The following is a 113029-nucleotide window of genomic DNA, read 5'->3' on the forward strand; positions in this document are numbered from 1 at the left end:
ACGTGCCCGGCCGTGATCCGTCCCGCCCCCTGCGCCTGCCACACCAGCGGGAACCGCTCCACCCGCTCCGACGCCTCCGCCATCCGCCGCTGCACCGTCCGATCCGTGACCCGCAACGCCGCCCCCAACTCGGCCGCGACCGCCCGCACCGACACGTCCGCCTCATCCGCATCCCCCGCCACCGACAACGCCCACCGCGACGCCAGAGCGAGCACCCCATCCCGGGCCGCCTGCAACGTCGACAGGGAACGCTCCAGACCCTGCGCCAGGTCGACCAGCTGATCCAGCGTGGCCACCTGCTCCGCAGACACATCCCACAGCGCCCTCATCACCCCAGTATGGAAGGGGCCACCGACATTCGAACCCCAGATCCCGGCCCGAAACCGAGCACCCAGGTCACGAAGAGATAACGATGATCGACGGGCCCGACGGGCGCCACATACGGGGCGTTGGACGACCACCCGCAAGAGGCAGAAACGGCTTCCGCCCGCCTCGCGGGTCACGACGTTTCGTCTCGCTGCGCTCGCTCAACGACCGGGGGGAGGAAGCCCGTCCCGCCCGTCACGACGTTTCGTCTCGCTACGCTCGCTCAACGACCGGAAGGGTCAGCCCCGTCACCTCGTTTCGTCTCGCTGCGCTCGCTCAACGACCGGGAAGGTCAGCCCGTCCCGCCCGTCACGACGTTTCGTCTCGCTGCGCTCGCTCAACGACCGGGGGGAGGAAGCCCGCCTTGTCCGTCGCGACGTTTCGTCTCGCTGCGCTCGCTCAACGACCGGGGAAGGGTGTCTGCCCCGGCTCAACGCCGGGGCGCCGGACCCGTCGAGGCGCGCAGCCGCAGCTGCGGGGTGGAGTCCAGGAACGCCCCGGGCTCCGCCCCGTCGACCAGATCGAACAGCCGCCGGCCGACGTGGGCGCCGAACGCGATCACGTCGTGGCTCAGGGCCGTGAGGCGCGGCAGGGTGTGCTCGCAGAGCACGGAGTCATCCCACGCGATGATCGACACGTCGTCAGGGACGCTCCGTCCGCGCTCCGTGGCGACCGTGAGGCCGGCGACCGCCATCACGTCGTTGTCGTAGATGAAGGCCGTCGGCGGCTCCGCCAGTTCCAGCGCCTCGCGCGTGGCCTGCGCTCCCGACTGCATCGTGAAGTCGGTGCCGAAGATCATCCCCGCGGCGCCGAGCCGCACCGTCTCGTCCTCGAACGCCGCCATGCGGATGCGAGTGTGCGCGAGTGTGGCGATGCCGCTGACGTACGCGATGCGGCGGTGTCCGAGCTCGGCGAGGTGTCGCACCGCCTCCCGGATCGAGGTGGCGTCGTCGGTCCACACGCTGGTCAGCCCGTCGGCCACGCCGGGGTCACCGACCACCACGGCCGGCAACGCGCCCGGCTTGCGGCTGAGCCGCACGCGCGGATCGTCCACCTGCAGGTCGACGAGGATCACACCGTCCACCTGACGCGCGTTGCGCCACTTCTTGATGGTGGCGAGCTCCTGCTCCGCCGACGGCACCACTTGCAGCAGCAGGCCGTACGACCGCATCGACAGCTCCTTCTCCAGCCCCGACAGGAACTGCATGTAGAAGGACTCCACACCGAGGTTGTTCGGGTCGCGCGCGAGCACGAGTCCGAAGACGTCGTTGCTGGCGCCCGCCAGGGACCTCGCCGCCTGCGCCGGCGCCCAGCCGAGTTCGTCGGCCACGCTCAGCACACGCTGTCGCGTCGCCTCGGAGACCCCTTTGCGTCCGTTCAGGGCGAAGGACACCGCCGCGATCGACACCCCGGCGCGGGCCGCGATGTCGTTCACGGTGACGCGGCGGGAGGACGCAGGAGTCATGTACTCAGCGTACGCATCACGCCGGCTCACCCACCTCGGCCGTGGCGACGCGGTCCACGAGCGCTCGCAACGGGTTCCCCGCGCCGATCGCCACGAGCCGCACCGCGCCGTCCAACGCGTCGGCCGCGCCGATCCTGACCTCGGCCGACGGATGCCGCTCCGCCATGCCCGCGGCGAACGACCGCATCAGCCGTGCCGAGCGGAACACCCCGCCGATCGCGCGCACCTGCGGCCGCGGCGCGGCATCCTGTCCGACCCGGCGCAGCCCGGCGGATACCGAACAGACCAGCTCGGACGCGGCGGTGTCGGTGATGGCGGCGGCGACGGCATCCGATTCGGCGAGCGCCGCGACGGCCCGCGCGAAGCCGGCCACCCGCCCGACCCGCCGTTCGTCACTCTGCAGCAGGATGTACGCCGCCTCCAAGTCGGGGAACTCCGCGCGGACGGCATCCGTCAGCGCGGTCTCGGGTCCGCGGCCGTCGTGGGCGCGCATGACGGCCTCGAGCGCAGCGCGGCCGATCCAGTGCCCGCTGCCCACGTCGCCCATGATGTTGCCCCAGCCGTCCACCCGCGCGACCTCGGCGACGCCGACGGCCAGCGTGACGACTCCGGTGCCCGCTGCGACCACCGCACCGGGCTCTTCCCCGAGCGCGGCCAGGTAGCCCGTCACCGAGTCGTGCGCGAGGGCCAGCGAGCGCGCGCTCACCCTCGCACGGGCGAGCAGCTCATACGCGCCCACCGCGCCCTCCGTCAGCCCGGACACCCCGACGCCGATCCGCTCGGCGGGCCCGAACCTCCGCTCCGCCTCGCCGAGCACGGCTGCGAGTTGCGGCCCGAGCGGCAGATCGGTGCGGATGCCGGGCAGCGCTGCCTCACGGGCGCCGGTCGCGTCCACGTGGCGGAGCTTGATGCCGGTCTGCCCGGCATCGACGGCGAGCACGTTGCTCATCGCGATGTGTCCTCTCCTCCGCGTCAGCGCGCGCGGATGGCGTCGATCTCGTGCGTGCCCTCGTCGAGGAACACGTTGATGCCGCGCACGTCGCCGAGCAGCTCCACGCACGCCGCACTGAGACTGGAGAGGTCGATCACGATCGTCGCCGCCCCCTCGCTGCGCGGGGCCGCCGTCGTCTCGCACCACGTCCAGTCCGGTCCCAGCTGCAGGGCGGCCTTCGGAGCCGCCCCCGTCGACGCGGTGACATCGAGCAGCAGAGCGGTGCGACCCGACAGGTCAGCCGCCGGGCCGGTGAGCCAGTTCCCGCCGGCCGCCGCCTCGACGAGCAGGTGCCCGTCTGTGGCGGTCGCGGTGCCCTCCTGTTGCCAGGACGCGATGTCCCAGCCCTGGGCCCCGCTCTCGAAATCGGCGAGCACGACGCCCGCCGACGCCGCGATGAACGCGTCGGTGCGCTGCAGCCAGCGCGCGATCTCGGCGCGCTTCACGCGGTCGGTCGCGCCGAAGGCCTCCGCCGACTCGGGCTCGACGACGCCCTCCTCGACCGCCCAGGCGACGGCATCCGCGGACCGGTCCGGGACATCGGGGAAGGCGTGCGCTGCGGTCGGAGCAGGCGAACCGGCCAGCCGCCAGAGCGCCTCCACGACGGCGAGCCGCTTGGCGCCGGCGGGTGCCACGGCATCCGCGTCGTAGCCGGCGAAGACCGCCGCCGCCTCATCCTGCTTGAGGGCGCGGTCGGGGTGGAACCGGCCGTTGCGGTCGCCGAGGTCCACGACCTCGTCGTGCAGCCACACGATCGCGTCGTGGTCGGCGTGGTCGCGCGGCACGTCCGCGTACAGCAGGGGCGGCGGGGTGCCGGGCACGGCACGCAGCTCGTCGAGCACGAGCGACCCCGAGGTCGCTCCCCCGTCTGCGGCGTTCACATAGATGTTGAACTGGGTGATCTGCGCCCGCAGCTCCGGAGTGAGCCGCGCGTCGGCGTGCGCGGTGTCCCACGGCGCCGGACGCCAGTCCGCGAACGGAATCGTGACCAGCGACGGCTCGTCGCCGACCAGAGACGGGTACGCCTCGAAGGCGATCCCGCCCGCCGCGATCTGCAGCACGAGCTTGTTGCCCGACGCGTCGGGGTCGACCCACGCCTGGAACTCCTCGAAGGCCGACCAGTCCGCGGTGAGCTGCCGGCCGATGCCGGTGTACGACTGCGTGGCGAACGAGTAGTCCAGCCGCAGGGCCTTCTCTCCCCCGCCGACCGCGCCGTCGGCGGCGCGCTGCAGCGACATCGTGTTGGCGCCGTACTGCACGAACTCGCTGCGCAGCGCGCTGTCGTCACCGTAGCCCTCGAAGTCGTCCACGACGCCGGGTGCGAGCACCGGCCGCTCGCCCAGGATGACCGCGGATGCCGTCGACGCGAGCTCCCGGCCGGCGGCCGAGACGTGCACGGTCAGTTCACGTGTGGAGTTGTCGCGCAGGTCCGCCGGGATGGTCCACTCGCCGGTCCACCACAGCCCGCCGTTCTGCGGAGCGGTCAAGTCGATGCTCTCGTCGGTGCCGGCGACGGTGACGTCCACCCGGTCGGCCTCGTCGAAACCGCGCACGGACGCGCGCAGCGTAACCGACTCTCCCGGGACGCGCGCGCCGTCTGCGGGGCTCGCGAGGTGGGCGGTCGGGCGTTCCGGCACAGCGGTGGTGACGCGATCGTGCACGCCGGAGAGGTCGGAGGCGAACAGCGTGTACGGGTCGTCGTAGTAGGCGAGGAAATGCGGCAGGGTCTCACCGGACGTCGGCGTGTAGGGCGTGGTCGTGCCGCCGAAGTTCGCCCACGTCATCATGTACGTCGTGCGCGCGGCATCCGGGTCGGCCGTGATCGCGGCGAGCACGTCGGTGTACCACTCCGGGTTCGCGTTCTGGCCGTCGGGCCGGATACCGCCGGTGATGCCGAACTCAGTGAACGCCGACACCTTGCCGCGCGCGTCGGCGAGCCGGGCGAGCATGGCGAGATCGTCCGTGAGGCCGGTGAGGAAGGCGGGCGATGCCGCCTCGTCATATGTGTCGTACCCGAGCACGTCGATGAAGTCGTCGCCGGGGTAGGTGCGCAGGTAGAGCTGTTCGTCGCCGCCGAACCCGCCGCCGGGGGAGAAGGCGTAGAGCAGGTTGTGCACGTCCTTCACGTCGCGGAGGTACTCCACCGTGAACCGGTACAGCTCGGCGTACTCGCCCGGCGTGCCGAAGGCCGCCCCCCACCAGAACCAGGATCCGGCGTTCTCGTGCCACGGACGGAAGATCACGGGCACCAGCGCGCCGCTCGCATTCACGGCCGACCTCGCGGCGAGTGCGATGTCGTCGAGGTATGCGGTCAGGTCGGCGTGCTTCGAGCCGCCGGGGAGGACGGCGCGCAGTGCGTCGCCGGAGGTGTCGTAGAAGTCTCCACCGGTCGCGAAGTTCTCGATGTGCGCGCTGAGCGTCACGATGCCGCCCTGCGCGTCGGCCTCGACGAACGACTGGGCCAGGCGCAGCGCGTTCTCGTCCCGCGTGGCCGCGGGATCGCCGGGGCGCTCCCTGCCCTCGATGATCAGCGTGTCGAACCCGAACACCGCCGGGTAGTCGCCGGTGGCCGCTTTGACGTCGGAGGACACGCCGTCGCGCGCGTCGAACGTCACACCGTAATCGGTGGTGTGCTGGTGGCCGAACAGGATGCCCTCGCCGCGGATGTCGCGGAGGTAGGCGAACAGGCTGCGGGTCTCGGCGGTGGCCTCGTCGTCGACGAGGTCGACGGCGGCCGGTTCGGCCGACGACGCCGTCTCCGGGGCGGCCACAGCGACGGATGCCGGTGAGAGGAGCGCGCAGAGCAGAGCGGCCGCACCGGCGATGGCGGGCAAACGGGTACTGCGATTCATCGTCGAATCTCCTTCGTGGGGGTCAACCGCCCGTGCGGGCGAGATAGGTGTCGCGGAGGAAGTCGCCCGCCGGTTTGCCGTAGGGGCAGTAGTCGTCGTTGCCGTCGGCGTCGTCGAGTGAGTACAGAGCGGGAGGCCAGTCCCACAGCATGAAGCCGCGCATCCACGGGCGCCGGTCGCACGCGGCGAACATCGCCCGGTAGTACCGCAGCTGCTCGTCACCGGAGGGGCAGCCGGGCAGGTTCCAGTCGTTCGGCCGCACCGGCGACCCGGTGCGAGACGGGCAGCCGGCCTCCATGAAGAAGAACGGCTTGCCGGACGCCTCGACCACCTTCTCGATGCGGTCGAGTTCGGCATCCCATCGGTCGATCGGGTAGTACCCGCTGGAGGTGATCACGTCGACGGCGTCCCACCAGGTGACGTGGTCCTCCTGGTACTTGTCGCAGTTGTAGGTGACGATGCCGGAGTACACCTCCCGCACGTCGGCGATCAGCGCACGCCACTCGCGTTCGCGGGCGTCGGCGCGCACCATTTCGCACCCGATGCAGAGCATCTCGCAGCCCTCCGCCTGAGCGATACGGGCCGCGTGCAGGATGAACTCCCGGTACGAGGCGAACCAGTCGCCCCAGTTCGGCTCTCCCGGCACGTCCCAGTCGAAGAAGCCGATGTACGCCCGCCAGGTGCCGTCGCTGACGTTGACGACCGGCTTGAGGCACACCTTCACGCCGTGCGCCTTGGCTGCGCGGATGGCGCCGACGATCTCCTCCTCGGTCACCGTCGGCGCCTGGTCCCAGGACATCTCGGTGGACTGCGCGGTCGCCTGCTCGACGGCGTAGGCGAGCGCCGTCCAGTTCACGCCGTGCTCCGCCATCCTCGCCATGGACTCCGCCGCGGCGGGGGCGTCCCAGGTGCCCCGCACGCCGGTCCACCCCCACGTCATGCCCGCGACGTACGGCGCGAGGACGGCCTCGACCTCGCCGCTCACCGAGCGACCAGCTCCGCCGCGGCGGGTTGCGGGGCGTCGGCGTCCACCCGCACGCCGGCGCCCCCCACCAGCTCGTTCGCGGTCCGCACCACCTCGGCGGCGGCGAACGCCGTCACGTCGACGCCGGACGGATGCCGGACGACGAAGGTCGCGCTCTCGCCAGGCAGCAGCGTCACCAGGCCGTCGAGCACGACGGCATCCGGGTGGGCGCGGTCGACGAGCAGGGCGAGATCCTTGATGAGGCCGTGCGCGGTGACCCGCACCTCGGTGCCACCGCCCGCGGGTGCCGTGACGATCGAGTACCGTGCCGCGGCGAGCGCGGAATCGCGCGGCTCGGCGAAGAACCGCACACCGCGCACGTCGCCCGCGGAGGCGACTAGGAGCTCCGACGCGGCATCCTGCGCCGTCGCCACGACGGACTCGACCGGCACGACCAGCGAGCCGCGGGCGGCGACGGTGAACGGCGCGTGCTGCTCGGCGAGCACCCGGCCGTCGAAGCCCACCCGGCGGACCACGAGGTCGCCGCTCCACTCCTCGGCGGTGTCGTTGCCGATCACCGCCGACAGGCCGCCGTCGCGGGGCTGCACGCTGACCACCCTCGGGGCGAACGCGTTCTTCAGCGCGTACCAGAGCGGCTTCAACCGCTCGTCGCCGTCGATCGCGGCCCACGAGGTGACCGGCCAGCAGTCGTTCAGCTGCCACACGATCGCGCCCGAGTTCAGCGGGGCGAGCGCACGGAAGTGCTCCAGGGCGAAGCGCACGGCCTCGGCCTGGTTGAGCTGCATCGCCCAGTGCCACCCCGACATGTCGGCCGGCATCCGGTAGTGCGGCAGCAGGCCGCGGGTGAGCTTGTCGTTCCCCTCCGCCGCCTTCTGGTGCACGATCATGCCTGGCGACTCGGGGGTCAGCGGCGTGTCCGAGATGCTGCGGGTGAGCGTGGACCAGGTGGGCGGGCCCTGCCAGCCGAACTCGGCCACGAAGCGAGGGCGGTGGTCGAGGTAGGTCGGGTAGTCCTGCCGGTTCCACTGCTCCCACAGGTGCATGGTGCCGTGCGCCTCGTCGTTCGGATGCTGGCCGTGGGGGCTGAACGGGCTGCCGTGCGTGTACGGCACGTGGGGCGCCAGTTCGGCCACCAGCTCCGGGAACAGCTCGTGATAGTAGTACGCACCCCAGGTCTTGCCGTCCAGGTGCTGCTTCCACCCCCAGTCCTCGTAGCCCCACACGTTCTCGTTGTTGCCGGTGAGCAGCACCAGGGACGCGTGCGACGACAGCCGCACGATCTGCTCGCGCGCCTCCGCCTCGATCTCGGAGCGCAGCGGCTCCTCCTCGGGGTACGCCGCGCACGCGAACAGGAAGTCCTGCCAGCTGAGCAGGCCGAGCTCGTCGCACACGTCGTAGAAGTCCTCGGACTCGTAGATGCCGCCGCCCCACACCCGGACGAGGTTGAGGTGGGCGTCCCGCGCCTGCCGCAGCCGGCGCTCGTACCTGGCGCGGTCTACGCGCACCGTCAGCGCGTCGTCGGGGATCCAGTTCACGCCCTTCACGTACACCGGCTGGTCGTTCACGATCAGCGTGAACGGGGTGCCGTCGGCATCCGGCTCGGTGTCCCAGCGCACCGAGCGGAACCCGACCCGACGCCGGGCTGCGTCGCTCTCGTGACCGTCCGCGGCGACCACGACGGTCAGGTCATACAGCGGCTGCTCCCCGTACCCGACCGGCCACCACAGCTCGGCGTCCGGCGCGTCCGCGCCGATCCGCACCCGATCGGCGCCGGCGGGGACGGTCGCCGTCGCGGTGGCACCGGCGACGTCGAGGGTCACCTCGAGCGGGATGCCGGATGCCGTCGCGTCGCGCTGCACGACGACGTCGACATCCGCGCGTCCGCCGACCGCAGCGGGTGCGGCGTGCACGCGCACCTCGGCGATGCGTGCGACCGACCAGGATTCCAAGCGGACGGGGCGCCAGATGCCGCTGGTGAAGGTGGCGATGCCCCAGTCCCAGCCGAAGCTGGCCGCGGATTTGCGGATCGCCTCGTACGGCAGCGGGTAGGGCCGCGGACGGGCGCCGTACTCCATGCTGCGCTCGTTCGCGTAGCGCACCGGCGAGCGGAACGCCACCTCGAGCGTGTTCTCCCCCTCGCGCAGGTGCGCACGCACGTCGACGCGATACGAGCGGTGCTGGTTCGCCGCCTCGAGGATGACGACGCCGTTCAGCGTCACCGTCGCGACCGTGTCCAGCCCTTCGAAGACGAGGTCGTGACGGTCGCGGCCGTTGGCCTGCCAGCAGAACGTGGTGGCGTAGGTCCAATCGACCAGGCCGATCCAGGCGGTGAGTGCCTCGTTGTCGTCCAGGTACGGGTCGGGGATGAGGCCGGCGGCGAGCAGGTCGGTGTGCGCGCAGCCGGGGACCGTGGCGGGGATCGTCGCGGCCACGACCTCGGCGGGGGCGGGGCCGGAGGCGGCCCGCAGGGTCCAGCCGGATCGGATCTCGGTGCGAAGGGGGGTGAGGGTCATTTGACAGCTCCGGCGACGAGGCCTTTGTAGATCCACTTCTGCAGGAAGAGGAAGGCGAGGAGGGACGGGATGATGACGAGGAGGGTGCCGGCGGCGATGACCTCCCATTGGGTGTTGGTGGCGCTCTTGAAGTTGAACAGCGTCGTCGACACCAGGCCCTCGCTGGGCAGGTAGAGGAACGGCGTGTAGAACTCGTTGTAGATGCCGATGCCCTTGATGATGACCACCGTGGCGATCGCGGGCTTGAGCAGCGGCAGGATGATGCGCCAGTAGATCGTCCATCGGTTCGCGCCGTCCAGCATGGCCGCTTCGTCGAGCGACGGCGGGATGGACTGCATGAATTGGATGAACAGGTAGATGGCGATGATGTCTGTGCCGGTGAACAGCAGGATCAGCGCGGCCTTGGTGTCGTACAGCCCCATGCCGTTGATCAGCTGGAACGTGGCGACCTGGCTGGTCACCGACGGGATGAGGGTCGCGATCATGAACAGCACGACCACGAGGGTCTTGCCGCGGAACGTGAACCGGTCGAGTGCGTAGGCCGCGGTGCTGCCGATGAAGATCGTGCCGACGAGCGCCACGGCGAGGACGACGGCGGTGTTCACGAAGCCGGCGAGCATGTCGCCCTGCACGAACGCCTTGACGAAGTTGTCGAGATTCAGCCAGTTGCTGGGCGGGGTGAGCGCGCTCGTGCGGGCGTACTCCTCGCGGCCCTTGAAGCCGGCGAACAGGATCGCGGCCATCGGAAGCAGCGTGCAGAACCCGGCGATGAGCAGGCTGACGTACTTCGCGGTCTTGGCGGTGTAGACGCGCAGGCGGATCATCGCGAGGCTGCGCGCGGGGGTCACGGTGCTCATACCAGGTCGACTTTCTCGTCGGGGAACAGCTTGCGCTGGATCCAGGTGACCAGCAGGACGATGATCAGCAACACCACCGCCATGGCCGAGGCCAGGCCGACGTGGCTGAACACGAACGCCTCCTGCACGGTCTTGATCACGAACGTGGAGGTGCCGTTGGCGCCACCGGTCATGATGAACGGCGTCTCGAAAGCGCTCAGCGAGCCGGAGATGCCGAGGATGAGGGTGAGGGCGACGACGCGGCGGATGCCGGGGAAGATGATCGCCCAGAACTGCTGCCACTTGCTGGCGCCGTCGAGGTCGGCGGCCTCGAACAGCTCGTCGGGGAGGGATTGGATCGCGCCGAGGAACAGCACGAAGTTCAGACCCGTATAGCGCCACACCGACGTGCTGGCGAGCGACCAGTTCGCGATGTCGGGGTCGCCGAGCCACTGCGGCGGGTCGGTCAGCCCGACCCAGCTCAGCACGATGTCCAGCGATCCACCGGGCTGGAACACGTACTGGAACATGAACGCGATCGCGACGCCGTTCACGAGGTACGGGAAGAAGATGATCCCGCGGAACAGGTTCGAGAACTTCGTGCTGAAGCTCAGGACCGTGGCGAAGTACAGCGCGATCGCGATCTGCACGAACGTCGCCAGGAAGTAGTAGACGCTGACGAAGAACACCCGGAACACGTCGGGGTTGGTGAACACTTCGACGTAGTTGTCCAGGCCGACGAACTGCTTGTTCTGGTCGAAGCCGTCCCAGCTGGTGACGCTGTAGTACAGCAGGTTCAACGCCGGCCAGTACGTGAGCAGCAGAAGCAGTCCTACCGCCGCCGACAGGAACAGCCAGGGCGTGAGGCCTGCCAGGGTCGTCCGCCGCCGGGACCGGGCCGGAAGGCGCTCGCTGGAGCGGCTTCCGGTCCGGACCACGAGGGCGGAGGTCTCCGGCGACTCCGAGCGCGGTACCGAGATGGTCATGAGATCCTCCGGGTCTCCCGGGCCTACTTCGCGGTCTTCTCGACCGCGGCGCTCCAGCGGTCGTTCAGCTCGGCGAAGTAGCTCTCCTTGTCGCCGTCGGCGGCGCCGCGCGCGATGTCGACCAGCTTCTGGCGGTACACCTGGCCGTAGAGGTCGATCTGCGCGTTGTTGGCCACGTCGGTCAGCAGGCTCTCCTTGCCCTTCGGGGCCGGGGCGGGCTCGATCAGCTGCACGCCCGCCTCCTCGAGTCCCTTCAGGTTCTCGGGCAGCGGCGCGTCCTTGAGCGTCGGGACCATGCCCTGCGCCTCGGTGTAACCGGACTCCTCTGTGAAGAACTGGATCCACGCCCACGCGGCGGCCTTCGACTTCGAGTTCTTGCTGATGCCGTAGCCGTAGTCGCCGTCGTTGGTGGCGTACTGGGTGCCGTCGACGTTCGCCGGCCACGCCATGTAGCCGATGTCCTCGGCGGAGGCCCCGGCGTCCTCGGCGGCCGCCTGCATCTGGCTGATCGACCAGGAGCCCAGGATCATGGTGCCGATCTCGCCCTTGCCCAGCTTCGTCTTCGAGGACTCCCAGTCGGTGGTGAGCGGGTCGTCCTCGGTGAGGCCGGCGTTTACCGACTCGAACAGCAGCGAGTCGATCGCGTAGATGTCGGTGCCCTCGGTCCACGGCTCGGGGTTCTCGGCCATGTGGACGGCGGCGTCGGGGTCGTTGGTGATGGCGCCGAGGTTGCCCATGCCCTGGGAGATCGGCCAGCCGTCCTTGTAGTTGGTGTACAGCGGGATGGCGTCGGTGCCGTCCTTGATCTTCTGCAGCGCGTCGAGCCACTCGTCCTCGGACGTCGGCAGCTCGGTGATGCCGGCCTCCTCGAAGACCTTCTTGTTGTAGACGATTCCGTTCGCGTTGCCGCCCGACGCGATGCCGTACTGCGTGCCCTCGAAGCTGTGCTTGGCCGTGTAGCGGTACTTCTCGGCGAAGTCGTCGGTGTCGCCGAGCGGCTCGAAGAACTGCGCGAACTGGCTCGGCTTGACCGCGGCAGGGATGGCGAGCACGTCGCCGTACTTGCTGCCGTTGAGACGCGTCTTGATCGCGTTCTCGTAGTCGTTGACGCCCTCGAACTCGATCTTCACGTCGGGGTACTTCTTGTTGAACTCCGCGGCGTACGCGTCGAACGTGCCGTCGGACACGAGGTCGGTGCGGTTGGTCAGAACCAGCAGGTCGCCCTTCACCTCGCCGTCGATGGTGTTGCTCGCGTCCGCGGCCGAGCCCGAGCAACCGCTCAGGGCGATGACCGCCGTGGTCAGTGCCGCCGCTGCCAGCAGCGCCTTTCGCTTCTGCATGTGACTACTCCTTTGTATGCGGGTCGTGCGTCCGGACGGGGTCGGGATGCCGCCGGCGAATGACAGCGTAGGACGGTCGGGGGTAGGATATAAAGCGCATAAGTAAAACCTGTCCTGTTCTGTCCGGTCGCACCGTCGCGGCGCCGGACGCGGAACCCGCGGCATTCCGAAGGAGGAGCCATGGACCGACGAAACGGATGTCCGTCGAGGACATCGCGGGCCGCAGAGGCGGCCACCCCCGCATGAACCCGCAGACCAGGGCCACCCTCGAGGACGTCGCCCGACTGGCCGGTGTGAGCGCCAAGACCGTCTCCCGCGTTTTCAACCAGCGCGACCTGGTCAACCCGGAGACGGTGGCACGGGTGCTCGACAGCGCCCGGCGTCTCCGATTCCGGCCCAACACCCTGGCCAGGGGTCTGCGCAGCGGCGGACGCACCAACGTGGTCGGACTGATCGTCGGCGAACTGGGCAACCCGTTCTATTACAAGGTGGCGGCCGGCCTGGAGAAGGAGCTCGCGGCCAACGGGTACAGCCTGCTGCTGGCGAGCACCGACGACACCGCCGAGGGCGAGGAACGCGTCGCCGACGCCCTGCTCGCGCAACGGGTCGCCGCACTCGTGCTGATCCCCGCCGCTCCCGACCAGTCCCATCTGGACGGTGAGCGGCAGCTGGGCACGCCCATCGTCGCGATCGACCGGCCGGGCCGGAACGTGGTCGCGGACTCGGTGGTGCTCGACAACCGGGCGGGCGTTCACGAGGCCACCCGACATCTGCTCGCCGCCGGACACCGCCGGATCGCGTACCTGTGCAACCCGGCATCCGTCCATTCGCAGGCCGAGCGACTGGCGGGCTACCGCGCCGCGATGGCCGAGGCCGGAATCGCGGACACCAGCGCGTGGGAGGTGCTCGAGGACCGCCGCGGCGTCTCGGGCGAGGAACTGTGCGCGCATCTGCTGGACGCCGCCGAGCCACCCACCGCCATCCTGTGCGGCAACAACCGGATGACGGTCGGCACGCTGCGAGCGCTGCGCGACCGCGGCGACGACAGCACCGCCCTGATCGGTTTCGACGACTTCGACACCGCGGACATCCTCGGGGTGACCGTGATCTCCTACGATCCGGAGGAGCTGGGTCGCACCGCCGGCCGGGTGGCGCTGCAGCGCATCGCGGATCCGTCCGGCTTCACGCAGCAGATCGTGCTGCCCACTCATCTCATCGAACGCGGGACCGGCGAACGCTCACCGAAAGGACGACCATGACCTCGGAGATCATCCATCTGAGCGGCGCCGGGGTGTCGCTCGTGCTCGACGCCCGCGGCGAAGACGTGCCACGCGTGCTGCACTGGGGCGCGGCGCTCGGCGCGCTCACCGCCGACGATCTGGCCGACCTCGCCGCTGCGCGTTCGCGGCAGACCCCGCCCGCCACGCTGGACGCCCCGTGGGAGCTCACACTGCTCCCCGCCGAGGCGGACGGCTGGTCGGGCCGCCCCGGCGCGCAGCTGGTGCGGGACGGCCTGCCGGTGCGCTCCCGCTGGAGCCTCGTCTCGATCACCTCCGACGGTGCCACGTGCGACATGGCGCTCTCCGACGACGATGCCGACGTCTCGCTGACCCTCCGCGTCGAGGTCGCTGAGGGCGGAGTCGTGTGGCTGCGTCAGACGGTGCGCAACCGCGGCGACCGGCCGCTCGGCGTCGACTGGCTGGAAGCGACGCTGCCGTTCTCCCCCTCCGCGACGCACCTGACCACGCTCGACGGTCGGTGGTCGCGCGAGAAGCGGGTGTCGACGACACGGCTGCCGGCCGGATCGATCGTCCGGCAGTCCCGGCGTGGCCGCCCCGGCCACGACGCCGCCACGTTCTTCGCCGCCTCGGAGCACGCCCCGCTGTGGGATGCCGGACGGGTGTGGGCCGTGCACGCGGCGTGGTCGGCGGACACCACCTACCGGGTCGACCGCGTCACCGACTCGGTCCCGCTGCTCGGCGCCGGCGAGCTGCTGCGCCCTGGTGAGATCGTGCTCGCCCACGGCGAGGAGTACACCGCCCCAGCCGTCGCGTTCGTGTACTCGGACGCCGGGTTGGACGGCATCGCCCGGCGCGTGCACACCTGGATGCGCGCCCGCCCGCAGCACCCGCGCACACCGCGCCCGTTCACGCTGAACACCTGGGAGGCGGTGTACTTCGACCACGACCCTGAGCGGCTGCGCCTGCTCGCCGACCGGGCCGCCGAGGTGGGGGTCGAGAGGTTCGTGCTCGACGACGGCTGGTTCACCGGCCGCCGCGACGACACCACCAGCCTCGGCGACTGGGAGGTGGACACCGACGTCTGGCCGGACGGTCTGCGTCCGCTCGCCGACCACGTGCACGCCCGCGGCATGCAGTTCGGGCTGTGGTTCGAGCCGGAGATGATCAGTCTCCGCTCCCACCTGGCGGCACGGCATCCGGACTGGTTCCTGCACGACCCCCGCCATCTCGACCACCCCGCCGAGCTGTCCTGGCGCACGCAGTTCGTGCTGGATCTCGCGAACCCCGACGCGTACGCGCATATCCTCGCCGGGATGGATGCCCTGGTGAAGGAGATCGGCATCGACTACATCAAGTGGGATCACAACCGCGATCTCATCGAGTCTGTGCACGACGGCAGACCGGGAACGCACGCGCAGACCGTGGCCGTGCACCGACTGATCGCCGAGCTGAAGCAGCGCAACCCGGGGTTGGAGATCGAGTCGTGCTCCAGCGGCGGCGCCCGCACCGACCTCGGCATCATGCAGGTGTGCGACCGGGTCTGGGCGAGCGACTCGAACGATCCGGTCGAGCGGCAGGACATTCAGCGCTGGACAGGGCTGCTGCTGCCACCCGAGCTGGTCGGCGCGCACGTCGGGCCGGCGGAGTCGCACAGCTCGGGCCGGGTCACCCCGCTGTCGTACCGGATCGCGACCAGCCTGATGGGCTCGGCGGGCCTGGAGTGGGACATCCTGGGCTGCTCGGACGAGGAGCTGGCGCAGATCACCCGCTTCACGGCGCTGTACCAGGAGCTGCGTCCGCTGCTGCACACCGCCGAGGTGGTGCATCCGCGGCTGCGGGATGCCGCCTGGCGCGTGACCGGCTACCTGTCCGAGGACCGCGCGGACGCCGTGCTGATCGTCGCGACCGTGGCGGGGCTCGAGGATGCCAGGGCCGAACGCCTCCGGATCCCGGGTCTGGACCCGCAGCGACGCTACCGGGTGTGGCTGCGTCGCGAGATCGGCGAGCCGAAGGCCGGCTGGGTGCTCCCCCCGTGGATGGGCGAGTCCGGCGTCGAGCTGCCCGGCAGCGTGCTCACCGAGGTAGGGCTGCAGCTGCCGACGCTGTGGCCCGTACAGGCGATGGTCGTGCAGCTGCAGGCGGTCTGAACGCGACGACGCCGCGCACCCGGTCGGGGTGCGCCGCGCACCCGGTCGGGGTGCGCGGCGTCGTCGGTTCAGGTCAGTCCTTGCCGATCTTCTTCGCGTCGTCCGCGTTCAGCACGCGGAACAGCAGCGCGCCGAGGGCGGCGCCGACCAGCGGTGCGAGGATGTACAGCCACAGCGAGACCCAGGCGAAGTGCCCGGTGAGCGACAGCCCCAGGGCGACGGCGGGGTTGAAGCCGCCACCGGAGATGCTGCCCACGGTGGTCGCGCCGACGAACACGATGCCGCCGATCGCGAGACCGTAGAACGAGTTGCCGGCGGTGTCCTTCGCGGTCGCCACGTTGAGCACGACCCAGACCAGGGCGAGCGTGAACAGCGCCTCGACGAGGAACGCACGGCCGCTGTTGATCTCCAGCGCCTTGTCGGATGCCGGCCACAGCGCGAGGCTGACCAGCGCCGCCAGCGCGCCGCCGACCAGCTGGGCCACGATGTAGGCGACCAGGTCGATGACTGTGAGGCCGCCGCGCAGGAAGACGGCGACCGACACCGCCGGGTTCAGGTGCGCACCGGAGATGTGGCCGGTGGCGAAGACGAGCACCACGAGCGCGAAGCCGATCGCAAGCGGGGTGAGCGGGCTGCCGCTGTTGACGGCGCCGATGATGCTCAGGACGAACAGGAACGTGGCGAGCGCTTCGGCGACCGCCTTGCGTGCTGTAGCGGGCATGGGAGTCCAATCTGTCGACGTGCGGGGGCGCGGGCCTTCCCGGCCCGGTACGCGCACGCAGCGCGACCCCCCGCTGGCGTACGATATACCCGCCACGGGCTCACACCCTGGAACGCGCCCGCGACACGGCGGTGCCGGCCGCTACAGCCAGCCCTTCCGGCGGAACACCAGGTACAGCCCGCCGCCCAGCGCCACCATCAGGCCGAGCGCCATCGGATACCCGAACGTCCAGTGCAGCTCCGGCATGTCGTCGAAGTTCATGCCGTACACCCCGCCGATCAGCGTCGGCGCGAACAGGATCGCCGCCCAGCCGGAGATCTTCTTCATCTGCTCGCCCTGGCGGATGCTCTCCTCGGTCATCCGCCGGATCTCCTCGTTCTGGCGCCGTGCCACGATGGTCGACTCCACGGTCAGCGCGTTGTCGAGCACCGTACGGAACGTGGTGGCACGATCGGCGATGCGCAGCGTGTGGTCGTGCACGTCGCGGAGATAGCGCTGCAACTCCTCGTCGACGGCGTACTTCGCCCCTCCCCGCAGCAGCGCCTCCACGATGCCGCTGAGCGGCTGCGCCGCGCGCTGGAAGTCGATCACCTCGCGAGCCAGCTTGTAGATGCGCTGGGTCGCGTCGACGTCCTCCACGAACAGCTGGCTCTCGATCTCGTCGATGTCGTTCTCGAGCCCCGCGAGCACCGGGGCGTACTCGTCGACCACCTCGTCGAGAATGGCGTACAGCACCGCCTCCGGGCCGCGGGCCAGCAACTCGGGCGCCCCCTCGAGACGGCGGCGCACCCGACCCAGGTCGGGCGACTCGGCGTGGCGGATGGTGACCACGAAGTCCGGCCCGACGAACACGTGCACCTCGCCGAACTCGACCTCCTCCAGCGCATCCAGGTAGCGGGCGGGGCGGAGCACCACGAACAGGTGCTCACCGTAGCGCTCGATCTTGGGGCGCTGATGACCGGACAGCGCGTCCTCGACGGCCAACTCGTGCAGCCCGAACTCGGCGGCGACGGAGTGGATCTCGTCGGGGCTCGGCCGGTACAGGCCGATCCAGCCCATGCCGCCGCGCTCGCGCATCAACTCGAACGTCTCGTCGAGGTTGGCGGGATTGGCGGTGCGGACGCCGTCGACGTAGATGCCGTTGTCGATGATCGCCATCCCTGCTCCCTCCGCGCGCAAGCCGACTCTACCCGCGCTGCAGGATTCTGCAGCGCGGGTAGGCGGGCTCAGCGGCGTCTGCGCGCCGCGATCGTCATCAGCGTCGCCGCGGCGGCCAGCAGCAGCACGCCGAGGCCGATCAGCGGCCACGGCGTTCCCGCGTCCTGTGCGGCCGGGTCGGTCGCGGCCGGGCTCGGCTCGTCGGCGGTGGGCTCGTCGGCGGGCGCGGACGGGCCGTCGGATGCCGTCTCACCCGCCACGGTGAAGTCGTACTCCCCGGACGTCGGGTGGCCATCGCTGGAGACGACCTGCCACGTCACCCGATAGGAGCCTGCCGGCATGCCCTCCTCGAGCGGGACCGTGACCGTGTCGCCGTCGACGACCGGGTCGCCTGCCGCCCAGTCGCGGCCCGACTCGTCGGCCACCACGACGGCCGTGCCGTCGGCCTCCTCCTCGACGGCGATGAGCGTGTTCGAGAACGTGAGCACGATCTGCTCGGGCGCGGCGGCGAGCTGCTCACCGGCGGCGGGAGTGCTCGACACCAGCGCGTCGTGAGCGGATGCCGGAGACGCGGCCGCCAGGACGGCGACGGCCGCCACGGTCAGCCCGGCGAGGGCGGTGCGGATTCGGGACATGGGAAACCTCTCTGAGTGGTGCCGCGGAGCGGCGGTCTGATCTGTGGGCGCGCACGGCGCGATCGTCGCCCTGTCGGGCGGCGTGGGGATCAGACCGGGAGAGGAGGGCCGCGGTGACGCAGCCGGCCGAGGTGCGGGGCGCGGCGGCGCGGCGCGGGGACGACGGCCCACGCCGGGCGGGCCGGCGTGATGCGGGCGGCGGGAACCGGGGCGGTGCAGACGCGCGTCAGCCAGGCGCGGACGACGGATGCCGCGGCGACGAGCGCCCGCAGAATCCGCTCTCCGCGGTGCAGGGCGGCGACGGTCACGACGGCGGCGACCACGTGCGCGCCCCACATCCCGGCATCCGTCGGCACCAGCCCGTCGGGTGTCGTCGACAGCGCGACGATCCCGTGCTGATGCGGTGCGAAGCCGCTGCGGGGCGTGATCCCGCCGAGCACGAACAGGGCGTGGAACAGCAGCTGCGACAGCGCCACCGAGATGCCGAGCCGCACGAGCGACAGCCGCCGCCCCGCGAGCAGCGTGCACACCATGAGCGAGAGCAGCCACGGCACGGCGATGCCGAGCACTCCCGGCATGGCGCCGTCGACCCACACGTGCGACGCCAGCGCGACGAAGGTCGCGGTCGAGGCGGCGGCGAACCCGCGGAGAAGCGGGGTTCTGCGGGACGGACGCACCCCTCCATCCTTCCACGCGCGGTCAGGCGAGCGGCTCCTGGGTGTCGCGCAGCGCGGCCGGTCGCTCCCGACCCGCCCACACCGCGCCGGCGCTCGCCAGCACCACCAGGCCGATGCCTGCGACCTCGAGCGCCGACAGCCGCTGCCCGAGCACCAGGAAGCCGGCGACCGCGGCGGTCGCGGGGCCGAGGCTCATCAGGATGCCGAACACCGCCGGCGCCAGCCGGCGCAGGGCGAGCATCTCCAGTGCGTACGGCACTGTGGAGCTGAGCACGGCGACCACGAGCCCGAGGGCGACCAACTCCGGCCGCAGCAGCGCCGTCCCGGCATCCGCCACCCCGAAGGGGAGCGAGAGCACGGCGCCGAACGCCATCGCGAGCGCGAGCCCGCTGAGCCCGGAGAACTCGCGGCCTACGCGCGTCGACGCCAGGATGTAGCCGGCCCAGCTCGCCGCCGCGCCGAGGGCGAACAGCAGTCCGGCGGGGGTGAGCCGGTCCCAGCCGCCGCCTCCGAGCGCGAGGATGCCGAGCAGCGCGACCCCGGCGCACAGCCAGGCGACCCTGCTGCGGGCGGTGATCACGGCGAGGGCGAGCGGGCCGAGGAACTCGATCGTCACCGCGACCCCGAGGGCGAGTTCGCTCAGCGCCAGGTAGAACATCGCGTTCATCACGGCGAGCACCCCGCCGAGCAGCAGCGCCGAGCGCCACGCCGCGGCGGAGTGCCCGCGCAGCGAGGGTCGGGCGACCACCAGCAGGATGAGCGTCGAGAACACCAGCCGCAGCATGACCATGCCGAGCGGGCCGACCTCGTCGAACAGCAGCACGGCGACCGCCGCTCCGACCTCGCCGCAGGCGAGACCGAGTCCTACCAGGGCGGCGGCGAGCGCACCCCCGCGCGACTCGGTCGCCCGGGTGAGAGCAGGTCGCGGGCTCACTCTGCGGAGGGAACCGGGCAGATGGCCGCGTTGAGGATCGACTGCTGGTACTGCTCGGCGGTGAACGGCAGACCGAACTCGGGCGCGGTCGCGCCCTTCGCGGCCGGGGCCTTCGACGCGATGGCCGCGAGCTCCCAGGCCAGGTACGCCGCGATGGTCCCGCCCACCGACGAGTTGTTCAGGGTGACGGCGACAGTGAACCCGGTCGCGGGGTCGGAGTACGCGGCGGTGCCGTAGCCCGGAGTCCAACCGTGCTGCCCCACGAGGGAGCCGACGAGGTAGGCACCGCCGGTGGCCTGGTACCAGGACGGGGCCTTCGCCGAGGCTGGCAGCGGGTTGCCGAACCGCGCGGGCTCGGCATCCTTCTCGCGCAGCGCCTGACGGGCCTCCGCCTGGGCGTAGCGGCCGAGGTCGGTGATCGTGGAGACGACACCGGAGTCGGTGAAGCCGGTGCTGGAGGACATCTCGGTGATGTCGATCGGAGCGGCGCAGTCGTAACCGCCGTCGATCGTGGGCAGGTACCGGCCCTTCAGCGCCGGGGCGGGCTGAGGAGCGGCGGCCTCCGGCCCGGGCAGCGAGGTCGAGGTCAGCTCGAGCGGCTGCGTCACGTACCGCTCGATCAGCTGTGAGGCGCTCATGCCCGAGGCGCGTTCCAGGGCGAGGCCGAGCATGATGTATCCGGCGTCGGAGTCACGATAGGCGATATGTGCGGGTCCGCGCTGCTGCCCCAGCCCGAAGCTGGCGAGCTGCAGGGGCACCCATTCCCGCTCGGGGGTGTTCAGCCAGTACGGCTTCACGGCGGCCTCGGATGAACCGGCGCCGCTGGTGCCGTTGCACAGGTCGAGGAGCGTGATGTCGGCCATGTCCGCGACGCCGGAGACGTACTTCGGCACAGGGGCGTCCAGCTCGATCTTGCCGTCGTCGACCATGCCGTACAGGACGTCGCAGGTCATCAGGCGCGTCACGTCGGCGATGCGGAACGACATCTCCGGCGTCACCTTCGCGTCGTCACCCGCCCCCTGCGTGCCGAGGCCGGTGACCCAGCTGCCGCTCCACGGGACCCACACCCCCACGATCGCGCCGGAGGCGCCGGAGGCCGCCATCGCGCGCTCCACCGCCGCCTGCATCTGCGAGACGACATCCTCGGGGAGATCGCCCTCGACCTGTTCCGGCGGGGTGTAGCTGAACGACTGGTCCGACGCTGAGCAGCCGGTCAGAGCCAGGGCGAGGACCGCGACGGCCCCCGCGACAGCGCGCAGGCGGCGCGACGAACGAAGCGGCATGAATCGACTCCCCCGGGAGATGGACTCTCCGAGTCTAGAACGCGGATGCTGGGAGGCCGCCCGCCGCACTCAGCGTTCGACCGCCTGCGCCTGCCTGGCCTCCCACGCCTCGCGCATGAACCGCCGCACGTCCTCGTCCACACGGATGTCGCTCGGCCGCAGCGGACGGGTGAGGTACAGCCCGTCCAGCGAGGTCAGGCGTGACAGTGCCACGTAGGTCTGCCCCGGTGCGAACGCGCCGGACCCCAGATCGATGACCGCCCGGTCGTACGTCTTCCCCTGCGACTTGTGGATGGTGACCGCCCAGGCCAGGCGCAGCGGGAACTGCGTGAACTCGGCGACCACCTCGCGGGAGAGCGTCTTGGTGCCGGGATTGTAGGCGTAGCGGAACCGCTCCCAGACGGCGGGTTCGACGTCGAACTCGTCGCCGTCGACTTCGACCCGGACGGTGCCGCCCAGGATGCGGGTCACGGTGCCGATGGACCCGTTGACCCAGCGCGGCGGCTCACCCGACATGGAGGTGTCGTTGCGCAGGAACATCACCTGGGCTCCCACCTTGAGCTTCAGCTCCAGGTCGGCGGGGTGGTTCGCCTCGCCGCGGCCGAAGTCGCCCGACACCTCCGCGTGCGCGGTCTGCTCACGTCCTGGCAGCGCAGCGAGGTGGCGCCGGTTGATCGCGGTGACGATGTCGTTGCGGGTCGCGAGCGTGATGATCGGCGTCTCGCCCGGCTCCGGCTCGGGCGGCGTGCGGGCGCCCTGCGCATTGAGGATGCCGGCGATCTCGGCGGTCACGCGACCGTAGCGCACCGCGTTCAGCATGGCCTTGAAGCCGTCGTCGGACTGCCGGTGGATGTTCACCAGCTCGCGCACGTGCAGCCTGGCGCGCGTGTCGACCTCGAACAGCCCGTCCTGCGTCCCTGAGCCTGTCTGGGGCCCTGAGCCTGTCGAAGGGCCCGCCCACACCTTGGCGTCGAAGAACCAGAACGACCGGTAGTGGTCCTGGACGTAGCGCAGCTCCTCGCCGCGGGGAGGAACAGGTGCGAGTTGGTAGGGGTCGCCGAACATCACGATCTGCACGCCGCCGAACGGCTCGCCACGACGCCCGCGCGCCTGTCGCAGTGAGCGGTCGATGGCGTCCATGAGATCCGCGTTGACCATCGAGATCTCGTCGATGACGAGCGTCTCGATCGCGTTGAGGATGCGCCGGGTGGCATCCGACTGCTCGATCTCGCCCTCGGCGATGAGCCCGATCGGCAGCCGGAACAGCGAGTGGATCGTCTGCCCCTCGACGTTCAGCGCCGCGACACCGGTCGGTGCGCAGATCGCGATCTGCTTCTTTGTGTTCCACGCGAAGTGCTGCAGCAGCGTGGACTTGCCCGTGCCCGCACGACCGGTGATGAAGACGTGTTCGTCGGTCTCCTCGATGAGGCGGAACAGCTCGAGCTGCTCGGCGGAGAGAGGAGGGGCGGACACGCAACCATGCTAATTCTCCGCGCCGGGAACGAGGTCGCCGCACGGCGACGTCCCAGCCCGGCATCCCTAGACTGGCGCCATGACTCAGGGGCGGACGAGGCAGCGCCGGCGCGCGCGCCTCAGCACCGACCTCACCCTCCTCGGCATCGTCGGCGTGCTGCTCGTGGCCGCCATCGTCGCCGGCGGGCTGTCGCTGTACCGCGAGTTCTACGGGCCGTCCGCGTTCGTGGAGCGCTACCTGGAGATGCTCTCCACCGGACGCGCCGCGGACGCACTGCGCGTGCCCGGCGTCTCGGTCGATCGCTCCCTGCTCGACGATGCGGGGATCCACCCGACGGCATCCGAGGCGCTGCTGCGGTCGGCGGCGCTCGCGCCGCTCTCGAACGTGCGGGTGATCGACGAGACCGACCACGACGGCACCTTCATGGTGTCCGTCGAGTACGACGCCGGATCGGTCCACGGCCGGAGCCGCTTCACGGTGGTGCAGGACGGGTGGGTCGGGGTCACCCCCAACTGGCGCTTCCAGCGCAGCCCGCTCGCCGAGGTGGAGTTGACCGTGCTCGGCGCCGACCAGTTCTCGGTGAACGGGTTCGAGATCGACCGCCGCCAGGTGTCGGCCGACGGCGTCGACGCCGATCCGCTCGACCCGCTGCACCTGCTCGTCTTCACCCCGGGCGTCTACTCGATCGCGGTGGACACCCCCATCGCCACCAGCAGCGGAGTCCGGGTCCTCGCGGACACGCCTTTGGCCCGTACCCCGGTGAACGTGCAGGCGACCGCGACCGACCGGTTCACCGAGGTGGTGCAGCAGCGCGTGGAGGAGTTCCTCGAGGCGTGCGCCACGCAGGAGGTGCTGCAGCCGACCGCGTGCCCGTTCGGGCTGGAGGTGCGCAACCGGATCGCGTCCGTGCCGCATTGGTCGATCGCGAAGCATCCGGTCGTGACCGTCGTCCCCGACGGCGCGCACTGGGCGATCCCGCCGACCGAGGCGGTCGCGCACATCGAGGTCGAGATCCAGTCGCTGTTCGACGGGTCGATCGAGAAGGTCTCCGAGGACGTGCCGTTCCAGGTGGACGGCACGATCACGATCCTGCCCGACGGCTCGGCATCGATCAGGGTCGGCTCACCCGACATCGACACGCGCTGAGCCCAGGCACCCGCTGAGTCGGGGTTCAGCGCCCGGTGCGCGCCTCACGCTCGGCCCGGCGTCGGTCGCGGTCGGCGAGGTCGGCGAGGCGGGCGTTGTACTCGTCCAGCTCGGCGTCGCCGGTGCGGTCGGCGTGCCGGTCACGGCGGCGCTGCAGCCTGGCATCCGATCGCGACCACTGGATGGCGACGGTGATCGCGAGGATCAGGGTCGGGATCTCGCCGATCGACCAGGCGATGCCGCCGCCGATGTACTGGTCCTCCATCGGGGTCGGGCCCCAGGTGCGGCCCATCGAGCCGAACCACTCCGCGACGATCAGCCCTTCCTGCATCATCATCGCGATGCCGAAGAAGGCGTGCATGGCCATCACCGCGATGAGCGTGATCAGGCGCCCGGCGTGCGGCAGGCGGTAGGGCACCGGGTCCGCGCCGATGAGGCTCATCACGAACAGGTAGCCGGAGAGCAGGAAGTGGATCACCATCCACTCGTGGCCGAGGTGGTCGTACATCGCCCACCGCACCAGGTCGGTGAAGTAGAACGCCCACAGCGACCCGATGAACACCGCCGCGGCGACAAACGGATGCGTGACGACCCGTGCGAACGGCGAGTGCACCGCCCACATGATCCACTCCCGTCCGCCGCGCGTGCCGTCGTCGCGCTTGTCCACCGCCCGCAGGGCGAGGGTGATGGGCGCCGCGCTGACGAGCAGCAGGGGGATCGCCATGCTCAGCATCATGTGGCCGAGCATGTGGATGCTGAACAGGTACTCCTGGTACGCGTTGATCGGCCCGCAGGTGACCCACAGCAGCATCAGCATGCCGAGCACCCAGAAGATCGTGCGCTGCACGGGCCAGCCGTCGCCGCGGCGGCGCAACCGCTGCACGCCGGCGAGGTACAGGAACAGACCGAACCCTACGGCGACCAGCCAGAGCACGTCGATGTCGAAAGCGGTGAACCACCGGTCCAGGGTCATCTCGGGCGGCACGGGCGACCGGGTCAGCCGCTCCGCGGGGGTCTGCACCGCCGGCGCCTCCTCGCCCACGGGCGGGGGCGTCCTGGCGAGGGCGGCAGCCGCGCCCGACGCCACGCCCATGAGCACCAGCTCGCCGAGGATCAGCGTCCAGAATGACCGGGCGGCACGGTCCCCGCCGAGATGCGGGATCAGGCGGCGGCGGTACCAGGCGCCGAACAGGCCGAGGCCGACGAGGGCGACCGCCTTCGCGAGGACGATGAGGCCGTACGGCCCGAACAGCTCGCTCCAGCTGCCCAGTGCGACCACGGTGCGGGCGACGCCGGAGACGGCGACGACGACGAAGGCGGCCAGGGCGAGCGAGGAGTACCGGGCGACGAGCCGTGGCAGGTCGACGCCGTCGGCATCCGTGCTGCGCGACGCGGGCCCGCGCAGCAGAACCAGCAGCAGGACGCCGCCGACCCAGACGGCGGCGCCGATGGTGTGCAGCAGGATGGCATTCACCGCGACGGTGTGGCCGGCGAGATCGCCGGAGTGGCCCTGGGTGGCCATGGGGATGAAGGATGCAGCGGCCAGCAGTGCGGTGAGCAGCGTGCCGGTCCAGCTACGCCAGCCGAACGCGAGGACGGTGATCGCGGCCCCCATCAGCGTGGTGATCAGCCAAGCCTGGCCGAGCGGCAACTCCAGCAGGAAGCGGCCGAACTGCTCACCGAAGTCCCGGTCGGCGGTGAGCTTCGGGTTGAAGGCCGCCATGAAGCTGAGGAACGCCGTGAGCCCGGAGCCGACGGTGAACACCGCCGCTCCGACCGAGGCGGTGTCGACCGCGAGGTCGAAGGGGCGCGTGCCGCTGCGCAGTCCGAACAGGGCGAGCACGAGCGAGCCGAGCATGGCGGCGGCACCCAGGTTCGCGAGCAGCTTCGCGATCGGCAGACCCCACATCACCAGCGGGCCGGGATCGAGGAGCTTGGGCGGCTCCGCGCCGCCGCCGAACGCGAGCGCGACGACGACCGCCGCCACGGCGGCGGCGACGAGCACGCCGAGCCCGGCGAGGCGGTAGGAGGTCACCGTTCCAGCCTAGGCGTCCGCGGTGGACTGTCGCGCTGGCCCGGGTTGCACGAAGGCCGCCCCCTGCGCGGGGACGGCCTTCGAACGCTGTCTTACTTGACGGCGGCCTTGAGCTTGGAGCCGGCGGTCACCTTGACGCGCTTGCCGGCCGGGATCTTGATCTCGGCGCCGGTCTGCGGGTTGCGGCCGGTGCGAGCGGCGGTCTCGACCTGCTCGAACGAGATCCAGCCGGGGATCGAGACCTTGCTGCCCTTGGCGACGGCGTCGGAGACGGTGCCGAAGAGCGAGTCGAGAACGCGCGAGACGGTGGCCTGGCTCTCGCCGGTGGCGGAAGCGATGCTCGCGACGAGCTCGGTCTTGGTGATGGACTTGTCAGCCATGTCATCCTCCAGCGACGAAGGGTCCGTCGCATCATGTTGGGTTCGGGAGTGCTCCCGTTGGTCGATCGACCGGGACGAATGTATCAACACGCACATGTGTTTCCGCGTCATTTCGCGGGTTTCCGGTCAATTTCGTGGCGTGTCGCGCCACTTTCGTCACATCTGCCCCAGAAGCGGGGCTGGACCGGGCCGGCGGCTGTCGCGCGTTGAGGAGGAGATCACCCGATTCGAAGGACCGGATGCCGGGACTCGGGCCTTCATTCCGGTCGATCTCCTGCAGGTCGGTGCCACCCGCGTCGGCGTCACCGGCTCGCGCGGTGCAGCCCTTGCGCGATGGCCGCCATGATGATCGCCTGCACGTCTTCCCAGTGCTCCATGATCTGCTCGTAGCTGAACCTCAGGACGTGGTAGCCGCGCAATTTCAGTTCGGCGTCGTGTGCGATGTCCATCGTCCGCTGGAGGCCGGTGTGCGTCGCGCCGTCGATCTGGATGACGAGCCGCTCGCCGATCAGCAGATCCACGCGGTGTCCGTGCACCCACGCCTGCGGCAGCATCGGCACGCGCAGCCAGCCCAGGCGGAAGACGATGATCGTCTCGAGGCCGGAGTCCGCGAACGGACGCGCCTGCTCCAGCACCGCGACCGCCGCGGCGGGCAGCGGCAACCGCCGGAGTGCCTGAGCGTCCACGAGCCTCTTGTTCAGCGCGGATTCCCAGACGACCAGGGCGGTCTCGAACGGCTGGCACTGCGCGACGAGCGCCAGCGCGTTCACCAGGTCATCCTCCGCGGCATCCGGCCGCCGCGGAAGAACCGGCGACGACCAGTGCACCACGACGTGCGGCGGCACCGAGATGCGTGCCACGTTCGGCCGCGCGGCCACGTGGCGAAGGCCCCGCTCCGGCACCCACAGCCCGGTGCGCTCCGCGACCGTCACGCAGCTGAGCACCACACCGCGTTTCACTGCCCCGACGAGCTCGGGGTCGGCATCCGGTAGCACCACCCAGCCGTTGCGCACCCCGATGATCCGCGCCGCCGCCTTCGCCTGCCGCAGCGCGTAGGAGCTGACACCGGCCTGGGTGAGCGTCCGGGTGCGGGCGATGCCGCCCCGACGCCGCAACTCTGCAACGGGATCCATCCGTACACCCTGCGTCGACGGCATCCGCTCGTCGGGGTCGGAACCCGGGAAATATGCAGAGGTTCCGGCCGCCGCCGATTGTGCAGGACGAGTGGCGGAAGGAGATCGCACGAAACGAAGGAGCGGATGCCGGAAACCGGCCCTTCATTTCCGGTGATCTCCTTCGTTCCGGCGAGCCGCAGGCCACCCCGAACACAGAAAGGGCGGGGATCCGAGGATCCCCGCCCTTTCAGGAACTGATCACCAGCTCGACTTGGTCACGCCGGGCAGCTCGCCCCGGTGCGCCATGTCACGGAAGCGGACACGCGAGATGCCGAACTTCGTGAGGACACCGCGGGGGCGGCCGTCGATGACGTCACGCGAACGCAGACGCACGGGCGACGCGTTGCGCGGCAGCTTCTGCAGGCCGACACGCGCGGCCTCGCGCTGCTCGTCGGTCGAGTTGGGGTCGACCAGGGCCTTCTTCAGCTCGGCACGACGCTCGGCGTAGCGGTCGACGACCGCCTTGCGCTGCTCGTTGCGAGCGATCTTGCTCTTCTTCGCCATGATTAACGCTCCTCGCGGAATTCGACGTGCTTGCGAACGACCGGGTCGTACTTCTTCAGCACGAGGCGGTCCGGGGTGTTGCGGCGGTTCTTCTTGGTCACGTAGGTGTAACCGGTGCCCGCCGTCGAACGCAGCTTGATGATCGGACGAACGTCCTGAGCCTTCTTCGCCATCAGAGCTTCACACCCTTCGCAAGGAGGTCCTTGACCACGTTCTCGATACCGCGCACGTCGATCACCTTGATGCCCTTGGCGGACACGTTCAGGGTGACCTTACGACCCAGCGAGGGCACGTAGTAAGTCTTCTTCTGCACGTTCGGGTCGAAGCGACGCTTCGTCCGGCGGTGCGAGTGCGAGATGTTGTGACCGAAGCCGGGAACAGCTCCGGTCACCTGGCACACTGCTGCCATTTCGGTGACTCCTTCATTACCGTGGGGCCGGACGGCCCCACCCAAGATCCCTTGTCTGCATGCCGCTCGGGTGAGCGGCACACGAACTGCGCAGCAGGAGAGTGCGCAGACAAACGACAATCCTAGCACGTCTCGGGCGTGTCACTTCTCCGCGCCCGCGACCATGCCCTTGATGAAGTAACGCTGCAGCACCAGGTAGGCCACCAGCACCGGCAGCACCGACAGCAGGGATGCCGCCGCCGCGGCTCCCAGGTCGCTGGACGAGGTCGCGAAGAACGTGCCGATCGCCGGCGCGATCGTGCGCATCTCGGGGCTGCGCATCAGGTACACGCTGAGGGCGTACTCGTTCCAGACGTTTACGCTGGTCAGGATCACCACGGTCGCAGTGACCGGCCGCAGCATCGGGAACACCACGCGGGACAGCACCTGCATGCCGGTGGCGCCGTCGACGGCGGCCGCCTCCTCGATCGACAGCGGCAGCCCGCGCATGAACGCCGCGTACAGGAAGATCGCCAGCGGCAGCTGGGCCGCCACCATCACCAGGATCGTGCCCCAGTACGTGTTGATCGCGTTGAGGGCGCTCATCATCGAGTAGAGCGGCACGAGGATCGACAGCGGTGGGATCATGATGAGCCCGACCACGCCGGCGAGGATCAGCCGGTTCGGCACGGTGGGCCGCCGAGCCAGCGGGTACGCGGCGAGCGCCCCGAGCAGGCACACCAGCAGCGTGGCCGACACGGTCACGATCGCGCTGTTGCCGATCGCGCGCAGGATGTGCCCCTCTTGCACCGCGGTGACGAAGTTCTCGCCGTGCCACGACCCGAACGGCAGCAGCCACTGCGACGACAGGTCGCTGCGCGCCTTCAGCGCCGAGGTCACGGTGATGTAGAACGGCAGCAGCTGCAGCAGCACGGCCGCGAGCACGCCGGCGCCGATGGCGACGCGCGCCGGCCACGACGAACGCGTCGACGGCGGCCCCGCGCTCACAGCTGCTCCAGCCGTCGGCGGTTCAGCGCCGTGTTCAAGACCAGGGTCAGCACCGCGATCAACAGGAACAGCACGACGCCCATGGCCGCGGCGTATCCGGCGCGCTGACTGTCGAAGTACATCTTCGCGATCAGCGTCGAGACCGAGTTCGTCGCGTAGCCGGGCCCGCCGCCGGTGAGCACCTGGATGACGTCGAACAGCTTCAGACCGCCGATGAGGTTCAGCACGATGCTGGTCGCGAACGCGGGCTGCAGCATCGGCACAGTGACGTGACGGAACGTCTGCCAGGCGGTCGCGCCGTCAAGCCGGGCGGCTTCGAAGTACATCGTCGGGATCGACTGCAGGCCGGCCAGGTAGATGACCATCGAGATGCCGACGAACTGCAGCGAGTTCACCGCCACGATGATGGCGACCGCCACCCCCGCGTCACTGAGCCACGCGGTGCGCTGCCCGCCCAGCGCGATGACGAGGTCGTTGAGACCTCCGGAGTTGTACGAGAAGAACAGGTAGTACATCGTGCCCATCACGACCGGTGAGACGAGCACTGGCAGGTAGATGATGGCGCGGGCCACATTGCGCCCCCGCACCGCCCGGTCCAGAGCGAGCGCGAGAGCGAGGCCGATCACCTGCTGCACGAAGGTGGACCCCAACCCGTACACGAACGTGTTGCCCAGCGCGGTGCGGAAGTTCGGATCGTCGAACAGCCGCAGGTAGTTCTCCAGACCGACGAATGCGCGCTCGACGCTGTACCCGTTCCAGTCGGTCGCCGACAGCAGGATGCCGTTCAGCAGCGGCCACAGGGTGAACACGCCGAGCACGGCGAGAGCAGGCAGGTACAGCAGGTTGAGCGCGCGGCCCGCGAAGCGGGGGACGAGCCCCCCTGTCCCCCGCTCCGGGCCTCGCACCGCTCTCGCGGTGGGGACCGTCATCGCAGCGAGTCGTAGGCCGACTTCATCTGCGAGACCGCTTCCTCCGGGGTCATCTGGCCGGTGATCACACCGTCCGTCGTGGTGACCATGGTGTCCCAGATGCCGTTCGGCAGGTACACCCGATCGAAGTAGGGCTTCAGGGGCAGTTCACCTGGGGCGACGAACGTCTCGTAGCTCTCGGTGAGGACGCCCAGGTCGCTCTCCGCGTTCGTCAGGCCGGGGATGCCGCCGATCGAACCGGCAAGTTCCGACAGGTTCTCCGGCTCGGCGAGGTAGGCCAGGTAGTCCAGCGCCTGCTCCTTGTCCGGCGAATCCTTGGCCACGCCGTAGGCGCGGCCCTCGCCGCCGACCAGGAACGGCTCGCCGTTCTCGGACGGGATCGGCATGTAGCCCAGGTCGGCGTCGGGGTTGAACCCGAGCGCCGTGGCGACCAGGTAGTTCTGCACGAACACGAACGCGGTCGTGCCCTCGGCGAGCGCGCGGCCGAGGTCGTCGGTGGTCGCCGACGAGTAGTCCGGGTTGAACCAGCCCTGCTTCTGCCAGGAGGCGATGTGCTCGAGGATGCGGGTGTAGCCCTGCTCGTCGAACTCGCCGTCCTTGAAGCCCTCGTAGGACTCCTCACTGAAGTCGCCCGAGCCGATGAAATCGGTGATGTTGCCCGCGAACCAGCTGTCCTTGCCGGACGACGAGACCGGCACGATCCCGGCATCCTTCAGGGTCTTCAGCGCCGCCTCGAAAGCCGTCCAGTCGGTGAGCGAGGCGGGGTCGATGCCCGCCTCCTCGAGCACGGTGCGGTTGTAGACGATGCCCGCGACGTCGGTCTCGATCGGGAGGGCGAAGAACTGCCCCTCGTCGTTCTTCATCGCCGGCGCGAGCGCCTCGTTGAAGTGCTCGGCCCACGGCTGCCCGTCGAGGGGCTCGAGGAACTCGCTGTACCGCAGCAGAGACCAGCCGTGCGTGGCCCAGATGTCCGGCTTGTCGTTCGAGGAGAGCCGCACCTTGATGTCGGCCTCGTACGTGTCGGTGGACGGGACCAGGTCGATCTTCACCCCCGGGTTCTCGTCCTGGTAGGCGTCGGTGATCTTCTGCAGCACCTTCAGGCTGGGGTCGGTGGCCCCGAAGTTGGTCTGCATCTCGATCTCGACGGAGTCCCCGTCGCCGCCCCCCGTGGAGCAGCCCGTGAGGGCGATGGTCGCGGCCGCGACGGCCGCGAGGCCGAACCTGAAGTGCCTCATGATACGTACCTCGCTGTTCTCCGACGTCGCTGTCGGAATCCTACCGGTGCGAAAACGCGGCGTTCGTGGTATGTTACCCGCGTAGATCACTGGGGACAAGGTCCCGGAACCCCACTGAGGGGCAGGGTTCCGGGATCTCCCCCCATGTTGACACCCGTAGACGGCCGATGGAAGACTTCGACGCATGGCGTTCACTCTGGGGATCGTCGGAGCAGGGCAGTTCTCAGGCCAGTTCGCGACGCTCTTCCACCACCATCCCGGCGTAGCAGCAGTGCACGTGACGGACGTCATCCGGTCGCGCTCCGACGAGCTGGTGCGCACGTCCGGTCTCGCCGGGAGCTTCGACAGCTTCGACGACATGCTGGCGTCTCCGGAGATCGACGCCGTCGCGATCTTCACCCAGCGCTGGACGCACGGACCGCTGGTGGTGAAGGCGCTGCGCGCCGGCAAGCACGTGTACTCCGCCGTGCCGATGGCGGTGTCCGTGGAGGAGATCGCGGCGATCATCGATGCCGTCCGGGAGACCGGGCTCACCTACATGATGGGTGAGACCAGCTACTACAACCCCTCGACGGTGTTCGCCAGGCAGAAGCTCGCGGAGGGCGCCTTCGGCCGCCTGTTCTACGGCGAGGGCGACTACGTGCACGACATGGACCTCGGATTCTACGAGGCGTACCAATACTCCGGCGGCGCCGACTGGAAGTCCACCGCGAGCTACCCGCCGCTGCTGTACCCGACGCACTCGATCGGCGGGGTGCTCGGCGCCTGGCCGACCTACGCCACCGCCGTGTCCGCCATCGGGGTGGTCGACGAGCGCGGCGACGGCGTGTTCGACCGTGGTGTGAGCCGGTTCGACAACGACTTCTCGAACGCCACGGCGCTGTTCGAGCTGGCCGCCGGCGGATCCATGCGCATCAACGAGTTCCGGCGGGTCGGCTACCCCAGTCATCTGCGCGAGTCGCGGTTCCGCTGGTTCGGCACCGACGGCTCGTTCGAGCAACTGGCGAGGACGACGGTGTGGCAGGACAAGACGGGCATCGAGGACATCTCGCACCTGATCGACACGCATGCGTCGGTGTCCCCGGACGACCCTTCCCTCGCGCACGTCGCCCCGGCCCTGCGGGACGCGTTCGTGTCGGGGTACGCCGCGATCCACGAGGCGGAGCGCTCCCGCATCCCGCCGGAGCTGCGGAACCTGCACAACGGGCACGAGGGAAGCCACCACTTCCTGGTCGACGACTTCGTCCGTGCCGTGAACGACGGCACCCTTCCGCCGGTGAACGCCTGGCAGGCCGCTCGATTCACGCTGCCCGGCGTGATCGCCCACGAATCGGCCCGGCGCGGCGGCGAGCGGCTCGCCGTGCCCGACATGGGGGAGCCGGATGCCGGATGAGCATCGTTCCCGCTCAGTGACGCGAGCGGATGTGGCCCGGTACGCGGGCGTCAGCACGGCGGTGGTGAGCTACGTGCTCAACGACGGGCCCAAGCGGGTCGCGCCGCTGACCAAAGAGCGCGTGCTCGACGCCGTGCGTGTGCTCGGCTACCGTCCGAACGCGGCCGCCCGCGCCCTGTCGATGGGCTCGGCCGACATGTTCGGGCTGCTGGTGCACGACAACCGCAACCCGTTCTTCGCCGAGCTGTGCCACGCCCTCGACCAGGCCAGCGCCGACCGCGGCCGTTCGCTGCTGATCGTGAACTCCGACCGCTCCCAGGTGTCCACCGCAGAGCAGATCCGCGATCTGGTGTCGCGCCAGATCAGCGGGCTGATCGTCGCCGACGTGCTGACCGCCAGCGAGCAGGCCCTGGTCGAGTCGTTGCACATCCCGTCGGTGATCATCGGCCAGTTCGGCGAGACCGAGGGGCTGCGCAGCATCGGCGTGGACTTCTGCGCCGGTGCCCGCAGCGCTGTCGAGCACCTCATCGGGCACGGGTACCAGGACATCGCCTTCGTGGGCAGCGCCGCACGCTTCGACGAGCGCGAGCGCGGGTGGACCGAGGCGCTGTCGGCGGCTCGGCTGCCGCTCGGACGGCTCGTGCACACGCCGTTCAGCTACGAGGGCGGTTACGACGCCGGTGTCCGTCTGGTGGAGGGCGATCGACTGCCACGGGCGGTGCTGGCGGCATCCGACCAGATCGCGATCGGCATGCTGGCCGCCTTCGGCGAGCGCGGTGTGCGCGTGCCGGACGACGTCGCGATGGTGTCCTTCGACGGAACCGTCGTCGCCGATTTCGTGTGGCCGCGGCTGACCACGGCGGTGCAGCCGTTGCAGCTGATGGCGGATACCGCGGTGCACTCTCTGATCGATGGGTCGGAGGACAGGTCGTACCAGGAGTTCACGGCGCAGCTGCGCATCCGCGAGTCCTGCGGGTGTCCCACCCCGCAGCACTGACCCCCGCTCCCACCGCGGCAGGGCCCCTGGGTCAGTCCGGCGATGCCGCAGCGGCTCCCCTGCCCCAGCGGAACGCAGACACGGTGCGGTCGCCCTGAATCCAGAAGCGCCACGGGTAGGCGTGTGTGCCGGCCAACCCGGCCACACCGACGCGCGGACCGGTGGCGACGTCCGCGACCGGCTCCTCCGGCAGCAGGAGCCGCGCGACAGCGCCGTGCAGCGCCTCTCCGCTGATCGCGTCGATGCCGTCGTGGAGCGGGTAACGCAATCCGCTGACCTGGCCGAGCCGGCCGGGACCGCGGGCGAGATCGCGGCCGGTCCGCCCGGAACGCGCCTCGGCGGCATCCGTCCCCTCGACCACCTCGGCGGCGCGCAGCAGCACTCCCCCGGCGACCCCATCGGGTCCGCACACGACGTTGACGCAGGAGTGGATGCCGTGGCTCAGGTAGACGTACAGGTGCCCCGGTTCGCCCCACATCGTGGCGTTGCGCGCGGTCGGTCCCATCCGGGCGTGGGAGCCGGGGTCGGGCACGTCGCCGGTGCCGCGCCCGTGGTAGGCCTCGACCTCGGTGAGCCGCAGCCGCACCGTCTGCCCGTCGACCACGGTGACCAGGTGCGCTCCGAGCAGCCGCGGGGCCACCTGCAACGGCAGCGCGGCGAAGTCGGCGCGCTCGGCGGGACGCGGCATGGCGGTCAGGGCTGCGGCGCCAGCCGGCACCAGGAGATGTCGAACCCGCTGAGGATGGGCAGCTTCTGGTCGGAGTCCAGGGCGATCAGACGGGTGTGCAGTGTCGTGGGCAGGGGCAGCAGCAGGTCGTCGTAGGCGTTGCCGGGCAGATCCGGGGCGACCGTGACGGCGGCGTACTGGCCGCTCGGCGAGACGCACGCCTGGATGATGGCGTCGGTGCCGCTCACCTCGGTGATCAGGGTCGCCGCGCCCTTCTCGTCCACCTTCACGACGGCCTGCCCGGTCGGCATCCCGCCGGCGTCGCGCTGGACCACGTGGCGGAGGGTGCCGCCGGGGAACGGCTCGATGTTGGTCGCATCGCCGTAGTCCGGTTCGGATGCCGGAAGCGGCGCCTCCGAGCCGTCGGTAAGGTTCAGTTCGACCACGCTGGCGTCGGTGCGCTCCACGATGGCGGTGTAGGTGCCGCGACTGATCCCGAGGATGCTGGCGGCGTTGCCCATCGCCTGCACGCCCGCGTCGCTGGTGGGGTCCTCCACGCCGAGGGCGCCGTTGAAGTCGATGAACAACAGCGACGAGGAGTCGGGCACGAACTGCCAGTCGGCGACGCTCGCCTCCGCGCCGCCGACCTCCACGATGCGCGGGTCGCCGGCGCCGCTGAGCGGCTGTGTGACGAGCACGCTGGCGCGTCCCGAACTCTCGGTCAGCTCGCGGTCGGAGTAGCTGTAGCCGACCAGCCCGCCGCGGTCGGAGACCTGGACCGCGGAGACGTAGCCGTCGCCGGGCAGCTTCAGATCGCGCTGATCGCCGCCGTCCCTGTCCATGACGATGAGGCGCGACCCGTCCTCCTCCTCGACGGCCACGACGAGCCGATCGCCGGTGGCGCGGTAGTCGCTGATGCGCGGATGCGAGAACACCGCGACCGCCTTCTCGCCGGACAGATCGGTGCTGAAGATGCGGTCGTCGCCCTCCCCCCGCTGCAGCAGCAGGATGCGCGAGGCCGGAGTGGTGAACGACGTTGTCAGGTCGGATGCCGGTCCGCCCCCGACGGAGGTCGCGCCGCCGACCCGCACGGTGTACTTCGTCGCGTCGTCGAGCGGGACGGTGAAGCGGATGCCGACGTTGCGGCCGGCCGCGTCGACGGTGAACGGCACCGCGGGTTCGACGGTCACCTGCTTCGGGTCGATGGCGGCGAGGCTCTGGTTCGCCGTGAGGATGACGCGGCTCCCCGAGCTCTGGATCGCCTGCGCGGGGTCGACCTGCACCTGGCTGAGGCGCGGACCCTGGGTGACGCTGACGATGCCGAGCACGGTGACGAACAACGCCAGGACGGCCAGCACCCCGACGAGGGCGAGGGGGAACCGGCGGGACGGGCGGGTGCCGGCAGGGGCAGCGGTAGCCGGGTGCGCGCGAGCGGTGTCCGGGCGTCCCGCGTCGCGCGGCGCCTCCTGCTCGGGCGCGGCGTGCTCGGGCGCGGCGTGCTCGGGCGCGGCGTGCTCGGGCGCGGCGTGCTCGGGCGCGGGCTTCTCCTCCACGGGTGCCGGGACGGGCTCGGCGGGCGCGTCCTCCGGGATGAGCGTCGCGTCCTCCTCCGCCTCCGCCACGGACACCTCGACATCGGACGCCCGCACCGGGGCCAGGTCGTCGGGCGTCTGCCTCTGCTGCGCCTGCTGCTCGGCGGCACGCAGCGCCCGCAGTTCCGCGCGGGTCAGCGGCCGCTCGGATCCGTCAGTGCTCATACGGATCCTTCGGCTCGGCGATCTTCTTCACCGACGTCGGCTCGATGCGCAGGCCGCCCCCCTCGTCGACGCGCACCGTGCCGGCCACCTCGATCCACTGGCCGGTGTCGTAGGCGCCGACATCGCCCGTGGTGTCCACCGGAACGGATGCCGGCTGCGCGTCGATCACGCAGTGGGTGATCACCATCCGCGTGAGGTTCAGCCGTCCGGCATCCGAGGGAGTGACGAAGCCGGTGAGGGTGACCGGGGCGCCGTCGTAGGTCTCTGGCCGCGTGGCGGTGGCGAACACGGTCGACCACTCCCCGACGCCGAAGGTGGTCGTGTCGGCGACGCCGAGCGAGACGTCCTCGGCGCCGGCGAACAGCGCGGCGGTCTCGCCCGCCCGCGACATGGCCAGTTCCGCCGAGAGCGATGCCGGCGGCAGCACGAGACCGGCGAGCACCACGCCCGAGGCGATCACGCCACCGGAGACCGTCGCGGCCGCGGCGGCGGTGCGGCGGCGGGATGCCACGGCATCCGTTCCGTGCACAGGGGCGTGCGCGTGCTCATGGCCGTGGTCGTCCTCGGCGCCGAGCGGCAGCGTGCAGGACCACACCGCGACGGCCACGGTGAGCGCGGCCGCGGCGCACGCGAACCACACCGTCTCGGGGCTCACGTACAGGGTGAGACGTCCGGTCACGCCGAGTCCCAGCGTGACGACGGCGACCACGGTCGCGAGCCCGACCCCCAGCCAGCGGGAGGCGAGGGCGCGGCGGCGCTGGTAGGCGAGCTGATCAGCCAAAGACGTTCACCCCCAGCCCGATGGCGCAGGCGGCGAGCACCACCACGCCGACGATGCCGGCGAGGGTGCGGCCGGTGAACGTGGTGCGCAGCAGTGCCAGCATCTTCACGTCGACCAGCGGGCCGACCAGCAGGAACGCGATGATCGCGCCAGACGAGAAGGTCGCTGCGAACGACAGCGCGAAGAACGCGTCGACGTTGGAGCAGATCGCGACCGTCATGGCCAGGGCGACCATGGCCACGATGGAGAGCAGCGGGTTCGACCCGATGGCGACCAACACGTCGCGCGGGACGAGCACCTGCACCGCCCCGGCGAGGGCGGAGCCGATCACGAGCGCCGGCATGACCGCGCGCAACTCGATGAGGAACTGCGTCAGGCTGCGCCGCACCGGAGTGCCGGGCTCGTGCGCCACGTGCGCGCACGTCGCCACGAACCGGTCGGTGAGCATGTCCTGCTGGTCGGCGCGGCGGCTGTAGATCCAGCCGATCAGGTTCGCGATGAGGTAGCCGCCGACCAGTCGGGCGACGAGGATGCCGCCGTCCCACCCGAACGCGGCGTGGGTGGTGAGGATGACGATGGGGTTCACGATCGGCGCGGCGATGAGGAAGGTGAGCGCGTCCGACGGTCCCAGGCCGCGCATCATCAGTCCTCGGGCGAACGGCACGTTGCCGCACTCGCAGACCGGGATGAACATGCCCAGGGCCGACAGCACCGCGCGGCGGCCCCACGCGTTGCGGGGAAGCCAGCGCTGCACGGCATCCGACGGCAGCCAGACCTGCACGACGATCGACAACACGACACCGAGGATCACCCAGGGCAGCGCCTCGATCAGCACGCTGAGGGTGAGTGTCAGGCCGTCCTGCGCACGCGTGGGCAGCGCGGCGGGGAACAGCGCCGGGGCGAACACGTCGATCGCGACCAGGATCGCGACGATCGCCGCCCCGATCCCGGCGGCGGCCGGCGCGCTGACGCGGCGGACCGGATGCCGGGGCGGTGCCGTGACCACAGCGTTCACCCGGCCGCCTCGCTGTCGCGGCGGTTGGAGCAGGCTGCGCACAGCCCGAAGATGTCGACCACGTGCTCGGCGTCGCGGAAGCCGTGCAGCGCGGCGGTGCGATGCGCCCACTGCTCGACGTCCTTGGCCTCGATCTCGACGGTCAGCCCGCAGGAACGGCAGATCAGGTGGTGGTGGTGTCCCTGCGTCGTGCAGGCGCGGTAGAGGGCCTCCCCCTCAGGGCTCTGCAGCGAGTCGGCGTCGCCGGCGGCCGCGAGGCCGGCCAGCGCGCGGTAGACCGTCGCCAGCCCGATGCCGGTGTTCGCCTCGCGGAGCGTCGCGTGCAGAGTCTGCGCGCTCACGAAACCGCGGGCGTCGGCGAGCGCATCGCGCACGCGTTCCCGCTGCCAGGTGTTCCGCTGGGCCATACAGCCGAGTCTAGGACGCGGCGCTCTGCCCGGGCTGGGAGCGGGAGCGGCGGCTGCGGCGTGGGCGCGTTAGCGAGGATCGCCGAGGGCCGCGATGGTCTGAACGGCGCGCGCCGCCTCCCTGCCCTTCTTCACGAAGTGCGCGGTGAAGAAGCCGACGTGCTCGTCGGTGTCCTGGAAGTGGTGGGGCGTGAGGCTCACGGAGAACACCGGCACTTCGGTGTCGAGCTGGACCCGCATCAGGCCGTCGACCACCGCCTGCGCCACGAAATCATGGCGGTAGATCCCCCCGTCCACGACCAGGGCCGCCGCGACGATGGCGTCGAACCGTCCCGTGGCTGCCAGGCGCTTCGCCTGGAGCGGGAGTTCGAACGCGCCGGGCACGTCGATCACGGTCAGGTCGTGGCTCACCCCGGAGTCCCGCAGCTCCTCCGTGAAGCCGACCAGCGCCTGGTCGACGATGTCACTGTGCCAGCCCGCCTTGAGGAAGGCGATCGAGAGGGTGTCGGTCATCGAGGGAACTCCTTGTGGGTGGTTTCTGTCATCGCGCGCTCGGCGGGTCATCGCACCTCGGCAGGGGCCGGGTCGTCGTCCGCGAGCAGCGCTCTGGCTGTGGCCAGGTCCGTGATCAGCGTGTTGATCCAGCCGCCGAGAACGGCTCCGCGAATCGCTTTCAGCTTACGTGGCCCGCCTGCGATGCCGATCACCCGCGGGACCGCGCGAAGCGCGTCGGCGGAGATGCCGACGATGCGTTCGTCGAGCGCCGAGCCGAGCGCCGCGCCGTTCTCATCGTAGAAGTGCAGGCAGACATCGCCCACACCGCCCAGCTCCCTCAGCGCGGCCAGATCGGGTTCGGCGAGGGCGTTGCCGGATTCGCGCAGCAGGGGCGACGGTTCGACGCTCCCGATCCCGACCAGCGCCACCGACAGGCCCGCCCAGGAACGCGCCAGCTCCGCGATGAACGGATCGGCGAGGAGCGCGTCTCGGAGCGCGCGGCTCGTGACCACCCCGGGGGCGGCGAGGAATCGGGGCGTCGCTCCGGTCACCCGGGCGAACTGCTCGGCGAGCTGCGTCGCCCTGACCTGAACGCTCGGCTTGCCCACTCCGCCGATGATCTGGACGACCTCGACCGCTGTGCGCACGGTGCTCGGGGTCATCGCCTCCGCCGTGGCGAGCAGCGTCGACGACCACGAACTGATCCCGATCCGGTCCTCGCCCGTGAGCGTGCTCTCCAGGTAGCCCGCGCCGGCGGCGCCCAGCGCGCGGAGGATCGCCGCTTCGCTCTCGTCGGGGGCGTCGGCGACCACGACATCCCGGAGCCCGAACCGGTCTCTCAGTGCGTCCTCGACGTCGCCGTACACCCCGGAGGGAGGGACCACGATGGTCCTCACGATTCCGAGCCTTCCGGCCTCCTTGAGCGATCTCGAGACCCTCGACTGGGACATCCCCAGGGTGGCGGCGATCTGCGGCTGACGGATGCCCTGTTCGTAGTACATCCGCGCCACTTTGGCCAGCAGCCTCAGCCGCTCGACGTCATGCCGGCTGCCTGCCTTCCTGGGCTGTCGTGTCATGGTCCCCACGTTAGTGCCGCGCCCGCTCGCGCCCGTAGCCGCTACCAGGCGCAATGTCCGCCGTCCGCGAGCAGGTCGATGCCGGTGATGTAGCTCGCCGCGTCGGACAGCAGGAACACCGCCGGACCCGCCATCTCGTGAGGTTCGGCGATGCGCTGCATCGGCACCTGCTCGGCGAACATCCGCATCCGGTCCACCATCTCGGGCCGCGTGTTCATCGGGGTCGCGGTGTATCCCGGGCTGAGCGAGTTCACGCGGATGCCCCGTTCCGCCCACTCGACCGCGAGCGATCGCGACAGATGGACCACGGCCGCCTTCGCGGAGTTGTAGTGCGCCTGCGTCAGCCCCCGGTTGACGATCGTGCCGGACATCGACGCGATGTTCACGATCGATCCAGTGCGGCCCCCGGAGAGCATGCTCTGAGCTTCCGCCTGGCAGCTCAGGAACACGCCGGTCACGTCGATCTCGTAGAGGGTCGACCATTGGTCGAGGCTCATCTCCTCCGCGGGAGCGGCGTTGGCGATCCCGGCGGCGTTGACGGCGAGGGTCGCCGGGCCGAAGGCGTCCTCGAGGCGCGCGATGGCCGCGTCGAGCGAGCCCTTGTCCGTGACGTCCCCCTCCAGGGCGATCGCCTGGCCGCCCACGGCGGACACCGCCGCGGCCGCCTCCTCGAACGCGGCGCCGGGGCGGTCGAACAGGCCGACCGCTCCGCCTTGCTCCGCGATCCCGACCGCGATGGCCCGGCCGATGCCGCTGGCCCCGCCGGTCACGAAGGCGACTCGGTCCCGAAGGCCGAAGTCCACGCTCATCTCAACTCCTCACTGCCGTGACGCCGTCGGCCGTTCAGGCCGCCGCCGCCAGACCCATGACGCGCTCCGGCGTCGCTTCGTCACGCGCGAGGATCCCCCGGACGCGACCTTCCGCGATGACCATGACACGGTGCGCGAGTCCGAGGACCTCGTCGAGGTCGGAACTCACCACCACCACGGCAGCGCCTGCGCGCGCCATGTCGGCGATGACCTCGTAGATCGCCGCGCGCGCACCGACGTCGATGCCGCGCGTGGGTTCATCGAGGATGATCACGCGCGGGTTCTGCTGCAGCCACTTCCCGATGACCACCTTCTGCTGGTTCCCGCCGGACATCGAAGAGGCGGGGTCCTGGGAGCGCCCCTTCACGCCGAGCCGCTGTCCCACGGTGCGGGCGAGCTCCTGGACGGAACGGTTCGTGATCCAGCCGCCCTTCGCCACCTCGCGCAGGTTGGGAAGCGCGATGTTCTCCGCGATGGAGTGCTCGAGGACCAGGCCCTGATGCTTGCGATCCTCCGGGATCAGCACGACGCCGGCGTCGATGGCATCCGACGGGTGGCGCCGGTCGACCGCTACCCCTGCCACCCGGACGGTGCCGTCGACCAGGGGGTCGGCCGAGGCGACCGCGCGGACGATCTCGGTGCGCCCGGCCCCGACGATGCCGGCGACGCCGAGAACCTCACCCGGGCGGACGTCGAAGGACACATCGGTGAAATGGCCCCGGCGGCTGGTGAGCGCCTCGACCTCGAGCACCGGCCCGACCGACGGATCCGGCACGGGGATGTCGGGGAACAGCCGCTCGACGGAGCGACCGACCATCTCGCTGACGAGCTGGTCCGGGTCGATGTCGCCACGCTCGTGCTCGGCGACCTTCGCGCCGTCCCGCAGCACCACGATCCGGTCCGCGATGCGCCGGATCTCGCTCAGCCGGTGGCTGACGTAGATGAAGCTCATCCCCTCGCGCTTGAGCTGCTGAACCGTCGCGAACAGGGCGTCGGTCTCGGCCGCGCCCAGGGCGGCGGTGGGCTCATCGAGGATCAGAAGGTTCGCGTCCAGCATCAGCGCCTTGGCGATCTCCACCTGCTGCTGTCCGGCGACGCTGAGCTCGGACACGAGCTGGTCGGGGCGGCCGGTGAAGCCGAGCCGTTCCAGCTGCTCCATGGCCTGACGGCGCATGCGGCGCGCGTCGAGCAGTCCGCGCGACATCGGCCAGCGTCCGACCGCCACGTTCTCCGCCACGGTGAGGTCAGGCAGCAGACGCATCTCCTGGTGGATGAGGCCGATGCCCTGCGCGATCGCGTCCCGCGGATCGGCCGGTGCGTACGGCGCGCCCTTCCAGGTCATCTCCACCTCGGTGGCGCGGGTGACGCCCGCGATGATGCTGGACAGCGTCGATTTGCCGGCTCCGTTCTCGCCGAGAAGAGCGACCAGCTCCCCCGGTCGCACCTCGAGGTCGACGCCGTCGAGGGCGACCGTGCCGGGATAGACCTTGCGCGCGCCCCGGACGACCAGCCCGGCGGTGTTCTCGCGGTTCATCTGTACCTCCTTGGACAGGGCGACCTTCGGGGCCCGCAGCGTCGCTGCGGGCCCCGACGGATCACGGGTGATTCTCGATGAAGGGCTCGACGTTCTCGGCCGTCGTGAGGACGCCCTCCTGGAGCTGCTCCGCGGGGAGCTCCTCGCCGTCGGCCAGCTTGATCGCGGAGTCCAGGGCGAGCGCGCCCATGGCCTGCGTCGGCTGGGTGACGGTGGCGTCGAGCACGCCGTCGCGGACCGCCTCGAGGCCGGCGACGTCACCGTCGAAGCCGACGATGAGGATGTCGTCGCGGCCGGCCGTCCGAGCGGCGCTGGCGGCGCCGAGGGCGAGAGCGTCCGCCCGGCCGAAGAAGACGGTGATCTCCGGGTGCGCCTGCAGCATGTCCGTGGCGATGTCGAAGCCCTCGTCCTGCGCCCACATGTTGGAGGCCTGGCGGGCGACCTCGATCAGGTCCGGGAACTCCGCAAGGCCCTCCTTGAAGCCCTTGTCGCGGTCGAGTTCGGGGGTCGTCCCGATCTGGCCCTGGATCACGCCGATGCGGCCGGTTCCGCCGGTCTTCTCGCCTACCCACTGGGCCAGTTCGCGCGCCGCCGTGACGGAGTCGGTGGCGATGAACGTGTCGCCCGGCTCGCCCTCAGGGTTGCGGTCGACCGTCACGACCGGGATGCCTGCGGACTTCGCGTTGCGGACCGGGACGGTCGCGGCGGTGGCGCCGGCGGGGATGTAGATGATGGCGTCGACGTCCTGCGTGATGAAGTCCTGGATCTGGCTCACCTGCGTGTCGGCGTCGCCCTTGGCATCCGCGACGATCACCTTGACGTCGCCGAGCTCTTCGGCACGTGCCTCGACCGACTGACGGATCTGGTTGAAGAAGTCGGCCTGCTGGTTGGCGACGGCCAGGCCGATGACCATCTCGTCGCCACCCTGGCCCTCGTCGACAGCCTGCGTGATGGCGCACCCGGACAGGGCGACAGTCGCTGCCACGATCGCCGCGGACGCCGCGGCGAACCTTCTGATTCGGAACATTGTGATGCTTACCTTTCTCTTGGCCTCCCGCCCGGCTCTGGACGGGAGAGGTCGTCAGTTCGCGCGACGGCGGCGAAGCACGTCGATGGTCACCGCGACGGCGATGACGATGCCGATCACGATCTGCTGGAGGAACGGCGAGACGCCGAGCAGGTTCAGGCCGTTGCGCAGCACCCCGATGATCAGCACGCCGATGACGGTTCCCGAGATCCGCCCCGTGCCGCCGGTGAGGCTGGCACCGCCGATCACCACGGCGGCGATCACGTCGAGCTCGTAGCCGGTGCCGGCGCTGGGCTGCGACGAGTCCAGGCGGGAGGCGAGGATGATCGCCCCCACCCCGGCGAGCGCGCCCGCCATCACGTACACCCAGGTCGTGACGGAGCGCACCTTGATGCCGGCAAGACGCGCCACCTCGGCGCTGCCGCCGATCGCGTAGATCTTGCGGCCGGAGGGGCGGTACTTGAGCACGACCGCCGCCGCCACGGCGAGCAGGATGAAGATGATCGCGGTCACCGACAGGAACCCGAGGTAGCGGGTGGATGCCAGGGAGTAGAACCACTCCGGGTATCCCACGATCTGCTGACCGTCGGTCAGCAGATTCGCGAGTCCCCGCGCGATGGACATCATCGCCAATGTCGCGATGAAGGGTGGCAGCCCGGCGATCGTCACGCCCAGCCCGTTCAGCAGGCCGGCCAGCGCCCCGACCAGCACCGCGGCCACCATGGCGACGATCATCGGCATCCCGCCGTCGTGCGAGAGCCAGCCGAGCACCATCGTGCTCAGCGCGAGCACCGAACCGACCGAGAGGTCGATGCCGCCGGTGATGATGACGGCGGTCGCACCGATCGCCAGCACACCGATGACCGTCACCTGGTCGAGGACGTTGATCAGGTTGTTCACCGAGAAGAACCTCGGCGTCGTCACCGAGAAGACGGCGAACAGCAGGATGAATCCGAGCAGCGCGCCGCCGGAGCCGGAGAGGAGGCGCGAGACCGCGCTGCCCTGCGCGGTGGGAGAGGACCCGGCGCCGCGTATCAGCGCGGTCGCGCTGGGCGATGTGGAAGGTGTCGTACTCATGGAAACTCCATCGGTTCGAGAGGGGGTCGGGTCAGTTCATGAACATGCCGCCGTCGATGTTGACGGCCTGTCCTGTGATGTAGCGCGCCGCATCCGAGGCGAGGAACAGCACCAGCGCGGCGACGTCGTCGCTCTCGGCCGGCCGGCCGAGCGGAATGTCGTCGATCCACTCCTGGATGAGTTCACCGGGCTTGTAGTCGCCGAGCCGGCTTCCCCACTCGCGGTCGTTGTACTCCCACATCTCGGTGCGCACGATGCCGGGGCAGTAGCAGTTCACGCGGATGTCGTCCCGCGCGAGCTCCTTCGCCAGCGACTGACTCATGCCGACGATGCCGAACTTGCTCGCGGCGTAGGCCGGCGTGTAGATGAAGCCCTGCCGTGCCTGCCCCGAGGCGGCGTTGAGGATGGTCCCGCCGCGCTTGCGCAGCAGCGGGAGTGCCTCCCGGGACGCGATGAAGGCGGCAGTGGTGTTGACGGAGATGACGGCGTTGAAGTCCGCGACCGAGGTGTGCTCGAGGTCGTTGATGCGGATGATGCCCGCGTTGTTCACCAGCGCGTCGAGGTGATCCCAGCGCCCAGCGAGGTGCTGGAACATCGCGCGCACGGCGTGCTCATCGGTGACGTCGACCTGCACCCCCTGCACGTCCAGGCCCTCCGCGCGGGCCGCCTCGGCCGCCGTCAGCACGTCGGGGCTGAGGTCGGCGATGACCACACTCGCCCCGGCGGAGGCGAAAGCACGAGCGATGCCGAGCCCGATCCCTCGTGCGCCGCCGGTGACGACGACCGTGCGGCCATCGAAGTGCCCGGCGTAGAGGTCAAGGGTTGAGGTGTTCCTGGTCATGAAGGCTCCTTTGCGTGGATCGGGTTACTCAGCGGTGAGCGGGTTCTGGGGTGGTGCGCGAGCGGTGCAGCGCCTCGCTCCAGCGCCGGCGTCGACCGCGAGCGTCGAACGCCTCATCCGGGACGAACTCGGTGTGGTCCTCCGGCGAGGCGACCGAGTCGTCGGCGATGCCTGCGGTCACCGCGGCGAGGCGGGCCGCTCCCAGGGCGGACAGATCCGCGCCATTGTGGCGCGAAACCGTGCGCCCGGAGATGTCGGCCTGCAGCTGCATCAGCCACGGGTTGCGGCTGGGTCCGCCGTCGGCGAGCACCGTCGCCAGCGGAGCGCCGACTTCCGCTTCCGCCGCCGTCAGCACGTCCTCGATCTGCAGCGCGATCGACTCGAACGCCGCCCTGGCGAGGTGCGCCCGGGTGGTGCCGAGCTGCAGGCCGGACAGGATTCCGACCGCGCTCTCGTCCCACCACGGAGCGCCGAGCCCCGCGAAGGCGGGGACGACGTCGACTCCCCCTGAGTCGGGCACGGTGCGCGCCAGCGCGTCCAGCTCGTCCGGAGTGGATGCCAGCAGCTGTGACAGCCAGAGCACGGTGGCGCCGGTGGCGAGGATGTTCCCTTCGAAGGCGCGCGCGATGCTGCGTGCCGTGCTCCAGGCGATCGTCCCGACCAGGCCGGGCCCTGCGACGACGGCATCCGTCAGCCCCATCACCGAGGAGCCGGTGCCGTAGGTGACCTTGACGTCGCCCGGCGCACGCACGCCGTGTCCGTAGAGCGCGGCGTGCGAGTCGCCGAGCACGGCGCGCAGCGGCACCGCGTCGAACACGTCGCGCTCGGCGGGGGCGTCCGAAGCGGTCAGCACCGGCAGGCAGGCACGCGGAATGTCGAACAGATCGAGCAGCTCGTCGCTCCAGTCCCCGCTCGTCAGGTCCACCAGTTGCGTGCGGCTCGCGTTGCCGAGCTCGATGCGGTGTTCGCCGACGAGGTTCCACAGCAGCCACGAGTCCACGGTGCCGAGCGCGATCCGGCCGGCCTTCGCCCGCGAACGGTCGGGGTCGATCTCGTCCAGGATCCACGAGAACTTCAGCGCCGAGAACATCGGATCGAGGGGCAGCCCGCTGATCTCGCGGACGCGTCCGGCGGCCGCGTCGAGAGAGCGTGCCCTGTCGACGGTGCGGCGGTCCTGCCAGCCCAGCACTGGCGACAGTGCACGCCCCGTCTCGGCGTCCCACGCGACGGCCGACTCCCGTTGCGTGCTGAACCCGATCCCGGCGACCTGACCGTCGAAGTCCCGGAGCAGCGTGTGCACGGTCGAGCGGACGCTGTCGAGGAGGGCCTCCGGATCCTGCTCGACCCATCCCGGCTGCGGATGCGTCTGGGTGAGCGATGCGCTCGCCCGTGCGACGACGGCGCCCTCACCGTCGACGATGAGAGCCTTCGTCGCACTGGTCCCCTGATCCACCGCGATGGTGACCGGTCCCGGTGTGACGATCTCAGGCATGGCCCAGCACCTCGCGGGCGGCGTCGACGTATCCCTGCGCCGTCAGCCCGAAGTGCTCGAGCAGGAAGTCGGTGCTGCCGGTGGGCGCGAAGTCCCGCAGGCCCAGCAGGCGCACGCGCGCACGGCTCGCGGGGAGCTGCGCGACGACCGACGCCACGGCGGCACCCAGTCCGCCCGCGACGTTCGCCTCTTCGGCGACGACGATGCCGCCGGTCTCGGTCGCGGCGCGCACCACCGCGTCCTCATCGAATGGGGCGATCCACGACGCGTTGAGCACCCGCACGCTCACACCGTCCGCGGCGAGCATGTCGGCCGCCTGCAGAGCGCGCGACACGAGCGTGCCCGTGCCGATGAGCGTCAGGTCGTTGCCCTCGCGGAGCACCTGCATCCGTCCGCGCTCCCAGGGAGTGCTCTCCTGCGTCACATCCGGAACCTTGTGCCGGCCGACGCGGATGTAGGTCGGGCGCGGGTCGGCGACGGCGTCACGGACGGCACGACGGGTCTGCTCGCGGTCGGCCGGCACGACGATGTCGAGTCCCGGCAGCGCGCGCAGCCACGAGAAGTCCTCGACCGAGTGGTGCGTCGGGCCGAGCTCGCCGTACGCCATGCCCGGGCTCATCCCGCACAGGATGACGTTGTGGCCGCTGTACGCCACATCCGCCTTGACCTGCTCGAGGGCGCGTCCGGTCAGGAACGGGCCGGCGGCGCACACGAAGGGGATCAGTCCGCGGTCGGCGAGTCCAGCGCCGACGCCGACCATGTTCTGCTCGGCGATGCCCACGTTGATCAGCCGCTCCGGAAAGCGCTCGCGGAACCCGGTGAGGTTGCTCGAACCGACCGAGTCGTTGCACACCGCGACGATGCGTTCGTCGTTCTCGGCCAGCGCGATCAGTTCTTCCGCGAACGCCGTGCGGTTGTCGTAGTTGCCGGGATTGGGCGTGTCCACGCTCATGACAGCTCCTTCAGTGCCAGTTCAACCTGCTCTGCCGTGGGCACCTTGTGGTGCCACTCGACGCGGTCCTCGATGAAGGACACGCCTTTGCCCTTGATGGTGTTCGCAACGACTGCCACCGGCTTGCCGGATGTCGACGGCTGGTACGCCTCGATCAGCGCGCCGTAGTCATGCCCGTCGACCTCCCGGACCTCCCACCCGAAGGCGGCCAGCTTCTCGGGGAGCGGGTCCAGACCGTTCGTGTCCTCAGTGCGCGCGCCCTGCTGCAGCCGGTTGCGGTCGATCGTGATGAAGAGGTTGTCCAGCTGGTAGTGAGCCGCCGACATCAGCGCCTCCCAGTTGCTGCCCTCCTGCATCTCGCCGTCGCCGAGGACGACGAACACGCGCTCCGGGCCGTTCGCCAGACGCGCGGCGATCGCCGCCCCGACGCCGACGGGAAGGCCGTGCCCGAGCGGGCCGGTGTTGGTCTCGACGCCCGGGACCTTGCGGCGGTTCGGGTGACCGTTGAGTGCGGACAGCGGTGCCATGAACGTCTCCAGCTCGTCCGGCGAGAAGAAGCCGCACCAGGCGAGAGTCGAGTACAGGGCCGCAGCACAGTGCCCCTTGCTGAGGATGAAGCGGTCCCGCTCGGCCCAGTCGGGGTTGCCGGGATCGATGCGCAGCACGTGGTTGAAGAGCACGGTGAGGATGTCGGTGACGGAGAAGTCCCCGCCGATGTGACCGGCTTTCGCCTTGTCGATCATCGTGATCGTGGCCCGGCGCGTCCATTGCGCACGCTCGTGCAGCAGCGCATCACGATCAGCATCCTGCGCCGCGTCGATGCGCTCGCGCCATTCGCTCCAGCGTCCGATCTGTGGGACGTCCTTGTCGATCATGTGCATACCTATTCAGTAGTGACGGGATGTGCATAATCAAGGTAGGCCGCACCGCCGCATGTGTCAAGCACTTTCTTTCGGATGCCGCGCCGGCGCGCGCACAAAAGAAGCCGCCCGCCCCGTGGTGACGGGGCGGGCGGCTTGGATCGAGCGGCGTCAGTTCGCCGGGCTCGACTCGTCTTCGAGAAGTTCGTCGAGCTCGTCGTCCGCCGGATCGCCGGATGCCGGTTGCGCGCCGTCCGCGGCGGCGCTGCCGAGGAGCACACCCTCGGGACGGATCAGCTCGCGCACCTCGGCCATGAAGCTGGTGAGTTGCTGCTGCTGCCAGCGCAGCTGCCGCGTGCGGTCCTCGGCGTCGCGCAGCGCGCCCGTGGCGTGCGAGGTGACGGTCTCGACGATCTTCTGCGCCTTGACGCGAGCACGCTCGAGCGTCTCGCGCGCCTTCACCTGCGCCTCTGCTTCGATCGCCTGCGCCTGCGAGCGCATCAGCCGCTCGTAGTCCTCGGCCTTCGCCGAGATGCGCTGCGCATGCTCGAGCGACGCCTGCACCTGCTCGTTGGCGTCCGACGTGATCCGCTCGGCGTGCGCGACCGCCTGGTTGTGCAGCACGAGGAACTCCTGCTGCGCGTCGTCCTGCCGACGGGTCAGGGTCTCCTCGAACTCCAGCACGCGCGCGTTCATCTCGCGCACGTCGCGCTCGGCGGCGGCGCGCAGATCGGTGGTCTCACGGGTGACCATGGCGCGCAGCGCGGCGGCACCCTTCTCCGCCTCGGTGCGGATGGCCGCGGCCTCCTGCTCGGCCTGGGCCACCTTCTCAGCGGCGTGCGCGGCCTCGCGCTCCAGCCGCGCCTGGTGCGCGGTGTACTCGGTGTCGATCTTCAGGCGCACCTGGTCGGCATCGTGCTGCGCCTGCGCGGTGATCCGCGCGACGTCGGCCTCCAGCTCGGCGCGCTTCGCCTCGGCCTCCTCGCGCGCAGCGGCGAGCAGCCGCTCGGCCTGGGTGGCGGCGTTGTGGATCAGGACGCTGGCCTGCTCCTCGGCCACCCGCAGCACGGCCTCGAACTGGGCCCGGCTCTGCGGCTCGTCGGCACCCTTCGGCCCGTCCGCGAGCTCGGATGCCAGCGTGCTGACCTGCTGGGCGGCATCCTCCGCCTGGGCGCGGGCGGCGGCCAACTCCTCCTCGAGGCGGGCGGCGCGCTCCTCGTTCTCGGCGCGGAGCGCCTGCAGCTCGTCCTCGGACGCGGCACGGACGCGCTCCAGCTCGGCGCGGTGCCGCGCCTCGGCACCCTCCAGGTCGGCGGTGACGCGCTTGAGCTGGTCGCGCATGGTCGCGAGCGCCGCGTCCACCTCGGCCTTGTCGTACCCGCGGAACGCCTGCGTGAAGGACGCGTGGTCCTTCGGCGCGGACGTCAGCAGCTGATCGAAGAAGTCGCCGTTCTGCGCGCCATCGGACTCGTGCGTCTCGCTCACCGGTCGTGCCTTTCTGAAAGAAGTGTCGCCCCCGGGATCAATGATGTCATCCCGGCTCATCCGCGCCTCACCCGCTGGCGGGTGCGCTGCACGATCCAGCATCCGAGGAAGATGAGGAACGAGATCGTCGTGATGTACGGGCTGACCGGAAGGGTGCCGGCGAGGGCGAGCAGGATGCCGCCGACGGCCGATACGAAGCCGAACAGCGCCGCCAGCAACGGCACGGCGACGGGGCCCGCCGAGACCCGCATGGCCGCGGCGGCGGGGGTGACGAGCAGCGCCATCACGAGCAGGGCGCCGATGATGTGCACGCTGACGGCGACGATCAGGCCGAGCAGCACCATGAACGCCAGGCTCACGGTGCGGGTGGGCACGCCGCGCGCCGCCGCCGACTCGGCGTCGAGCGAGTCGAAGCGCAGCGGGTTCCACATCAGCAGCAGGCCGACCAGCACAGCGAGGCTGATGCCGATCAGCCAGCCCAGGTCGGGGCTGGACACCGACACGATCTGCCCGGTGAGCAGCCCGAACCGGTTCGCGCTCCGGCCCTCGTACAGCGACAGGAACAGGATGCCGAGACCGAGCCCGAACGGCATGAGCACGCCCACGATCGAGTTGCGGTCGCGCGCCTTCGCGCCGAGCACGCCGATGAGGATCGCCGCGACCAGCGCGCCCCCGAGGGATCCGGCGACCACGCTGCCGCCGAACAGCACCGCCGCGGCGGCTCCCGCGAACGACAGCTCGCTCACGCCGTGCACCGCGAACGCGAGGTCGCGCTGCATGACGAACACGCCGACCAGCCCGCCGACCACGCCCAGCACGGCACCCGCGATCAGCGAGTTGGCGAGCAGGGCGAGCAGCTCGCCGTAGTCCTGGAACGAGAACACGTCGCTCCAGTCCAGCATCGGGATCATGCGAACCCCCCGTGGGCCGCCGCCGAGTCGTGGTCGTGCTCGTGGTGGGGCTCGGCATCCGGGACGCCGACGACGACGAGCCGGTCACCGGCGCGCAGCACGAACACCGGCGTGCCGTACAGGTCTGTGAGCACCCGGCTCTGCAGCACCTCGTCCGGCGTGCCGAGCACGAAGCGACCGCCGGCGATGTACAGGATGCGATCGACCCGACCGAGGATCGGGTTGATGTCGTGGGTGACGAACAGCACTGCCGCATCGCGCTCACGGCGCTGCCGGTCGATGATGTCGGTGATGCCGCGCTGATTGGCGAGATCGAGGTTCGACAGCGGCTCGTCGCACAGCAGCAGCATGGGCTCGTCGGCCAGCGCCTGACCGACGCGCAAGCGCTGCTGCTCGCCGCCGGAGAGCAGTCCCACCCGCCGTTCGGCGTAGTGCGCGGCGCCGACGCCCTGCAGGAGAGAGTCCACGCGCGCTCGGTCGCCGCGCCGCGGGATGGGCAGCCCGAAGCGGGTGCCCTGCACGCCGAGCGCCACCAGATCGCGGGCCCGCATGCTGGTGTCCGCCGGCAGCGGTCGCTGCTGCGGGATGTACCCGATGCGCGGGTTCCCGCGGTGCACGGGCATCCCGCCGACACGGATGCTGCCCGAGGAGAGCGGCTGAAGGCCGAGGATGCTGCGCAGCAGCGTGGTCTTGCCGGAGCCGGACGGCCCCAGCACGGCGAGGAACTCGCCGGGCTGGACGGTCAGATCCAGGCCCGCCCACAGCTCGCGGGCACCGCGCCGCAGCGCCGCTCCGCTGATCTCGAGGATCGGAGCGGGACCGCCGCTCACTGCTGGAGGGCGTCGGCGAGGTCGGAGATCGCGGCGCGCATCCACTCAGCGTACGACTGATCGGCCTGCAACAGCTCGGTGAATCCGACGACCGGCACTCCGGCCTTCTCCGCCGCGGCCTCGACGCGCTCGGTCTCGGAGCCGCCGGTCTGCGCGTTGGTGAGCACGACGGCGACATCACCGGACTCGACGAGGGTGAGGGCGGCGAGCAGGGTGGCGGGCGCCACGTCGTTGCCCTCCTCCACCGCTTCGGCGAACCCCTCGGTGGTGGCGTCCTCCAGGCCGGCGGCCGCGGCGAGGTATCCCGGCAGCGGCTCGGTCATGAACACCGGGGTCGCCTCGTACTGCCCGTGCAAGCTGTCGAGCTCGGCCTCGAGCGCCTCGAGTTCGGCGTTCAGCTCCTCGGCGTTCGCGGTGAAGTCCGCCTTGCCCTGCGGGTCGAGCTCGGCGAGCTCTGCGGCGATCTGCTCTACGACGTGCGTCATGGTGTGCACGTCGAACCACACGTGCTCGTTGAAGCCCTCGATGTGGTCGTGGCCCTCGTGACCGTGCTCGCCCTCGGCGTGCGCCTCGTGCTCCTCCTCGGCATGCGCGTCCTCGGCATGCCCCTCAGTGTGGCCGTCGGTGTGGCCCTCGGCACCAGGGAAGTCGTGGGAGAACTCCACGGCGGTCACCACTGCGGCATCCGACCCCTCGCGGAGGTCCTCGACGAACGAATCGTACCCGCCGCCGTTCTCGATGACGAGGTCGGCGCCCTGCATGGTGAGCCGGTCGCGGGCGCTGGCCTCGTACGAATGCGGGTCCTTCGTCGCCGAGTCGATGAGCGCGGTGACGTCGACCCGGTCGCCGCCGATGGTGGCGGCGATGTCGGCGTACACGTTCGTCGAGGCGATCACCTGCGGCTTGCCGCCCTCGCCACCGCCCGCGCCGTTCGCCGGGGACGAGCACCCCGCGAGCGCGAGGATGGCGACGGATGCGGCGGCGAGAGCGACGGGCTTGTTCATGCCCCCAGCCTAACTGCTAATGAGAACCATTCTCAAATCGTGTGTCGCAGGATTTGCCCCGGCGTGGGAGCCGAAGTCCGGTCGCAGGGCTCTGGGACCTGCGTTCGGATCCCACACTGAGCGGATGCCGGAAGCGCCGGCCCCCGGCATCTGCTGTCAGGGCGCGAGCCAGGCCGTGGCCTCGCCGGGCAGCATCCCGCCCGTGACGGGGGTGCTGGCGAGGACGACGCGACCCTCCCCGAGTTCGTACGGGGACTCGCCGAAGTTCGTCACGATCTCCCACCCGCCGGGGCGGCGGAAGCGCAGCACGTCCTGCGAGTCGGTCGGCTGCCACGCGAGTTCCTCCGCGCCCTGCAGCTCACGCCGCAGCCGCAGCGCGCGCCGGTACAGGTTCAGCGGCGACGACGGATCAGCGTCCTCGACGTCCACCGCCGACTCGGCGAACCATGCCGGCTGCGGCAGGTGGGAACCGTCGTCGCCGAACCCGAAGGAGGACCCGGATGCCGTCCAGGGCAGCGGCACACGGCATCCGTCGCGCCCGATCTCCGCCCCCTCGGTGCGGAAGTAAGTGGGGTCCTGCCGCTCGGATGCCGGGATCTCGGCCACCTCGTGCAAGCCGAGCTCCTCGCCCTGATAGACGTACGTCGAGCCGGGCAGGCCGAGGATGAACAGGGTCGCGGCGAGCGCGCGGCGCAGACCCCGCTCGCGTTCGAGCTCGGGCTCGGTGCCGCCGGACAGCAGCCAGGAGGCGCCGTGCTTCTCGTCGGGGCGCCAACCGTTCGAGCGGGTGGCGGCGGGCAGCCCATATCGGGTGGCGTGGCGCACCACGTCGTGGTTGGACAGCACCCACGTGCTGGACGAACCGGACTGGGCGGCGAGGGCGAGGTTGTCGGAGACGATGCGGCGGAACTGGTCGGGGTCGAAGTCCGCCTCCAGCAGGTCGAAGTTGAACGCCTGGCCCAGGCTCTCCGGGCTGGCGTACAGGTGGATGCGCGACGGGTGCACCCAGGCCTCCGCCACCGCGGTGCGCGGCGGGTCGTACGAGTCGAACACCCGGCGCCACTCGGCGTAGATGTCGTGCACGTCGTCACGGTCGATCAGGGGATGGTTGCCGTCCTGCGGGATCAGCGCGAGCTCGTCCTTGCTGGGCAGCGGCTCGGTCAGGTCCTTCGTCAGCATGTGCGCGACGTCGATGCGGAACCCGTCCACGCCGCGGTCCGACCAGAAGCGCAGGGTGGTGAGGAAGTCCTCGCGCACCTCTGGGTGGTCCCAGTTCAGGTCGGGCTGCTCCTTCGCGAAGTTGTGCAGGTACCACTGGCCGTCCTCGACGCGCTCCCACGCCGAGCCGCCGAACACCGACACCCAGTCGGTGGGTGGCAGCGAGCCGTCCTCGCCGTCCCCGTCGCGGAAGATGTAGCGCTCCCGGGCCGCCGACCCGCGCCCCGCGGCGAGCGCCTCCTGGAACCAGGCGTGCTGGTCGGAGGTGTGGTTGGGCACGATGTCGACGACGACCTTGATGCCGCGGGCGTGCAGCGCCTGCACCATGGCGTCGAAGTCGTCGAGGGTGCCCAGCCGCGGGTCGACGTCGCGGTAATCCGCCACGTCGTACCCGCCGTCGGCGAGCTCGGACGGGTAGAACGGGCTGAGCCAGACCGCGTCGATGCCGAGCGAGGCGAGGTAGTCGACGCGGGACAGGATGCCGGGGATGTCGCCCAGGCCGTCTCCGTTCGCGTCGGCGAAGCTGCGGGGATAGATCTGGTAGACCACTGCCTGCCGCCACCACGGTGCGGCGGCGAGGGATGCGTCGAGGTCGGTCGTCTCGGGCATGGATCTCTCCTTCTGCTCGTCGGTTCCTCCGACGCTACCCGCCCGCCCCTCGACCCGACCCGTTTGGGGCGGATTCTCGCGTTTGGGGCGGTTGTCCCCCGCCCCAAACGCGAGAATGCGCCCCAAACCCGGGAGGTGCGGCCCGGCCCCGGGAGGTGAGGCTCGGCCCCGGGCGGTGCGGCCCGGCCCCGGGCGGTGAGCCTCGGGTCAGTCGACGAGAAGGGCGGGCTCCTCGAGCACGGCGGCCACGTCGGCGATGAACCGGCTCATGCCGTCGCCGTCGATCACGCGGTGGTCGAACGAGCCGGCGACCGTGGTCACCCAGCGCGGACGCACCTCGCCGTCGACGACCCAGGGCTTCTGGCTGATCGTGCCCATCGCCACGATGCCGGCCTCACCCGGATTGATGATCGGCGTTCCGGCATCCATCCCGAACACGCCGATGTTGGTGATCGTGATCGTGCCGCCCTGCTGGTCGGCGGGGGTGGTCTTGCCCTCGCGCGCAGTCAGCGTGAGCCGGTTGAGCGCACGGGCCAGGTCGCGCATGCCGAGGGTCTGCGCGTCCTTGATGTTCGGCACGATCAGCCCGCGCGGGGTGGCGGCCGCGATGCCGAGGTTGACGTAGTGCCGCACGGCGATCTCGGCGCCGTCGTCGGTCTCCACCCACGCGGCGTTCACCATCGGGGTTCGGCGCACCGCCCAGATCACGGCCCGCGCCATGATCAGCAGCGGCGACACCTTGATGTCGGCGAAGTCGGGCGACGCCTTCAGCCGCTTGACCAGCTCCATCGTGCGGGTGGCGTCGACCTCCTTCCACACGGTCACGTGCGGGGCGGTGTACGCGCTCTGCACCATGGCGTTGGCGCTCGCCTTGCGCACGCCCTTCACCGGGATCGCCTCGGTGCGCGACGGGTCGGAACCCGGCTGGATGCCGCGGGCCACGCCCACCGGCCGCGGCTGCGCGGGCATCGTCTCCTCACGCACGTCGCCCCAGTCGGGCGTCTCGATGTTGCGGAACACGCTCGCCTGCGACGCGTGCTTCACGACATCGTCGCGGGTCACCTCGCCGTCGGCGCCGGTCGGGGTGACGGATGCCAGATCCACGCCGAGGTCCCTGGCGAGCTTGCGGATCGGGGGCTTGGCGATCACGCCCACCGAGGAGCGCACCGGACGTTCGGCCGGGCGCTTTCGGCGGGAGGACACCTCGCCGCCGGTGCCGTATCCGACCAGGACCGACCCGCTTCCGGCATCCGCCTGCTTCGCCGCCGCGGTCGGGGCGGGGGTGGCCTCGGCGGCGTCCTTCGTCACGAACGTGATGATCGGCGCGCCGACCTCGATCGTCTCCCCCTCGGCCGCGAGGAGCTCGCCGACGGTGCCGGCGTGCGGAGAGGGCAGCTCGACGAGCGACTTGGCCGTCTCGATCTCGCAGATCACGTCGTTGACCGCGACCTCGTCGCCCGGGGCGACCTTCCAGGCGACGATCTCGGCCTCGGTGAGGCCTTCCCCGACGTCGGGGAGGGTGAAGGTCTGAGTGCTCATGTGCGGTCCTTCTGTCGGGGCGTTCCGTCCTGTCGCTGCGCTCCTCGCTCAACGACCGGGGGAAGGGCGAGCGGATTCAGTAGGCGAGGGAGCGGTCGACGGCCTCGAGGATGCGGTCGGCATCCGGCAGGTACGACCCCTCGAGCTTCGCCGGGGGGAACGGGGTGTCGAAGCCGGAGACGCGCAGCACCGGGGCCTCGAGGGCGTAGAACGCGCGCTCCATGACGGTCGCGGCGATCTCGCTGCCCAGGCTGGTGAACCCGGGGGCCTCCTGCGCGTAGACCATCCGCCCGGTGGATCGCACCGAGTCGAGAATGGGCCCGTAGTCGACGGGCGAGAGCGAGCGCAGGTCGATCACCTCGCAGCTGGTGCCCTCGCCCTCGGCGATGGCGGCGGCCTGCAGCAGGGTGGTGACCATGGCGCCGTGCCCGACGAGGGTGACGTCGGTGCCACGGCGGACCACGCGGGAGGCGTGCAGCGGCACGGCCGGCGCGGCGAGGTCGACCTCGCCCTTCGGCCAGTAGCGGCTCTTCGGCTCCATGAAGATCACCGGGTCGTTCGACGCGATCGCCTCCTGGATCATCCAGTACGCGTCGTTCGGCGTCGACGGCGACACCACACGCAGCCCCGGAGTGTGCGTGAAGTACGCCTCCGGGCTCTCCTGGTGGTGCTCGACGGCGCCGATGTGCCCGCCGTACGGGATGCGGATGACGATGGGCATCGACACCGCACCCTCGTGCCGGTACGTGATCTTGGCCAGCTGCGACGTGATCTGGTCGAACGCCGGGAACACGAACCCGTCGAACTGGATCTCGCAAACCGGACGGAACCCTGCCATCGCCATGCCGATCGCGGTGCCGACGATGCCGGACTCCGCGAGCGGCGTGTCCAGCACCCGGCGGTCGCCGAAGTCGCGCTGCAGGTGCTCCGTCACGCGGAAGACGCCGCCGAGCTTGCCGATGTCCTCGCCCATCAGGAGCACCCGCGGGTCGTCCTCCAGCGCCTTGCGCAGCCCGGCGTTGAGCGCCTTGGCGAACGGCATCGTCTCGAGGGTCATCGAGCGCCTCCCTCGAACGACGCCTCGTAGTCGTCGAACCACGCGCGCTGCTCGTCGACGAGTGGATGCGGCTCGCTGTAGATGTTCTGGAACACACGCTCGCGGCTGGGCGGCTGGAGCGTCACGGTGCGGGCGCGCAGATCCTCTGCGGCATCCGCCGCCTCGGCTTCGACCTCGGCGAAGAACGACTCCGCGGCGCCTCTGCCGAGCAGGAAGGCGCGCATGCGCTGGATCGGGTCGAGCCCGCCCCAGTGCTGCTCCTCCTCGGCGCGGCGGTACTTGGTCGGGTCGTCGCTGGTGGTGTGCGCGCCCATCCGGTAGGTGACCGCCTCGATGGCGCGCGGGCCGCCGCCGGCGCGGGCCTCCTCGAGCAGCGCGCGCGAGACGGCGTAGCTGGCGAGGACGTCGTTGCCGTCGACGCGCACCGACGGGATGCCGTAGCCGGCGCTGCGCTGGACCAGCGGTACCCGCGACTGGGTCTCGACGGGCACCGAGATCGCCCAGTGGTTGTTCTGCAGGAAGAACAGCACCGGGGCGTCGTAGCTGGCGGCGAACACCATCGCCTCGTGCACGTCGCCCTGGCTGGACGCGCCGTCGCCGTAGTAGACCACCACGGCCTCGTCGCGCTCCGGGTCACCGGTGCCGCTGCGGCCGTCGAACGCCAGCGCCATCCCGTATCCGGCGGCGTGCAGCGTCTGCGAGCCGAGCACCAGCGTGTAGATGCGGGTGTTGCCGTTCTTCGGGTCGGTGGGGTCCCAGCCGCCGTGCGAGACGCCCCGCATGAGCTTGATGATGTCGACCGGGTCGACACCGCGGATGCGGGTCACCGCGTGCTCCCGATACGACGGGAAGATCGTGTCCTGTGCGCGAGCGGCGCGGGCCGAGCCGACCTGCGCGGCCTCCTGGCCGCGGCTCGGCGGCCACAGCGCAAGCTGGCCCTGCCGCTGCAGGTTGGTCGCCTGGGTGTCGATGGCCCGGATCACGACCATGTCGCGGTAGAACTGCTCGAGCTCGGCATCCGTCAGGGCGTCGATGAGCGGGAGGAACCGCTCGGCATCCGCCGACGGGGCGAAACGTCCGTCCGGTTCCAGGACGCGAACGAGGGGGGTGTCGGTCGAGGTCACGGTCCCACGCTACCCATCCGGGCATGCCAGGTCACGCATACCTAGGGGGCCCTTGCAAGTGCCCGGCTCTCGGAGAAAACGGCCGTCGACGTCGCCCCGCCCCTCGGCAAGTGATCCCGGGCGTCCTCACCGTGCTGCGGCGGCCGCCTCCAGCACCTTGTCGATCGACTCCGGTTCCCCGACGGAGATGCGGATGCCATCGCCGGAGAACGGACGGACGATCAGGTCCGCCGCATCGAACGCCGCCGCGATCTGATCGGTGCGCTCCCCCGTCGGCAACCACACGAAGTTGCCCTGTGCATCCGGGACGTCCCATCCCTGCGCGCGCAGGCCCTCGAGCAGGCGGGTGCGGCGCTCGACGATCACCCCCACTCGGGCGAGCAGCTCGTCCTCAGCATCCAGGCTGGCGATCGCAGCGCGCTCGGCGGCGCTGGTCACCGACAGCGGGATGCCGGTGGTGCGCGCCGCGTCGAGCACGCGCGGGTGGCCGATCGCGTATCCGACGCGCAGGCCGGCGAGCCCGTACGCCTTGGAGAACGTGCGCAGCACCACCACGTTCGGGTGCTTCTCGAAGATCCGCTCGCGGAGGCCGTCGACCGCATCAGGGTCGGTGACGAACTCGGCGTACGCCTCATCGAGGATGATCAGGCAGTCGGCGGGCACCCGCTCGACGAATGCGGCGAACTCCGCGCTGGTCACGATCGGTCCGGTGGGGTTGTTCGGGGTGCAGACGATCACCGCGCGGGTGCGGTCGGTGACGGCATCCGCCATCGCGTCGAGGTCGTGGCGGGCGCCGGGACCGAGGGGGACCTGGATGCCGGTCGCGCCGGCCACAAGCGGCAGGCTCGGGTAGGCCTCGAAGGAGCGCCAGGCGTAGACCACCTCGTCGCCGACGGTGGACGTGCCGAGCACCAGCTGGTGGAGGATCGACACGCTTCCGGCGGCCACGTGCACGGCATCCGTGTCGACGCCGAACTTCTCGCCCAGCCGAGCCCGGAGCGCGCCGGCGCTGGCATCGGGGTAACGGTTGACCGGCGTGATGTGCGCGAGCGCCTCCTGCACCGAGGGCAGCGGCTCGAACGGGTTCTCGTTGCTGGACAGCTTGAACGCGGTGGCGCCCGCCTGACGGCCCTGTCGGTACGGCGGCAGGGCAGCGATCTCCGGGCGGATGCGGGGCAGAACGGGCTCGGTCACGGGATCAGTCTAGGAGCGTGGGGCGCGAGCTCGACCGGGTACCGTGCGAGACTGGGCGGACCATGCGCTTCCTCATCCGAGTCGTCGTCAACGCGTTCGCCCTGTGGGTGGTCACGCTCATGCCGTTCCTGCAGGTGAGCATCACCGCCTTCGCCCCCGGGGAGACGCTGCAGCTGGTGCTGACCTTCCTGGCGGTCGGTGCGATCTTCGCGCTGGTCAACACCATCATCGGCACGGTGGTGAAGATCGTCGCGTTCCCGCTGTACATCCTCACCTTCGGCCTGATCGGATTCGTGATCAACGGGTTCCTGCTGTGGCTCACCGCCTGGATCACCAGCGGCTTCGGGTGGGGGCTGACCGTCGGGCACTTCTGGTGGGGTGTGCTGGCGGCGCTGATCATCTCGATCATCAACGGCGTGTTCGGGTTCATCCTCCGTCCGCAGCGCACGCGCGCCTGACCGCCGTCACGGCCGCCTGGCGGTGAACTCCATCACCTCCACGGTCTCCGCTTCCGCCAGTTCCGCGTAGAACGTCTCGTGCAGCCGGGTCACGCGCGGGTCGCCCGAGCCGTCCACCATCTCGGCCGTCTCCACGTACCCGGTCAGCAGGTGCGGGTCGATCGGACTCCCGGCCTCGACGGTCCTGCGCACCTCGAAACTGTCCGGCGCTCCCGTGCCGCCGGCAGACCCGCCCTCGGCGAGCGAGGAGACCGGGTCGCCGCGGTGCCGAAGCTCGACCAGCAGCTGATCCTGCTCCAGCGACGGTTGGACGGGACTCCCCGCCGTGATCACGGTGCCGGTGTCGTAGCGCCCCTCCATCGCGATCAGCGACGCGATCGCCGCGCCCTGGGAGTAGCCGACGAAGTCGACGCGGTCGCCGGGCCGGGCTCCGGCGGCGTCGAGCGCCTGCAGCACCGCCTGCTGCGACACCGCCGCGTCCCGCTGCATGTACAGGTCCCAGTTGGATTCCGAGTCCCAGGGCTCGGCGGTGCCGAGCAGCGCGGTGCGCGTGCCGTCGATGTAGGTGACGAACCGGGTGGCGCCATCCCGGGTGGTGTACTTCTCGACGACCACCTGCCCGGTCCTTCCGGACGGGATGCGCTGGAGCGAGTCCTTCAGGCTGCGGGCCGGCGCGGCGGTTCCTGTGCCGGTCATCGCCATCTGCACCGGCGGGGGCGGCCCCTGCAGCCTGGTCCCGCGCGGCAGCACGCCGCGCTGGAGAGCGTCCGCGGCGGCGGCCAGTCGCTGCAGAAAGCCGGCCACGGGTTTGCCGGCGAGCACCGAGCCGACCGGGAAGACACGGACGGGCAGCAGCGGCCAGAGGATCCCCGCCGCGAGCGCCCAGAGGTCCCAGCCTTGATTCTCGAGCCCGTCGAAGCGGTGCTTCTCCCACTCCTCGGTGAGCATGACGACGCGGTCCTCGATGCCGGGGTCGGCGCGCACGAGTTCATCGATGCGCTCCTGGAGGGCGAGGGCGGCGTGGGGACTGTGAACGCTCAGCGCCTGCTGTTCGGCGCGCAGCTCGACCAACTCGAAGGTGTCGGCCATGACGGCGGTGCCGCGCGCGTTGTCGGCGACCTCCGCCGCCCGCTCCGACAGCCGGCCGGCGCACGCGGCGAGCGCGCCCGTGTCGACGCGCCGGGCGACCGTCGATGTCTGTCCCACGGCATGGCCGGCCCGGCGGAGCAGGTCCGCGGCCTCCTCCAGCTGCCTGCCCACCGCCTCCATCCGCCGGCCGATGTCGCGCACCACCCCGGAGTCGACGGCGATCGCGCCGCCGGACGTGATCTCGAGTTCCCCCGTCATCCGCTCACCGCTCCTTCCAGGTCGGCGCGCACGGCCTGCACGACCGCGACCTCGCGCATGACGGTCGCGTGCAGTTCGGCCAGGACGTCGCGCAGCGCCCGTGCGCTGACGCCCTCGTTGCGCCAGGCGGAGTCGGTCGCGAGGCCGCCGGCCGCCGTCTCGGCCTGTGCCAGCAGGGCGCCGGCCTCGCCCAGCAACCGCAGCGCGGAGAACGCCCACCAGATGTCCTCGCTCGCCGCCGCCTCGGCCGTGGTTATCGCGTACACCCGTCCAGCCTGCGCGCCGCGCGGTACCCCCGACGGCCGGGATCCCGGTCGTTGTGGACAACCCACGGGGTCTTCCCGATTGGGGAGAGAAGTGCAGAATGGACGCATGACCGACACGGATCCCTTCCGCGTCATCTTCGTCTGCACCGGCAACATCTGTCGCTCGCCGATGGCCGAGGTGGTGCTGCGGGCACTCGCCGACTCGCAGGGCCTCGGCTCGCGCATCGTGTCACGCAGCGCGGGCACGGGAGACTGGCACCTCGGCGAGCGAGCCGACGAGCGTACGCTCGAAGCGCTCGCCCGCCGCGGATACGACGGGTCGGCCCATCGCGCGAAGCAGTTCAGTGCGGCATCCTTCGCCGAGAACGACCTCATCATCGCGCTCGACCGCACCCATGAGCGGATCCTGCGGGCGTGGGCGCGCACCGACGACGACGAGGGGAAGGTCACGCTGCTGCGCGCGTTCGACCCTCATGCGGCGAGCATGGACGTCCCCGACCCCTATTACGCCGGGCCCGCGATGTTCGATTCGGTGCTCAGTATGATTGAGACCGCGACCCGCGGGCTGTTCCGGCAGCTCGAACCGGCAGTGCGGGTGCCCCAGACGACGCCCCGCGCGATGCGGGGCCCCGAGCAGGAGGATCTCCCCTGACTTCCCAGCCTTCCCTCCCGCCCCAGCCGCTCAGCCCCCTTGACGGGCGCTATCGCGCCGCCGTCACCGGCCTCGCCGACTACCTTTCCGAGGCGGGCCTGAACCGCGCGCGCGTCGAGGTGGAGGTGGAGTGGCTGATCGCCCTCACCGATCGGTCGCTGTTCGGCACCTCGCCGCTGCAGGATGCCGACAAGGAGCGTCTACGCGGACTGTACCGCGACTTCGGGCAGACCGAGATCGACTGGCTCGCCGAGAAGGAGGCCGTCACCCGCCACGACGTGAAGGCCGTCGAGTACCTGGTGCGCGACCGGCTCTCGTCGCTGGGGCTCGACTCGATCGCCGAGCTCACGCACTTCGCCTGCACGAGCGAAGACATCAACTCCGCCTCCTACGCGCTGACCGTCAAGCGCGCCGTGGAGCAGGTGTGGCTGCCCGCGCTCGACGCCGTGATCGCCAAGTTGCGCGAGCTCGCCGAGGAGCACGCGGATGCCGCCATGCTGTCGCGCACGCATGGGCAGCCCGCGACCCCGTCCACCATGGGCAAAGAGCTCGCCGTCTTCGCGTGGCGGCTGGAGCGGGTGCGCGGCCAGATCGCGGCATCCGACTACCTGGCGAAGTTCTCGGGCGCGACGGGCACCTGGTCGGCGCACCTCGCCGCCGACCCCGACGTGGACTGGCCGCAGCTGGCGCGCGAGTACATCGAGGGTCTGGGCCTCGGGTTCAACGTGCTCACGACGCAGATCGAGTCGCACGACTGGCAGGTCGAGCTGTACGACCGGGTGCGCCACGCCGGCGGCATCCTGCACAATCTCGCGACCGACATCTGGACATACATCTCCCTCGGCTACTTCGCGCAGATCCCGGTGGCGGGGGCGACCGGCTCGTCCACGATGCCGCACAAGATCAATCCGATCCGGTTCGAGAACGCCGAGGCCAACCTCGAGCTGTCGGGTGCGCTGCTCGGTTCGCTGTCGCAGACGCTGGTCACCTCGCGGCTGCAGCGCGACCTCACCGACTCGACCACGCAGCGCAACATCGGCGTCGCGTTCGGGCATTCGCTGCTCGCGCTCGACAACCTGCGCCGCGGCCTGAACGAGATCTCACTGTCGCGGGACGTGCTGCTGGCCGACCTGGACGGCAACTGGGAGGTGCTCGCCGAGGCGATCCAGACCGCCATCCGGGCCGAGGTGGTCGCCGGCCGCTCGAGCATCACCGACCCGTACGCGCTGCTCAAGGAGCTGACCCGCGGGCACCGGGTGGGTGCCGCGGAACTCGCCGAGTTCGTGCAGGGACTGGAGATCGGGGATGCCGCCAAGCAGCGCCTCCTCGCCCTGACGCCGGCCACGTACACGGGCCTGGCGGAGCGCCTCGCGAAGTAGTGCTCGCCGCGGCGCTTCGCGCGCGGGTGCGCGGGCACCCCGGTGGGCCGGTCTCGTCGCGAACCCGGGGTCTCGAGCCCCGTCCCCCGACACCCCGGGTTGACGCCGACACCCCGGCCTGCGGACGCCGGTACCCCGGGGTCTCGACGCGAACCCGGGGTGTCACGCCGGGCGACGCCGGAAACCCGGGGTCTCGGGATCCATCCTCCCGACACCCCGGCTTGACGCCGACACCCCGGCGCGCGGACGCCGGTACCCCGGGGTCTCGACGCGTACCCGGGGGGTCGGCTCAGCGGCGTCGGAAACCCGGGGCCTCCGCCCGCCTCAGGCGTCCGCGCGGCCGGATTGATCTGCGGCGCTGTCGCGCGGCATGAACACGGCGGCGACCAGCGTGAGGACGGCCACGACGGCGGCACCGACGAACACCCAGAACGACGCGGACACGATCGTCGCCGGGTCGTGCGGCCCGGCGCCCTGAGCGATCACGGTGTTGGAGATGGCGCCGAACACGGCGACGCCGACCGCGCTGCCTGCCGACCGAGCGAACGCGTTCATGCCGGTCACCGCCCCGCGCTCGCCCCAGCCGACCGACGACTGCGCGGCGATCAGCGTGGGCGCCGCGCTCCAGCCGAGCCCGAAGCCGAGCACGAACGCCACCACCGCGACGACGACCGGGTTGGGCCACGGAGAGACCGCGGCGAGCGCCGCCGCAGCGACCGTCGCGATGGTCAGCCCGATCAGCGCGGTGCGCCGGAACCCGATCCGCAGATACAGCCGGCCGACGTTCGCCGCCGCGATGGGCCAGCCGAGGGTGAGCGCCGCGACGGCGAGGCCCGACAGCAGGGGTGCGATCCCGAGGGAGCCCTCCAGGTACGCGGGCGCGAAGCTGGTCACGCCGATCATGAGCGCGCCGACACCGAGCGACACGATCGTGGTGGCGAGGATGAGCGGACGGGCGAACAGCGAGAAGTCCACGATGGGCTCGGTCGCGCGGCGCTCGACGACCGCGAAGACCACCAGCGACAGCATCCCGATTCCGAAGCAGAGCCCGCTCGGCACCGACAGCCATGCCCAGGAGTGGCCGCCCTCGAGCAGCCCGAGGATGACGCCGGTGAGGCCGACGGTGAGCAGCACGGCGCCGGCGTAGTCGATGCGGTGCCGGTGGGTCTGCGTCTCCTCGCGGTAGCGGCGCACCAGCATCCATCCCGCCAGGGCGCACAGCGGGATGTTCACGAAGAAGATCCACCGCCAGGCGTCCAGCTGCGCAAAGACGCCGCCGAGCGCCGGACCGATGACGGACGAGACAGCCCACACGCTCGCGATGTACCCCTGCACCTTGGCGCGCTCCGCGACGGTGTAGATGTCGCCGATGATCGTCATCGACATCGGCGCGACCGCACCCGCGCCCAGGCCCTGCATCACCCGGAACGCGATGAGAGCCGTCATGCTCCACGCGAATCCGCAGAGCACCGAGCCGATCAGGAACAGGCCGATGCCCAGCAGGATGATCGGCTTGCGGCCGAGGGTGTCGGCGAAGCGGGAGTAGATCGGCACGCTCACCGCCTGCGCCAGCAGGTACACCGAGAACAGCCACGGGAACTGCTGGTAGCTGCCGAGCTCACGGACGATACTCGGCACCGCGGTGGCGAGGATGGTGGCGTCGATCGCGATCAAGCCGGTCGACAGCATCAGAGCTCCGAGCACCGGCCCTCGCTCAGAGCGCAGCCCGACGGAGGCGCGATCGACGGAGATGCTCACCTCAGGGACAAGCCCATCGGCTCGGGAGGTATTCCCCGCCGCCCCGGCTGACATGGGAGGCGAACGCTGGTGACAGCGCGGATTCACGGACTTCGGCTCCCACGACGGCGGTCGGCGAGAGATGCTGGATGCCAGGAGGCGGACATGCGGATCATCCGAAGCGCTCTGGCGGGCGCAGCCCTGCTCGCGCTGCCGCTCGTGGCCTGCGCGCCGACCCCGGGGCCCACGGCCGCCCCGACGCGCACGGCCACCGGCACGGCCACCGCCGAGCCGAAGACGCTCGCCGCGGGGCTGCAGGCACCCTGGTCGGTGGTGCGGCTCGACGACGGCGGCGCCCTCATCTCCCAGCGCGACGACGGCGGGATCATCGAGCTCACCCCGGACGGGAAGCAGCGCGACGTCGGCACCATCCCGGACGTCGTGTCCGGCGGCGAGTCCGGACTGCACGGCCTCGCGCTGCTCGACGACGACGGTGTGCGTTGGCTGTACGCCTACCACGGTGCCGAGGACGACAACCGGGTGGTGCGGATGCCGCTCACCGGCGAGCCCGGGTCGCTCGGACTGGACACCACCGAGCTGGACGTCGTGCTCGACGGCATCCCCCGGGCGTCGAACCACAACGGCGGGCGCCTGGCGTTCGGCCCGGACGGGATGCTGTACGTCACCACCGGCGACGCCGGCGACGGCGACCGGGCCCAGGACCCCGAGGATCTCGGCGGGAAGATCCTCCGTCTCACGCCCGATGGCGCACCGGCACCGTCGAATCCGTTCGGCAACGCCGTGTTCAGTCTCGGCCACCGCAACGTCCAGGGGATCGCGTGGACCGACGACGGCACGATGTGGGCCAGCGAGTTCGGCCAGAACACCTGGGACGAACTCAACCGCATCGAAGCCGGCGGCGACTACGGCTGGCCCGAGCACGAGGGCATCGCGGATGCCGAAGACGCGATCGACCCGGTGGCGGTGTGGGCGCCGCGGGACGCCAGCCCGAGCGGGATCGCCGTGGTGGACGGCGTCGTGCTGATCGCCGGCCTGCGCGGCGAACGACTGTGGGTGTTCGACCCGGCGCAGCCGGATGCCGAGCCCTGGCAGGTGTTCACCGGTGAGTTCGGCCGACTCCGCGACGTGGTCCCCGGCCCGGACGGCTCGTTCTGGGTGTTGACCAACAACACCGACGGCCGCGGCGACCCGCGCGACGGCGACGACCGGCTGCTGCAGCTGGTCCTGCCCGAGGGCTGATCCGAGGCCAGGGCCACGAGCCAGGGCGACGAGCCGCCCCGGGTCAGGAGAACGCGCCCCGTCAGGAGGCCGGCGGGGCCTCGCCGGACGACGAGGAGCCGCCGCGCTTCTCGTCGGGGTCGCCCTCGCGCGGCGGGTCGAGCAGCACCGGGCGGTCGACGGTCTTGGTGACGTCGGCCGGGTCGATCGCGAGCATCAGCATGGCGAGCACGAGCAGCGTGACGATGAACGCGCCACCGCCGACCACCAGACCGAGTCCGAGTGGCGTGAGGCCCTCGTACGTGCCCTTCGCGATGGCCATGTTCACGCGCGCGGTGAACGCGCCGGTGGAGACGAGCGTGACCACGGTGGCGAACACACCGCACACCAGCGCGATCCCCACCAGGTGCAGCGGGCGCAGGATCTCGCGTCGGGACGGCTTCTGGTCGGTCATGCGTGTCCTCCATGGTCGGCCACCGAGTCGGCTCCGGCCGGCGTGGCGACAGCGCCGGCGGCCTTCTCCTTCGCGCGCGGGGTGAGCCCCGCGATCCCCAGGAACACGGCGACGATCGCAGCGTAGCCGCCGAACAGTCCGACGCCGAGGATGATGCCGGTGAGCGAGAAGGTGCCGGCCGAGTCGATCGTGTACTGCTGCACGAATCCGGACGGCACGACCAGCAGCGCCAGCGCGAGCAGCAGCCCGAGCGCGCCGACGGTGATCGCGTCGCGCGCGCCGTCGGTGCCGCGGAAGCGGATGCCGGCGAGCAGCTCGACCAGTCCGGTCAGGGCCGCCCACGTGATCACGAGCACGAAGAACAGGTCGTCGCTGCGCCAGGCGACGACGCTCGCGGCCATGCCGGTGACGAGGGACACGGCGGCCATCAGCACGAACGGCCAGCGGCGGCCGGCCGGGAACACCAGGCCTGCCGCGAGCGCCAACACGAAGGCGGTCACGACGGCGAACCCGCCGAACACCGTGAGACCGATCACCGCGGAATGGTCCGGCGAGAAGGTGATCATCACCGCGGCCACCGCCGCCAGCAGGGCGCGGCACAATTGCACGTGACGCGCCGTGAACGGGCGAGATGGGGCGGGCATGACAGTCCTCGGATCGGTGGCCCCTCCAGTCTACGTGCCGGTGCCAAGCAGCCCGGCCGCCGCAGGCCTTCTGCTGTGGGCGGAAAGGCTGGAGCCCGCCGCAGGAGCGTGCTTACCGTGATGCATGGCCGAGATCGTCCCCTTCCCCGCACCCCGCAGTCCGCGTGAACCCCGCCATCCGCGCGAACCGGAACCGCTGTGGCGTCACCTCGTCGGCGCCCAGCTGCGCCGGCGACGGCACGACCGCGGCGACACGCTCACCGAGACTGCGGCGTCCGCCGGGGTGTCGCCGCAGTACCTGTCCGAGATCGAGCGCGGGCTCAAAGAGCCGTCCAGCGAGATCCTCGCCGCCGTGGCCGGCGCTCTGGATCTGTCGCTGCTGGAGTTGGCCAGCGGCGTCGCCGACGCACTGCGTCCGGTCACGTCACAGCGCGCCGACGGCGCCCGGCCCACCGGCGGCGCCTTGGCGCTGGCCGCCTGACCGGCGACGCCGCCCGCCTCGTCGCCGGCCTCGTCGCCGGCCTCGTCGCCGGCCTGGCCGCAGCGCCGCCCGGCTCGCAGCGCCGCTCGTCCCGCGCCGGCGCTACCGCGGCTCGAGCACCTGGTCGATGAGCCCGTACTCCTTCGCCGACAGCGCGGTGAACACCCGGTCGCGGTCGGTATCGGTGCGCAGCGTCTGCACGGACTGCCCGGTGTGCCTGGCGAGTACCTGCTCGATGTCCGAGCGCACCCGCACCACCTCGTCGGCGGCGAGGATGAGGTCGGGAATCGCGCCGCGGATCTGTGCAGCCGGCTGGTGCAGCACGATCCGGGCGTGCGGCAGCGCGGAGCGGCGCCCCGCCGCACCGGCCGCGACGAGCAGCGCGCCGACCCCGATCGCCTGGCCTACGCAGGTCGTCGATACCCGCGGCCGGATGTGCTGCATGGTGTCGTAGATCGCCAGCGCCGCGCTGGGGTCGCCCCCGGCGCAGTTGATCGAGAACTGCACGTCGGTGTCGGGGCTGTCCGCGTCCAGGTGCAGCAGCTGCGCGATGATCGCGTTGGCGACTCCGGCATCCACCTCGGTGCCGAGGTAGACGATCCGCTCCGACAGCAGATGCGAGTAGACGTCCATGATGCGGTCGCCGCGCGGATGCTGGGCGACGACGTTCGGGATCGTGTAACCGCTCATCGCGCACCCCCCTCCGCGCCCAGGCCGATCCGTGCTCGGCGGCGCGGGAACACGTCGGAGACCGAGGCGACGATCTCGTCGATGAAGCCGTACTCGCGCGCCTCGGCGGCGGTGTACCAGTGGTCGTGCAGCGAGTCCTCGAACACCCGCTCGCGCGGCTGGCGCGTGTCGTCGGCGATGAGTCCGATCACGGTGTCGCGCATGTGCCGCAGGTCGTCGGCCTGCACCTCGATCTCGACGGCGGAACCGCCGATGCCGGCGGATCCCTGGTGCAGCAGGATGCGGGAGTGCTCGAGCGCTCGGCGCTTGCCCTTCGTCCCGGCGGAGAGCAGGAACTGCCCGGCGCTGCAGGCCAGTCCGAGCGCCACGGTGGCGACATCGTTCGGCACGGTGCGCATGATGTCGCGGATGGCCAGCATGGCGGGCACCGAACCGCCGGGCGAGTGGATCCACAGCGCGATGTCGGTCACCGGGTCGTCTGCCGCGAGGGTGAGCAGCTGCGTCATCAGCAGCGTGCCGTTGTCGTCGTCGAGCGGGCCGCCCAGCACGAGCACGCGCTCATGGAACAGCGCGCGCCGGGCCTCGGCCCCGAACTGCGGGATGGTCTTGTCGTCGGTCATGACCACAGCCTGCGCTGGCGGATGCCGGTGGGGCGCGGATATCCGCCGACGGCAGATCCGCCCACGGCGGAGACGCCCCGCCGACCGGGCAGAATCGAAGGATGCCCTCTCGTCTGCGCTGGATGCGCCTGCGCCCGCAGGAACTCGCCCTCATCGCCATCACCGCGGTGTGGGGCTGCACCTTCCTCCTGGTGCACTGGGCCATGGAGCACTCCGGGCCGTGGTTCTTCGTCGGCATCAGGTTCCTGATGGCGGGGGTCATCAGCATGCTGATCTTCCGCGGCGCGCTCCGCGGCGTCCGCTGGACCGACATCGGCGCCGGCGCCGCGATCGGCCTGATGATCCACCTCGGGTACGGTCTGCAGACCTACGGGCTGCAGACCATCGAGAGCAGCACGTCCGCGTTCATCACCGCCCTGTACGTGCCGTTGGTGCCGTTCGCGCAGTGGGCGGTGTTCCGCCGCCGCCCACCCGCGCTCGCCTTCCTCGGCGCGGCGCTGGCATTCGCCGGACTCGTGCTGATCGCAGGTCCCGACGCCCTCACCCTGTCGCTCGGCAGCGGCGAGGTCGCCACGATGATCGGTACCCTGCCCATCGTCGGGGAGATCATCCTGATCAGCCTGTTCGCGAACAAGATCGATCTGGGGCGCATCACGATCGTGCAGCTGCTGACCGCCGGCATCCTCGGGTTCGCCACCATGCCCGTGGTGGGCGAGCCGATCCCTGCCTTCTCGTGGGTGTGGCTCGCCGCCGCGATCGGACTCGGAGCCGCCAGCTGCCTGATCCAGCTCACGATGAACTGGGCGCAGAAGTCGGTATCGGCCACGCGCGCCACGATCATCTACGCCGGCGAGCCGGTGTGGGCGGCGATCGTCGGGCGGCTCGCCGGTGAGCGACTGCTCCTCACCGCGCTCCTCGGCGGTGGGCTGGTCGTGCTCGGGATGCTGGCCAGCGAGCTGCGCATCGTGAGGAAGCCTCGCGCGGGGCAGACCGCGGCGCGCGTCGAGTAACGGCGCGATCGGGATCCTCGGATGGTGTCCCGGCGGGGTGCGGGCGTAGTCACCACACCCCGCCGGGAGGCTGAGGACCCGACAGCGTCATACGGTCGACAGCCGTTCGGGTAGTGGAATGGTACCGGGTACCCGCTGGGGTGCGTCAACACCCGAATTTCACGATCTGAGCAGGAGATCGCGTGCGACGGCCCGGCATGGCGAGCACCCCGCGCAGATGCGCGTCAGGAGACGACGGGAAGAGCCCCGGTGACCGAGGAGGCGGCGATCCCGGCGGGGCGAGTCTTCGGCATCCGCTCGGCCGTCGCGGCGACGACGTGCGAGGACGACTCGGGTGCGCTGGTCGAGGCGGGGTGCGTACGACGACGCAGCGCCACTCGCAGCAGCGGCCCGGCGACCAGCGCGGCGCCGAGTGCGATCAGCGACAGCAGCACCGGGGTCCAGAGATTCGCGAACGACGCGCACATGCTGAGCATCGCGCCGACGATCCACAGCCCGATGCCCCCGCCGGCCAGCCCGGCTGACCCGCGCGCCAGCGCGAAGGTCGCGACAAGCGCGCAGGTCAGCGCGATGACCGCTCCGGCGATCCCGATCGGTACCAGTACCGACATCAATGCGTTCGTCACTGCAAGAGACGACATGGCACGACCCCCCGTGTCATTCAGCTCACCATGCGATGTGCTGCCATCAAGGTTACGCGGGGAGATCGCGTTCCTCCATCCGCCCGGAGAACGATTCGGCATCATCCTGACGACCGACGCGTGAACACCCCGGCACGTGCTGGTTGCCGGTGTCAACGGCCCTTCAGGCGACCCGGCATCCGGATGCGCGACAGGCGCGGGGTGACGACGGGCAGGGGCGCCGTGTAGACCGCGTCCACCACCATCGAACCGTCCGTCGGGCCGACCACGGGGATCGGCGTGGTGAGCGTCGGTTCGACCGGGTCGACGGGGAGCGCGGCGAGGTCGCGATGCGCGCGCAGGTAGGCGGGCACCAGCAGCGCCGCTGCGCCCAGCCAGGCGAGCGGGTTGCTGAGAGCGACGCCGGCGAAGCCCAGCACACCGCCGAGGACCACGGCGGCGGCGACGCGCATCACCAGCTCGACGATGCCGGTGAGCGTCGGGATCAGCGTGTGGCCGAGACCCTGCAGGGCTCCGCGCAGCACGAACAGCACGCCGAGGGCCCAGTAGCTCACACCGTTGACGATCAGCATGAGGTGTGCGGACTCCACCACCGCGTCGGCTCCGTCACCGATGAACAGCCGCACCATCGGCACGCCGAACGCGACGAGCAGTGCGCCGAGCACGACGGATGCGCCCAGCGCCATCCAGGTCGCCTGGATCACACCGCGCCGGATGCGGTCGGGGCGGCGGGCCCCCAGGTTCTGCGCGGTGTACATCGACGCGGCCAGTCCCAGCGACGACAGGAAGGCCACGGCGATGCTGTCCACGCGGGATGCCGTCGTGTACGCGGCCACCGCCTCGGCGCCGAGAGTGTTCAGCGCGACCTGCACGATGAGGGTGCCGATGGCGATGATCGACGCCTGGAAGCCCATCGGCAGGCCCAGCCGCAGGTGCTCGCCCACCTCGTCACGGTCCACCCGCCAGTCCGCGCGCTGCACGTGCAGCACGGGCAGCCGTCGCCACACGTACAGCAGGCACAGCAGCACCGAGACGGCCTGGGCGACGACGGTGGCCAGCGCGGCTCCCGCCACACCCCACGCCAGCGGCCCGACCATCACGATCACGAGCAGAACGTTCAGCGCGCACGACACGGTGAGGAACACCAGCGGGGTGCGCGAGTCGCCAATCGCGCGGATGATCGCCGCCAGGTAGTTGAAGAACATGATGGTGCTGCCGCCGATGAAGGTGACCTGCGTGAACACGGTCGCCTCGGCGAGCAGCTCGGGAGGCGTCTGCAGCAGCACCAGGCACGGCTCGGCGATGAGCGGGCCGGCGACGGTGAGCAGCAGGCTCGTCACGCCGGTGAGCAGCGTGCCGGTGGCGACCGAGCGGCGCACGCCCCTGGCGTCCCCGGCGCCGTACGCCTGGGCGGTCGGGATGGCGAAGCCGCTGGAGAGACCCCACGCGAAGCCGATCAGCAGGAAGATGAGGCTGCCGGTGGCGCCCACCGCGGCGAGCGAGTCCACGCCCAGCTGCCGTCCGACGACGATGGCGTCGACGAACTGGTACAGCTGCTGCACGATGTTGCCGATCAGCAGCGGTACGGAGAAGGCGAGGATGACGCGCCAGGGGCGCCCCGTGGTGAGGGTGGTGGCCATGGGTGATCTCTGAGGGGGATGAGAGGGGGCGAGGGGCAGACGTCGCAGTCTATCGAATCGTTTCGAGATCCTCGACCTCCGCCCCACGCCGACACCCCGGCGCGGGACGGAGGAGTTCTGGATGCCGGCACTCTAGAGCATCGCGCAGCAGCACTCCGAGGGGCTTGCGCCGCGTTCGGGCGCCGGGTACTCGTGTACCCATGACGCGACTGAGACGGAGCGATCCGCACGGGCCGGGCATCCGTCGACTGCGCCGCGGACGTGGCTTCGAGTATCGGGCCGCCGACGGCACCCGCGTCGAGGATCCGGCAGTGCTCGACAGGTTCCGCGCCCTCGCCGTGCCGCCGGCGTGGACTGAGGTGTGGCTGTGCCCACACGAGAACGGACACATCCTGGCCACCGGGATCGACGCCGCCGGCCGGCGGCAGTACCTGTACCACCCGGCCTGGCACGAGCGCATGGCCAAGGAGAAGTTCGAGCGGATGCTGCAGCTCGCGCAGGTCATGCCGGCGGTGCGCGGCGGGGTGACCCGCGACCTGCGGCTGGACGGCTACAGCCGCGAACGGGTGCTGGCCGGCGCCTTCCGGATGCTGGACAGCGCGCTGCTGCGCGTCGGGTCCGAGCAGTACGCGAAGGCGCACGGCAGCATCGGTCTGGTCACGCTGCGCGGCGCGCACGCGGCGGTGCGCGGCGGGCGTGTGGTGGAACTGCGGTTCCCGGGCAAGAGCGGTCAGCCGTGGGAGTCCGAGATCGACGACCCCGAGCTCGCCGAGCTCATCGCCGGGCTGAAGCGGCGCGGGCCGCGGGCGCTTCTGCTGGCCTGGCAGGACGACCGCGGATGGCATCCGCTGCACGCCACCGACATCAACGAGGACGTGCGCCGGCGCACCGGCGGCGATTTCACCGCCAAGGACTTCCGCACCCTGCACGGCACGATCGCTGCGGCTGTGGCCCTCGCCGAGGCGGGCCCGAAGGCGACCGCGGCCGCCCGCAAGCGCGCCGCGGCGAGCGCGGTGCGGCAGGCGGCCACGGTGCTCGGCAACACCCCCACCGTGGCCAGGGCGAGCTACATCGACCCCCGACTGTTCGATCTGTACGACGAGGGGGTCGTCGTGGACCCGTCACGGCGGGTGGAGGGGCAGCTGGTCGATTTGCTCAGGCCGGACTCGCGAGCATGATGAGATTGCCGCAGGTGTCGTCGAGGACGACGGTGTTCATGGGCCCCATCGCCGTGGGCGGCTGCGTGAAGACGACGCCCTGTGCCTCCAGCTCGCGGTGCGCCGCGAAGACGTCGTCGACGCCGAACGTGGCGGCGACGATGCCGTCCTCCACGATCGCCTTCTTGTAGGCCTGAGCGGCGGGGTGGTCGTCGGGCTCGAGCAGCAGTTCGACGCCGTCCGGCGCATCTGCGCCGACGACCGTCAGCCAGCGGTACTCGCCGGCCGGGACGTCGGTCTTCGGCAGGAAGCCGAGCTTCTGGGTGTAGAAGTCGAGAGCCTTCTGCTGGTCGTCCACGAAGACGCTGGTGACCTGGATCCTGGCGTGCATGTTCATTCTCCTCCGGTGTCGGTGAGCCAGCGCGCGGTCAGCGAGCGGAGCGGCTCGGGGTTCAGGCGATGGACTTTGGTGCGGCCGGCGCGACGGGAGCGCACGAGGTCGGCCTCCTCGAGCACGGCCAGGTGCTGCGAGATCGCTTGGCGGCTCGACGTGCTCCCGTGTTTGGTCATCAGGCGCGAGCAGATCTCGAACAGCGTCTGGTCGTCGCGCTCGGTGAGCTCATCGAGGATCAGCCTCCTCGTCGGGTCGGCCAGCGCACGGAAGACATCACCCATGCCCACAGCATATGCAAGTTGTTGCTTGCGTATCAAGGGCAAGCGAGAGGTTGCGTTTCGGCGGGCTAGCGACCGGCATCCGGCCCGTCAACCGGGTGTGCCGCCTCGAGGAGCGCGCCTAGCGTCGGGCCGTATATCGAGTCGTACGCACGAAGGAGGCCGAGATGAGTGACGCACAGCGCGGCAACACGACGCACGGGCCCGAGCTGGACGAGCAGATGAAGCACGAGGCGCAGGGCATGGTGCAGGGCCACGGGGCGCCGCACGCCGAGCCGTTCCGCGAGACGGAGCCGCTGCCCGACGACACCGACCCTCAGGAGGTGCAGGACGCCTTCTCGCACGACGACACCCTCGCCGACGAACTCGGTGACACCAGGGCCGAGGTCGACGACCTGGAGGGAGACGACGATGCGGATCGATGAGCTGGAACGGCTGATCGCGACGCCCGCCGCCTGGACCTGCGTGTACACCGACGGGCCTCAGGGCGAGCCCCCCGGATCCGTGGAGAGCCGCATGCGCTCGCTGAAGGATCGCCTGCTGCAGGCCGGCGCGCCCGAGGCCGACGCGGATGCCGTGACGGCGGCGCTCTCGTCCGGCGAGGACGTGTCCGCGCCGTCCGCGCGGTGGCTGCTGGTCCGCGACGGCGAGGTGGTCGTCGACGAGGCGTTCGACGCCGCCCGGCTCGGGCAGGAGTGCGTCGTCCACGGCGGGTATCCGGAGATCGTCCCGCTGCTGCGTCACCTGTCCGCCGAGCGACGCATCCTCGTCGTGGAGACCGAACGCGATGGCGCCCGGCTGACCGTCGAACGGGTCGGTCGCGCCGGACCCGAGACCACCCAGGAGGTCGAGGGCGAGAACGAGATGATCACCAAGGTGCAGGCCGGCGGCTGGTCGCACAGCCGCTACCAGCGCCACGCCGAGGATCACTGGCAGCACAACCAGTCCGAGGTGGCCTACGCCGTGAACCGGCTGGTGCGCGAGCGGCGGCCCGAGCACGTCTTCGTCTCGGGCGACGTGCGGGCACGCCAGCTGCTGCTGGAGCGGCTCGACGGCGCAAGCCGTGAGCTGGTGGTGGAAGTGGATGCCGACACGCGCGCCGCCGGCTCGGATGACACCCGGCTGCGTGACGCCATCGACGACACACTGGCGGGTGCCCGGCGTGGCGAGGTGGCCCAGGCGCGCGAGCGGGCCGCGGTGGCGGACGCCAGGGAGGGCGCGACCGGAGTCGCTGACGTGGTCGCCGCCCTGCAACAGGCGCAGGTCGACACACTCGTGCTGGACCCGCGGATGTCGGACGGCGACGCGACGCTGCTCGCTCTGGACGCCGAGCCGTGGGTGGCTGTGGCCGAGGCCGACGCGTTCGACGCGACGGGTACGCCGCTGCCCGTCCTCGAGGCGCTGGCGCGGGCCGCCGTGCTCACCGGCGCGCGGGTGGTGTTCGACGAGGAGGACCTGGACGAGGCCGAGGCGAGGTCGGACAACCGCGCCGCCGCCCCGTGGGCGGCGCTGCGCTGGCCCGCCGATCAGACCGCGCCGGGCTCCCCGGCGTGAACGACACGGACGAAGGAGATCTCATGGACAGCACGAACCGCGACGGCGCACCCGAGCAGCCGCTCGACCAGCCCGAGCACCCGAGCCAGGCCGAGGGCGAGGACCAGGACCGCACGGATGAGCACCCCGACCCGCAGCGACCGCGGCCGTCGCAGGCCGAAGGCGAGGACGACGACCGCTCAGACGCGTGAGTTCGCTGCCCGCCTGGTGGATTCGCGTTCGACGAGTTCGGCATCGAGCTCGAACCGGCGCACGGGCAGCGCTTCGCCGCGGATCTCGCGCTGCAGAAGCTCCACGGCCAAGCGGCCCATCTCCTCGTAGGGCTGCCGCATCGTGGTGAGCGGCGGGTCCACGATGAGCGCAGCGCGCTCGTCGTCGAAGCCGGCCACCGCGACATCCGCAGGCACGGAGAGCCGGTGCGCGGAGAGCGTGCGCAGCACAGCGGGCGCGACGAGGTCCGCGATGCAGAAGACGGCATCCGGCGTGACCCCCGAGCGCAGCAGCTCCTCGAGCTGGCCTACGAGCGCGGTCGACTCGTCCTCGGGGTCGGCCCACCCGGTCACCAGTTCGTCGCGGAACGGGATGCCGGCGGCCGCCAGCGCCTCACGGTAGCCGGCGAGGCGTTCCTCGACGAACAGCCCCTCGCCCCACGAAGGCACGAACTCGTCGGTCGAACCGCCGACGAAGACGATGCGGCGGTGCCCCTGCTGGATCAGGTACTCCGTCATGCGGCGCGCGCCGGCTCGGTTCCTCGCGCTGATCGTCGGAAGGTGCAGTGTGTGCGCGCTGTCGTCGAGGGCGACGACGGGCAACCCGATGCGCGTGCACTCCTCGCGAAGCGCCTCCTGATGCGGTACGCCCATCACGATCACGCCCTCAGTCGGAACGTTCGCGAGGCCGGCGATGACGTCCGTCGCGTCGCCCCCGGATGTCACGGGGTGCACGAAGAGATGCATCCCTGCCTCCGCGGTCGCCGATGCGGCGGCCCTCAGCACGGGCTCCCACCATCCCCACACCTGATCGTGCACCACGGCACTCAGCGCGGCGAAGGAGCCGCGCCGCAGAGCCCTCGCAGTGCCGGACGGACGGTAGCCGAGTGCCGCCGCGGCGCGGCGGACCCGCTCGGTGGTCTCCTCGCTGACATCCGGTCGGCCGTTGAGCGCGCGCGACACGGTGGCGAGGCCGACGCCGGCTGCACGCGCCACGTCGGCGAGCGTCGCTCTTCCCGTTGCCATACGCCCCCTCTTGACGCGTCGTACCAGCCACTCGTACTCTAGGTGAACCATACCGGAAACGTTTCCGGAAACGATTCCACACTACCCGACACTGATCGCTCAAAGGAGAGTCCCGTGACCGAGACGTCACTCACCGGCGCGTCGCCGGCAACCGCCCCCGTGCGGCGCGTAGGGCCCGTGTTCATCACGGTCTACGCCCTCGCCCTGTTCGGCATCTGGATGTCGATCATGCTTCCCGCGTCGGTGACCATCGCGCTTCGCATCTCCGAGATCGATCCGGAGGGCAAGACGACCAGCTACTCCATTGCGTCCGGCGTCGGAACGCTCGTCGCGCTGCTCGCCAATCCGTTCTTCGGGCGGCTCAGCGATCGCACCCGCAGCCGTTTCGGGCGCCGCCGTCCGTGGATCGTGGTCGGCCTGCTCGGCACGATGGGCGGTGCCCTCGTCATCGCCCTGAGCAGCTCCTTCCCGATGCTCCTGCTCGGCTGGATCATCATGCAGGCCTTCATCAACGCCTCCATCGCCGCCGCCCTCGCCGTCGTCGCCGACCGGGTGCCGGTCGCGCAGCAGGGCCTGGTAGGGGCGCTCTCCGGGATGGCCTCATCGGCATCGCTGGTCGTCGGCGTGTACTTCGTGCAGTGGTTCCCCACGAACATGCTCGCCCAGTTCGGGCTCCCCGTGCTGATCGCACTCGTTTTCTGCGGCATCCTGCTCTGGCTGCTGCGCGGCGACGACTCGCGAGACCTCACCCCGGCACCGTTCGGGGTCGCCGAGTTCTTCGGCAGCTTCTACGTCGACCCGCGCCGGTCGCCCGATTTCGCGAAGTTCCTGGTGACGATGTTCCTCGTCTCTTGCGGCATCGCCGTGGTCGGCACCTACACCGTGTACATCCTGCAGGACCGGGTCAACGTGACCGAGGAGGCGATCGGGGGCGTGATCACGCTCGCCTACGTCATCCCCGGCGTGCTTGCCACCGTGATCGCCCCGTTCATCGGATGGCTCAACGACCGCACCGGCCGCCGCAAGGTCCTGATGGGCGCCGCAGCCGTGCTCATCGCGCTGGGCACCACGATGCTCTCCTTCACCACCGAGGTCACTCCCTACCTGCTCGCGGTCACCATCGCCACCGGCCTGGGGACGGGTGTGCTCTCCGGCACCTACATCGGCCTGGCGATCGCGACGATGAACGACCCGAGCTCCTCTGCCCGCGACCTCGGCGTGACGAACATCGCGTACACGCTGCCGTTCTCGATCATGCCGTTCGCGGCGCCGCTGCTGCTCGGCATCGGCGGTGGTCAGGCCAACTACCCGGCACTGCTGATCGCCGGCGCCGTCCTGTCGCTCGCGGGACTCGTCCCGCTCGCGTTCATCAAGGCCACGAAGTAGGAGGACCCGAATGGCTGATTATCTCGACCCCGACCTTCCGATCCGTCAGCGCGTCGAGGACCTGCTGGGGCGGATGACCGTCGCCGAGAAGGCGGCGCTGATGTTCCATCCGTCGACGCAGCCCGGCGACGACACCGTCGCACGGGCGGTGGCCGAGGAGGACGTCGTCGCCCGTGGCATCTCGCACTTCAACGTGCTCGGCGGCGACGACTCCGCGGCCGTGGCGGCATGGCACAACACCCTGCAGGAGATGGCGGAGAGCACGCGGCTCGGCATCCCGGTGACGCTGTCGTCCGACCCTCGCCACGGGTTCCGCGACAACCCGTTCACCGGGCAGGCTCTGGACAGCCTGTCGCGGTGGCCGGAGACAACGGGGATCGCGGCGATCGGCACAGTCGGGGCGGCACGCGCCTACGCCGACGCCATCCGCCGGGAGTTCCTGGCGATGGGCATCCGCGTGTACCTGGGTCCGATGGCCGACATCTTCAGCGAGCCGCGCTGGTCGCGCGGCTTCGGCACCTGGGGCGAGGACCCGGCCCGGGTCGCCGAGCTCACGGTGGCGTTCATCGAGGCGCTGCGCGGCGGAGCCGCGCTCGGCCCGAAGTCGGTGGCGGCCGTCGTCAAGCACTTCCCCGGGGGCGGTCCGCAGCTGCGCGGTGACGACGCCCACGACCCCCGCTACCCTGAGCAGGTGTACCCCGGCGGGCAGCAGGAGCTGCACATCGAGCCGTTCATCAAGGCGTTCGCGGCCGGAGCCACCCAGGTGATGACCTACTACGGAAAGCCGGTCGGCACCGACTGGCCCGAGGTCGGCTTCGGCTTCAACGAGCCCGTGGTGAAGGGGATCCTGCGTCGGCGCCTGGGGTTCGACGGAATCGTCGTCACAGACTGGAATCTTCTCGAGTCGACCCAGGTGGGCGGCATCGAGTTCGGCCCGAACGGCTGGGGCCTGGAGGACCGCACGCCCCTCGAGCGGACCCGCATCGCGCTGGACGCGGGCGTCGACCAGTTCGGCGGCGACCGCAATCCGGCGTTGATCGAGGAGCTGGTCGACGCCGGTCAGATCGCCGAGGCTCGGCTGGACGAGTCGGTGCGGCGCCTGCTGAGCGAGAAGTTCCGGCTCGGCGCGTTCGAGCACCGCCGTGTGGACGTCGAGTCGGCGCGGACGGTCTGTGGATCACCGGAGCTGCTCGAGGCCGGTCGGCAGGCGCAGCGCGAGTCCCTCGTGCTGCTCTCACGGAAGGATGCGGCGCCGATCCCGGCATCCGCTCGGCTTTTCCTGGACGGGCTGTCCGCGGAGGGCGCGGACCTGCCGAACGAGATCGTGGACTCGCCCGCACTCGCGGACGCGATCATCGTGCGGCGCGACTGCCCGCACGAGCCGGGGCGAGGCTCGCTGGGCGACTTCTTCCGCGGCGGGTCGCTGGAGTTCACCGAGGGCACGATCGGCCTGCTGCGCGGCTACGCCGCGCACGCGCCGGTGCACATCGCGGTCTTCCTGGAGCGTCCGGCCGTGCTGGCGCCGCTGGCGGAGATCGCCACGACCCTGGTGGGCGACTTCGGCACCTCGGATGCCGTCGTGCTCGACGCCCTGACCGGCCGCGCGCCGTTCACGGGTACCCTTCCGTTCGATATCCCGTCGTCCATGGCGGCGGTGGAGGCCTCGCGGGAGGACGTGCCATTCGACTCGGCCGACCCGACGTTCCGCTTCGGGCACGGCATCCGCACCGAGGCCGTCGCTCGGGTCGGAGCGGTTCCCCACTCGCGCGGCGAGCGCGCCGACGCGCAGGCAGGAGCATGATGGAGAAGTGGCCGTCCCTCTTGCAGACCTGACCCGGATGCCCGCCCCGCAGCGCGTGGAGGTGGGCGACGGCGTCGGACTCGCGACGTACTCCTGGGGCGACCCGGACGGCCCGGTCGTCCTGCTGGTGCACGGCTTCGCGTCGAGCGCTCGCGACAACTGGGTGCTCACCGGCTGGGTGCGGATGCTGGAGAAGGCCGGCTACCGGATCCTGGCCGTGGACCAGCGCGGGCACGGCGCCAGCGAGAAGCCGCACGACGCCGAGGGGTACACCGTGCGCACGCTGGCATCGGACATCGAGTCGGTGCTCGACACGTTCCTCATCGACACCGCGTTCTACCTCGGCTATTCGCTCGGTGCGCGCGTGGGCTGGCAGGTGGCGCGCAACCTCGGCGAGCGCATCCCGCGCGCGGTGCTCGGCGGAGTGCCCGACGGCACGCCGCTGGCGCGCCTCGACATCGAACAGGTGCGCCGCTACATCGCCGACGGCACCCCGGTGACCGACGGGCCGACCAAGAACTACATCGCCCTCACCGAGCGCGTCCCCGGCAACGACCTCGAGGCGCTGCTCGCGCTGGCGCGTGGCATGCGGGCGTCGCGCTCCATCGATCCGGACCCCTCGACCGCTCCGACCCAGCCGGTGCTGTTCGCGACCGGCAGCGAGGATGCCGTGATCGAGGGCTCCCGGCGCCTCGCCGAGGCGGCGCCGCAGGCGCGCTTCCTCGAGATCCCCGGCCGGCACCACTTCAACGCGCCCGGATCCCGGGTGTTCCGCGAGGCGGCGCTGGAGTTCCTGCAGGAGGCGTGACGCGGGCGACTACTCCTGGAGCGGGACGAAGCTGTACAGGCCGTCGTCGCGCCGCACGCGCAGGTTCTCGCCGCGCCGGTCGACGACCGTCATGACACCGGCGACGGGGACGACCATCCGCCCGCCCTCGGCGAGCTGCGCGGCGAGCTCCGACGGCAGGCTGGTCGCCGCCGCGGATACCAGGATGCGGTCGAAGGGCGCCTCGTCCGGCAGCCCACGGGCGCCCGCAGTGGCCTGCCGGATCTCGGGGCGCGGGGCTCCGGCATCCGCGAGGGCGACCGACCACGCCTCGGCCAGCCGCTCCCGGCCGAACCGGACGAGCTCGGGGACGATCTCCACTCCGATGACCGTGCCCTCCGGGCCGGCGAGCACGGCGAGGATCGCGGTGGTCCAGCCCGAACCGCTGCCGACGTCGAGCACGCGGGCTCCGTCGTGCACCTTCAACAGCTGCAGCATCCGCTCGACGGTCGACGGCTGGGAGTTGGTGGCGTCCCACCCGATCATCACAGGGCGATCGGCGCCGGCGAGGTGACGCACCTCGCGCGGGAGGAAGAGCGGCCGCGAGGCGGCGTGCATGGCCGCGCGCACGCGGGCCACAGTCTCGGGGGCGACGTGGATGCCGGCCATGGCATCGAGCGTACGCGCGTTCCAGGTCCGCGGCGCCGTCCACGGCTAGGCTCGGGCGCAGATCAGGGGGTGCGCGTGAAGGTCGATCCGAAGAAGGAGATCGCGGCCTACCGCGCAGCGCGCGGGCGGTTCGACGTGATCACCGTGCCGCCGCTGCAGTATCTGATGATCGACGGCCGCGGCGACCCGAACACCGCGCCGTCGTACGCCGATGCGCTCGCCTCGATCTACCCGGCGGCGTATGCGCTGAAATTCCTCAGCAAACGGGAGCTGGGCCGTGACTACGTCGTGCCTCCGTTGGAGGCGCTGTGGTGGGCCGACGACATGGACGCCTTCACGACGGCGCGCGACAAGTCGCAATGGCACTGGACCGTGATGATCCTCACGCCGGACTGGCTGTCGGCGACGCAGCTGGATGCCGTGCGCGACGGCATCCGCGCCAAGGGCGGCACACCCCGCCTTGACGAGGTGCGTCTGGAGCGACTCGACGAGGGCCGCTGCGTGCAGATCCTGCACGTCGGGCCGTACGACGCCGAGGCGGAGACGCTCGACCGGATGCACCACGAGTTCATCCCCGCGCAGGGACTGCGGATGACGGGGCGGCACCACGAGATCTACCTCAGCGACGCGCGGCGGACGGCGCCGGAGAAGCTGCGCACGATCCTGCGGCAGCCGGTCGCGTGACCCGCGTGCCCGCACCGGTGGCGGTTAGCCTGGAGCGATGACGCCGCCGGCACGCCGAGGTCCGCTCACCAGGGCCCTGACCACCGCGGCGCTGGCGAGCTACACGGCGAACACGATGTTCGGCACCGCGGTCGCCGCCCGCCTGATCGACACCCGACGGATCCGCTGGGTGCACCACGCCCTGTTCGTCGCCACGTCGACGCTCGGAGCGCTGGCGCTGCTCGCGGCGGTCGTCGAGCGACGCGCCGCCGCCTTCGCGCTCGCTGCCGCGGTCGTGCCGCTGTCCGTGCTGCCGCGCACGGCCAGACGCACCTGGCGGCACGCCGCCGTCGCGCTGGCGGCCGCGCCCTCGTTCGTGGTCGCCGCCGCACTGGCCCGGAGGGAGAGCTGATGGAGTTCCTGGATGTCATCCGCCGACGCAAGACCACGAACGGGCCGTTCCTGCCCGACCCGGTGAGTGAGGAGCACCAGCGCCTGCTCATGGAGGTCGCCGGGCGCGCGCCGTCGCAGCTGAACAGCCAGCCGTGGCGCTTCGTGATCGTCGAGGAGCGCGACACGATCGAGCAGATAGCGCGCATCAGTGGCGAGAGCATGACCGAGGCGATGTCGAATGGCACGTTCTTCGAGCGGTACAAGCCGTACTTCCGCTTCAGCAAGCAGGAGATGGAGCGTCGCCGCGACGGGATGCTGTTCGACCGCCTGCCCGCGCCGCTGCGACCGTTCACGGGTCAGGTGTTCACGTCGCGCGGACAGAAGCTCATGAACGCGTTGCGCATCCCGCAGACCCTCGGCGACGAGAACCGCAGGCTCGTGGCGGGTTCGCCGCTGCTGCTCGGGGTCATGCTCGACCGGTCGGAGTACCGCCCGGGCGAGCTGTCGGCGTTCTACTCCGTGTTCAGCATGGGCGCCGCCATGGAGAACATCTGGCTGACGACGGTCGAGCTCGGGATGGGCATCCAGTTCATCTCGTTCCCGATGGAGGTGCCGGGCCGATGGGCCGAGATCGAACGGCTTCTCGAGGTGCCGCCCGAGCTCGAGCTGATGGCGGTGTACCGGCTCGGATACGTGCCGGCCGAGCAGCGTCGGCCGGCCATCGACTGGACCAGCAGCGAGCGCAAGCTACCGTCGCAGTACGTGTTCCGCGGCACCTGCGCCACCCCGCAGCAGGGCTGGGACGAGCCCGCCCCGCCACCGGCATCCGGCTGAGCGCACTAGCCTGATCTCTGACCGCCGCGTCCGGACGGCTCGAGGAGGGCGATGTTCGACAGTCCGCTCTCCGCCTCGGCGTACGAGGTGCTCGGCGTCGCGCCGGACGCCGCCGACGACGACCTGCGCCGCGCCTACCGGTTGCGGCTGCGCGAGACGCATCCCGACACCGGTGGCGACGCGGCGCTGTTCATCCGGGTGCAGCGGGCGTGGGAGCTGGTCGGCACCCCGGAGGGCCGCGCCGCGTACGACCGGGGTCGCGCCGAGCCGCACTGGGCGGCGAGCGCAGCGGCGGCGCGCACCGGCACGCGTCCGCGCGCACAGATGCACGGACGGCCCGGAGGCTGGCGACGCCGCCGCTACCTGGACCTGCTCGCGGCACACCTTGGGCATGCGGTGACGGCCGCCGAGGCGTACGACCCGGCGGTGGTGCGGCAGGCGCCGTGGGAGGCGCGGCGGATGCTGGCCGACGCGCTGGCCGAGGAGGCGACGGCGCTCGCGGTGCAGGAGCTCGGCATGGGCTTCACCGCCTGGCACGCGGTCGCGGCCGGGGCGGGTGAGGATGCCGAGGTGCTCGACCACGTCGTGCTCAGCCCGTCCGGCCTGTACGCGCTGACCTCGGAGGACTTCGGGGAGTCGGTGCGGTTCCGTCAGGGCGAGGTGATCGGTCGGACCGTCGGCGGCAGCACACCGGTCGCGGACCTGCTGCGGCGGATGCGGTTCGTGGCTCGCGCCGCGCGGGTGCGGTTCGGCGGGGCGATCCTGATCCTCCCGGACGACCATCTCGACGTGCCCGCGACCACGCTCGGGTCGGTGCGCGGCGTGCCGGTGGCGGTCGTGCGGCGCAGCGCGCTGCGGACGGTGCTGCGCTCCGGCATCCCCGGCGCTCGGCCGATCGGCGGCAACGAGCTGTACGACGTGCGCACCAGGATGCAGCACACCGCGCGCCTCGTCTGACCGGCACGACCCGGAGTAGCGTGGCCTGGTGGACCTTCCCGACCCGCTGCCCGACCACCCGGCCCCGGACAACCCGCAGGGCAAGCTGGTGCTGCTCCGGCACGGCGAAACGGAATGGTCGCGCACCGGCCGGCACACGGGGCGCACCGACATCCCACTCACCGCGCGCGGCGAGGATCTGGCGCGGGCCGCGGGCGAGCTGGTGCGCGACTACGACTTCGGGTTGGTGCTGAGTTCGCCGCTGCAGCGCGCCCGACGCACCGCCGAACTGGCCGGGCTCGACGCCGGTGTCGACCCGCTGCTCGTGGAGTGGGACTACGGCGGGTACGAGGGCCGCACGACCAGCGAGATCCGCGCCGAGCTCGGCTACAACTGGAGCGCATTCACGCACGGCGTGGTGCGGGGGGACACACCCGGCGAGACGGTCGAGGAGGTGGCTGCGCGCGCCTCACGGGTGCTCACCCGTGTGCTGCCTGCCATGGCGGAGGGAGATGTGGCGCTGATCGCGCACGGACACTACTTGCGCATCCTCACCGCGGTGTTCCTGCGCCAGGCTCCCCGGTTCGGCGCCATGATCACGTTGGATGCCGGGTCGGTGTCCGTACTGGGCTTCTACCGGGAGCAGCCGGCGATCCTCGCGTGGAACCACGGCCCCCGCCTGCCGCTTAAGCCGTCGGAGTCCTGAGGCAGGCCGTCGGTGTGACGACGCTCGGCCCGGCATCGACATCGCCGTTCTCCTGGCCCTACTGTCGCAGGTATGGACAGCACGTTGGCGTGTCTCACGGCGTGGATGCCGGCGCAGCGCTGGTACTCCGCGAAGGGCAGGGAGCCACAGCTGCGGCTGGTGGCCGCCTGGAGCCTGCCCGATCCGTTCGCGCAGACCGGGCAGCGCGCGGTGATCACCACGCTGCTGGTCGCCGACGAGGGTGCCCATCCCGTCGTGCTGTATCAGGTGCCCGTGGTGGCACGGCCCACCTCCACCGTGGATCCCGGGAGCGCGCACGTGGTGGGCAGCCCCGAGCCGGGTACGACGCTGTTGGACGGCCCGTTCGACCCCGCCTACGCCGAGGCGCTGCTGCGGCTGGTGACGCGGGGCGGCGAGGGCGCGGGTGAGCGGGCGACGGCGCGCGGGGTTCCGGCATCCGCTCCGCCCGAAGCGACCTACGAGGCGGCGGTGCTCGACGGCGAACAGTCGAACACGTCGATCGTGTACCGGGACGGCGCGGGCGTGCGGCCGATCATCTGCAAGGTGTTCCGGCAGCTGCATCCGGGGGTGAATCCCGACATCGAGCTGCAGACGGCGCTGGCCGCCTCAGGATCGCAGCACGTCCCGGGCGCGGTCGGGTCGGTGGCGGGCAGCTGGCCGCATCCGCAGACCGGCGAGGTGGTCGAGGGTTCGCTCGCGTTCGCGCAGGAGTTCCTTCCCGGCGTCGAGGACGCCTGGCGCGTCGCTCTGCGGGCCGCCGCCGGCGGGGAGGACTTCACGCAGCGCGCCCACGACCTGGGCACCGCGACCGCGGAGGTGCACGTGTCGCTCGCGGAGCTGTTCGGGTCGACGCCCACGACCGACGCAGAGCGTGCCGCGATCGCCGCGACGTGGCAGCGGCGGCTGTCGATCGCGGCCGAGGAGGTGCCTTCTCTGGGCGGGGTGCGGGATGCCATCGACGCGGTGTACGCCCACGCGATGGACTGCACCTGGCCGAGCCTGCAGCGCGTGCACGGGGATTACCACCTCGGGCAGGTGATCCTCATGCCCGGCCGCGGCTGGGTGCTGCTCGATTTCGAGGGCGAACCCATGCGGCCCATGGAGGAGCGCGCACTGCCAGATCTCGCCGTCCGCGACATCGCCGGCGCGCTGCGGTCGTTCGACTACATCGCCGGCACTCTCGAACTGGATTTGCCCGAACTGTCCATCGCCGCGCTGCGGGCTTGGGTGGATGCCGCCCGCGCGGCCTTCCTCGCCGGGTACGCGAAGGCGTCGGGGTCGGATCTGGGCGCGCAGCAACCGCTGCTCGACGCGCTGGAGCTGGACAAGGCCGTCTACGAGGCGATCTACGAATCGCGCAACCGGCCGGAATGGATCGGCATCCCGCTGCAGGCGATACAGCGGCTGGTGTGAGGCGGCTCGTCAGCGCCCGGGAGGTCCGTCGAGCACGGTCGGGACGTACTCGAGCAGCTGGATGCCGTTGTCGAACGTGCGCGCCTCGACGAGCTCGAGCATGACGTCGGGGTAGCCGTCGAAGATCCGGTCCAGGCCGGTCGCGCCCGTGATCACCGGGAAGAACACCACCCGGTAGCGGTCGACGAGCCCGGCGACCAGCAGGGACCGGCACAGCGCGATGCTGCCGATCGTGCGTAGCGGCCGGTCGGACTCCTCCTTCAGCCGACGCGCGTACTCGACGGCATCCGTGCGCACCAGCGTCGAGTTCTGCCAGGTGAGCGGCTCCTCGAGCGAGGACGAGAAGACGTACTTCCGGATGCCGTTCAGCACGTCCGTGCCCGGTTCGCCGCCGGCCGTCAGTGCGGACATCACCCGGTAGGTGGTGGCACCCATCAGCAGCGGGGCGTCCTTGTCGGGGTGTGCGTCCAGCCAGTCCAGGTATTCGGGGCTCTCCAGCCCCCACCACCCCGGCCAGCCCTCGGCGGCGCCGTAGCCGTCGAGCGAGCAGATGAAGTCCACGGTCAGGGTCTGCATCGGCGTCTCCTTCGATCAGGGGAGGTCCTTGACCTCGATCGGTTCGTCGCCGCCGCCGTCGTCGGCGTGGTCGGCGTTCTGGTCTACGTTGTGGGGATCCTGCTCGTCGGTGACCACACCGGTCGGCTCGCTGTCGATCACGCGGTGGCGGGTGCCGGCGGCCTCGGCCATCTGCCGGCCGGCGGTGACCGCCTCCTCCTTCGTGGCGTATCCTGCGAGAGCTCCTCCTCGCCCTCGACGCGGTTCACCCACTGCCCGCGCTTCGACATGGTGATGACGTCGCCCTGCTGGTCCATGGGACTCCTCCTTCGGTGAACGTGCCAGGGTAGGCGCGCCGGTGCGGCGAGCGTGAAGGGGGTTGCGGGGTGGAGGTGAGGATGTTCCGCGGGGTGGTCAGTACGGTGCGGCGAGTCCCTCGAACATCGGGAAGTGCTTCACGTTGCGAGTGAGCAGGCGCGCATCGAGCAGAGTGGCCGTGGCGGCGACGACGAAGTCGGCCGCATCGATGCCGGTGAAGGCCGGAAGCCAGCGTCGGCCGATCACGCCGACTCGGATAGGCGCCGACCCGAGCGGATGCCGTCCAGTCCGGTTGCCAGCGGGTGTCCCGGAGATATACCCGAGCATGCGCGAGCAGCGCTCAGTTGAAGTCCCCACCCGGCGCCATGTCGTGGAAGCGCGAGTAGTGGCCCTGGAACGCGACGGTGATGGTCGCGGTAGGGCCGTTACGGTGCTTGGCGACGATCAGGTCGGCCTCGCCCGGACGGACGTCCTTGTCGTACACCGAGTCTCGGTGCAGCAGGATCACCATGTCGGCATCCTGCTCGATCGAGCCGGACTCGCGCAGGTCGCTGATCGCGGGCTTCTTGTCCTGGCGCTGCTCGGGACCACGGTTCAGCTGCGACAGGGCGATGACGGGCACCTGCAGCTCCTTCGCGAGCAGCTTCAGCGCGCGGGAGAACTCCGACACCTCCTGCTGACGCGACTCGACGCGCTTGCCGCTCGTCATCAGCTGCAGGTAGTCGATGATGACCATCTTCAGGCCGGCGCGCTGCTTGAGGCGGCGGCACTTGGCCCGGATCTCGACGAGGGTCATGTTCGGGCTGTCGTCGATATAGAGCGGGGCGTCATTGATGCGGCCACGCGTGGAAGCCACCGTGGTCCAGTCGCGCGGGTCGAGCGTTCCCTTGCGCATGTTCTGCAGCGGGATCTGGCCCTCTGCGCTGAGCAGACGCATGGCGATCTCGCTCTTGCCCATCTCGAGCGAGAAGAAGATCGACGGGTGATTGTGGCCGATCGACGCAGCCCGCGCGAAGTCCAGCGCGAGCGTCGACTTACCCATCGCGGGCCGGGCGGCCACGACGATCATCTGACCGCCGTGCAGGCCGTTGGTCAGCTCGTCCAGCTCGCGGAAGCCGGTCGGGATGCCGGTCATCGTGCCGTCACGGCCGTTGGCCGCCTCGATCTCCTCGACGGCGGCGTCGACGGCGACGGTCAACGGGACGTAGTCCTCTGCGGTCTCCGAACCGGTCACCGAGTAGATCTCGGCCTGCGCGTTGTTGACGATGTCGGTGGCGTCGCCCTGACCCTCGTAGCCGAGCTGCACGATGCGGGTGCCGGCGTCGACGAGACGGCGCAGGATCGCCCGCTCCGACACGATGCTGGCGTAGTAGCCGGCGTTGGCGGCGGTCGGCACGATCGAGGTGAGCGTGTGCAGGTAGTCGGCACCGCCGGCTCGGCCCAGCTCGCCGGTCTTGATGAGCTCGTCGGTGACGGCGACCACGTCGGTGGGCTCGCCGTGCGAGTACAGCGAGAGGATCGCCTCGAAGATCAGCTCATGCTTCGGGATGTAGAAGTCTGCGCCCTTGAGGGTCTCGATCACGTCGGCGACGGCATCCTTCGACAGCAGCATGCCGCCCAGCGCGCTCTGCTCGGCGAGCAGGTCATGCGGCGGGGTGCGCTCCGCCGGCCGAGAGCCGCCGAGACGTTCCTGCGAGATGTCCGCGATCGACACAGTGCTCCTCCCCCTCTGCGGATGCACGCCGACGGGCGCGCGTGTCCGGATGCGACCGAAGGCGTTCCTGCCACCAGGCACAAAGAGAACCACAGGCCTCGGACATCCGGTCTCGACCACGCTAGGAGCGGGTCGCAAGCCCCGCAACAGTCCTTGTGGATAACTCTGTGGACTTCCTGCGGAGAACGCCGGAGTGTCTGTGCAGAACCCCTGTGGAGAACTCGGTGGAGAGAGTTGATTTCTGGACAGAAATAACGTCGTGAACAGGTTTTTATCCGTTCCTCACCCTGTGGACGAAAATCAGCCTCAACGAGAGATTGAAGGTTGCTCGAACGCCTTGGTCGATGTGTACAACCTGGGGAAAAGTCAAGTGCCGCGTCGCACGGGCGTTTCGCGCCCCCGCCACGGCCTGCGGAACGCAGAACACCCCCGGATCCGAAGATCCGGGGGTGTCCTGAGCGGGCACAACAGCCCGCTGTGCGACTTACTTCGCGGCGATGACCTGCAGTGTGATCACGGCGGTGACGTCCTCGTGCAGACGGATCGTCGCCTCGTGCTCGCCCACCGACTTGATCGGCGAGGTGATGTGAACCTTGCGCTTGTCGATGGAGCCCAGGTCGGCTGCGGCGACGGCGTCGGCCACGTCGGCCGGCTTCACCGAGCCGAACAGGCGGCCCTCGGCGCCGGCCTTGACGGCTAGGCGCACCTTGGTGCCCTCGAGCTTGTCCTTGAGAGCCTTCGCCTCGTCGAGGTCGTGGATGACGCGTGCCTGACGAGCAGCACGGATCTGCTCGACCTGCTTCTCGCCACCGCGGGTCCAAGCGACCGCGTAGCCCTGCGGGATGAGGAAGTTGCGGGCGTACCCGTTCTTGACCTCGATGACGTCGCCGGCGCTACCGAGCCCGGCGACCTCGTTCGTGAGAATCAGCTTTGCCATGTCGGTGCTCCTTAGCGGCCAGCGCCGGCGTAAGGCAGGAGCGCCATCTCGCGCGCGTTCTTGATCGCCTTGGCGATCAGACGCTGCTCCTGCACCGAGACACCGGTGATACGACGGGCGCGGATCTTCCCGCGCTCCGAAATGAACTTGCGAAGCGTGGCGACGTCCTTGTAGTCAATGACGCCCACGCGGATCGACTTCGCGGGAGCGGCGTTCTTCGCGCCCTTCCGCGGCTTGCGGCGGTCGCCGCTCGACTTTCCAGCCATGAGTTTTCCTTAAAGAAGATGAATGTCCGGCGCGTCTCGTCTCGGGCCCGCGGCCCTCGCTCAACGACCGGGATGAATCAGAAGGGCGTGTCGTCGCCGAAGCTGCCCGGAGTGCTCCAGGCGTCGGCGCTGGACGAACCGGGCGTCGACCACGGCTCGTCCGAGACCTGCTGCTGCGGACGCGACTGTCCGCCGCCGCCGCCGGATGCGGCCCGCGTGACCTGTGCCGTCGCGTAACGGAGCGACGGACCGATCTCGTCAACCTCGAGCTCGATCGTCGTGCGGTTGTTGCCTTCGCGGTCCTGGTAGGAACGCTGACGCAGACGGCCCTGCGCGATGACCCGCATGCCCTTGGTCAGCGAGCCCGCCACATGCTCGGCGAACTCGCGCCACACCGACGCGCGGAGGAACAGCGCTTCGCCGTCCTTCCACTCGTTGGCCTGGCGGTCGAAGGTGCGCGGCGTAGAGGCGATGGTGAAGTTCGCCACGGGCAGGCCGTTCTGCGTGTAACGCAGCTCGGGGTCCGCCGTGAGGTTGCCCACCACGGTGATGACGGTTTCGCCGGCCATGGTGCCTTAGGCCTTCGCGACCTTGGGCTTGCGGGCGGCCTTCTCCTCGGCGCGCTTGGCCTCTGCGGCCACCATCGCCTGGGCCTCCTCGGCGCGCAGCACCTTGGTGCGGAACACGAGCTCGCTCAGCTTCAGCTGGCGGTCGAGCTCCTGCGTGGCCTGGCTCGTGGCGGTGAAGTTCACGACGGCGTAGATGCCCTCGTTCTTCTTGTTGATCTCGTATGCGAAACGGCGCTTGCCCCAGATGTCGACCTTGTCGATCGAGCCACCATCGTTAGTGATGACCTTCAGGAACTTGTCGAGGTTGGGGGCAACCTGGCGCTCGTCCAGCTCGGGGGTCAGAATGACCATGAGCTCGTACTGGTGCGTCACTTACCCACCTCCTTCGGACTAGAACGGCTCCCGGGACTTTCCCGGAAGCAGGAGGGTGTGTTTGCACGTCGTCCGCCCCGACCGACGGATGCCGGAGGGCAGACAACCACGTAAGTCTACCGGATCACGGCGGCCGCAGGCGACCGGCGCCGCAGCGGCTCCGCCAGCGGACTGGGCGCCAGGGTGAAGTCGGTCCCCGCGCCTGCGGCATCCGCTCTCCTGCGCCGCTTGATCGCGAGCATCAGCCGCGCCGCGGGCGCACCGACCGCGTAGGCGAGCACGCCGCTCAGCGTGCGGTCCTCCGATCCGAGCACGCTCTTGCGGTGCCACGCCAGGTGCAGCGCACCGCCGCGCGGCCGCGGTACCGTCCGCGGGGGCAGCATCCCGCGGCGACGGAGAGCGACCAGCTGCTGCACCTGCTCCCACCAGGTCGACTCGCGCGGGTCGTGGAAGTAGTTCGCCGCGGCCCAGCGGGGGTCGGGATGCCGGAACCGCCGCGCAATCACGTCGTCGGCGCCCGCCAGCACGCCGCTGTCCTCGAACACCGGGTTCAGCAGGTCGGACCGCACCCCGAACGTGTCGAGCGCGATCACCGGCACGCCCTGCGCCATGGCCTCGATGGCGGCGGTCGAGCTGACGGTGACCAGGCCCTCGGCGGTGGCGAGGGCCTGCGACATCGGCGCGTACGAAAGCACCAGGTTCTCGGGCGCGTTCTCCAGCAGATCCGCGTAGCCGTCGCGTTCGGCGTGCGCCTCGACCTCGCCGGGGCGCGAGCGCAGCTTGATCACCACCCGTCGTCGCGGGTCGGCGACGGCGGCGAAGCGCAGGATCTCCGCGATGCGCTGCCGCTCCTCGCGCGTTCCCGGGACCAGCGCCTGCGCGGCGAAGACGAGGTCGGTGCGCTGTCCGGCATCCGCGTCCCGCGCCGCCCGCGCGAAGGGCAGGGTGGCGAGGGCGATCGGCACGTGCACGCCGATCTGGCGGCCGAGCCGGGAGTACGCCGCCACCTCGCGCCGGGAGTGCACCACCATCAGATCGCAGTGCCGGCGGTACTCCAGCGCGCCGCGCAGCGCCGGGATCGACATCCCCGGCATCCCGCTGACCACGACCGGGCGGCGGGCGAGCCGGTCGATCTCACGGCCCAGCAGCCGCACGAACGGCGCGCGCCCGGCGAGCACGACGACGTCGGGACGGTCCCTGCCCAGCCAGCCGGTGACCTCGGCGAAGGGCAGGCGGGTGACGGATGCCGGATCCTCGGCGATTCCGGTGCCGGCCAGGGCGGCATCCTTCTGCCCCTCGCTGACGGTGAGCGGCGTGCGAACCAGCAGCAGGTGTCGGCTGATGTCGGGAACCTGGTCGATGAGCGCCGCCGACCACTTCACGAACGAATCGGCGTCGGCGATCGCGACGACCCGCAGGCGCGGAGCGCGGGTGCCGGGGTACGTCATGCGCCCACGCGCCGCAGCTTGGCCATCGGCGCGAGCTCGCCGGGGTACACCCGCTTCACGCCGTCGCCGAGGGCCTCCTCGATGACGCGGATGTCGCGGACGAGACGCTCAAACCCGCCCGGCTCAAGCGAGGCGGCGTGGTCCGAGCCCCACATCGCCCGGTCGAGCGTGATGTGCCGTTCCACCGCGACCGCCCCGAGGGCGACGGCGGCGAGGGAGATCTGCAGGCCGCGCTCGTGCCCGGAGTAGCCGACCGGGATGCCGGGGTAGCGGTCGCGGAGGGTGGCGATCATCTTCAGGTTCGCCTCGCCGGGCTCCATCGGGTACGTGGAGGTGGCGTGCATGACGATCGTGCGGTCCGTGCCGAGGGTGTCGAGGGCGCGGTCGATCTGGTCCATGGTCGACATGCCGGTGGAGAGGATGACCGGCTTGCCGGTCGCCCGCAGCGCCTCGAGCAGTTCGGTATCCGTGAGGCCGGCCGAGGCGACCTTGTGCGCGACGACGTTCAGGTCCTCCAGGAAGTCCACGCTCGGCACATCCCAGGGGGAGGCGAACCAGTGCAGTCCGGCGAGCGTGGCGTAGTCGCCGATCTCGATGTACTGGTCGCGGTCGAACTCAACGCGGCGGCGGTAGTCGAGGTAGCTCATGGTGCCCCACGGCGTCTCGCGGGGCACGTCGCGCATGTGCTCGGGGGTCGCGATCTCGGGCGTGCGCTTCTGGAACTTGACGGCGTCGGCGCCGGCCTCCCTGGCGACGTCGATGAGCCGCTTGGCGATCTCGACGTCCCCGTTGTGGTTCAGGCCGATCTCGGCGATGACATAGGTGGGACGGCCTCCGCCGATCACGCGGCTTCCAATGCTGACGGTCATGGCTACTGGTCTACGTGCGGGGGGTGAATCCCCGGCGTCGGGAGGGTGACCGGGCGGCGACCAGTGCGTTCGAATCGCGTGAAGCGCTGTCGATCAGTCGGCTTCGGAACCGTGTGCATGATTCGAAGCGGCCAGGATGCGCTCGATCACCTCGCGCACCGCGCCGTCTCCGCCTCGGCGGGTGAGGACGACGCGGGAGGCGGCCTTCACGGCGGGGTGCGCGTTCGCGACGGCGACCGGCCAGCCGACAATGCCGAGCGCGCCGAGGTCGTTCACGTCGTTGCCGACGTAGGCGATGTCGGCGAGCGGGATGCCGTGCTCCTCGGCCCACGCGGCGAGCGCGGCGGCCTTGTCGTCGACGCCGTGCAGCACCGGCACCCGCAGCTTCTCGGCCCGGCGGGCGACGACCGGGTTCTGCTCGGTGGAGAGGATGAGCATCGGGATGCCGGCGCGGCGCAGCCGCGCGACGCCCATGCCGTCGTCTCGGCTCACCCGCACCGATTCGCGGCCTTCGCTGTCGACCGTCGCGGTGTCGTCGGTGTGCACGCCATCGAAGTCGGTGACGAGAGCGGATGCCGGGATCGGCGCGCCCTCGGACGTCGCCGCCGCGAGCAGTCCGGCCAGGGTCAGCTGCTCCTCGTCATCGATCTCGATCGCCGAGCTCTCGGGCACCTCGACGATGCCGATCCGCCCGAAGAAGCGGTGCCCGGCACGGCGGAAGCCGTCCGCGCCGAACACGTAGAAGGCGCCTGTTTCAAGATGGTGCGGCTCGCGGTCCTGCCGACGGGGCCGGTGGGACGGGTCGTGGTTGATGCCGTGCGCGAGGCCGCCGGCATCCGCCCGCCACAGGAACCCGTAGGTCGCGACGGCCGAGAACGCGCTGTCGTACCGGCCGGACCGCACGCCGTCGGCGGCCTCGGCGATCGCGGTGGACGGGATGAACGGCGAGGTCGCCTGCACGAACACGACGGTGTCGACGCGGATGCCGTCGGCCTCGAGCACGTCCAGCGCATGCAGCAGCGCGCCCTCGGACGACGCGGTGTCGCCGGCGAGCTCGGGCGGGCGCTCGACGATGCGGGCCCCGGCTCCGCGCGCGGCGGCGGCGATCTCGGGATCGTCGGTCGTCACCACGACGAGGTCGACGCCCTCCGCCAGGGTGGCGGCGCGCACGGCGCGCTCGATGAGCGGCACTCCGCCGACCCTGCGCAGGTTCTTGCGGGGGACGCCCTTCGATCCGCCGCGGGCGGGGATGATCGCCGCGGTCAGGCCTGCCTGCGGGTCGGTGCCGCTCATCGCCCCGTGACCGCCTTCCAGGTGCGGCGCACGCGGCGGCGCGCGGCCTGCGCGGTGAGCGCGAACTCGTCGAGCCGCCCGATGCCGCCGCCGGATGCCAGCACGCGCCCGATGCGGGTGGGCGGCGGCGCGCCGGGCAGACCGAGCGCCCTCAGCCGGTCGGCGGGCACGAGCCGTTCGCGCTCGGCGGCGGACAGCCCGGACAGGAAGTCCTCGGCTCGAGGACGCAGGTGCCCGACGATCCGGGGCTGCATGGCGTAGCCGACGGTGTCGACGAGGTGCTGCATCCGCCCCGGCGCAGTGAACGCGTCGCCGGGCCGGGTGAGCGCGTCGACGATCGTCGCCGGGATGCGGTTGCTGTTCTCGTACGGTTGCAGGCGGCGCAGCACGGTGTCGAGGCCGACGCCGTGGATGCGGGTGCCGTAGAGGGCGCTGAGGGTCGGCAGGGCCGTGGAGAACACGGCGACCGCGTCGGTCGCGCGCAGCCGGTGGGCGACGTACTCGGCGGGCTGGTCGCCGGTGTACACGGCGAACGCGACCCCGCGCTCGTCGGCGCGTCGCCGCAGGGCGGCGGTGAGCGCCGGCGGGGCGGACGGGTGCGGTTTGAAGACGACGCGCCGCGCTCCGGCATCCGCCGCCGTGTCGATCATCGCGGTCTGCATCGCGCTCTCCTCGGCCGCGGAGACGAGCCCGAGCGCGGCGAGGTACTGGCCGATGACGAGAGCTGTCGGCGCGCCGTCGGCGGCCAGCGCGTCGAGGGCGGCATCCGGCCGGGCGTCGCCCACCTCGTGGAGGACGGCGGCGAACGCGGCGGGCGGCACCGGCACCCGGGCGGCACCCGTCTCGGCGAACACGAGCGGCTGGACGCCGGGGACGACGTCGGGGTGGATCACGCGCTCCACCCGCTCGGTGATCAGTCGCGGCAGGCGGTCGCGGATCGGCGAGTAGGTCATGAGCCCGTCGCCGATCACCCCGAGCCGTGCCAGCGAGAACAGCGCCATGAGTGTGCGGGCGGGGGCGACCTGAGGCGACTGCACGAACAGCTCGACGTCGGTCTCGTCGATGCCCCAGGCGCGGGTGAAGAGCCGCTCCAGCATCGGCAGGTCCTGCGGCTCGGGATGCCACGCGGTCGGATGCCGCGGGTCGATGAGCGGGTTGAGCGCCTCGACCGCGTCGAAGCGGGTGTGCAGGGGCGCGAACCGCGCTGCGCCGATGTCGACGGCGGTCTCCGGCACCGCCGCGGTGTTCATCGTGACCAGGATGCGCCGCTGCGGTGCGCCGAGCAGCCCGGCGTCGATCGCGGCGGCGGCGGTCATCAGTCCGTAGCCGCTGTGCAGGGCGAAGATCTGGATCATGCGTGGCCCGCCTGTCGCAGCACACGGGCGAGCACCCGGCGGCGAGGGCCGCCGAGTCGCGCGATGGCGGTGCGGGTCTGGTCGTCGGGAAGGCGGGCGAGCAGACCCCGGATGCCGGCTCGCAGCTCGCGCCGCACGGCGGGGTGCATGCGGCGGGCGCGCACGAGGTGGTGCGAGCTCAGCGCGAGCGCCGTGAAGACGGCCTTGGGGAGGTACCGCTCGGACTCGGCGTGCGCCTCGACGATGTCGAGCACCTCGCCGAGAGCGCGGGTGAAGTGCAGCTGGCGGCGGTCGAGGGTCCGCGAGAGGGAGTCGGACAGCCCGCGGCGGTAGAGCAGGTGCGGCGCGTCGACCACGGCGAACGAGGACGCGTGCAGGTGCAGCCGCCAGATCCACGGCCGGTCCTCGGCGGTGAACAGCCCGTCGCTGAAGCCGGCGAGCCCCCGGTCAAGCACGCGGCGGTGCAGCATTCCCGCCCACGCGAACGGGTAGTCGACCATGCTCTTGTCGTCGACGGGGAGGATCGCCGCGCGGGGGTCGGCGACCACCCCGCGCCGCGTGAACGGCGCCCGCACCAGGCGGCGCTCCGCGCGTTTCACGGTGACGTGGTCGGTGCGCACGAAGTCGCAGTCCAGCTCGCGCAGCGCGGCGGCGAGCACGGTCAACCGGCCCGGCTGCATCCAGTCGTCGCCGTCCACGAAGCAGAACGCGTCGCCCTCGACGTGCGCGAGACCCTGGTTGCGGGCGGTGGCGAGGCCCCGCGGCTCGGCGTTGCGGAGCACCTCGGCGTGGTCGAAGCGCTCGGCGTACTGCCGCATGATCTCGCCCGTGGCATCCGTCGAGCCGTCGTCGATGGCGACGAGCTTCACGGCGGAGGGGTCGTCGAACTGCCGGGTGAGGGTCTCGAGGGTCGTCCCGATGAAGGCACCGGCGTCCTTCGCCGGGAGGATGACGGTGACGACGGGTTCGGGCACCGGGTCATGGTGCAGGCGCCGGATTGCCGGTGCGAGACGGCGAGGTGAACGGGGGGTGTCGGATGCGCCGGCCGGCGGCTCAGGCGGCGCGCCGTTCGCGCTGCAGCACCGGGTCGGGCACAGGCGCGGCGGCGACCAGCCTCTGCGTGTACGGCATCTGCGGGCGCGTGAGGACGTCGCGCGCGTCGCCCTGCTCGACGATCTTGCCCTGCTGCAGGACGACGACGCTCTCGGAGAGCAGTTCGACGACCGCCAGATCGTGGCTGATGAACAGGCAGGAGAATCCGAGCCGCTGCTGGAGCTCCTGAAAGATCTCGAGCACCGCCGCCTGCACGGACACGTCCAGAGCGGACGTGGGCTCGTCGGCGATCAGCAGCGACGGCTCGAGCGCGATCGCCCGCGCGATCCCCACGCGCTGACGCTGACCGCCGGACAGCTCGTGGGGGAACCGCGACGCCCATGCGGCGGGGAGCTCCACCTGCTCCAGCAGCTCCTGCACGCGCTTGCGCCGGCCTGCCGCGCCCATCCCGCGCCGGTGCACGACGAGCGGCTCGGCGATCGATTCGCCGATCGTCACCCGCGGGTTCAGAGAGGATGCCGGGTCTTGGAAGACCATGCCGTAGCGCGCCCGCGCCCTCGCCAACGCGGGCCCCTGCAGCTGCGTCACGTCGGTGCCGTCGATGGTGATGCGCCCGGTCTCGGCCCGGAGCAGGCCGACGACGGCCTTCCCGATCGTGGACTTGCCCGATCCGGATTCACCGACCAGGCCCACGACCTTGCCGGCGGGCACCTGGAAGCTCACGCCTTCCACGGCGAGGAACCCGGGGCGACGCCAGGAACCGGGGTAGCGGATGTGCAGATCGTCCACGACGAGCGCCGCCGGAACCTCCTGCCCATCCTCCGCGGGCTTCGCGGGCTCGGTGACCATCAGCGCCGGCTTGGGGACGGCGTCGAGCAGCCGGCGGGTGTAGTCGTCCTGGGGCGCGGCGAAGAGCGAGAAGACGTCGGCGGATTCCACGACCTCGCCGTCCTTCATGACGACGACGCGATCCGCCATCTCGGCGACGACGCCCATGTCGTGCGTGATGAGCAGGATCGACATTCCTCGCGACTTCTGCAACGAGCGCAGAAGCCGCAGGATCTCGGCCTGAACGGTGACGTCGAGCGCTGTCGTGGGTTCATCGGCGATCAGCATCCGGGGCGAGCCGGAGATCGCCATGGCGATCATGGCCCGCTGTCGCTGGCCTCCGGAGAGCTGGTGCGGATAGGCCGACACGCGCCGCTCGGGCTCTGGGATCCCGACCTCCCTGAGGAGTTCGACGACGCGATCCATCGCCTGGGCCCGGGTGAGGCGCTCGTGCAGACGCAGGGCGTCCGAGATCTGCTTGCCGATCGTGTAGACCGGATTGAACGCGGTCATCGGCTCCTGGAACACGACGCCGATCTCGCCGCCGCGAAGCTGCCGCAGGCGGTCGGGTCGTACGGCGATGAGGTCCTCGTCGCCGAAGCGGATGCTGCCGCGCCGCACGGCGCTCTTCGGCAGCAGGTCGAGGATCGCCATCGCCGACACCGACTTCCCGGATCCTGACTCGCCGACGAGCGCAAGAGTCTCGCCCTCTTGGATGTCGAAGTCGATGCCGTGGGTGACGAACGTCGTCTCCCCCTCCTTCGTGAACCCCACACGGAGGTCTTCCACGGTCAGCAGCGTCTTGTCAGGCATTGGTCGTCTCCTCGATCTCCTCGAGCGCCGCCCGCAGGTTGCGCGTCCCCTCAATGCACACCTCGCGCGATCCTCCGAGATCCCGCCAGGTGTGCGTGCGCGTGGCCATAGCGGACAGCTCTACCGGGAAGTGCTCGTACACGAGCAGGTCGTCGTATCCGACATCCCGCAATGCGCGGAAGACCTCCCGCCAGGGCACCTGACCGGTGCCTGGGATCCCCCGGTTGCTCTCGACCGCGTGGAAGTGGCCGAGCAGCGGGCCGACGCGGCGGATCGCCTCGGGGGTGTCGGCCTCCTCGATGTTCATGTGCCAGGTGTCCAGCTGGACGCGGACAGCCGGCGAGCCGACCTGCTCGACCAGGGCGATGGCGTCGTCGGCCGAGTTGAGGAAGTACCCGGAGTACCGGCTGACCGGCTCGACGGTCAGCATCACACCGGCATCCTCGGCGGCGGGGGCGACTGCTCGGAGCGCTGCCACACTGCGGTCCCACTCCTGCGGCGTTCGAGCCCGCCCGACGAACGCGCCGTTCGCCGAGTGCAGCCCGCCGCACACCTTTCGGGCGCCGAGCGCCTCGGCGATGGCGATGCAGCGCCGCAGGTGCTCCACTCCGGCGCGCCGGACGGCGGTGTCCTCGCTGATGGTGTTCCGCTCTACGGGGAGCGCCACCCTCAGCACGACGTCGAGCCCCGAATCATCGAGCGCAGCGCGGATCGCCGGCACCGGGAACGCCTCGGGCGTTCCGACGTTGATCTCGATCGCGTCCATCCCGAGCTCGGCGACGGTCCTCACCGTCTCCGCCGGGCGGTCGGCGATGTCGTGCACGAACATCTGACTGTGCGCCCCGAACCTCATCGCAGCTTCCTCCCGATCGTCACCCTCGCGGTCTGGATGGGCTCGGTGCGGGCGAACGCCACGGGCCGATCCCGGCGGGACCGACGGCGCCGGGGATCGAGCGAACGCTCCAGCGCGTCGGCGAGCACCGAGAACGCGAGCACCGTGGCGACCACGATGCCGCCCGCGACGAACAGCAGCAGCGGCGAGCGTGTCATCAGCGCCTGCCCCTCCGCGATCATGCCGCCCCAGCTCGGCGCCGGCGGCACGACCCCGAGGCCGAGGAAGCTCAGGCCGGAGGACAGCAGCAGCGACGCCGCGAGCGTCAGCGACAGCTGCACGAGGACCGGCGCCATCACGCCGGGCAGGATGACGCGGGAGAGGATCCGCGGGCGCGGGGTGCCGATCACTGTGCTCGCCTGCACGTACTCGAGGTTCTTCAGGGTGAGCACCTCGCCGTACACGATCCGGGCGAAGGCGGGTGCGAACAGGATGCCCATGGTGACGATGAGGGTGAGCGCACCCGGGCCGACCATCGTGACGATCATCAGGGCGAAGACGATCGGCGGGAACGCCAGGACCACTTCGATGGAGCGCATGGAGAGAAGGTTGACGATCCCGCGACTGCTGCCGCCGATCAGCCCGATCGTGACGCCGAGGGCCGCCGCCAGTGCGGCGGCTCCGAACGAGACGAGCAGGTCGATGCGCGCGCCGTGGATCAGCCGCGAGAAGACGTCGCGTCCGAACTGGTCAGTGCCGAGCACGTGCATGCCGCTCGGCGAGGCGAGCCGTTCGGGGCTCTGGGCGGTCGGGTCGAAGGGGGCGACCAGGGGTGCCAGCACGGCGAGCAGCACCAGCACGGCGAGGAAGAGGGCGGCGATCAGCACGCCGGGCGAGCGGAGTTCTCGGAGAAAGGCCGACATGGTCACTGCGTCCTTCCGCGCGGGTCGAGGAACCCGTAGGCGATGTCGACCGCGATGTTGATGAGGATGAAGATGCCGGCGATGACGAGCACGATGCCCTGCACCATCGGGTAGTCGCGGCTCGTGACGCCCTCGATGAGGAGCCCGGACAGTCCCGGCCAGCTGAAGACGCGTTCGATGATGACCGTGCCGCCCAGCAGGCCGCCCAGCTGCAGGGCGGTCACGCTCAGCACCGGTGAGAGCGAGTTGCGCAGGACGTGCTTGCGGAAGACCGTGGCCTCACGGTTTCCGATCGAGCGGCCGGTGCGCACCCACTCCTGGTTGGACACGGCGAGCACCGAGGATCGGGTCATGCGCGCCACGATTCCGGTGAAGCCGATCGAGAGCGCGATCACCGGCAGGACCAGCGACTGCACGAAGTCGCCGAAATCACGCTCAGGCGGGGTGTAGCCGCCTGACGGCAGCCATTTCAGCTGGACGCCGACGAAATACACGAGAACGACGGCCGCCACGTACGACGGAACTGCCACCGCGAACGAGGTGAGCAGCAGGGTGGCCCGGTCGACGAGCCCGCCCCGGCGCGCCGCGAGGGCGCCGAGCGCGATGCCGCAGATGACGGAAACGACCGTCGCAGTGAGCACGAGCTGCAGCGTTCGCGGCAGCCGCTGCGCGATGTGGGAGATCACCGGCTCGCCGTCCTGCACCGAGGTCCCGAGGGTCCCGCCCACGATGTCGCCGAGGAAGCGCAGGTACTGCTCCCAGAGCGGGAGATTGAGGCCCATCTCCTCGCGAAGGCTCTGAACCGCCTCCTCGGTCGGTGTCGCCCCGGTGCCCGTCAGGATGAGCCGGGCCGGATCGCCCGGCACCAGCTGCATCGCCAGGAACACGACCGTTGCGACGACGAAGAGCAGGACCACACCGGCCGCCAACCGGCGGAGGATCATGAACGCCATTGCTCGTCCCTTCTCGGGGGCCGTCCGGGTGCCGCCTCACGTGCGGCGCCCGGACGACGGGCTTACTCGAAGGTCGTCTCGGCCAGCGTGTAGCCGGAGTTGAACGTGAGGAAGCCGGGGATGTTGGTGAAGCCGGACAGCGCGTCCGACAGGCCGTACGCCTGGGACCGCCATCCGAGGCCCACGATCGGTGCCGTCTGGAGGACGTACTCGCCCAGCTCGTCGTAGATCTTCTTCCGCGCGTCGGGGTCGCTCTCCGCGTGCCCCTTCGCGAGGAGGTCGTTCACCTTCGGGTCGTCGTATCCGAACGGCGCGTTCTGCGCACCGGCCGGGGTGAGGATCTGGTCGAGGAACGCCGGGTCGTTGGTGACGCCGACCGTGCCGTAGACGGCGATGTCGTAGTCTCCGGCTGCGCCGACCTCGAGGCGCGTCGGCCAGTCCGGAAGGTTCATCTCCAGCTCGATGCCGATCGCCTTGAGATCGTTCTGCACCGAGATCGCCGTGTCCTGGTGGAACGAGTACTGCGAAGAGGACAGCATCCGCGCGGTGAACCCGTCCGGGTAGCCCGCCTCGGCGAGCAGTGCCTTCGCCTTGTCGACGTCCTTCTCGTAGTAGTTCGCCTGCTCCTCGTTGTAGAACGGCGAGCTCTCCGGAATCGGCATGCCCGACAGCGGCTTGCCGACACCGCCGAGCGCCGCATCGACCACCGCCTGACGGTCGACAGCCCATGCGACCGCCTCGCGCACCTTCGGGTTGGAGAACGGCGAATCGGGGGTGGTGTTGAACAGGAGGTACATGAACGGGCCCTCCGTGGCGTCCAGAACGAGGTTGCCGGCGCCCTCCACCTGGTCGTAGCTGTTCCAGCCCACGAACGAGGTCATGTCCACGCTGCCGCTGAGCAGCGCATTGTCACGGGCCGCCTGGTCCGGGATGATCTCGAACTCGATCGTGTCGATGTGCGGCTGGTCCTCCACGTAGAAGTCGTCGAACTCCTCGACGACGAACGCGCTGCCCTTCTCGTAGCTCACGAACTTGTACGGCCCGGCGCCCACGTAGGTCGGGCCCTCCGACCCGACCTCCTCCGACGGCAGGATGGCACCGGACACATCGGCGAGGTAGCTGAGGAACGCGGCATCGGGCTGGGCGAGCTTCACCACGACCGTCAGCTCGTCAGGGGTCTCGATGGACTGGATACCCTTGGCCGCCGGGAACAGCTTGGCCACGCTGTCCGGATTCTTCATGTGCTCGAGCGTCGCCTTGACGTCCTCGCTGGTCAGGTCGCTGCCGTCATGGAAGGTGAGGCCCTCGCGCAGGTGGAACGTGAAGGTCTGGGCCTCCTCCTCGTCCCAGCTCTCCGCCAGCGCAGGAGCGACTTCGCCCTTCGCGTCGTACTGCACCAGCCCCCGGTGCAGCACCCCGTTGAGGATCATCGACGCACTGCCCTGGTTCTGCGGCGTGACGAGATTGGGCACATCGCTGTCCAGGCCGAACCGGAGGGTGGTCGGGCCGTCCCCGCCCTCTCCTCCTCCGCCGGACGAGCACGCGGCGAGTGCCGCCGCGGTCGCAGCGACGGCGACGACGCCGACCGCTCGACGCGCGGCGCGCCGCAGGGCGCCATTGCCCGTTGACCTTGTCACCATGGTGGTTCTCCTTCGTTCCCGGCCGTTGACGGCCGATGTCTGGCTGCGCCCCTCGGAAGCGCGATTCTCGGGTTTTTCGTCCGACCACCGCATCGCTGCGATAGTGCGATCCGTTGTCAGCCGCACGAACGGAGCCGTTTTTGGGAACGTTCCCGTTCTGCTATATGACACTCTCCCGCACAAATGGGAACGGTGTCAATAACCTGTCGCAGAATTGATCCGTTCGCAATGCTCGCGACCGTCACCCTGCGCCCACCTCGGTACGATGCGAGCAACCGCACCGACGAAAGCAAGGTCCATGGCTCAGCGAAACGGCTCCGTGACGATCATCGACGTCGCGCGCGAAGCGGGCGTGTCAAAGTCGGCTGCGGCACGCGTGCTGGCGCGCAGCGGCTCGGCGAGCGCGGAGACGCGAAACCGCGTGCTGGCCGCGGCTGCGAAACTGGGATACCGCCCCAACCAGCTCGCGCGGGCGATGAAGTCCGGATCGACCCGCACGATCGGCGTCATCCTCCCCGACGTCGCGAGCGCGTTCTTCTCGGCGGTCCTGCGCGGCCTCACCGACTCGGCGCGCGCGGCGGGTTTCGAAGTGCTGGTCAGCAACACGGACAACGACCCGGACATCGAGGCCAGTTCGATCGACCTGCTCGCCGAGAAGCGCGTCGACGGCATCGTCGTAGCGCCCGTGTTCCAGGAGCAGCCCTCGGCGATCCTCGAGATCGCCGACGAAGGAGTCCCCTTGGTGCTGCTGGACCGCCGGATGCCGCAACTGGAACACCTCCCGCTCGTCTGCGTCGACCACGCGGATGCCAGCCGTCAGGCGACGGCTGCCCTCCTGGCCCTGGGACACACCCGGATCGCCCTCATCACCGAGACGGCACGCACCCTCGGTGAACTGCAGGAGCTCTCCGCCTCCTCCGACCTCTCGCTCCTGCGCCCCTCGGCGCAGCGCGCCATCGGGTACCTGCGCGCGTTGGCTGCGGCGGGGATCGGACCGGACGACGCCGTGCTGGTCAGATCGGGTTATTCGGTCGAGTCGGCGAGCTCCGCCGTGACCGCCTTCCTCGAAAGCGGCGTGCGGGTCACCGCCGCCCACGCGACGGACGCGGTGCTCACTTCCGGCGCGTACAGGGCGTTCGGCACTCATGGGCTGCGCCTCCCACAGGATCTGTCCTTCGTGGGCTTCGACGATCAGGACTGGACCACTCTGGTGCGCCCGGCCGTGTCGGTCGTCGACCAGCCGCGCCAGAGACTGGGCGCCGCCGCAGCGACTGCCCTCATCGCGGCAATACGCGGCAACCGGCCGGACGAGCTCAACGTCCGTCTCGGCGCGTCGCTACTGATGCGCGACTCCGCGGCTCCCGCGGCGTAGCGGCGCGGCCGCTCCCGCGGTCGCACGCTGACGCACGGGCAGGCGGACCCGTCCGGATCCGCCCACTCGTGATCGTCAGTCGCGATATCGCCGCGCGGTCTCGTCGCTGACCCGTCCGTCCTCGACATCCGCGTCGATCCGCTCCTGTGCGCGCCGGCCCGGGTCGCCGTAGCCGCCCGCTCCGGCGGTCTCGATGGCCGCCCACTGCCCCGGCTGCAGCACGGTGTACCCGTGGTCGATCGGGCGCGCGTCGTCGCTGAGCCGGCATCCCGCCGACGCCCCGGGGCCGCCGCCGAAGACGCCCCACGGCTGCGACTTCTGCCGGCTTGTGTCGAGCCAGAAGTGCACGTCCGGCGCTTCTACGCGGATCCGGCGCCGGATGCCCATGCCGCCGCGGTACTCGCCGATGCCGCCGGAGTCCTCGATGAACTCGTACGCCTCGACCATGAGCGGGTACTCGGTCTCCAGGCTCTCCACGGGCAGGTTCGACGTGTTCGTCATGTGCACCTGCACCCCGTCCAGGCCGTCCTTGTTGTACCGGGCGCCGCTGCCGCCGCCGATGGTCTCCAGGTAGACGAAGTCGCGCCCGCGCTCGGCGTCGTGCCCCGAGAAGTGCACGCCCGTGTTGGCGCCGTTCGACGCACCGGTGACCCGCTCGGGCACCGCCGGTGCGAGCGCCCCCTGGATGAGGTCGACGATCCGCTGGCACGTCTCGCTGCGTCCGTTCACGGCCGCCGGTGCCGAGCAGTTGATGATCGAGCCCGCCGGCGCCTCGATCGTCACCGGCCGGTACAGGCCGGCGTTGGGCGCGATGTCCGGATCGATCAGCGTCTTGATCGTGTAGTAGACGGCGGCGTACAGCCCGGTCCACACCACGTTGACGCTCGCGCGCACCTGCGGCGGGTTGCCGGAGAAGTCGAACAGCATCTCGTCGCCGCGCACCACGATGCGCACCCGCAGGGTGAGTTCGTCGTCGAGCTCGGGGCAGTCGAACCGGTCGCTGAACGTGTACTCGCCGTCCGGGAACTCGGCGATCGCGGCCCTGGTGCGGCGCTCGGTGTAGTCGAGCAGCTCGGCGCCGATCGACTCCACCGTGTCGCGCCCGTAGCGTGCGCACAGTTCGCTGTACCGGGTGAGCGCGACGCGCAGCGCGGCCTCCTGGGCGCGGAGGTCGGCGATCCGCTCCTCGGGCACCTGGCAGTTCAGGAGGATCAGCTGAAGAAGCTCCTCCTGACGCACCCCCGCCTTCACCAGGTGCACCGGGGGGATGCGGATGGCCTCCTGGAAGATGTGGGCGTGGCCGCGGTCGCCGAAGTCGGCGTGATGCGCGAGCGTCGCCGCCCACGCGGTGAGCCGGCCGTCGACGAAGATCGGAGCGGCCAGCACGATGTCCGGCAGGTGCGAGCCGCCGCCGGTGTACGGATCGTTGCCGATGAACACGTCGCCGGGCTGGATCTGCTCGGCCGTGAACCGCTTCCGCAGCGCCTCCACGATGCCCATCAGCGAGCCGAGGTGCAGGGGCGATCCGCCCTCGTCCTGGGCGATCGCCTGACCCTCCGCGTCGAAGAGGCTCGCGGTGCAGTCGCGGCGCTCCTTGATGTTGGGCGAGTAGGCCGCCTTGACCAGGGTCTCGCTCATTTCCTCCACGATCGTCGAGAACGCCGACCCGACGACCTCGACCAGCACCGGGTCCAGCCCGATGCGCTCCGTTGTCTGGCTCATGCCTCGTCTCCGCTCTCGATGATCAGGTTGCGATAGGAATCGACCCGGCACTCATCGCCGGGCAGCAGGATCGTCGTCGTGTCCATCTGCTCGACGATCGCCGGGCCGGAGATGACGTCACCCGGGGTCAGCAGGCCGCGATCGTACACCGGCGTGTCGATGTAGCCGGTGGCCGGGTCGAAGCACGTGCGGCGGATGGCGACTCGCGCCTTCTCCGGGTCGGATGCCGTCACGGGGCTCTCGTGCACGTCGAATCGCGGCGCCGCACCGCTCGCCTCCAGCCGGAAGGTCACCACCTCGACCGCGGCATCCTCGGACCGATAGCCGTACACCCGCTCGTGCGCCTCGTGGAAGAGGTCGATGATGGCGGCCACCCCATCGCGCCGGAACGAGTGGTCCTCGGGGATCTCGACGGCGAGCTCGAAGTTCTGGCCGCGATAGCGCAGGTCCATCCGGCGGACGATCGCGCGCCCCTCGGTGCCCACACCCTCCTCGGCGAACCACCGATCGGCCGCCTGGGCTAGTTCGGCGAAGACGTCGTCGACCGCTGCCGCACCGGCCTCGTCGACCGCCGCGATGCGGGTGCGCATGAAGTCGGTCTTCACGTCGGTCATCAGCAGGCCGAGCGCCGACTGGGCGCCAGGGATCTCGGGAACGACGATCCGGCGCATCCCGAGCTCGCGGGCGAGGCGCGAAGCGTGCAGCGGGCCGGCCCCACCGAAGGGCACCAAGGCGTAATCGCGGGGGTCGTACCCGCGCTGCACCGAGACCACCCGGATCGCCCTCGCCATGTTGGCGGTGACGACGCGGAGGATGCCGAGAGCGGTCTCCTCCACGCTCAGCCCGAGCGGCTCCGCCAGTCGCCGCACCGCCGCCACAGAGGCCTCCCGGTCGATCTTCATCTGACCGTTGAGCAGGTACTCGGGATTCAGCATCTGCAGCACGACGTTGGCGTCGGTGACCGCGGCGCCGTCGCCGTTGCCATAGCAGGCGGGGCCGGGGAAGGCGCCGGCGCTCTGCGGGCCGACGCGCAGGTGGTTGCCGCTGTCGATCCACGCCAGCGAGCCGCCGCCGGCTCCGACGGTGTGGATGTCGAGCATCGGCGAGCGCACCGGCCGTCCGTCGAGCTCCATGCCCGCGGTGACCTTGGGACGGCCCTCCTGCACCAGGGAGATGTCGGAAGAGGTTCCCCCCATGTCGAAGGTGATGATGTCGGGGAACCCGGCCGCCGCGCAGATCTGCGCCGCGCCGACGACGCCTGTGCTGGGCCCGGAGAGCACCAGTCGCACCGGCATCGCCTCGGCGGTGTGGAACGGGATGACGCCGCCATTGCTCTGGGTCACGTGTGGCACGGCGCGCAGGCCGCGCTCGGCGAGCACGGCGCGCAGCCGGGACAGGTAGTTGGCCACGACCGGGCCGACATAGGAGTTCGTGACCACCGTAGAGAGCCGCTCGTACTCGCGGAACTCGGGCAGCACGTCGCTGGAGAGCGAGACGTACACGCCGGGGTACTCCTCGGCGATGATCTCGGCGATGCGCCGTTCGTGGGTCGGGTCGAGGTAGCTGTACAGCAGGCAGACCGCGATCGCCTCCACCTCGGCGTCGCGCAGCTCGCGCACCGCGCGGCGGACGTCGTCCTCGTCGAGCGGCACCTCCACCGCTCCGGTGTGGCGCATCCGCTCGGTCACCTCTTTGCGCAGGCGCCGCGGGACGTGGGGCTCGGGCTTGTCCGCCTGGGGGTCGTACATCGAGGGCCGGCGTCCGCGACCGAGCTCCAGGAGATCGCGGAAGCCACGCGTGGTGATCAGACCGGTGGTGGCGCCGCGGCCCGTGAGCAGGGCGTTCGTGCCGACCGTCGTCCCGTGCGCGAAGTAGGCCACCTCGTCGATCTCGCGCCCGCCCATCTGGTCGAGGATCTCGGTGACCCCCTGGACGATCGCCCGGCCGGGGTCGTCCGGTGTGCTCGACACCTTGCGCACGTGGATGCGCGCGGTCTCTTCGTCGAATGCGCACACGTCCGTGAACGTGCCGCCCGTATCCACGCCGATTCGCAGGCTCATGGCGTTCCCGCTCTCCTTCTGGTTCTCTTCGCTGAGTGGTTCTTCGTGATCGGCCGCCGCCGTCAGGCGGGAGTCGTCCTGGGCTGCGCCACGGATGCCGGATCGAACGGCATCCCGCGGCCGAAGGCGCCGTGCACCTGACAGACCTGGGCGGCGTGGGCGCTCGCCGCGGCGAGCGTCGCCGGCAGCGCGCGCCCTGTGCCCAGGCCGACCAGCAGTCCGGCGATGAAGGCGTCGCCCGCGCCGAGCGTGTCGACCGGGCTGACCAGGTCGGCCGGCTGATGGTGCACGAGGTCCCCCGCCCCGACGTACGCGCCGGCCTCGCCGCGCGTGACCAGCACGTGCTCCGCCCCGGCACGCCGTCCCGCGCGCACCAGCTCCTCGGCCTCGGGCTCGGTGAGGTGTCCTCCCGAGAAGCAGGCCAGATGCAGGTGCCGCAGGTACGGCTCGACCCGGTCGAACTCGAACCGGCTGCCGAAATCGAACGAGACCTTCGTCCGCTCCGCGATCTCGGGCACTCGCGGCAGCAGGGTCCCGGCGTACCCGGAGTGCACCACGTCGTAGCGGCGCATCAGCTCGAGCTGGTCGTCGTCGAGCTCGAACAGCGCCGTGGTGCGGTCGGAGCGCAGGAAGACCCGGTCGTTGTCCCGCAGCTCCACGTCCGCCGTCGCGTTGGGCCCGTCGCCCACCCGCACATGCGAGACGTCCACGTGCTCGGCGGCCAGCGACGACAGCAGGTGCCGACCGACGTCATCGTTGCCGACCACGCCGAGATAGCCGGCGTGCACACCCATGCGTGCCGCGAACACGGCGACGTTGACGGCGTTCCCGCCGGGGAACTGCGTCGACAGGTGCAGATATCGATCGGAGACGTTGTCGCCTGCGCCGAGGAGCTTCATGGTCCGGTCCTTCTCGCGGTTGATCTCAGTACGCGACCTTGTACATGTACCGGCGCTGCGACGTGTCGTGACCGCGGCGAGCCGCCACGTGATCGAGCACGCGGCGCTCGGCGCTCATCAGCGCGATGACGCTGAGGTCGGGGCGAGCCTCGGCCGGGATGCCGGGGAGCGAGAACGCGGTCGTGTCGACGGCGGCGGAGTTCGGCGTGTACCGCTCGGCGAAGCTGATCACGCGCTCTCCGAGCGGCCGGCTGGCATCCTCAGCGACCAGGGTGATCACCGTGGCACCGTCCACCACCATCTCCAGCGGCCCGTGGAAAAAGTCGCCGGCGTTGATGGCGGCGGAGTTCATCCAGCTCATCTCCTGGAAATAGCACCACGCCATCATCTTGGCCATGCCGTAGGCGGGCCCGCCGCCGACGATGTAGCTCAGGGGGGCGTCAGCGAGCAGATCGGCGATGCGCTCGCCGGCATCCGCCACCTCATCCTTGACAGCCCGCAGGGCACCCGGGAGCGCGGGGATGCCGGCGCGGAGCTGGGCCGCCTTCTCCGGGGCCCCGTAGTGCTCGAGCAGCGCAGCGGCGAGCTGGGCGTTGTGCACGAGCTTCGGCTCGGTGATCGTGATGGTCTCCGGATAGTCGAGGTGGACGTCACCCGTGCGGCTCAGCCCGTTCTCGCCCTGGCGGGAGATCGAGGCCACGAGGGCGCCCTTGGCCTTGGCGAACTCCGCGGCCGCTGCGGTCTCGGGGGTGTTGCCGGAGTGGGATGCGGCGATGACCAGTGCGCGCTCGTCGAGACCAACCGGGTTGCGCGAGGTGAGCTCGGCGCTCGTGATCCGCTGGGTGGCGATCCCGGACGCGTAGCGGTCGAGGAGGTCGAAGGCGGGGAACGTGCCGAAGTGCGAGCCGCCGCAACCGACGAGGTAGACGCGCTCGACGCCGCGCTCGACCGCGCGCTCGACGATCGCACGCGCCTTGTCGTCCTGGTCGACCGCGTGCTGCACACAGGCCTCGAAGTCGTCGGGGACGGGAACCAGATCACTCATCGTCATTCATGCCTTCGCTCGGAGTTCGTGTTTGGGAACGATCCCAATAGGTACCCTGGCGCAGTTTGGGAACGGTGTCAAGAGTTCGTTCGCAATCGACCCATGAGCGCCGGCCACCTTCGCCGATCCCGATCGCCGACCCTGCCCGGTACCGTGGACCTCATGCGCGCACGGAGGCCACCACGATGACCGCTCCGCACAGCGGCGCCCGACCGCAGCCGACGGGACCCGTGTTCGACGCCCGGCCGCTCATCGACCCGGTCGATCCGCACGCGGTGGCGGCGTTCGGGCGCGAGATGCGCGCCAAGCACCCCACGCCGACGTGGACGGTGGTCGTGTGGGTGATCCTCGCGGCGGTGATGGCGATCTTCGTCCTGCCGATGCTGGTCGGGATCGTCCTCATCGTCGGGTCGGTCTTCTCGGACGCCGGGCACGTGTCGGCGGCCGCCATCCTGCCGGCGATCGTCATCGTCGCGGTGATCGTGGTCGGAGCGGTGGTGGGCATCGCCTCCTGGCGGCGCGCTCGCGAGCAGCGGTACCGCATCGCACGCTTCGCCCAGGCGAACGGGATGGCGTACGAGGACCGCGTGGTGGAGCCCGCGCTTCCGGGCATGATCTTCCAGCACGGCTCGGGACGGATGTCCTCATCGCTGGTCCGCGGCCACCACCCGCGGTTCGTGGAGTTCGGCAATTACCAGTACACGGTCAAGCACGGCAAGAGCTCGACCACCTACCGGTGGGGCTACGTCGCGGTGAAGCTGGACGTGCCATTGCCGAACATCGTGCTGGACGCGGTCGGCAACAACGGCCTGGGCTCCAACCTCCCGACGTCGTTCTCGAAGGACCAGCGACTCTCGCTCGAGGGCGACTTCGACCGCTACTTCCAGCTGTACTGCCCGCAGGGGTACGAGCAGGACGCGCTCTACCTGTTCACGCCCGACATCATGGCGCGGTTCATCGACCACGCCGCGGAGCTCGACGTCGAGATCGTCGACGACTGGATGTTCCTGTACATGCAGCGCCCGGTCTCGACCACGGACCCGGCGACCTGGGCGTGGCTGTTCGGCGCGGTCGGCGCGCTGATGACGAAGTTCGACCAGTGGGCGCGGTGGCGCGACGATCGGCTGCGCGAAGCGCTGGCCGCACAGCAGGCACAGCCGGCGCAGCCGGCGCAGCAGGCGCAGCAGGCGGATCCGACCCAGCTCTCCGCTCAGGCCGGCCCTCCGGCATCCGTTCCGTCCGCCGCACCCACAACCGCACTCCCCTTCGCTCCGCCCGCCGGCATGCTCACGCCTCCGCCGCCCGGGGTCGCGCCGGAAGGCCGGCGTCTGAAGAAGAGCACGCCGTGGTTCGCCATCCTGGTGTTCGCCCTCACTGTGATCGGCTGGCTGTGGATGCAGTTCCAGCGCTGAGCCCGAAGTAGCGCAGTTCCGCGTCGTTCAGCATCCGCGACCGGATGAGGAACCTCTTGCCGGTGGGTCCCTCGACACTGAATCCGGCGCCGCGTCCGTCGACGACGTCGATGGTGAGGTGCGTGTACTTCCAGTACTCGAACTGCGACTCCGACATGTACACCTCGACAGACTCGATCCCGTCGATCTCCAGCGCACCGAGCCGCACATCGCTCGGCCCGGTCAGGAACATCCCGACCGGGTAGCACATGGGCGACGACCCGTCGCAGCAGCCGCCCGACTGATGGAACATGAGTGGCCCGTGCTGAGCGGTGAGTTCACGGATGAGCGCTGCGGCGGCATCCGTCACGTCGACGCGTTGATGGCGGCCGATGCTGACCATGTTGACGACCTTTCGCCGTCCGGTCGTTGAGCGAGGAGCGAAGCGACGAGACGAAACGCCTCCGTCGGGGTGCGTTTCGTCTCGCTTCGCTCGCTCAACGACCGCGGTGGATGCGGATCAGAAGAAGCCCATCGGCCCCGGTGCGTACGACACCAGCAGGTTCTTGGTCTGCTGATAGTGCTCGAGCATCATCCGGTGGTTCTCACGCCCGACGCCGGACTGCTTGTACCCGCCGAACGCGGCGTGCGCGGGGTACTGGTGGTAGGTGTTCGTCCACACCCGGCCGGCCTGGATCGCCCGCCCCGCGCGGTAGGCGGTGTCGCCGTTGCGGCTCCACACCCCCGCACCGAGCCCGTACAGGGTGTCGTTGGCGATCGAGA

The 113029-nt window shown here is 70.6% G+C and carries 112 protein-coding genes (1 of these 112 cut by a window edge); 26 read left to right on the top strand and 86 right to left on the bottom strand.

From position 1 onward, the window contains the following. From RIF65_RS12870 to RIF65_RS12910, 9 genes are all read right to left on the bottom strand, one after another. The coding region (locus RIF65_RS12870; protein ID WP_309066102.1) for a DUF222 domain-containing protein at positions 1 to 329 on the bottom strand (329 nt) is incomplete at its 3' end. 467 nt (positions 330 to 796) lie between these two features. Next, the gene (locus tag RIF65_RS12875; RefSeq protein WP_309066101.1) at positions 797 to 1831 is read right to left on the bottom strand and encodes a LacI family DNA-binding transcriptional regulator; all 1035 of its coding nucleotides are present in this window, start codon (positions 1829 to 1831) and stop codon (positions 797 to 799) included. 16 nt (positions 1832 to 1847) lie between these two features. After that, entirely contained in the window at positions 1848 to 2780 is a 933-nt protein-coding gene (locus RIF65_RS12880; RefSeq protein ID WP_309066100.1) for an N-acetylglucosamine kinase, read from the bottom strand. Positions 2781 to 2803: 23 nt separating this feature from the next. Beyond that, positions 2804 to 5674 carry a glycosyl hydrolase gene (locus tag RIF65_RS12885; protein WP_309066099.1) on the bottom strand — a complete coding sequence of 957 codons (2871 nt, stop codon included), beginning with the start codon at positions 5672 to 5674 and terminating at the stop codon, positions 2804 to 2806. Positions 5675 to 5696: 22 nt separating this feature from the next. Then, positions 5697 to 6659, bottom strand: a complete 963-nt coding sequence (locus tag RIF65_RS12890; RefSeq protein ID WP_441338854.1) for a glycoside hydrolase family 113 — start codon at positions 6657 to 6659, stop codon at positions 5697 to 5699. Next, positions 6656 to 9172 (bottom strand): glycoside hydrolase family 2 protein, encoded by a 2517-nt coding sequence (locus RIF65_RS12895; RefSeq protein WP_309066098.1) that lies wholly within the window; start codon positions 9170 to 9172, stop codon positions 6656 to 6658. The genes RIF65_RS12890 and RIF65_RS12895 overlap by 4 nt, the downstream gene beginning before the upstream one ends. Continuing rightward, the gene (locus tag RIF65_RS12900) at positions 9169 to 10029 is read right to left on the bottom strand and encodes a carbohydrate ABC transporter permease (protein WP_309066097.1); all 861 of its coding nucleotides are present in this window, start codon (positions 10027 to 10029) and stop codon (positions 9169 to 9171) included. The genes RIF65_RS12895 and RIF65_RS12900 overlap by 4 nt, the downstream gene beginning before the upstream one ends. Beyond that, on the bottom strand, positions 10026 to 10994 hold the full coding sequence (locus RIF65_RS12905; protein ID WP_309066096.1) for a carbohydrate ABC transporter permease: 969 nt from the start codon (positions 10992 to 10994) through the stop codon (positions 10026 to 10028). The genes RIF65_RS12900 and RIF65_RS12905 overlap by 4 nt, the downstream gene beginning before the upstream one ends. Before the next feature lie 23 nt (positions 10995 to 11017). Further along, on the bottom strand, positions 11018 to 12334 hold the full coding sequence (locus RIF65_RS12910) for an ABC transporter substrate-binding protein (protein ID WP_309066095.1): 1317 nt from the start codon (positions 12332 to 12334) through the stop codon (positions 11018 to 11020). Positions 12335 to 12531: 197 nt separating this feature from the next. Here RIF65_RS12910 and RIF65_RS12915 point away from each other — a divergent pair, with 197 nt between their 5' ends. Together RIF65_RS12915 and RIF65_RS12920 are read left to right on the top strand one after the other, a co-directional pair. Beyond that, complete coding sequence (locus tag RIF65_RS12915) at positions 12532 to 13593, top strand: LacI family DNA-binding transcriptional regulator (RefSeq protein WP_309066094.1); 1062 nt, start codon at positions 12532 to 12534, stop codon at positions 13591 to 13593. Beyond that, positions 13590 to 15722 carry an alpha-galactosidase gene (locus tag RIF65_RS12920; RefSeq protein ID WP_309066093.1) on the top strand — a complete coding sequence of 711 codons (2133 nt, stop codon included), beginning with the start codon at positions 13590 to 13592 and terminating at the stop codon, positions 15720 to 15722. Before RIF65_RS12915 ends, RIF65_RS12920 begins: the two co-directional genes overlap by 4 nt. 73 nt (positions 15723 to 15795) lie before the next feature. Here the strand turns inward: RIF65_RS12920 and RIF65_RS12925 are convergent, their stop codons facing one another. The 7 genes from RIF65_RS12925 to RIF65_RS12955 form a co-directional block, all read right to left on the bottom strand. Continuing rightward, positions 15796 to 16443, bottom strand: a complete 648-nt coding sequence (locus tag RIF65_RS12925) for an MIP/aquaporin family protein (protein ID WP_309066092.1) — start codon at positions 16441 to 16443, stop codon at positions 15796 to 15798. Positions 16444 to 16584: 141 nt separating this feature from the next. Then, positions 16585 to 17601 carry a magnesium/cobalt transporter CorA gene (gene corA / locus RIF65_RS12930; protein ID WP_309066091.1) on the bottom strand — a complete coding sequence of 339 codons (1017 nt, stop codon included), beginning with the start codon at positions 17599 to 17601 and terminating at the stop codon, positions 16585 to 16587. 68 nt (positions 17602 to 17669) lie between these two features. Beyond that, positions 17670 to 18236 carry a copper resistance CopC family protein gene (locus tag RIF65_RS12935; RefSeq protein ID WP_309066090.1) on the bottom strand — a complete coding sequence of 189 codons (567 nt, stop codon included), beginning with the start codon at positions 18234 to 18236 and terminating at the stop codon, positions 17670 to 17672. A gap of 89 nt (positions 18237 to 18325) precedes the next feature. Then, the gene (locus tag RIF65_RS12940) at positions 18326 to 18913 is read right to left on the bottom strand and encodes a hypothetical protein (RefSeq protein ID WP_309066089.1); all 588 of its coding nucleotides are present in this window, start codon (positions 18911 to 18913) and stop codon (positions 18326 to 18328) included. Positions 18914 to 18935: 22 nt separating this feature from the next. Continuing rightward, on the bottom strand, positions 18936 to 19847 hold the full coding sequence (locus RIF65_RS12945) for an EamA family transporter (RefSeq protein WP_309066088.1): 912 nt from the start codon (positions 19845 to 19847) through the stop codon (positions 18936 to 18938). Beyond that, positions 19844 to 21130 (bottom strand): serine hydrolase domain-containing protein, encoded by a 1287-nt coding sequence (locus RIF65_RS12950; RefSeq protein ID WP_309066087.1) that lies wholly within the window; start codon positions 21128 to 21130, stop codon positions 19844 to 19846. The genes RIF65_RS12945 and RIF65_RS12950 overlap by 4 nt, the downstream gene beginning before the upstream one ends. A 69-nt stretch (positions 21131 to 21199) precedes the next feature. Continuing rightward, the gene (locus tag RIF65_RS12955; RefSeq protein ID WP_309066086.1) at positions 21200 to 22603 is read right to left on the bottom strand and encodes an ATP-dependent DNA helicase; all 1404 of its coding nucleotides are present in this window, start codon (positions 22601 to 22603) and stop codon (positions 21200 to 21202) included. 79 nt (positions 22604 to 22682) lie between these two features. Here RIF65_RS12955 and RIF65_RS12960 point away from each other — a divergent pair, with 79 nt between their 5' ends. Beyond that, positions 22683 to 23750: a hypothetical protein gene (locus RIF65_RS12960; protein ID WP_309066085.1), complete on the top strand. Its 1068-nt coding sequence runs from the start codon at positions 22683 to 22685 to the stop codon at positions 23748 to 23750. A 25-nt stretch (positions 23751 to 23775) separates the two neighbouring features. Here the strand turns inward: RIF65_RS12960 and RIF65_RS12965 are convergent, their stop codons facing one another. From RIF65_RS12965 to RIF65_RS13005, 9 genes are all read right to left on the bottom strand, one after another. Then, entirely contained in the window at positions 23776 to 25785 is a 2010-nt protein-coding gene (locus RIF65_RS12965; protein WP_309066084.1) for a cytochrome c oxidase assembly protein, read from the bottom strand. A 92-nt stretch (positions 25786 to 25877) separates the two neighbouring features. Continuing rightward, the gene (locus RIF65_RS12970; RefSeq protein WP_259606900.1) at positions 25878 to 26165 is read right to left on the bottom strand and encodes an HU family DNA-binding protein; all 288 of its coding nucleotides are present in this window, start codon (positions 26163 to 26165) and stop codon (positions 25878 to 25880) included. Between the two features lie 302 nt (positions 26166 to 26467). Further along, a complete protein-coding gene (locus RIF65_RS12975) occupies positions 26468 to 27298 on the bottom strand; it encodes an endonuclease domain-containing protein (RefSeq protein WP_309066083.1) in 831 nt (276 codons plus the stop codon). A 240-nt stretch (positions 27299 to 27538) separates the two neighbouring features. After that, on the bottom strand, positions 27539 to 27844 hold the full coding sequence (rpsN, locus tag RIF65_RS12980) for a 30S ribosomal protein S14 (RefSeq protein WP_309066082.1): 306 nt from the start codon (positions 27842 to 27844) through the stop codon (positions 27539 to 27541). Between the two features lie 2 nt (positions 27845 to 27846). Continuing rightward, positions 27847 to 28017 carry a 50S ribosomal protein L33 gene (gene rpmG / locus RIF65_RS12985; protein WP_046014935.1) on the bottom strand — a complete coding sequence of 57 codons (171 nt, stop codon included), beginning with the start codon at positions 28015 to 28017 and terminating at the stop codon, positions 27847 to 27849. Beyond that, entirely contained in the window at positions 28017 to 28253 is a 237-nt protein-coding gene (gene rpmB / locus RIF65_RS12990) for a 50S ribosomal protein L28 (RefSeq protein WP_309066081.1), read from the bottom strand. Before rpmB ends, rpmG begins: the two co-directional genes overlap by 1 nt. A gap of 141 nt (positions 28254 to 28394) precedes the next feature. Further along, entirely contained in the window at positions 28395 to 29240 is an 846-nt protein-coding gene (locus tag RIF65_RS12995) for a carbohydrate ABC transporter permease (RefSeq protein ID WP_309066080.1), read from the bottom strand. Next, positions 29237 to 30169, bottom strand: coding sequence for a carbohydrate ABC transporter permease (locus RIF65_RS13000; RefSeq protein ID WP_309066079.1), 933 nt, complete (start codon positions 30167 to 30169; stop codon positions 29237 to 29239). Before RIF65_RS13000 ends, RIF65_RS12995 begins: the two co-directional genes overlap by 4 nt. After that, on the bottom strand, positions 30166 to 31404 hold the full coding sequence (locus tag RIF65_RS13005) for an ABC transporter substrate-binding protein (RefSeq protein WP_309066078.1): 1239 nt from the start codon (positions 31402 to 31404) through the stop codon (positions 30166 to 30168). The genes RIF65_RS13000 and RIF65_RS13005 overlap by 4 nt, the downstream gene beginning before the upstream one ends. 184 nt (positions 31405 to 31588) lie before the next feature. Here RIF65_RS13005 and RIF65_RS13010 point away from each other — a divergent pair, with 184 nt between their 5' ends. Further along, entirely contained in the window at positions 31589 to 32797 is a 1209-nt protein-coding gene (locus RIF65_RS13010; protein ID WP_309066077.1) for a Gfo/Idh/MocA family protein, read from the top strand. Continuing rightward, a complete protein-coding gene (locus RIF65_RS13015) occupies positions 32787 to 33794 on the top strand; it encodes a LacI family DNA-binding transcriptional regulator (protein ID WP_309082704.1) in 1008 nt (335 codons plus the stop codon). Before RIF65_RS13010 ends, RIF65_RS13015 begins: the two co-directional genes overlap by 11 nt. A 31-nt stretch (positions 33795 to 33825) precedes the next feature. Here the strand turns inward: RIF65_RS13015 and RIF65_RS13020 are convergent, their stop codons facing one another. The 24 genes from RIF65_RS13020 to RIF65_RS13135 form a co-directional block, all read right to left on the bottom strand. Beyond that, a complete protein-coding gene (locus RIF65_RS13020; protein ID WP_309066105.1) occupies positions 33826 to 34482 on the bottom strand; it encodes a DNA-3-methyladenine glycosylase in 657 nt (218 codons plus the stop codon). Positions 34483 to 34487: 5 nt separating this feature from the next. Further along, positions 34488 to 36218, bottom strand: a complete 1731-nt coding sequence (locus RIF65_RS13025; RefSeq protein WP_309066075.1) for a hypothetical protein — start codon at positions 36216 to 36218, stop codon at positions 34488 to 34490. Next, positions 36208 to 36999 carry a TIGR03943 family putative permease subunit gene (locus tag RIF65_RS13030; protein WP_309066074.1) on the bottom strand — a complete coding sequence of 264 codons (792 nt, stop codon included), beginning with the start codon at positions 36997 to 36999 and terminating at the stop codon, positions 36208 to 36210. Before RIF65_RS13030 ends, RIF65_RS13025 begins: the two co-directional genes overlap by 11 nt. After that, positions 36992 to 38005 carry a permease gene (locus RIF65_RS13035; protein WP_309066104.1) on the bottom strand — a complete coding sequence of 338 codons (1014 nt, stop codon included), beginning with the start codon at positions 38003 to 38005 and terminating at the stop codon, positions 36992 to 36994. Before RIF65_RS13035 ends, RIF65_RS13030 begins: the two co-directional genes overlap by 8 nt. Positions 38006 to 38010: 5 nt before the next feature. Then, on the bottom strand, positions 38011 to 38421 hold the full coding sequence (locus RIF65_RS13040; protein WP_309066073.1) for a Fur family transcriptional regulator: 411 nt from the start codon (positions 38419 to 38421) through the stop codon (positions 38011 to 38013). Between the two features lie 69 nt (positions 38422 to 38490). Continuing rightward, complete coding sequence (locus RIF65_RS13045; RefSeq protein WP_309066072.1) at positions 38491 to 38934, bottom strand: 6,7-dimethyl-8-ribityllumazine synthase; 444 nt, start codon at positions 38932 to 38934, stop codon at positions 38491 to 38493. 47 nt (positions 38935 to 38981) lie between these two features. After that, positions 38982 to 39992 (bottom strand): sugar-binding transcriptional regulator, encoded by a 1011-nt coding sequence (locus tag RIF65_RS13050; protein WP_309066071.1) that lies wholly within the window; start codon positions 39990 to 39992, stop codon positions 38982 to 38984. 41 nt (positions 39993 to 40033) lie between these two features. Then, entirely contained in the window at positions 40034 to 40801 is a 768-nt protein-coding gene (locus tag RIF65_RS13055; RefSeq protein ID WP_309066070.1) for an SDR family oxidoreductase, read from the bottom strand. A 34-nt stretch (positions 40802 to 40835) separates the two neighbouring features. Beyond that, positions 40836 to 42335: a sugar ABC transporter ATP-binding protein gene (locus tag RIF65_RS13060; RefSeq protein WP_309066069.1), complete on the bottom strand. Its 1500-nt coding sequence runs from the start codon at positions 42333 to 42335 to the stop codon at positions 40836 to 40838. 61 nt (positions 42336 to 42396) lie between these two features. After that, complete coding sequence (locus RIF65_RS13065; RefSeq protein ID WP_309066068.1) at positions 42397 to 43362, bottom strand: substrate-binding domain-containing protein; 966 nt, start codon at positions 43360 to 43362, stop codon at positions 42397 to 42399. 54 nt (positions 43363 to 43416) lie between these two features. Further along, entirely contained in the window at positions 43417 to 44439 is a 1023-nt protein-coding gene (locus RIF65_RS13070) for an ABC transporter permease (protein ID WP_309066067.1), read from the bottom strand. Between the two features lie 31 nt (positions 44440 to 44470). After that, positions 44471 to 45280, bottom strand: coding sequence for an SDR family NAD(P)-dependent oxidoreductase (locus RIF65_RS13075; RefSeq protein WP_309066066.1), 810 nt, complete (start codon positions 45278 to 45280; stop codon positions 44471 to 44473). 28 nt (positions 45281 to 45308) lie between these two features. Further along, complete coding sequence (locus RIF65_RS13080; protein WP_309066065.1) at positions 45309 to 46772, bottom strand: FGGY-family carbohydrate kinase; 1464 nt, start codon at positions 46770 to 46772, stop codon at positions 45309 to 45311. Next, the gene (locus RIF65_RS13085) at positions 46765 to 47724 is read right to left on the bottom strand and encodes a transketolase family protein (protein WP_309066064.1); all 960 of its coding nucleotides are present in this window, start codon (positions 47722 to 47724) and stop codon (positions 46765 to 46767) included. Before RIF65_RS13085 ends, RIF65_RS13080 begins: the two co-directional genes overlap by 8 nt. Beyond that, on the bottom strand, positions 47721 to 48599 hold the full coding sequence (locus RIF65_RS13090) for a transketolase (RefSeq protein WP_309066063.1): 879 nt from the start codon (positions 48597 to 48599) through the stop codon (positions 47721 to 47723). The genes RIF65_RS13085 and RIF65_RS13090 overlap by 4 nt, the downstream gene beginning before the upstream one ends. 156 nt (positions 48600 to 48755) lie before the next feature. Next, on the bottom strand, positions 48756 to 50069 hold the full coding sequence (locus RIF65_RS13095; RefSeq protein ID WP_309066062.1) for a DivIVA domain-containing protein: 1314 nt from the start codon (positions 50067 to 50069) through the stop codon (positions 48756 to 48758). A gap of 56 nt (positions 50070 to 50125) precedes the next feature. Further along, entirely contained in the window at positions 50126 to 50980 is an 855-nt protein-coding gene (locus RIF65_RS13100; protein WP_375142200.1) for a metal ABC transporter permease, read from the bottom strand. Then, complete coding sequence (locus RIF65_RS13105; protein WP_309066060.1) at positions 50977 to 51810, bottom strand: metal ABC transporter ATP-binding protein; 834 nt, start codon at positions 51808 to 51810, stop codon at positions 50977 to 50979. The genes RIF65_RS13100 and RIF65_RS13105 overlap by 4 nt, the downstream gene beginning before the upstream one ends. Continuing rightward, positions 51807 to 52814, bottom strand: coding sequence for a metal ABC transporter solute-binding protein, Zn/Mn family (locus tag RIF65_RS13110; protein ID WP_309066059.1), 1008 nt, complete (start codon positions 52812 to 52814; stop codon positions 51807 to 51809). The genes RIF65_RS13105 and RIF65_RS13110 overlap by 4 nt, the downstream gene beginning before the upstream one ends. A 156-nt stretch (positions 52815 to 52970) precedes the next feature. Beyond that, entirely contained in the window at positions 52971 to 54641 is a 1671-nt protein-coding gene (locus RIF65_RS13115; protein ID WP_309066058.1) for a glycoside hydrolase family 13 protein, read from the bottom strand. Between the two features lie 207 nt (positions 54642 to 54848). Continuing rightward, positions 54849 to 56180, bottom strand: coding sequence for a dihydrolipoamide acetyltransferase family protein (locus RIF65_RS13120; protein WP_309066057.1), 1332 nt, complete (start codon positions 56178 to 56180; stop codon positions 54849 to 54851). A 76-nt stretch (positions 56181 to 56256) separates the two neighbouring features. Then, the gene (locus tag RIF65_RS13125) at positions 56257 to 57237 is read right to left on the bottom strand and encodes an alpha-ketoacid dehydrogenase subunit beta (protein WP_309066056.1); all 981 of its coding nucleotides are present in this window, start codon (positions 57235 to 57237) and stop codon (positions 56257 to 56259) included. Further along, complete coding sequence (locus tag RIF65_RS13130; RefSeq protein ID WP_309066055.1) at positions 57234 to 58361, bottom strand: thiamine pyrophosphate-dependent enzyme; 1128 nt, start codon at positions 58359 to 58361, stop codon at positions 57234 to 57236. The genes RIF65_RS13125 and RIF65_RS13130 overlap by 4 nt, the downstream gene beginning before the upstream one ends. Positions 58362 to 58487: 126 nt before the next feature. After that, positions 58488 to 59555 carry a histidinol-phosphate transaminase gene (locus RIF65_RS13135; RefSeq protein ID WP_309066054.1) on the bottom strand — a complete coding sequence of 356 codons (1068 nt, stop codon included), beginning with the start codon at positions 59553 to 59555 and terminating at the stop codon, positions 58488 to 58490. Positions 59556 to 59617: 62 nt separating this feature from the next. Between RIF65_RS13135 and RIF65_RS13140 the strand changes: the two genes are divergently transcribed. Beyond that, positions 59618 to 60013, top strand: a complete 396-nt coding sequence (locus RIF65_RS13140; RefSeq protein ID WP_309066053.1) for a phage holin family protein — start codon at positions 59618 to 59620, stop codon at positions 60011 to 60013. Between the two features lie 6 nt (positions 60014 to 60019). On the opposite strand, the gene RIF65_RS13145 is transcribed toward RIF65_RS13140, so the two are convergent. Both RIF65_RS13145 and RIF65_RS13150 read right to left on the bottom strand, forming a co-directional pair. After that, positions 60020 to 61360: a hypothetical protein gene (locus tag RIF65_RS13145; protein WP_309066052.1), complete on the bottom strand. Its 1341-nt coding sequence runs from the start codon at positions 61358 to 61360 to the stop codon at positions 60020 to 60022. Further along, the gene (locus RIF65_RS13150) at positions 61357 to 61626 is read right to left on the bottom strand and encodes a hypothetical protein (protein WP_309066051.1); all 270 of its coding nucleotides are present in this window, start codon (positions 61624 to 61626) and stop codon (positions 61357 to 61359) included. Before RIF65_RS13150 ends, RIF65_RS13145 begins: the two co-directional genes overlap by 4 nt. Before the next feature lie 106 nt (positions 61627 to 61732). Between RIF65_RS13150 and RIF65_RS13155 the strand changes: the two genes are divergently transcribed. Next, entirely contained in the window at positions 61733 to 62278 is a 546-nt protein-coding gene (locus RIF65_RS13155) for a low molecular weight protein-tyrosine-phosphatase (RefSeq protein WP_309066050.1), read from the top strand. Further along, the gene (gene purB / locus RIF65_RS13160; RefSeq protein WP_309066103.1) at positions 62275 to 63657 is read left to right on the top strand and encodes an adenylosuccinate lyase; all 1383 of its coding nucleotides are present in this window, start codon (positions 62275 to 62277) and stop codon (positions 63655 to 63657) included. The genes RIF65_RS13155 and purB overlap by 4 nt, the downstream gene beginning before the upstream one ends. Before the next feature lie 324 nt (positions 63658 to 63981). Here purB and RIF65_RS13165 read toward each other — a convergent pair whose 3' ends face one another. Then, complete coding sequence (locus tag RIF65_RS13165) at positions 63982 to 65415, bottom strand: MFS transporter (protein ID WP_309066049.1); 1434 nt, start codon at positions 65413 to 65415, stop codon at positions 63982 to 63984. Between the two features lie 144 nt (positions 65416 to 65559). Here RIF65_RS13165 and RIF65_RS13170 point away from each other — a divergent pair, with 144 nt between their 5' ends. Beyond that, the gene (locus RIF65_RS13170; RefSeq protein WP_309066048.1) at positions 65560 to 66654 is read left to right on the top strand and encodes a PQQ-dependent sugar dehydrogenase; all 1095 of its coding nucleotides are present in this window, start codon (positions 65560 to 65562) and stop codon (positions 66652 to 66654) included. A gap of 61 nt (positions 66655 to 66715) precedes the next feature. Here the strand turns inward: RIF65_RS13170 and RIF65_RS13175 are convergent, their stop codons facing one another. Together RIF65_RS13175 and RIF65_RS13180 are read right to left on the bottom strand one after the other, a co-directional pair. After that, positions 66716 to 67087, bottom strand: coding sequence for a hypothetical protein (locus RIF65_RS13175; protein WP_309066047.1), 372 nt, complete (start codon positions 67085 to 67087; stop codon positions 66716 to 66718). Continuing rightward, positions 67084 to 67731 (bottom strand): acyl-CoA synthetase, encoded by a 648-nt coding sequence (locus RIF65_RS13180; RefSeq protein ID WP_309066046.1) that lies wholly within the window; start codon positions 67729 to 67731, stop codon positions 67084 to 67086. Before RIF65_RS13180 ends, RIF65_RS13175 begins: the two co-directional genes overlap by 4 nt. Before the next feature lie 124 nt (positions 67732 to 67855). Here RIF65_RS13180 and RIF65_RS13185 point away from each other — a divergent pair, with 124 nt between their 5' ends. Continuing rightward, the gene (locus RIF65_RS13185; protein WP_309066045.1) at positions 67856 to 68212 is read left to right on the top strand and encodes a helix-turn-helix domain-containing protein; all 357 of its coding nucleotides are present in this window, start codon (positions 67856 to 67858) and stop codon (positions 68210 to 68212) included. A 102-nt stretch (positions 68213 to 68314) separates the two neighbouring features. Here the strand turns inward: RIF65_RS13185 and RIF65_RS13190 are convergent, their stop codons facing one another. Beyond that, entirely contained in the window at positions 68315 to 68902 is a 588-nt protein-coding gene (locus RIF65_RS13190; RefSeq protein ID WP_309066044.1) for a ClpP family protease, read from the bottom strand. Beyond that, entirely contained in the window at positions 68899 to 69522 is a 624-nt protein-coding gene (locus RIF65_RS13195; protein WP_309066043.1) for a ClpP family protease, read from the bottom strand. Before RIF65_RS13195 ends, RIF65_RS13190 begins: the two co-directional genes overlap by 4 nt. Positions 69523 to 69623: 101 nt before the next feature. On the opposite strand from RIF65_RS13195, the gene RIF65_RS13200 reads away from it, so the two are divergent. Further along, complete coding sequence (locus RIF65_RS13200) at positions 69624 to 70532, top strand: DMT family transporter (RefSeq protein ID WP_309066042.1); 909 nt, start codon at positions 69624 to 69626, stop codon at positions 70530 to 70532. A gap of 224 nt (positions 70533 to 70756) precedes the next feature. Here the strand turns inward: RIF65_RS13200 and RIF65_RS13205 are convergent, their stop codons facing one another. Then, positions 70757 to 71158: a hypothetical protein gene (locus RIF65_RS13205; protein WP_309066041.1), complete on the bottom strand. Its 402-nt coding sequence runs from the start codon at positions 71156 to 71158 to the stop codon at positions 70757 to 70759. Positions 71159 to 71325: 167 nt separating this feature from the next. Then, on the bottom strand, positions 71326 to 72813 hold the full coding sequence (locus RIF65_RS13210; RefSeq protein ID WP_309066040.1) for an MATE family efflux transporter: 1488 nt from the start codon (positions 72811 to 72813) through the stop codon (positions 71326 to 71328). Between the two features lie 200 nt (positions 72814 to 73013). Between RIF65_RS13210 and RIF65_RS13215 the strand changes: the two genes are divergently transcribed. Then, entirely contained in the window at positions 73014 to 73991 is a 978-nt protein-coding gene (locus RIF65_RS13215; RefSeq protein WP_309066039.1) for a DNA topoisomerase IB, read from the top strand. On the opposite strand, the gene RIF65_RS13220 is transcribed toward RIF65_RS13215, so the two are convergent. Both RIF65_RS13220 and RIF65_RS13225 read right to left on the bottom strand, forming a co-directional pair. Continuing rightward, positions 73969 to 74361 carry a VOC family protein gene (locus RIF65_RS13220; RefSeq protein WP_309066038.1) on the bottom strand — a complete coding sequence of 131 codons (393 nt, stop codon included), beginning with the start codon at positions 74359 to 74361 and terminating at the stop codon, positions 73969 to 73971. The two genes, RIF65_RS13215 and RIF65_RS13220, sit on opposite strands and share 23 nt — an antisense overlap. A 2-nt stretch (positions 74362 to 74363) precedes the next feature. Beyond that, positions 74364 to 74645 carry an ArsR/SmtB family transcription factor gene (locus RIF65_RS13225; RefSeq protein ID WP_309066037.1) on the bottom strand — a complete coding sequence of 94 codons (282 nt, stop codon included), beginning with the start codon at positions 74643 to 74645 and terminating at the stop codon, positions 74364 to 74366. A 164-nt stretch (positions 74646 to 74809) separates the two neighbouring features. Here RIF65_RS13225 and RIF65_RS13230 point away from each other — a divergent pair, with 164 nt between their 5' ends. Genes RIF65_RS13230 through RIF65_RS13240 form a run of 3 tightly spaced genes read left to right on the top strand, consistent with a single transcriptional unit; the run spans position 74810 to position 76387 of the window. Then, the gene (locus tag RIF65_RS13230) at positions 74810 to 75067 is read left to right on the top strand and encodes a hypothetical protein (RefSeq protein WP_309066036.1); all 258 of its coding nucleotides are present in this window, start codon (positions 74810 to 74812) and stop codon (positions 75065 to 75067) included. Continuing rightward, entirely contained in the window at positions 75054 to 76196 is a 1143-nt protein-coding gene (locus tag RIF65_RS13235; protein WP_309066035.1) for a baeRF2 domain-containing protein, read from the top strand. The genes RIF65_RS13230 and RIF65_RS13235 overlap by 14 nt, the downstream gene beginning before the upstream one ends. Before the next feature lie 23 nt (positions 76197 to 76219). Further along, the gene (locus RIF65_RS13240) at positions 76220 to 76387 is read left to right on the top strand and encodes a hypothetical protein (protein ID WP_309066034.1); all 168 of its coding nucleotides are present in this window, start codon (positions 76220 to 76222) and stop codon (positions 76385 to 76387) included. Here the strand turns inward: RIF65_RS13240 and RIF65_RS13245 are convergent. After that, positions 76376 to 77431, bottom strand: coding sequence for a LacI family DNA-binding transcriptional regulator (locus tag RIF65_RS13245; protein ID WP_309066033.1), 1056 nt, complete (start codon positions 77429 to 77431; stop codon positions 76376 to 76378). The two genes, RIF65_RS13240 and RIF65_RS13245, sit on opposite strands and share 12 nt — an antisense overlap. 114 nt (positions 77432 to 77545) lie before the next feature. Here RIF65_RS13245 and RIF65_RS13250 point away from each other — a divergent pair, with 114 nt between their 5' ends. From RIF65_RS13250 to RIF65_RS13260, 3 genes are read left to right on the top strand one after another with little or no spacing between them, the layout of a single operon-like run. Continuing rightward, positions 77546 to 78817, top strand: a complete 1272-nt coding sequence (locus RIF65_RS13250) for an MFS transporter (RefSeq protein ID WP_309066032.1) — start codon at positions 77546 to 77548, stop codon at positions 78815 to 78817. Positions 78818 to 78827: 10 nt separating this feature from the next. Then, complete coding sequence (locus RIF65_RS13255; RefSeq protein WP_309066031.1) at positions 78828 to 80618, top strand: glycoside hydrolase family 3 protein; 1791 nt, start codon at positions 78828 to 78830, stop codon at positions 80616 to 80618. 37 nt (positions 80619 to 80655) lie between these two features. Continuing rightward, positions 80656 to 81426, top strand: a complete 771-nt coding sequence (locus RIF65_RS13260; protein ID WP_375142202.1) for an alpha/beta fold hydrolase — start codon at positions 80656 to 80658, stop codon at positions 81424 to 81426. Between the two features lie 9 nt (positions 81427 to 81435). Here RIF65_RS13260 and RIF65_RS13265 read toward each other — a convergent pair whose 3' ends face one another. Continuing rightward, on the bottom strand, positions 81436 to 82053 hold the full coding sequence (locus RIF65_RS13265) for a protein-L-isoaspartate O-methyltransferase family protein (protein ID WP_309066029.1): 618 nt from the start codon (positions 82051 to 82053) through the stop codon (positions 81436 to 81438). Between the two features lie 75 nt (positions 82054 to 82128). Between RIF65_RS13265 and RIF65_RS13270 the strand changes: the two genes are divergently transcribed. The 6 genes from RIF65_RS13270 to RIF65_RS13295 all read left to right on the top strand — a co-directional run bounded on the left by RIF65_RS13270 (position 82129) and on the right by RIF65_RS13295 (position 87019). Beyond that, positions 82129 to 82737: a GyrI-like domain-containing protein gene (locus tag RIF65_RS13270; RefSeq protein WP_309066028.1), complete on the top strand. Its 609-nt coding sequence runs from the start codon at positions 82129 to 82131 to the stop codon at positions 82735 to 82737. 37 nt (positions 82738 to 82774) lie between these two features. Next, the gene (locus tag RIF65_RS13275; RefSeq protein WP_309066027.1) at positions 82775 to 83128 is read left to right on the top strand and encodes a hypothetical protein; all 354 of its coding nucleotides are present in this window, start codon (positions 82775 to 82777) and stop codon (positions 83126 to 83128) included. Then, positions 83128 to 83943, top strand: coding sequence for a nitroreductase family protein (locus RIF65_RS13280; RefSeq protein WP_309066026.1), 816 nt, complete (start codon positions 83128 to 83130; stop codon positions 83941 to 83943). The genes RIF65_RS13275 and RIF65_RS13280 overlap by 1 nt, the downstream gene beginning before the upstream one ends. 51 nt (positions 83944 to 83994) lie before the next feature. After that, the gene (locus RIF65_RS13285; RefSeq protein WP_309066025.1) at positions 83995 to 84900 is read left to right on the top strand and encodes a J domain-containing protein; all 906 of its coding nucleotides are present in this window, start codon (positions 83995 to 83997) and stop codon (positions 84898 to 84900) included. Positions 84901 to 84928: 28 nt separating this feature from the next. Beyond that, positions 84929 to 85585, top strand: coding sequence for a histidine phosphatase family protein (locus RIF65_RS13290; protein WP_309066024.1), 657 nt, complete (start codon positions 84929 to 84931; stop codon positions 85583 to 85585). A 72-nt stretch (positions 85586 to 85657) separates the two neighbouring features. Continuing rightward, positions 85658 to 87019, top strand: coding sequence for a maltokinase N-terminal cap-like domain-containing protein (locus tag RIF65_RS13295; protein ID WP_309066023.1), 1362 nt, complete (start codon positions 85658 to 85660; stop codon positions 87017 to 87019). Positions 87020 to 87028: 9 nt separating this feature from the next. Here the strand turns inward: RIF65_RS13295 and RIF65_RS13300 are convergent, their stop codons facing one another. The 18 genes from RIF65_RS13300 to RIF65_RS13385 all read right to left on the bottom strand — a co-directional run bounded on the left by RIF65_RS13300 (position 87029) and on the right by RIF65_RS13385 (position 103757). Then, entirely contained in the window at positions 87029 to 87595 is a 567-nt protein-coding gene (locus tag RIF65_RS13300; protein ID WP_309066022.1) for a dihydrofolate reductase family protein, read from the bottom strand. Positions 87596 to 87610: 15 nt separating this feature from the next. Then, entirely contained in the window at positions 87611 to 87847 is a 237-nt protein-coding gene (locus RIF65_RS13305) for a hypothetical protein (protein ID WP_309066021.1), read from the bottom strand. A 141-nt stretch (positions 87848 to 87988) separates the two neighbouring features. Beyond that, a complete protein-coding gene (locus RIF65_RS13310; RefSeq protein ID WP_309066020.1) occupies positions 87989 to 88138 on the bottom strand; it encodes a hypothetical protein in 150 nt (49 codons plus the stop codon). A 94-nt stretch (positions 88139 to 88232) separates the two neighbouring features. Beyond that, complete coding sequence (dnaB, locus tag RIF65_RS13315) at positions 88233 to 89606, bottom strand: replicative DNA helicase (protein WP_309066019.1); 1374 nt, start codon at positions 89604 to 89606, stop codon at positions 88233 to 88235. A 484-nt stretch (positions 89607 to 90090) separates the two neighbouring features. Then, positions 90091 to 90543, bottom strand: a complete 453-nt coding sequence (rplI, locus tag RIF65_RS13320; RefSeq protein WP_309066018.1) for a 50S ribosomal protein L9 — start codon at positions 90541 to 90543, stop codon at positions 90091 to 90093. A gap of 11 nt (positions 90544 to 90554) precedes the next feature. Next, complete coding sequence (gene rpsR, locus RIF65_RS13325; protein ID WP_040168021.1) at positions 90555 to 90809, bottom strand: 30S ribosomal protein S18; 255 nt, start codon at positions 90807 to 90809, stop codon at positions 90555 to 90557. Between the two features lie 77 nt (positions 90810 to 90886). Beyond that, positions 90887 to 91378, bottom strand: coding sequence for a single-stranded DNA-binding protein (locus RIF65_RS13330; RefSeq protein ID WP_309066017.1), 492 nt, complete (start codon positions 91376 to 91378; stop codon positions 90887 to 90889). A gap of 6 nt (positions 91379 to 91384) precedes the next feature. Beyond that, a complete protein-coding gene (rpsF, locus tag RIF65_RS13335) occupies positions 91385 to 91750 on the bottom strand; it encodes a 30S ribosomal protein S6 (protein ID WP_309066016.1) in 366 nt (121 codons plus the stop codon). Positions 91751 to 91866: 116 nt separating this feature from the next. Next, on the bottom strand, positions 91867 to 93198 hold the full coding sequence (locus tag RIF65_RS13340; RefSeq protein WP_309066015.1) for a DUF6716 putative glycosyltransferase: 1332 nt from the start codon (positions 93196 to 93198) through the stop codon (positions 91867 to 91869). Next, positions 93195 to 94067 (bottom strand): N-acetylneuraminate synthase family protein, encoded by an 873-nt coding sequence (locus tag RIF65_RS13345; RefSeq protein ID WP_309066014.1) that lies wholly within the window; start codon positions 94065 to 94067, stop codon positions 93195 to 93197. Before RIF65_RS13345 ends, RIF65_RS13340 begins: the two co-directional genes overlap by 4 nt. A gap of 93 nt (positions 94068 to 94160) precedes the next feature. Then, positions 94161 to 95360, bottom strand: coding sequence for an acylneuraminate cytidylyltransferase (locus RIF65_RS13350; protein ID WP_309066013.1), 1200 nt, complete (start codon positions 95358 to 95360; stop codon positions 94161 to 94163). Then, the gene (locus RIF65_RS13355; protein WP_309066012.1) at positions 95357 to 96715 is read right to left on the bottom strand and encodes a polysialyltransferase family glycosyltransferase; all 1359 of its coding nucleotides are present in this window, start codon (positions 96713 to 96715) and stop codon (positions 95357 to 95359) included. Before RIF65_RS13355 ends, RIF65_RS13350 begins: the two co-directional genes overlap by 4 nt. Beyond that, on the bottom strand, positions 96712 to 97689 hold the full coding sequence (locus RIF65_RS13360) for a glycosyltransferase family 2 protein (protein ID WP_309066011.1): 978 nt from the start codon (positions 97687 to 97689) through the stop codon (positions 96712 to 96714). Before RIF65_RS13360 ends, RIF65_RS13355 begins: the two co-directional genes overlap by 4 nt. Positions 97690 to 97768: 79 nt before the next feature. Then, positions 97769 to 99409 carry an ABC transporter ATP-binding protein gene (locus RIF65_RS13365; protein ID WP_309066010.1) on the bottom strand — a complete coding sequence of 547 codons (1641 nt, stop codon included), beginning with the start codon at positions 99407 to 99409 and terminating at the stop codon, positions 97769 to 97771. Further along, on the bottom strand, positions 99402 to 100262 hold the full coding sequence (locus RIF65_RS13370; RefSeq protein WP_309066009.1) for a sugar phosphate isomerase/epimerase family protein: 861 nt from the start codon (positions 100260 to 100262) through the stop codon (positions 99402 to 99404). The genes RIF65_RS13365 and RIF65_RS13370 overlap by 8 nt, the downstream gene beginning before the upstream one ends. Next, positions 100259 to 101164: an ABC transporter permease gene (locus tag RIF65_RS13375; RefSeq protein ID WP_309066008.1), complete on the bottom strand. Its 906-nt coding sequence runs from the start codon at positions 101162 to 101164 to the stop codon at positions 100259 to 100261. Before RIF65_RS13375 ends, RIF65_RS13370 begins: the two co-directional genes overlap by 4 nt. 2 nt (positions 101165 to 101166) lie before the next feature. Beyond that, complete coding sequence (locus RIF65_RS13380) at positions 101167 to 102117, bottom strand: ABC transporter permease (protein WP_309066007.1); 951 nt, start codon at positions 102115 to 102117, stop codon at positions 101167 to 101169. Between the two features lie 62 nt (positions 102118 to 102179). Then, positions 102180 to 103757, bottom strand: a complete 1578-nt coding sequence (locus tag RIF65_RS13385; protein WP_309066006.1) for an ABC transporter substrate-binding protein — start codon at positions 103755 to 103757, stop codon at positions 102180 to 102182. A 298-nt stretch (positions 103758 to 104055) separates the two neighbouring features. Between RIF65_RS13385 and RIF65_RS13390 the strand changes: the two genes are divergently transcribed. After that, positions 104056 to 105129 (top strand): LacI family DNA-binding transcriptional regulator, encoded by a 1074-nt coding sequence (locus tag RIF65_RS13390; protein WP_309066005.1) that lies wholly within the window; start codon positions 104056 to 104058, stop codon positions 105127 to 105129. A gap of 75 nt (positions 105130 to 105204) precedes the next feature. Here RIF65_RS13390 and RIF65_RS13395 read toward each other — a convergent pair whose 3' ends face one another. The 4 genes from RIF65_RS13395 to RIF65_RS13410 form a co-directional block, all read right to left on the bottom strand. Further along, a complete protein-coding gene (locus tag RIF65_RS13395; RefSeq protein WP_309066004.1) occupies positions 105205 to 106851 on the bottom strand; it encodes a hydantoinase B/oxoprolinase family protein in 1647 nt (548 codons plus the stop codon). Further along, entirely contained in the window at positions 106848 to 108911 is a 2064-nt protein-coding gene (locus tag RIF65_RS13400; RefSeq protein WP_309066003.1) for a hydantoinase/oxoprolinase family protein, read from the bottom strand. Before RIF65_RS13400 ends, RIF65_RS13395 begins: the two co-directional genes overlap by 4 nt. Positions 108912 to 108973: 62 nt before the next feature. Continuing rightward, the gene (locus RIF65_RS13405) at positions 108974 to 109810 is read right to left on the bottom strand and encodes a PfkB family carbohydrate kinase (RefSeq protein WP_309066002.1); all 837 of its coding nucleotides are present in this window, start codon (positions 109808 to 109810) and stop codon (positions 108974 to 108976) included. A gap of 25 nt (positions 109811 to 109835) precedes the next feature. Next, a complete protein-coding gene (locus tag RIF65_RS13410) occupies positions 109836 to 110861 on the bottom strand; it encodes an SIS domain-containing protein (RefSeq protein ID WP_309066001.1) in 1026 nt (341 codons plus the stop codon). A gap of 179 nt (positions 110862 to 111040) precedes the next feature. On the opposite strand from RIF65_RS13410, the gene RIF65_RS13415 reads away from it, so the two are divergent. Then, on the top strand, positions 111041 to 112267 hold the full coding sequence (locus RIF65_RS13415) for a hypothetical protein (RefSeq protein WP_309066000.1): 1227 nt from the start codon (positions 111041 to 111043) through the stop codon (positions 112265 to 112267). On the opposite strand, the gene RIF65_RS13420 is transcribed toward RIF65_RS13415, so the two are convergent. Next, positions 112227 to 112649 (bottom strand): DUF779 domain-containing protein, encoded by a 423-nt coding sequence (locus tag RIF65_RS13420; RefSeq protein WP_309065999.1) that lies wholly within the window; start codon positions 112647 to 112649, stop codon positions 112227 to 112229. The genes RIF65_RS13415 and RIF65_RS13420 overlap by 41 nt on opposite strands. A gap of 117 nt (positions 112650 to 112766) precedes the next feature. Continuing rightward, positions 112767 to 113029, bottom strand: partial view of an acetaldehyde dehydrogenase ExaC gene (gene exaC, locus RIF65_RS13425; RefSeq protein WP_309065998.1) — the final stretch only. The gene runs 1285 nt beyond the window's last position; only the last 263 of its 1548 coding nucleotides appear in the window; its start codon lies off the right edge, out of view; its stop codon occupies positions 112767 to 112769.

This window comes from Microbacterium sp., from assembly GCF_031180975.1.
GTDB lineage: Bacteria > Actinomycetota > Actinomycetes > Actinomycetales > Microbacteriaceae > Microbacterium.

Coding starts and splice junctions, on each gene's coding strand:
- RIF65_RS13225 (WP_309066037.1), bottom strand. CDS start 74,645: ATGGGTGATGTCTTCCGTGCGCTGGCCGACCCGACGAGGAGGCTGATC.
- RIF65_RS12875 (WP_309066101.1), bottom strand. CDS start 1,831: ATGACTCCTGCGTCCTCCCGCCGCGTCACCGTGAACGACATCGCGGCC.
- RIF65_RS13365 (WP_309066010.1), bottom strand. CDS start 99,409: ATGCCTGACAAGACGCTGCTGACCGTGGAAGACCTCCGTGTGGGGTTC.
- RIF65_RS13265 (WP_309066029.1), bottom strand. CDS start 82,053: ATGGCCGGCATCCACGTCGCCCCCGAGACTGTGGCCCGCGTGCGCGCG.
- RIF65_RS13380 (WP_309066007.1), bottom strand. CDS start 102,117: ATGGCGTTCATGATCCTCCGCCGGTTGGCGGCCGGTGTGGTCCTGCTC.
- RIF65_RS13375 (WP_309066008.1), bottom strand. CDS start 101,164: ATGTCGGCCTTTCTCCGAGAACTCCGCTCGCCCGGCGTGCTGATCGCC.
- RIF65_RS13255 (WP_309066031.1), top strand. CDS start 78,828: ATGGCTGATTATCTCGACCCCGACCTTCCGATCCGTCAGCGCGTCGAG.
- RIF65_RS12900 (WP_309066097.1), bottom strand. CDS start 10,029: ATGAGCACCGTGACCCCCGCGCGCAGCCTCGCGATGATCCGCCTGCGC.
- rpsR (WP_040168021.1), bottom strand. CDS start 90,809: ATGGCTGGAAAGTCGAGCGGCGACCGCCGCAAGCCGCGGAAGGGCGCG.
- RIF65_RS13235 (WP_309066035.1), top strand. CDS start 75,054: ATGCGGATCGATGAGCTGGAACGGCTGATCGCGACGCCCGCCGCCTGG.
- RIF65_RS12895 (WP_309066098.1), bottom strand. CDS start 9,172: ATGACCCTCACCCCCCTTCGCACCGAGATCCGATCCGGCTGGACCCTG.
- RIF65_RS13400 (WP_309066003.1), bottom strand. CDS start 108,911: ATGAGCCTGCGAATCGGCGTGGATACGGGCGGCACGTTCACGGACGTG.
- RIF65_RS13300 (WP_309066022.1), bottom strand. CDS start 87,595: ATGCAGACCCTGACCGTGGACTTCATCTGCTCGCTCGACGGCTACGGC.
- RIF65_RS12905 (WP_309066096.1), bottom strand. CDS start 10,994: ATGACCATCTCGGTACCGCGCTCGGAGTCGCCGGAGACCTCCGCCCTC.
- RIF65_RS13155 (WP_309066050.1), top strand. CDS start 61,733: ATGACCGACACGGATCCCTTCCGCGTCATCTTCGTCTGCACCGGCAAC.
- RIF65_RS12935 (WP_309066090.1), bottom strand. CDS start 18,236: ATGTCCCGAATCCGCACCGCCCTCGCCGGGCTGACCGTGGCGGCCGTC.
- RIF65_RS13060 (WP_309066069.1), bottom strand. CDS start 42,335: ATGAACCGCGAGAACACCGCCGGGCTGGTCGTCCGGGGCGCGCGCAAG.
- RIF65_RS12925 (WP_309066092.1), bottom strand. CDS start 16,443: ATGCCCGCTACAGCACGCAAGGCGGTCGCCGAAGCGCTCGCCACGTTC.
- RIF65_RS13200 (WP_309066042.1), top strand. CDS start 69,624: ATGCCCTCTCGTCTGCGCTGGATGCGCCTGCGCCCGCAGGAACTCGCC.
- RIF65_RS12910 (WP_309066095.1), bottom strand. CDS start 12,334: ATGCAGAAGCGAAAGGCGCTGCTGGCAGCGGCGGCACTGACCACGGCG.
- RIF65_RS13285 (WP_309066025.1), top strand. CDS start 83,995: ATGTTCGACAGTCCGCTCTCCGCCTCGGCGTACGAGGTGCTCGGCGTC.
- RIF65_RS13345 (WP_309066014.1), bottom strand. CDS start 94,067: ATGACCGTCAGCATTGGAAGCCGCGTGATCGGCGGAGGCCGTCCCACC.
- RIF65_RS13025 (WP_309066075.1), bottom strand. CDS start 36,218: ATGAGCACTGACGGATCCGAGCGGCCGCTGACCCGCGCGGAACTGCGG.
- RIF65_RS13075 (WP_309066066.1), bottom strand. CDS start 45,280: ATGACCAGGAACACCTCAACCCTTGACCTCTACGCCGGGCACTTCGAT.
- RIF65_RS13330 (WP_309066017.1), bottom strand. CDS start 91,378: ATGGCCGGCGAAACCGTCATCACCGTGGTGGGCAACCTCACGGCGGAC.
- RIF65_RS13260 (WP_375142202.1), top strand. CDS start 80,656: ATGCCCGCCCCGCAGCGCGTGGAGGTGGGCGACGGCGTCGGACTCGCG.
- rpmB (WP_309066081.1), bottom strand. CDS start 28,253: ATGGCAGCAGTGTGCCAGGTGACCGGAGCTGTTCCCGGCTTCGGTCAC.
- rpmG (WP_046014935.1), bottom strand. CDS start 28,017: ATGGCGAAGAAGGCTCAGGACGTTCGTCCGATCATCAAGCTGCGTTCG.
- RIF65_RS13070 (WP_309066067.1), bottom strand. CDS start 44,439: ATGAGTACGACACCTTCCACATCGCCCAGCGCGACCGCGCTGATACGC.
- RIF65_RS13045 (WP_309066072.1), bottom strand. CDS start 38,934: ATGACCGACACCCTCTCGATCGCCTTCCTCAAGGCGGGCTGGCACAGT.
- RIF65_RS13080 (WP_309066065.1), bottom strand. CDS start 46,772: ATGCCTGAGATCGTCACACCGGGACCGGTCACCATCGCGGTGGATCAG.
- RIF65_RS13370 (WP_309066009.1), bottom strand. CDS start 100,262: ATGAGGTTCGGGGCGCACAGTCAGATGTTCGTGCACGACATCGCCGAC.
- RIF65_RS12975 (WP_309066083.1), bottom strand. CDS start 27,298: ATGGATCCCGTTGCAGAGTTGCGGCGTCGGGGCGGCATCGCCCGCACC.
- RIF65_RS13295 (WP_309066023.1), top strand. CDS start 85,658: ATGGACAGCACGTTGGCGTGTCTCACGGCGTGGATGCCGGCGCAGCGC.
- RIF65_RS13040 (WP_309066073.1), bottom strand. CDS start 38,421: ATGGCCCAGCGGAACACCTGGCAGCGGGAACGCGTGCGCGATGCGCTC.
- RIF65_RS13115 (WP_309066058.1), bottom strand. CDS start 54,641: ATGCCCGAGACGACCGACCTCGACGCATCCCTCGCCGCCGCACCGTGG.
- RIF65_RS13340 (WP_309066015.1), bottom strand. CDS start 93,198: ATGACGTACCCCGGCACCCGCGCTCCGCGCCTGCGGGTCGTCGCGATC.
- RIF65_RS13240 (WP_309066034.1), top strand. CDS start 76,220: ATGGACAGCACGAACCGCGACGGCGCACCCGAGCAGCCGCTCGACCAG.
- RIF65_RS13245 (WP_309066033.1), bottom strand. CDS start 77,431: ATGGCAACGGGAAGAGCGACGCTCGCCGACGTGGCGCGTGCAGCCGGC.
- RIF65_RS12920 (WP_309066093.1), top strand. CDS start 13,590: ATGACCTCGGAGATCATCCATCTGAGCGGCGCCGGGGTGTCGCTCGTG.
- RIF65_RS13390 (WP_309066005.1), top strand. CDS start 104,056: ATGGCTCAGCGAAACGGCTCCGTGACGATCATCGACGTCGCGCGCGAA.
- RIF65_RS12970 (WP_259606900.1), bottom strand. CDS start 26,165: ATGGCTGACAAGTCCATCACCAAGACCGAGCTCGTCGCGAGCATCGCT.
- RIF65_RS13420 (WP_309065999.1), bottom strand. CDS start 112,649: ATGGTCAGCATCGGCCGCCATCAACGCGTCGACGTGACGGATGCCGCC.
- RIF65_RS13350 (WP_309066013.1), bottom strand. CDS start 95,360: ATGAGCGGCACCGACCCGCAGGCAGGCCTGACCGCGGCGATCATCCCC.
- RIF65_RS12880 (WP_309066100.1), bottom strand. CDS start 2,780: ATGAGCAACGTGCTCGCCGTCGATGCCGGGCAGACCGGCATCAAGCTC.
- RIF65_RS13050 (WP_309066071.1), bottom strand. CDS start 39,992: ATGACACGACAGCCCAGGAAGGCAGGCAGCCGGCATGACGTCGAGCGG.
- RIF65_RS13055 (WP_309066070.1), bottom strand. CDS start 40,801: ATGAGCGTGGACTTCGGCCTTCGGGACCGAGTCGCCTTCGTGACCGGC.
- RIF65_RS13170 (WP_309066048.1), top strand. CDS start 65,560: ATGCGGATCATCCGAAGCGCTCTGGCGGGCGCAGCCCTGCTCGCGCTG.
- RIF65_RS13410 (WP_309066001.1), bottom strand. CDS start 110,861: ATGACGATGAGTGATCTGGTTCCCGTCCCCGACGACTTCGAGGCCTGT.
- RIF65_RS13020 (WP_309066105.1), bottom strand. CDS start 34,482: ATGCCGCGTCCCGCCGAGCGCGCCGACTTCGCCGCGCTGCCGTTGCAG.
- RIF65_RS13190 (WP_309066044.1), bottom strand. CDS start 68,902: ATGAGCGGTTACACGATCCCGAACGTCGTCGCCCAGCATCCGCGCGGC.
- rplI (WP_309066018.1), bottom strand. CDS start 90,543: ATGGCAAAGCTGATTCTCACGAACGAGGTCGCCGGGCTCGGTAGCGCC.
- corA (WP_309066091.1), bottom strand. CDS start 17,601: ATGGCGATCATCGACAACGGCATCTACGTCGACGGCGTCCGCACCGCC.
- RIF65_RS13145 (WP_309066052.1), bottom strand. CDS start 61,360: ATGACGGGGGAACTCGAGATCACGTCCGGCGGCGCGATCGCCGTCGAC.
- RIF65_RS12885 (WP_309066099.1), bottom strand. CDS start 5,674: ATGAATCGCAGTACCCGTTTGCCCGCCATCGCCGGTGCGGCCGCTCTG.
- RIF65_RS12915 (WP_309066094.1), top strand. CDS start 12,532: ATGTCCGTCGAGGACATCGCGGGCCGCAGAGGCGGCCACCCCCGCATG.
- RIF65_RS13215 (WP_309066039.1), top strand. CDS start 73,014: ATGACGCGACTGAGACGGAGCGATCCGCACGGGCCGGGCATCCGTCGA.
- RIF65_RS13110 (WP_309066059.1), bottom strand. CDS start 52,814: ATGAACAAGCCCGTCGCTCTCGCCGCCGCATCCGTCGCCATCCTCGCG.
- RIF65_RS13140 (WP_309066053.1), top strand. CDS start 59,618: ATGCGCTTCCTCATCCGAGTCGTCGTCAACGCGTTCGCCCTGTGGGTG.
- RIF65_RS13180 (WP_309066046.1), bottom strand. CDS start 67,731: ATGCCCGCCCCATCTCGCCCGTTCACGGCGCGTCACGTGCAATTGTGC.
- RIF65_RS13175 (WP_309066047.1), bottom strand. CDS start 67,087: ATGACCGACCAGAAGCCGTCCCGACGCGAGATCCTGCGCCCGCTGCAC.
- RIF65_RS13275 (WP_309066027.1), top strand. CDS start 82,775: ATGACGCCGCCGGCACGCCGAGGTCCGCTCACCAGGGCCCTGACCACC.
- rpsN (WP_309066082.1), bottom strand. CDS start 27,844: ATGGCGAAGAAGAGCAAGATCGCTCGCAACGAGCAGCGCAAGGCGGTC.
- RIF65_RS13085 (WP_309066064.1), bottom strand. CDS start 47,724: ATGAGCGTGGACACGCCCAATCCCGGCAACTACGACAACCGCACGGCG.
- RIF65_RS13065 (WP_309066068.1), bottom strand. CDS start 43,362: ATGTTCCGAATCAGAAGGTTCGCCGCGGCGTCCGCGGCGATCGTGGCA.
- RIF65_RS13010 (WP_309066077.1), top strand. CDS start 31,589: ATGGCGTTCACTCTGGGGATCGTCGGAGCAGGGCAGTTCTCAGGCCAG.
- RIF65_RS13395 (WP_309066004.1), bottom strand. CDS start 106,851: ATGAGCCAGACAACGGAGCGCATCGGGCTGGACCCGGTGCTGGTCGAG.
- RIF65_RS13090 (WP_309066063.1), bottom strand. CDS start 48,599: ATGATCGACAAGGACGTCCCACAGATCGGACGCTGGAGCGAATGGCGC.
- RIF65_RS13415 (WP_309066000.1), top strand. CDS start 111,041: ATGACCGCTCCGCACAGCGGCGCCCGACCGCAGCCGACGGGACCCGTG.
- RIF65_RS13125 (WP_309066056.1), bottom strand. CDS start 57,237: ATGACCCTCGAGACGATGCCGTTCGCCAAGGCGCTCAACGCCGGGCTG.
- RIF65_RS13280 (WP_309066026.1), top strand. CDS start 83,128: ATGGAGTTCCTGGATGTCATCCGCCGACGCAAGACCACGAACGGGCCG.
- RIF65_RS12950 (WP_309066087.1), bottom strand. CDS start 21,130: ATGCCGCTTCGTTCGTCGCGCCGCCTGCGCGCTGTCGCGGGGGCCGTC.
- RIF65_RS13015 (WP_309082704.1), top strand. CDS start 32,787: ATGCCGGATGAGCATCGTTCCCGCTCAGTGACGCGAGCGGATGTGGCC.
- RIF65_RS13405 (WP_309066002.1), bottom strand. CDS start 109,810: ATGAAGCTCCTCGGCGCAGGCGACAACGTCTCCGATCGATATCTGCAC.
- RIF65_RS13230 (WP_309066036.1), top strand. CDS start 74,810: ATGAGTGACGCACAGCGCGGCAACACGACGCACGGGCCCGAGCTGGAC.
- RIF65_RS13210 (WP_309066040.1), bottom strand. CDS start 72,813: ATGGCCACCACCCTCACCACGGGGCGCCCCTGGCGCGTCATCCTCGCC.
- RIF65_RS13100 (WP_375142200.1), bottom strand. CDS start 50,980: ATGATCCCGATGCTGGACTGGAGCGACGTGTTCTCGTTCCAGGACTAC.
- RIF65_RS13385 (WP_309066006.1), bottom strand. CDS start 103,757: ATGGTGACAAGGTCAACGGGCAATGGCGCCCTGCGGCGCGCCGCGCGT.
- RIF65_RS13355 (WP_309066012.1), bottom strand. CDS start 96,715: ATGATCCAGATCTTCGCCCTGCACAGCGGCTACGGACTGATGACCGCC.
- RIF65_RS13005 (WP_309066078.1), bottom strand. CDS start 31,404: ATGAGGCACTTCAGGTTCGGCCTCGCGGCCGTCGCGGCCGCGACCATC.
- RIF65_RS13185 (WP_309066045.1), top strand. CDS start 67,856: ATGGCCGAGATCGTCCCCTTCCCCGCACCCCGCAGTCCGCGTGAACCC.
- RIF65_RS13220 (WP_309066038.1), bottom strand. CDS start 74,361: ATGCACGCCAGGATCCAGGTCACCAGCGTCTTCGTGGACGACCAGCAG.
- RIF65_RS12960 (WP_309066085.1), top strand. CDS start 22,683: ATGACTCAGGGGCGGACGAGGCAGCGCCGGCGCGCGCGCCTCAGCACC.
- RIF65_RS13195 (WP_309066043.1), bottom strand. CDS start 69,522: ATGACCGACGACAAGACCATCCCGCAGTTCGGGGCCGAGGCCCGGCGC.
- RIF65_RS13120 (WP_309066057.1), bottom strand. CDS start 56,180: ATGAGCACTCAGACCTTCACCCTCCCCGACGTCGGGGAAGGCCTCACC.
- RIF65_RS13000 (WP_309066079.1), bottom strand. CDS start 30,169: ATGACGGTCCCCACCGCGAGAGCGGTGCGAGGCCCGGAGCGGGGGACA.